The organism is Desulfosoma sp. (assembly GCA_037481875.1).
Classification (GTDB): Bacteria; Desulfobacterota; Syntrophobacteria; order Syntrophobacterales; family DSM-9756; genus Desulfosoma.
In genome coordinates this window covers 112,906-228,248 of the sequence record JBBFKY010000003.1, presented here as the reverse complement: position 1 = coordinate 228,248, position 115,343 = coordinate 112,906, and the positions used below count along the sequence as shown (strand labels likewise).

The 115,343-nt window shown below is 53.4% G+C and carries 95 protein-coding genes, 2 tRNA genes and 1 riboswitch (1 of these 98 running past the window's edge); of the genes, 42 read left to right on the top strand and 55 right to left on the bottom strand.

Annotation, left to right across the window (positions count from 1 at the left end; genetic code table 11):
- The 11 genes from WHS46_06000 to WHS46_05950 all read left to right on the top strand — a co-directional run.
- Positions 1-4: the 3' portion of a DUF296 domain-containing protein gene (locus WHS46_06000; GenBank protein ID MEJ5348222.1), read on the top strand. The gene continues 440 nt to the left of window position 1, outside the view; 4 of the gene's 444 nt are visible here — the last part of the coding sequence; the start codon falls outside the window, past its left edge; it ends in the stop codon at positions 2-4.
- 470 nt (positions 5-474) lie between these two features.
- On the top strand, positions 475-1,485 hold the full coding sequence (locus WHS46_05995; GenBank protein ID MEJ5348221.1) for a 3-dehydroquinate synthase II: 1,011 nt from the start codon (positions 475-477) through the stop codon (positions 1,483-1,485).
- On the top strand, positions 1,485-2,606 hold the full coding sequence (pheA, locus tag WHS46_05990) for a prephenate dehydratase (GenBank protein MEJ5348220.1): 1,122 nt from the start codon (positions 1,485-1,487) through the stop codon (positions 2,604-2,606). Before WHS46_05995 ends, pheA begins: the two co-directional genes overlap by 1 nt.
- Before the next feature lies 1 nt (position 2,607).
- Positions 2,608-3,447 carry a shikimate dehydrogenase gene (gene aroE, locus WHS46_05985; protein MEJ5348219.1) on the top strand — a complete coding sequence of 280 codons (840 nt, stop codon included), beginning with the start codon at positions 2,608-2,610 and terminating at the stop codon, positions 3,445-3,447.
- 13 nt (positions 3,448-3,460) lie between these two features.
- Positions 3,461-4,762, top strand: coding sequence for a 3-phosphoshikimate 1-carboxyvinyltransferase (gene aroA, locus WHS46_05980; protein MEJ5348218.1), 1,302 nt, complete (start codon positions 3,461-3,463; stop codon positions 4,760-4,762).
- A 6-nt stretch (positions 4,763-4,768) separates the two neighbouring features.
- A complete protein-coding gene (gene dacB / locus WHS46_05975; GenBank protein MEJ5348217.1) occupies positions 4,769-6,265 on the top strand; it encodes a D-alanyl-D-alanine carboxypeptidase/D-alanyl-D-alanine-endopeptidase in 1,497 nt (498 codons plus the stop codon).
- Complete coding sequence (locus tag WHS46_05970) at positions 6,262-7,272, top strand: radical SAM protein (protein ID MEJ5348216.1); 1,011 nt, start codon at positions 6,262-6,264, stop codon at positions 7,270-7,272. Before dacB ends, WHS46_05970 begins: the two co-directional genes overlap by 4 nt.
- A 336-nt stretch (positions 7,273-7,608) precedes the next feature.
- Complete coding sequence (gene ispG / locus WHS46_05965; GenBank protein ID MEJ5348215.1) at positions 7,609-8,688, top strand: flavodoxin-dependent (E)-4-hydroxy-3-methylbut-2-enyl-diphosphate synthase; 1,080 nt, start codon at positions 7,609-7,611, stop codon at positions 8,686-8,688.
- Between the two features lie 76 nt (positions 8,689-8,764).
- Complete coding sequence (locus tag WHS46_05960) at positions 8,765-10,912, top strand: bifunctional (p)ppGpp synthetase/guanosine-3',5'-bis(diphosphate) 3'-pyrophosphohydrolase (protein MEJ5348214.1); 2,148 nt, start codon at positions 8,765-8,767, stop codon at positions 10,910-10,912.
- A gap of 98 nt (positions 10,913-11,010) precedes the next feature.
- Positions 11,011-11,625, top strand: a complete 615-nt coding sequence (locus tag WHS46_05955; GenBank protein MEJ5348213.1) for a cyclodeaminase/cyclohydrolase family protein — start codon at positions 11,011-11,013, stop codon at positions 11,623-11,625.
- Positions 11,606-12,382, top strand: coding sequence for a dihydropteroate synthase (locus WHS46_05950; protein MEJ5348212.1), 777 nt, complete (start codon positions 11,606-11,608; stop codon positions 12,380-12,382). Before WHS46_05955 ends, WHS46_05950 begins: the two co-directional genes overlap by 20 nt.
- A gap of 75 nt (positions 12,383-12,457) precedes the next feature.
- Here WHS46_05950 and rpmB read toward each other — a convergent pair whose 3' ends face one another.
- Positions 12,458-12,652: a 50S ribosomal protein L28 gene (gene rpmB / locus WHS46_05945; GenBank protein ID MEJ5348211.1), complete on the bottom strand. Its 195-nt coding sequence runs from the start codon at positions 12,650-12,652 to the stop codon at positions 12,458-12,460.
- A 260-nt stretch (positions 12,653-12,912) separates the two neighbouring features.
- A riboswitch (Fluoride riboswitch) is annotated at positions 12,913-12,974 on the top strand.
- A gap of 450 nt (positions 12,975-13,424) precedes the next feature.
- Between rpmB and WHS46_05940 the strand changes: the two genes are divergently transcribed.
- Positions 13,425-14,639, top strand: a complete 1,215-nt coding sequence (locus WHS46_05940) for a response regulator (GenBank protein MEJ5348210.1) — start codon at positions 13,425-13,427, stop codon at positions 14,637-14,639.
- A 29-nt stretch (positions 14,640-14,668) separates the two neighbouring features.
- Here the strand turns inward: WHS46_05940 and WHS46_05935 are convergent, their stop codons facing one another.
- From WHS46_05935 to WHS46_05900, 8 genes are all read right to left on the bottom strand, one after another.
- A complete protein-coding gene (locus tag WHS46_05935) occupies positions 14,669-16,582 on the bottom strand; it encodes a DUF3488 and transglutaminase-like domain-containing protein (GenBank protein ID MEJ5348209.1) in 1,914 nt (637 codons plus the stop codon).
- Entirely contained in the window at positions 16,569-17,393 is an 825-nt protein-coding gene (locus WHS46_05930; GenBank protein ID MEJ5348208.1) for a DUF58 domain-containing protein, read from the bottom strand. Before WHS46_05930 ends, WHS46_05935 begins: the two co-directional genes overlap by 14 nt.
- A gap of 47 nt (positions 17,394-17,440) precedes the next feature.
- Positions 17,441-18,430 (bottom strand): MoxR family ATPase, encoded by a 990-nt coding sequence (locus WHS46_05925; protein ID MEJ5348207.1) that lies wholly within the window; start codon positions 18,428-18,430, stop codon positions 17,441-17,443.
- A gap of 36 nt (positions 18,431-18,466) precedes the next feature.
- Positions 18,467-19,510, bottom strand: coding sequence for a phosphoribosylformylglycinamidine cyclo-ligase (gene purM / locus WHS46_05920; GenBank protein MEJ5348206.1), 1,044 nt, complete (start codon positions 19,508-19,510; stop codon positions 18,467-18,469).
- A 102-nt stretch (positions 19,511-19,612) separates the two neighbouring features.
- The gene (locus tag WHS46_05915; GenBank protein ID MEJ5348205.1) at positions 19,613-23,062 is read right to left on the bottom strand and encodes a S16 family serine protease; all 3,450 of its coding nucleotides are present in this window, start codon (positions 23,060-23,062) and stop codon (positions 19,613-19,615) included.
- Between the two features lie 17 nt (positions 23,063-23,079).
- Positions 23,080-23,532 (bottom strand): universal stress protein, encoded by a 453-nt coding sequence (locus tag WHS46_05910; GenBank protein ID MEJ5348204.1) that lies wholly within the window; start codon positions 23,530-23,532, stop codon positions 23,080-23,082.
- On the bottom strand, positions 23,522-24,511 hold the full coding sequence (locus WHS46_05905; protein MEJ5348203.1) for a hypothetical protein: 990 nt from the start codon (positions 24,509-24,511) through the stop codon (positions 23,522-23,524). The genes WHS46_05910 and WHS46_05905 overlap by 11 nt, the downstream gene beginning before the upstream one ends.
- A gap of 3 nt (positions 24,512-24,514) precedes the next feature.
- Positions 24,515-25,879, bottom strand: coding sequence for an FAD-dependent oxidoreductase (locus tag WHS46_05900; protein ID MEJ5348202.1), 1,365 nt, complete (start codon positions 25,877-25,879; stop codon positions 24,515-24,517).
- An 858-nt stretch (positions 25,880-26,737) separates the two neighbouring features.
- Between WHS46_05900 and cbiD the strand changes: the two genes are divergently transcribed.
- Genes cbiD through cobJ form a run of 5 tightly spaced genes read left to right on the top strand, consistent with a single transcriptional unit; the run spans position 26,738 to position 32,211 of the window.
- A complete protein-coding gene (cbiD, locus tag WHS46_05895) occupies positions 26,738-28,063 on the top strand; it encodes a cobalt-precorrin-5B (C(1))-methyltransferase CbiD (protein MEJ5348201.1) in 1,326 nt (441 codons plus the stop codon).
- A 37-nt stretch (positions 28,064-28,100) separates the two neighbouring features.
- A complete protein-coding gene (cbiE, locus tag WHS46_05890; GenBank protein ID MEJ5348200.1) occupies positions 28,101-29,483 on the top strand; it encodes a precorrin-6y C5,15-methyltransferase (decarboxylating) subunit CbiE in 1,383 nt (460 codons plus the stop codon).
- Between the two features lie 13 nt (positions 29,484-29,496).
- Positions 29,497-30,321: a precorrin-4 C(11)-methyltransferase gene (gene cobM / locus WHS46_05885; protein ID MEJ5348199.1), complete on the top strand. Its 825-nt coding sequence runs from the start codon at positions 29,497-29,499 to the stop codon at positions 30,319-30,321.
- A complete protein-coding gene (locus tag WHS46_05880) occupies positions 30,296-31,447 on the top strand; it encodes a cobalt-precorrin 5A hydrolase (protein MEJ5348198.1) in 1,152 nt (383 codons plus the stop codon). The genes cobM and WHS46_05880 overlap by 26 nt, the downstream gene beginning before the upstream one ends.
- Positions 31,339-32,211, top strand: a complete 873-nt coding sequence (gene cobJ, locus WHS46_05875) for a precorrin-3B C(17)-methyltransferase (protein ID MEJ5348197.1) — start codon at positions 31,339-31,341, stop codon at positions 32,209-32,211. Before WHS46_05880 ends, cobJ begins: the two co-directional genes overlap by 109 nt.
- Here the strand turns inward: cobJ and WHS46_05870 are convergent.
- From WHS46_05870 to WHS46_05800, 15 genes are all read right to left on the bottom strand, one after another.
- Positions 32,208-33,059: an HDOD domain-containing protein gene (locus tag WHS46_05870; protein MEJ5348196.1), complete on the bottom strand. Its 852-nt coding sequence runs from the start codon at positions 33,057-33,059 to the stop codon at positions 32,208-32,210. The genes cobJ and WHS46_05870 overlap by 4 nt on opposite strands.
- Positions 33,060-33,322: 263 nt before the next feature.
- On the bottom strand, positions 33,323-33,838 hold the full coding sequence (locus tag WHS46_05865; protein ID MEJ5348195.1) for a dihydrofolate reductase family protein: 516 nt from the start codon (positions 33,836-33,838) through the stop codon (positions 33,323-33,325).
- Positions 33,839-33,856: 18 nt separating this feature from the next.
- The gene (gene msrB / locus WHS46_05860) at positions 33,857-34,876 is read right to left on the bottom strand and encodes a peptide-methionine (R)-S-oxide reductase MsrB (GenBank protein ID MEJ5348194.1); all 1,020 of its coding nucleotides are present in this window, start codon (positions 34,874-34,876) and stop codon (positions 33,857-33,859) included.
- Positions 34,877-35,480: 604 nt separating this feature from the next.
- Positions 35,481-35,645 (bottom strand): zinc ribbon domain-containing protein, encoded by a 165-nt coding sequence (locus WHS46_05855; GenBank protein MEJ5348193.1) that lies wholly within the window; start codon positions 35,643-35,645, stop codon positions 35,481-35,483.
- A gap of 257 nt (positions 35,646-35,902) precedes the next feature.
- Complete coding sequence (gene hgcB / locus WHS46_05850; GenBank protein ID MEJ5348192.1) at positions 35,903-36,196, bottom strand: mercury methylation ferredoxin HgcB; 294 nt, start codon at positions 36,194-36,196, stop codon at positions 35,903-35,905.
- A 48-nt stretch (positions 36,197-36,244) separates the two neighbouring features.
- Positions 36,245-37,378 carry a mercury methylation corrinoid protein HgcA gene (hgcA, locus tag WHS46_05845; GenBank protein ID MEJ5348191.1) on the bottom strand — a complete coding sequence of 378 codons (1,134 nt, stop codon included), beginning with the start codon at positions 37,376-37,378 and terminating at the stop codon, positions 36,245-36,247.
- 286 nt (positions 37,379-37,664) lie between these two features.
- A complete protein-coding gene (locus tag WHS46_05840) occupies positions 37,665-39,056 on the bottom strand; it encodes an MFS transporter (protein MEJ5348190.1) in 1,392 nt (463 codons plus the stop codon).
- Positions 39,057-39,465: 409 nt separating this feature from the next.
- A complete protein-coding gene (locus tag WHS46_05835) occupies positions 39,466-39,828 on the bottom strand; it encodes a NifB/NifX family molybdenum-iron cluster-binding protein (GenBank protein MEJ5348189.1) in 363 nt (120 codons plus the stop codon).
- A gap of 42 nt (positions 39,829-39,870) precedes the next feature.
- Entirely contained in the window at positions 39,871-41,130 is a 1,260-nt protein-coding gene (locus WHS46_05830) for an iron-sulfur cluster carrier protein MrpORP (GenBank protein ID MEJ5348188.1), read from the bottom strand.
- 577 nt (positions 41,131-41,707) lie between these two features.
- Positions 41,708-43,156, bottom strand: a complete 1,449-nt coding sequence (locus WHS46_05825; protein ID MEJ5348187.1) for a sigma 54-interacting transcriptional regulator — start codon at positions 43,154-43,156, stop codon at positions 41,708-41,710.
- 6 nt (positions 43,157-43,162) lie between these two features.
- Positions 43,163-44,059 (bottom strand): ATP-binding protein, encoded by an 897-nt coding sequence (locus WHS46_05820; protein ID MEJ5348186.1) that lies wholly within the window; start codon positions 44,057-44,059, stop codon positions 43,163-43,165.
- On the bottom strand, positions 44,056-44,964 hold the full coding sequence (locus tag WHS46_05815) for an ATP-binding protein (protein MEJ5348185.1): 909 nt from the start codon (positions 44,962-44,964) through the stop codon (positions 44,056-44,058). The genes WHS46_05820 and WHS46_05815 overlap by 4 nt, the downstream gene beginning before the upstream one ends.
- The gene (locus WHS46_05810) at positions 44,961-45,626 is read right to left on the bottom strand and encodes a hypothetical protein (protein MEJ5348184.1); all 666 of its coding nucleotides are present in this window, start codon (positions 45,624-45,626) and stop codon (positions 44,961-44,963) included. Before WHS46_05810 ends, WHS46_05815 begins: the two co-directional genes overlap by 4 nt.
- A gap of 198 nt (positions 45,627-45,824) precedes the next feature.
- Entirely contained in the window at positions 45,825-46,013 is a 189-nt protein-coding gene (locus WHS46_05805) for a hypothetical protein (protein MEJ5348183.1), read from the bottom strand.
- Between the two features lie 262 nt (positions 46,014-46,275).
- Positions 46,276-47,664: an HDOD domain-containing protein gene (locus WHS46_05800; GenBank protein ID MEJ5348182.1), complete on the bottom strand. Its 1,389-nt coding sequence runs from the start codon at positions 47,662-47,664 to the stop codon at positions 46,276-46,278.
- Positions 47,665-47,838: 174 nt separating this feature from the next.
- Here WHS46_05800 and leuB point away from each other — a divergent pair, with 174 nt between their 5' ends.
- Complete coding sequence (gene leuB / locus WHS46_05795) at positions 47,839-48,921, top strand: 3-isopropylmalate dehydrogenase (protein MEJ5348181.1); 1,083 nt, start codon at positions 47,839-47,841, stop codon at positions 48,919-48,921.
- Between the two features lie 4 nt (positions 48,922-48,925).
- Here the strand turns inward: leuB and WHS46_05790 are convergent, their stop codons facing one another.
- From WHS46_05790 to WHS46_05760, 7 genes are all read right to left on the bottom strand, one after another.
- Entirely contained in the window at positions 48,926-49,873 is a 948-nt protein-coding gene (locus WHS46_05790; GenBank protein MEJ5348180.1) for a DUF523 and DUF1722 domain-containing protein, read from the bottom strand.
- A 27-nt stretch (positions 49,874-49,900) separates the two neighbouring features.
- On the bottom strand, positions 49,901-52,114 hold the full coding sequence (lptD, locus tag WHS46_05785) for an LPS assembly protein LptD (GenBank protein MEJ5348179.1): 2,214 nt from the start codon (positions 52,112-52,114) through the stop codon (positions 49,901-49,903).
- 23 nt (positions 52,115-52,137) lie between these two features.
- Complete coding sequence (locus tag WHS46_05780) at positions 52,138-53,436, bottom strand: folylpolyglutamate synthase/dihydrofolate synthase family protein (GenBank protein ID MEJ5348178.1); 1,299 nt, start codon at positions 53,434-53,436, stop codon at positions 52,138-52,140.
- A gap of 467 nt (positions 53,437-53,903) precedes the next feature.
- A complete protein-coding gene (locus tag WHS46_05775) occupies positions 53,904-54,512 on the bottom strand; it encodes an XRE family transcriptional regulator (GenBank protein MEJ5348177.1) in 609 nt (202 codons plus the stop codon).
- Positions 54,513-55,085: 573 nt separating this feature from the next.
- Positions 55,086-55,403 carry a cupin domain-containing protein gene (locus tag WHS46_05770; protein ID MEJ5348176.1) on the bottom strand — a complete coding sequence of 106 codons (318 nt, stop codon included), beginning with the start codon at positions 55,401-55,403 and terminating at the stop codon, positions 55,086-55,088.
- A gap of 33 nt (positions 55,404-55,436) precedes the next feature.
- On the bottom strand, positions 55,437-56,216 hold the full coding sequence (locus WHS46_05765; GenBank protein MEJ5348175.1) for a 4Fe-4S binding protein: 780 nt from the start codon (positions 56,214-56,216) through the stop codon (positions 55,437-55,439).
- Positions 56,217-56,265: 49 nt separating this feature from the next.
- A complete protein-coding gene (locus WHS46_05760) occupies positions 56,266-56,967 on the bottom strand; it encodes a hypothetical protein (protein MEJ5348174.1) in 702 nt (233 codons plus the stop codon).
- Positions 56,968-57,187: 220 nt separating this feature from the next.
- On the opposite strand from WHS46_05760, the gene WHS46_05755 reads away from it, so the two are divergent.
- The 7 genes from WHS46_05755 to WHS46_05725 all read left to right on the top strand — a co-directional run bounded on the left by WHS46_05755 (position 57,188) and on the right by WHS46_05725 (position 62,913).
- The gene (locus tag WHS46_05755) at positions 57,188-58,018 is read left to right on the top strand and encodes a TIGR02757 family protein (GenBank protein ID MEJ5348173.1); all 831 of its coding nucleotides are present in this window, start codon (positions 57,188-57,190) and stop codon (positions 58,016-58,018) included.
- Entirely contained in the window at positions 58,003-58,812 is an 810-nt protein-coding gene (locus WHS46_05750) for a transporter substrate-binding domain-containing protein (protein MEJ5348172.1), read from the top strand. The genes WHS46_05755 and WHS46_05750 overlap by 16 nt, the downstream gene beginning before the upstream one ends.
- The gene (locus WHS46_05745) at positions 58,809-59,549 is read left to right on the top strand and encodes an amino acid ABC transporter permease (GenBank protein ID MEJ5348171.1); all 741 of its coding nucleotides are present in this window, start codon (positions 58,809-58,811) and stop codon (positions 59,547-59,549) included. Before WHS46_05750 ends, WHS46_05745 begins: the two co-directional genes overlap by 4 nt.
- A 130-nt stretch (positions 59,550-59,679) precedes the next feature.
- A complete protein-coding gene (locus WHS46_05740; protein ID MEJ5348170.1) occupies positions 59,680-59,934 on the top strand; it encodes a glutaredoxin family protein in 255 nt (84 codons plus the stop codon).
- Positions 59,931-60,266, top strand: coding sequence for a ferredoxin-thioredoxin reductase catalytic domain-containing protein (locus tag WHS46_05735; GenBank protein MEJ5348169.1), 336 nt, complete (start codon positions 59,931-59,933; stop codon positions 60,264-60,266). Before WHS46_05740 ends, WHS46_05735 begins: the two co-directional genes overlap by 4 nt.
- A gap of 147 nt (positions 60,267-60,413) precedes the next feature.
- Positions 60,414-61,358 (top strand): tRNA-dihydrouridine synthase family protein, encoded by a 945-nt coding sequence (locus WHS46_05730; GenBank protein ID MEJ5348168.1) that lies wholly within the window; start codon positions 60,414-60,416, stop codon positions 61,356-61,358.
- Between the two features lie 25 nt (positions 61,359-61,383).
- The gene (locus tag WHS46_05725) at positions 61,384-62,913 is read left to right on the top strand and encodes an HDOD domain-containing protein (protein ID MEJ5348167.1); all 1,530 of its coding nucleotides are present in this window, start codon (positions 61,384-61,386) and stop codon (positions 62,911-62,913) included.
- 126 nt (positions 62,914-63,039) lie between these two features.
- Here the strand turns inward: WHS46_05725 and WHS46_05720 are convergent, their stop codons facing one another.
- The gene (locus WHS46_05720; protein MEJ5348166.1) at positions 63,040-63,222 is read right to left on the bottom strand and encodes a hypothetical protein; all 183 of its coding nucleotides are present in this window, start codon (positions 63,220-63,222) and stop codon (positions 63,040-63,042) included.
- A 356-nt stretch (positions 63,223-63,578) separates the two neighbouring features.
- On the opposite strand from WHS46_05720, the gene WHS46_05715 reads away from it, so the two are divergent.
- From WHS46_05715 to WHS46_05675, 9 genes are all read left to right on the top strand, one after another.
- Positions 63,579-65,825 carry a sigma-54 dependent transcriptional regulator gene (locus tag WHS46_05715; protein MEJ5348165.1) on the top strand — a complete coding sequence of 749 codons (2,247 nt, stop codon included), beginning with the start codon at positions 63,579-63,581 and terminating at the stop codon, positions 65,823-65,825.
- Between the two features lie 778 nt (positions 65,826-66,603).
- Positions 66,604-68,091, top strand: coding sequence for a CoA transferase (locus WHS46_05710; protein ID MEJ5348164.1), 1,488 nt, complete (start codon positions 66,604-66,606; stop codon positions 68,089-68,091).
- A 1-nt stretch (position 68,092) separates the two neighbouring features.
- The gene (locus tag WHS46_05705) at positions 68,093-69,505 is read left to right on the top strand and encodes a CoA transferase (protein MEJ5348163.1); all 1,413 of its coding nucleotides are present in this window, start codon (positions 68,093-68,095) and stop codon (positions 69,503-69,505) included.
- Between the two features lie 16 nt (positions 69,506-69,521).
- Positions 69,522-69,989, top strand: coding sequence for a hypothetical protein (locus WHS46_05700; GenBank protein ID MEJ5348162.1), 468 nt, complete (start codon positions 69,522-69,524; stop codon positions 69,987-69,989).
- Positions 69,990-70,009: 20 nt separating this feature from the next.
- A complete protein-coding gene (locus tag WHS46_05695; GenBank protein ID MEJ5348161.1) occupies positions 70,010-70,234 on the top strand; it encodes a hypothetical protein in 225 nt (74 codons plus the stop codon).
- A gap of 10 nt (positions 70,235-70,244) precedes the next feature.
- Positions 70,245-70,529 carry a hypothetical protein gene (locus WHS46_05690; GenBank protein ID MEJ5348160.1) on the top strand — a complete coding sequence of 95 codons (285 nt, stop codon included), beginning with the start codon at positions 70,245-70,247 and terminating at the stop codon, positions 70,527-70,529.
- Between the two features lie 13 nt (positions 70,530-70,542).
- Positions 70,543-70,962 (top strand): hypothetical protein, encoded by a 420-nt coding sequence (locus WHS46_05685; GenBank protein MEJ5348159.1) that lies wholly within the window; start codon positions 70,543-70,545, stop codon positions 70,960-70,962.
- A gap of 215 nt (positions 70,963-71,177) precedes the next feature.
- Positions 71,178-72,404: an MBL fold metallo-hydrolase gene (locus tag WHS46_05680; protein ID MEJ5348158.1), complete on the top strand. Its 1,227-nt coding sequence runs from the start codon at positions 71,178-71,180 to the stop codon at positions 72,402-72,404.
- A 111-nt stretch (positions 72,405-72,515) separates the two neighbouring features.
- Positions 72,516-72,965 carry a response regulator gene (locus tag WHS46_05675; protein MEJ5348157.1) on the top strand — a complete coding sequence of 150 codons (450 nt, stop codon included), beginning with the start codon at positions 72,516-72,518 and terminating at the stop codon, positions 72,963-72,965.
- A gap of 231 nt (positions 72,966-73,196) precedes the next feature.
- On the opposite strand, the gene WHS46_05670 is transcribed toward WHS46_05675, so the two are convergent.
- From WHS46_05670 to WHS46_05610, 13 genes are all read right to left on the bottom strand, one after another.
- Positions 73,197-74,933, bottom strand: coding sequence for an aldehyde ferredoxin oxidoreductase C-terminal domain-containing protein (locus WHS46_05670; protein MEJ5348156.1), 1,737 nt, complete (start codon positions 74,931-74,933; stop codon positions 73,197-73,199).
- A gap of 89 nt (positions 74,934-75,022) precedes the next feature.
- Entirely contained in the window at positions 75,023-75,325 is a 303-nt protein-coding gene (locus tag WHS46_05665; protein ID MEJ5348155.1) for a glutaredoxin family protein, read from the bottom strand.
- Between the two features lie 275 nt (positions 75,326-75,600).
- A complete protein-coding gene (locus tag WHS46_05660; protein MEJ5348154.1) occupies positions 75,601-76,767 on the bottom strand; it encodes an iron-containing alcohol dehydrogenase in 1,167 nt (388 codons plus the stop codon).
- 353 nt (positions 76,768-77,120) lie between these two features.
- Positions 77,121-78,470: a sigma-54 dependent transcriptional regulator gene (locus tag WHS46_05655; protein ID MEJ5348153.1), complete on the bottom strand. Its 1,350-nt coding sequence runs from the start codon at positions 78,468-78,470 to the stop codon at positions 77,121-77,123.
- A complete protein-coding gene (locus WHS46_05650; protein ID MEJ5348152.1) occupies positions 78,467-79,660 on the bottom strand; it encodes an ATP-binding protein in 1,194 nt (397 codons plus the stop codon). The genes WHS46_05655 and WHS46_05650 overlap by 4 nt, the downstream gene beginning before the upstream one ends.
- Complete coding sequence (locus tag WHS46_05645; protein ID MEJ5348151.1) at positions 79,660-80,802, bottom strand: iron-containing alcohol dehydrogenase; 1,143 nt, start codon at positions 80,800-80,802, stop codon at positions 79,660-79,662. The genes WHS46_05650 and WHS46_05645 overlap by 1 nt, the downstream gene beginning before the upstream one ends.
- A 332-nt stretch (positions 80,803-81,134) precedes the next feature.
- A complete protein-coding gene (locus tag WHS46_05640; protein ID MEJ5348150.1) occupies positions 81,135-83,099 on the bottom strand; it encodes a peptide transporter in 1,965 nt (654 codons plus the stop codon).
- A gap of 29 nt (positions 83,100-83,128) precedes the next feature.
- On the bottom strand, positions 83,129-85,111 hold the full coding sequence (locus WHS46_05635) for a DUF6785 family protein (protein MEJ5348149.1): 1,983 nt from the start codon (positions 85,109-85,111) through the stop codon (positions 83,129-83,131).
- Positions 85,112-85,114: 3 nt separating this feature from the next.
- On the bottom strand, positions 85,115-89,917 hold the full coding sequence (locus tag WHS46_05630; GenBank protein ID MEJ5348148.1) for an FtsX-like permease family protein: 4,803 nt from the start codon (positions 89,915-89,917) through the stop codon (positions 85,115-85,117).
- 290 nt (positions 89,918-90,207) lie between these two features.
- Positions 90,208-90,942 (bottom strand): ABC transporter ATP-binding protein, encoded by a 735-nt coding sequence (locus tag WHS46_05625; protein ID MEJ5348147.1) that lies wholly within the window; start codon positions 90,940-90,942, stop codon positions 90,208-90,210.
- A gap of 5 nt (positions 90,943-90,947) precedes the next feature.
- On the bottom strand, positions 90,948-91,604 hold the full coding sequence (locus WHS46_05620; protein ID MEJ5348146.1) for an FtsX-like permease family protein: 657 nt from the start codon (positions 91,602-91,604) through the stop codon (positions 90,948-90,950).
- A 59-nt stretch (positions 91,605-91,663) separates the two neighbouring features.
- Positions 91,664-92,788, bottom strand: a complete 1,125-nt coding sequence (locus WHS46_05615) for a glycosyltransferase (GenBank protein ID MEJ5348145.1) — start codon at positions 92,786-92,788, stop codon at positions 91,664-91,666.
- Positions 92,789-92,826: 38 nt separating this feature from the next.
- Positions 92,827-93,441 (bottom strand): poly-gamma-glutamate hydrolase family protein, encoded by a 615-nt coding sequence (locus WHS46_05610; protein MEJ5348144.1) that lies wholly within the window; start codon positions 93,439-93,441, stop codon positions 92,827-92,829.
- Between the two features lie 230 nt (positions 93,442-93,671).
- On the opposite strand from WHS46_05610, the gene WHS46_05605 reads away from it, so the two are divergent.
- The 4 genes from WHS46_05605 to WHS46_05590 all read left to right on the top strand — a co-directional run bounded on the left by WHS46_05605 (position 93,672) and on the right by WHS46_05590 (position 96,383).
- Positions 93,672-94,517: a DUF169 domain-containing protein gene (locus WHS46_05605; GenBank protein MEJ5348143.1), complete on the top strand. Its 846-nt coding sequence runs from the start codon at positions 93,672-93,674 to the stop codon at positions 94,515-94,517.
- Positions 94,518-94,582: 65 nt separating this feature from the next.
- A complete protein-coding gene (locus WHS46_05600) occupies positions 94,583-94,909 on the top strand; it encodes a hypothetical protein (GenBank protein ID MEJ5348142.1) in 327 nt (108 codons plus the stop codon).
- 32 nt (positions 94,910-94,941) lie between these two features.
- Positions 94,942-95,076: a hypothetical protein gene (locus tag WHS46_05595; protein MEJ5348141.1), complete on the top strand. Its 135-nt coding sequence runs from the start codon at positions 94,942-94,944 to the stop codon at positions 95,074-95,076.
- Between the two features lie 146 nt (positions 95,077-95,222).
- Positions 95,223-96,383, top strand: a complete 1,161-nt coding sequence (locus WHS46_05590; GenBank protein MEJ5348140.1) for a hypothetical protein — start codon at positions 95,223-95,225, stop codon at positions 96,381-96,383.
- A gap of 19 nt (positions 96,384-96,402) precedes the next feature.
- On the opposite strand, the gene WHS46_05585 is transcribed toward WHS46_05590, so the two are convergent.
- Both WHS46_05585 and WHS46_05580 read right to left on the bottom strand, forming a co-directional pair.
- Positions 96,403-96,478: transfer RNA gene (locus WHS46_05585), tRNA-Glu, on the bottom strand.
- Positions 96,479-96,486: 8 nt separating this feature from the next.
- Positions 96,487-96,560, bottom strand: a tRNA-Gln gene (locus WHS46_05580).
- A 187-nt stretch (positions 96,561-96,747) separates the two neighbouring features.
- On the opposite strand from WHS46_05580, the gene WHS46_05575 reads away from it, so the two are divergent.
- The gene (locus tag WHS46_05575) at positions 96,748-98,934 is read left to right on the top strand and encodes an HD domain-containing protein (GenBank protein MEJ5348139.1); all 2,187 of its coding nucleotides are present in this window, start codon (positions 96,748-96,750) and stop codon (positions 98,932-98,934) included.
- 1 nt (position 98,935) lies between these two features.
- On the opposite strand, the gene WHS46_05570 is transcribed toward WHS46_05575, so the two are convergent.
- The gene (locus WHS46_05570) at positions 98,936-99,265 is read right to left on the bottom strand and encodes a hypothetical protein (protein MEJ5348138.1); all 330 of its coding nucleotides are present in this window, start codon (positions 99,263-99,265) and stop codon (positions 98,936-98,938) included.
- A gap of 136 nt (positions 99,266-99,401) precedes the next feature.
- Between WHS46_05570 and WHS46_05565 the strand changes: the two genes are divergently transcribed.
- The 3 genes from WHS46_05565 to WHS46_05555 all read left to right on the top strand — a co-directional run bounded on the left by WHS46_05565 (position 99,402) and on the right by WHS46_05555 (position 101,888).
- The gene (locus tag WHS46_05565) at positions 99,402-100,856 is read left to right on the top strand and encodes a DegQ family serine endoprotease (GenBank protein MEJ5348137.1); all 1,455 of its coding nucleotides are present in this window, start codon (positions 99,402-99,404) and stop codon (positions 100,854-100,856) included.
- 125 nt (positions 100,857-100,981) lie between these two features.
- The gene (locus tag WHS46_05560) at positions 100,982-101,563 is read left to right on the top strand and encodes a chalcone isomerase family protein (GenBank protein MEJ5348136.1); all 582 of its coding nucleotides are present in this window, start codon (positions 100,982-100,984) and stop codon (positions 101,561-101,563) included.
- Between the two features lies 1 nt (position 101,564).
- On the top strand, positions 101,565-101,888 hold the full coding sequence (locus WHS46_05555) for an HNH endonuclease (GenBank protein ID MEJ5348135.1): 324 nt from the start codon (positions 101,565-101,567) through the stop codon (positions 101,886-101,888).
- 186 nt (positions 101,889-102,074) lie between these two features.
- On the opposite strand, the gene WHS46_05550 is transcribed toward WHS46_05555, so the two are convergent.
- The 7 genes from WHS46_05550 to WHS46_05520 form a co-directional block, all read right to left on the bottom strand.
- On the bottom strand, positions 102,075-105,659 hold the full coding sequence (locus WHS46_05550; GenBank protein MEJ5348134.1) for an AAA family ATPase: 3,585 nt from the start codon (positions 105,657-105,659) through the stop codon (positions 102,075-102,077).
- Between the two features lie 139 nt (positions 105,660-105,798).
- Positions 105,799-106,773, bottom strand: coding sequence for a dipeptide ABC transporter ATP-binding protein (locus WHS46_05545; GenBank protein ID MEJ5348133.1), 975 nt, complete (start codon positions 106,771-106,773; stop codon positions 105,799-105,801).
- Entirely contained in the window at positions 106,770-107,747 is a 978-nt protein-coding gene (locus WHS46_05540) for an ABC transporter ATP-binding protein (GenBank protein ID MEJ5348132.1), read from the bottom strand. Before WHS46_05540 ends, WHS46_05545 begins: the two co-directional genes overlap by 4 nt.
- The gene (locus tag WHS46_05535; GenBank protein MEJ5348131.1) at positions 107,744-108,583 is read right to left on the bottom strand and encodes an ABC transporter permease; all 840 of its coding nucleotides are present in this window, start codon (positions 108,581-108,583) and stop codon (positions 107,744-107,746) included. The genes WHS46_05540 and WHS46_05535 overlap by 4 nt, the downstream gene beginning before the upstream one ends.
- Complete coding sequence (locus WHS46_05530; GenBank protein ID MEJ5348130.1) at positions 108,576-109,586, bottom strand: ABC transporter permease; 1,011 nt, start codon at positions 109,584-109,586, stop codon at positions 108,576-108,578. Before WHS46_05530 ends, WHS46_05535 begins: the two co-directional genes overlap by 8 nt.
- A 15-nt stretch (positions 109,587-109,601) precedes the next feature.
- The gene (locus tag WHS46_05525) at positions 109,602-111,170 is read right to left on the bottom strand and encodes an ABC transporter substrate-binding protein (GenBank protein ID MEJ5348129.1); all 1,569 of its coding nucleotides are present in this window, start codon (positions 111,168-111,170) and stop codon (positions 109,602-109,604) included.
- Positions 111,171-111,196: 26 nt separating this feature from the next.
- Positions 111,197-114,712: a M14 family zinc carboxypeptidase gene (locus WHS46_05520; GenBank protein ID MEJ5348128.1), complete on the bottom strand. Its 3,516-nt coding sequence runs from the start codon at positions 114,710-114,712 to the stop codon at positions 111,197-111,199.
- Positions 114,713-115,343 lie beyond the last annotated feature (631 nt).

Here is a 115,343-nt window from a genome sequence, read left to right as displayed (position 1 = left end):
TTGAAGCGCACGAGGGAATTCCTCCAGCCCGAAAGCATCGGATCGGTGAGATACCGCTTGACAGGAAAGGCTGGTGTTTTTACAAGGGTTCAAACCTATGTTGAAAAGGGTCAGCTCTATGAACATAAGAAGCGAACAGTTTTATGGCGCGTACTTTTTTGGGGGAAAAGTGTGGGCTGAACCCTGAAGAGGTTGCGAGTTCCAGAAGTGAAGCGAAACCAAGGCCGGGGGTTCAGCCCCCGGCCTTTTTTTGTTTCTGGTTGGAAGGCTGTCCGACAAATGAGGCACGAGGTTGATTCTCTTGGGGCCGCAGAGCCCTGGCCCGTTCCATGTGCGCACGGAACGCCTGCGCTCCCGGGGAATAGCCCGGTTTCAGGACTGTAGGGGCGAGACGGCGCCTGGCCCCTACCCGGAAACGCCCTTCGATGCGACGATCTTGGTCGATGTCGGACAAGCTTTCAGGGCTCTCATTAAATGGGAGAAGAGGCAGTGAAGGAAGTCTGGCTGCATTTGGACCATTGGGACAAGGACATGGTGAGGGCGGCGCTGGAGTCGGGCGTCCTCGGGGTGATCGCTCCCGAAGGACTGGCCGAAAAGATTCATGAACTGGGGCGCCTTGTGGTGATCAGTGCCGATGGGGATTGGGTGCCGGGTCGTGATGTGCACCTGGTCCATGTGCGTACTCCGGAAGACGAACACAGCGCGGCTCGGCTTTTGGCCCAGGGTTTTCCCGTTGTGGTGATGCATGCCGACTGGGAAATCATTCCATTGGAAAACCTCGTGGCGCGGGCAGGTCGTCTGCTGGTGGCGGTGGACTCGGAAAGCCGTTTGGAGATGGCTTTGGGTATTCTGGAAAAAGGGGTTTCCGGAGTTGTTTTGAAAGCTCCGAACACGGCTGCTTTAAAAAAATGGGCGGCGAGAGTGCATGCCGCCGTGCCTCCGGAAGTTTTGGTCGAAGCGGAAATTGTTTCCGTAAGGCCCGTGGGTTTGGGGGATCGCGTGTGTTTGGACACCAGCCTCATGATGCACGACGGTCAAGGCGCACTGGTGGGAAACAGCGCCGGCTTTCTGTTCCATGTACAGGCGGAAACCCGCCCAAATCCCTATGTGGCGCCTCGGCCCTTTCGTATCAATGCCGGAGCTGTTCACGCTTACGTCAAGGTACCCGAAGGTCGCACTCGTTATCTGTGTGAACTGGAAGCCGGGGATCAGGTGCTTGTGGTGAACCCGTCTGGAGCCGCCATGGAAGCCGTAGTGGGCCGATCTAAGATCGAAAGGCGCCCTTTGTTGTTGGTGGAAGCGGTCCACGGAGAACGTTCGGGAAGTCTTCTTTTACAAAATGCGGAAACCATCCGCCTAACCGTCCCAAACGGCGACGGCGTGTCCGTCACGCAGTTGCAGGTCGGTCAACGCATTCTCGTGGCCTTGGCTCCCGAAGCCCGTCACTTTGGACTGCCGGTTTCGGAAACGATTATGGAGCGGTGATGAAAGAGCATCCCTTATCCGCATACCGACAAGAAATCGATGAACTGGATGGGCGCATCCTGGAACTTCTCAACCGACGCATGCGCCTTGTGCAAGAAGTGGGAAAAATCAAGGCTCAACTGGGGCTGGACACCTTTGATCCAGGCCGTGAGGAAGCGGTGTGTAAACGTTTGGTTGAGAAGAACTCTGGGCCTTTGAGCGATGCATCGGTGCGGGCCATCTATCGCGAGATTCTGGCAGCTTCCAGAACCCTGCAGCAGCCGCTCAAAGTGGCTTTTCTCGGTCCCCACTGGACCTATTCTCACCTGGCGGCCATTTCGGTTTTCGGACACACGGCGCATTATGTCCCTCAAGCCACGCTTCTCGATGTGTTTGATGCCTTGTGTAAGCAGCTCGTCCATGTGGCTCTGGTTCCCATTGAAAATTCTCTGGAAGGCGGTATCGGCCAAACCATGGATCTTTTGTACGAGAGGCCCGTGCGGGTGGTGGGCGAATGTTACTTGGAAGTTGCCCATTGCCTGTGTTCTACAGCTCATGGTTTGGACTCGATCCGCAAAGTCTACGCACATCCGCACGCCGTAGGCCAATGTCGTCGATGGTTGTCGGATAATCTTCGAAGGGTGGAAATCTTTGAATGCGCATCCACGGCACGAGCCGCCCAGTCCGCAGCGGCAGACCCGCAATCGGCTGCCATTTGCAACACCAAGGCTGCGGAAAACCACGGACTTCATGTCTTGGCCGAACGCATCGAGGATCATCCGGGAAACACCACACGCTTTATCGTGCTAGGTCTTAAAGACAACGCGCCTACAGGCGATGACAAGACTTCTCTTCTTTTCGCCGTGGCCGATAGACCGGGGGCTCTTTACAAGGTGCTGGAATCCTTCACCCAATACGGCCTCAACATGACACGCATCGAATCCCGTCCTAACCGCATGCACCCGTGGCAGTATCTCTTTTTTGCCGACATCGCGGGGCATGAAGAAGAAGAAACCGTCCGGGCGGCGTTGAAGCAAGCTTCGGAACGGACAACCTTTCTTAAGGTCTTGGGTTCTTATCCCAAAGCCAATCCCATGAGTCCTATTCGGTTTGATGTGGAGCGGGCGAGGTTTGGAGGCTGACGTGGAGAGTGGAACAAGCCAGGGGGTGCGATCGGTCCAGCACGATCTTTTCGGGGTTATCGGCCGTCCGGCACGCCATAGCCTCAGCCCCGCCATGATGCAAGCCGCTTTTGAGTTGCTTGGGATCAAGGCCTATTACCTGGCGTTTGAAGCCGACACGCTTTCCCAAGCCTTGCCTGTTTTGGAAGGTTTGGGGTGTCGAGGGCTCAGTGTCACGGTGCCTTTCAAACAGGAAGCCTTGAGTTGGTGTGTTCGACTGGACCCGGCAGCGCAAGCTATCGGGGCTGTCAATACACTACGGCGCACCGAGTCGGGTTGGGAAGGACGAAACACGGATTGGGTAGGAGCCGTGCGGGCTTTGGAACGTCTGCTCCCTCTTCGAGGTGTATCGGCCCTGGTGCTTGGTGCGGGTGGGGCGGCTCGTGGTGTGGTGTACGGGCTGATCCAAAGCGGCGCTCATGTGATCATCGCGAACCGTACGGAAAGTCGAGCTCATGAGTTGGCAGCCGAGTTTCAATGTTCTTGGGTGCCTTTGAGCCACCTCGACCAAGTACAGCCCCAAGTGGTGGTTCAGACCACAAGCGCCGGTATGTCCGGCAATCCATACGGCTTTCAAATTCCTGAAGGATTTTTCACCCCGCACATGGTGGTCATGGATATTGTCTATGTCCCTTTGGAAACCCCGTTTTTGAGACAAGCCAAAGCGGCTGAAGCCCGTATTGTGGACGGCCTAGAGATGTTGCTCTATCAAGGCATGGAACAGTTGAGCTGGTGGTTGAACCGTCCGGCGCCGGAAGCGGTCATGAGGCAGGCGCTGCGAAGGGCGGTTCGACATCAGTAAGGAAGAATTGCTCATGAGTGAAGCGTCCGATATAAGAAAAATTCCATGTGTTTTTCGAGTTCAAGGAAATGTCGCCGTGCCCGGATCCAAGTCGGTCACCCATCGAGCCCTTATCTTGGCGGCATTGGCCGAAGGGGAAAGTATCATTGAAAACGCCTTGGAAGCGGAAGACACCCGTATCACGGCAGAAGCCTTGCGACGCTTTGGGGTCGGCATTCATTGGGAAGGAACCAGAATTCGCGTCTCTCCTGCTTCTTATCGCTGGATTTCCAACACCGAACCCATCCCCTTGGGCAACAGTGGCACAAGTCTTCGTCTTCTTATGGGCCTTGCAGCTGTCGGAAAAGGGACTTTTGTCTTTGATGGATCTCCTCGGCTTCGGCAACGTCCTGTAGGTCCTTTGGCGGAAGCTCTGCGACCTTTAGGTGCCGAGATCCATTTTCTGGGCCAAGGATCATGCCCACCTTTGCGCATCCATGGACGAGGGCTCTCAGGTGGCGAAACCTTAGTGGATGCCTCCGAAAGCAGTCAGTATCTCTCTTCCGTGCTCCTTGCGGCGACCCAGGCTCGAGGGCCTGTCCTTGTGCGTTGGAAAGATCCTGTGGCCTCCTTTCCCTATGTGACCATCACCTTGTCCATGATGGCGGAAGTGGGTCTGGAATTTCATCAGGAAGCACCGAGGGCTATTTGTGTCCCGGCACCGCAGCGCTTGAAGGGGTTTCGGATGGAAGTGGAAGGGGATTGTTCGTCGGCTTCCTATTTTTGGGCGTCTTCCGCCTTGACGCAAGGTGACGTGCTCACGTACCCTCTCAACCCGAACGCTGTTCAAGGGGATTGTCGCTTTTTGGATGTGCTGCGTACCATGGGCTGTACGATTCGGTGGGAAGATCGAGGTGTACGAGTTCAGGGGCCGCAGCGTCTTCGGGCTGTGCAGGTGGACATGAACGCCATGCCGGATATGGTCCCGACTTTGGCGGTTCTGTGCGCTTTCGCGGACGGACCGTGCACCATCAGGAATGTGGCTCACTTGCGCCTTAAGGAATCTGACCGACTGGACGCCGTGGCCACGGAACTCCAACGCCTAGGGGTTCGTGTGGAACAGAAGCCGGACGGTTTACGTATCGAGGGGCCTCCTCAGCGGGGTGATGCCATCGACACCTACAACGATCATCGTATTGCCATGGCCTTTGCGGTGCTGGGTCTCAGGGTTCCGGGAACGATAATTCGCGGAGCTTCGACGGTTTCCAAATCATTTCCTGGGTTCTGGAATGCCTTGGATCAACTTGTGCAACAATCGCAGGCAGAAGGTATGTAACGGAGCATGAGTCTTCGAAAAACACGAAAAAATTTCTGGGGATGGTTGGGGTTTTGGTTTTTTTGTGCCGTGACGGTCCTGCCCGTGAGTCCGGCCGATGGGGCTAAGCCGGAAAAGAAACCCGCACAGCGAACCAAGCCGTCCACATGGTCTGAACATCTGCGAAATATGCAAGCCTCATGTGGAGATCTCAGCGTTCAGGTGACAGCGTTACCCTCCGGATCCGTTCTCTGGGAATTCCAGGCCCATAAGCCCCTGGTTCCGGCTTCGCTCATGAAGCTTCTCACCAGTTACGCCGCTCTCAAAAAATTGGGTCCGGATTTTCAGTTCCGCACGGAAGTGTGGGCGGATCGAAAACCGGTTCAAGGTGTGCTTTCCGGAAACCTGTGGATCAAAGGATACGGGGATCCTTTTCTTGTTCCTGAAAGGGTTTGGGTTCTGGGCCAGAAAGTGCGATCCCAGGGTATCGAAAAGGTTATGGGCGGCATTTATGTGGATGATTCAGCCTTTAATCCTCCTTACGAACACCTGTGCCTGGACAACAAGTGCGATCGCCCTCATAACCCCGTGATTTCAGCAACGGCCGTCAACAACAATACGGTGAACGTGGAAATCCTTCCCGGAGGAGACGAGGTGACGGCCAAGGACATTCGAACCTTTCCTCCGACGGACTATGTGGCGTTTCGCCAGGAATGGCAGAATCAGGCCAAGAATCCCTGGGTCGGACTGACATCCCTGGGGATCGGGGATGATGGCCGTGAGGTCTTTCGAGTCCATGGCAAAAAACCCGGGGAAGCTTTCCTGCCCGCGGAATACCGCATGAATATTCAGGATCCTCAACGCTTTGCCGCACTCACCTTTCGTCGAGCCCTTAAAGATGCCGGTATTCAGATTCAAGGTACAGACGCGGGTCCCAGACCACTGCCGCCTCAAGCTTTCCTCCTCTATCGGCTGGAATCTCCTCCACTAAGCGACGTGCTTTACGGATTGAACCGCTACAGCAACAACTTTATGGCGGAAATGATTTTGCGCGTTCTGGGGGCTCATGTCTACGGACCTCCAGGTTCATTGACCAAAGGATGCCGTGCCGTGGAAGATGTCCTGCTCGAGCTGGGTGTTCCTGCTGTGGAGATGACTCTGGACTCGGGATCGGGTTTGACGCGCACCACGCGGGTCAGTGCGGCCGCGTTCAACACAGTACTTACAGCCGCGCATCGGGACTGGGATGTGGGGCCGGAATTCCTTGCCTCCTTTGCCCGTTCTGGTGAGGAAGGAACCTTGCGCAAGCGCATGAAGAGCTGCTCCTCGCAATACACGGTTCGGGGTAAGACAGGCACTTTACGGGATGTGGTGGGTTTTAGCGGTTATATTGGAGATCTTACCGGCAAAGCCTATGCCGTGACAGTCATCATGAACGGTGTGTCCGGTCCGTGGGATGCTCGGGAAGCCTTGGATGCCTTTGTCACCGATATTCCTCGTCTCGCCGCGGCCAAAGGGCCATGACTCGTCGAATCTATCCCGTTTTTCTTCCCCATGTGGGGTGCCCTCACCAATGCGTGTACTGTGACCAGCAGGCCATTACCACCGTGCCCGGTTCTGTGCCTTGGAATGCTGTGATCCATGAAATCCGGGAATATGTTCGAAGCGCTTTGGAAAAGAAAAAGCCGGGAGAAATCGCCTTTTATGGGGGCACTTTTACACGAATCGAAAGCAGCGTTGTTTCGGATCTTCTCGAACACGCGGCGCTGGGGGTTCAACAAGGCGCTTTTACTGGAATTCGTTTTTCCACCCGCCCCGATGCTTTGGGTGTTGATGTCTTAAGGCGACTTTTCCGTTTTCCCGTGAGCACGGTGGAAATCGGGGCGCAGAGCTTGGATGACCAGGTGCTGGTTTCTTCGGGTCGAGGCCATACCGTGCGTGATGTGGTCGAAGCGGTGCAGCGGGTGCGAGCCCAAGGCTGGGCCGTGGGACTCCAACTCATGGTGGGTCTTCCGGGCGAAGACCGCCGTTCGTTTAAACGAACCCTGAAACGCGCCCTTCGTCTCGCACCGGATTTTGTAAGGCTTTATCCTACCCTGGTGCTTCGAGGGACAGTCCTGGAACGCTGGTTTCAAAAAGGAACCTACACACCGCTCACGCTGGATGAAGCGGTTACACGATGTGCTCAAGCTTACGAGCTTTTGACCGATCATGGGATCGGGATCATACGCATCGGATTGCAGACAACCGAAACACTGCGTCTTCCGGGTCTTGTCTTAGCCGGTCCAAACCATCCCGCTTTAGGCTATCTGGTGCGGGTACAGGTGTGGAGGCGTCGCGTGGATGCAGCCTTTTCCCGACGGGCGATTCTTGGAAGGCGTATCACCATCCATAGTCCGCCACATCGAGTGAGTGAAATCGTAGGGCCTGGGCGTTGCAATCTTGACTATTGGAAGAAGCGTTGGGGGGTTGAATCCATAGAAGTCAAGGCCGTTGAGGGCAAGGAGGGGTTTTCGGTCCTTGAAAGTTGAAGCTTGATGAATCGGGGCCCTTGGCTTGGAAGTTGTCATCAAATCTCCACCCGCGGAAGAAAAGCCCGTAGGGGCGGACCGATGTACCCACCCCCATGAACCACCATCTGTTGAGGCGGACCGATGTGTCCACCCCAAAACTCCTGGTTGGAGAAGGTTTTTGGGGCGCACACACCGGTGCGCCCTACAGGAACCGGATGCCTAGGGCATGAACCCACACATTTCCTTCGTCCCTGGACTCGAGTTATGAGCGCTCAACGCCTTTGGCATGGCACCGGTTGCTGAAACCGGTCCAGATCGTTACAATCTTCGGCAAACGCGGGCAAGGAGGATTCAGTGAAAGGTTTGCAGCGCCGCCGAATCTCGCGGCAAATTCACGTGGGAAATGTTCCCATCGGTGGGGACGCTCCTATAGTCGTTCAGTCCATGACCAACACGGACACGCGAAACATTCCCGCCACCGTGGCCCAGATTCAAAGGCTTGTCCAAGCGGGTTGCGAGATTGTTCGAGTGGCGGTGCCCGATACGGATGCCGTGGAAGCTCTCGGCCGTATCAAAAAAGCCGTAACGGTTCCCATTATTGCCGACATCCATTTCGACTACCGATTGGCCCTAGGGGCTTTACGAGCCGGCGCAGACGGGCTTCGCATCAATCCTGGAAATATTGGAGATCGTGAGAAGGTGCGGCGGGTGGCTGAGGAGGCTCGAGATCGAGGGGTGTCGATTCGTATCGGAGTAAACAGCGGATCGGTGGAAAAGGATCTTCTGGCCAGGCACGGAGGACCGACGGCCGAGGCCATGGTGGAAAGCGCTTTGAGGCACATGGACTTTGTTACCCAATGCGGCCTCACGGCTTTCAAGGTTTCCTTGAAATCTTCCGATGTTCTTACCACCGTGGAAGCGTATCGCCGACTGGCCGAGTTATCCGATGTGCCGCTCCATGTAGGGGTCACCGAAGCGGGTCCTCCCGTGCTCGGGGCAGTGAAATCGGCCCTTGGCATCGGGTTGCTCCTGGCGGAAGGCATCGGGGACACGATCCGCGTCTCCATCACGGCAGATCCTGAAGAAGAGCTTCCCATCGCTTACGCGATCTTGCGTTCTCTGGGACTCAGAAACCGCGGCGTGGATGTGATCAGCTGTCCGACCTGCGGCCGTACGGAATGGAAACTCATGGACGTGGTGCCTGAGGTGGAACGACGACTTCGGCACATCGCCACCCCCTTGAAAGTGGCGGTGATGGGATGTGTCGTCAACGGACCGGGTGAAGCTCGTGAAGCGGATGTGGGTATTGCAGGGGGCCGAGGGCACGGCGTCTTGTTCAAAAAGGGCAAACTGGTGGAAAAGCTTCCCGAAGAAAAGGTGCTGGAACGACTGTTGCGTGAAGTCCAGGCCATGACGGGGGAATTAGGGGCGTGAAGTTGTATGGTCGTCAATCGCGAAGTCGTGAAATCGTGAAGGCACAGATAGTGAGGATGTGAAGGCGGTAGAGGCGGTGACGCAGTATTTTCAGATCGAAGATCAGGTGTTGCGTTATTTTCCAGAAGCGGACGTGGCCTTGATGCGACGGGCTTATACCCTGTGCGCCAAAATGCACCGAGGTAAACCCAGATTGCCTTCGGAACCTTACCTGGAACACTACCTGGAAACGGCATCCCTTATGGCTCGCCTTCAGATGGATGACCACACCGTCGCCGGATGTTTTCTGCATGACGCTCTAGATGACGGCATGTTATCCGCCGAAGATCTCAAGAATGATTTCGGCGATCATGTGGCGGCCATCGTTTCCGGTGTGCACCGAGTGTCCCAATTTCGCTTGGAGGAAGGCAAGGAAAAGCAGGCCGAAGATCTCCGTAAGATGATTTTGGCCATGACCAGGGATGTGCGGGTCATTTTCATCAAACTGGCCGATGTGCTCCATGATACTCGAGCGATCCATCGATTTTCCAACGGAGAAAAAGCCACTTTGGCCCGTGAGGCCATGGAAATCTATGCCCCTTTGGCCAGCCGTCTGGGTATCGAATGGATGAAGGTGGAACTGGAAGATCGGGCTTTTGCCGCCCTGTATCCGGAAGCCTATGTCGAACTGCAAACCCGCCTGCAAAAGACCGAGATCGAACGGCGTCGCTACATCGAAGAAGTGCGAAGCATTCTTACGGATAAACTGAAGGAAAACAACCTTAGAGGGCGGGTTCTTGGGCGTCCGAAACACCTTTACAGCATCTATAGAAAAATGGCCGCCCAACACCTGGACTTGGATCGCATCTACGATCTCATCGCCTTTCGCATCATCACGGATTCGGTTCCGGCCTGTTACGAAATTCTCGCCCTGGTGCACGCTTTGTGGGAACCTGTTCCGGGCCGCTACAAGGACTATATCGCTCGACCCAAACCCAATATGTACCAGTCCTTGCACACCACGGTCATTGGGCCGCACGGGGAACGCATGGAGGTTCAGATTCGAACCGAAGAAATGGATCGTGTGGCCAACGAAGGTATCGCCGCGCATTGGCTTTACAAGGAAGGGCGTCCCCTGGAAGGTGTCGGTCGTGAAGAAGCGGAACGGTTTTCGTGGTTGCGTCAGTTGCTGGAACCCGAAAAGGGATGGCGAAATCCCAAGAGTTTCTTTGAAAGCTTTCAGCTGGATCTTTATCCCGACGAAGTTTACGTGTTTTCCCCCGACGGGGATGTGAAGGTCCTGCCGCGTGGTGCCACTCCCATCGACTTCGCTTATGCCGTTCACACGGAAGTGGGGCATCGATGTGTTGGAGCGCGGGTCAACGGAAAGATTGTTCCGTTGCGATCCGAACTCAACAACGGGGATGTGGTGGAAATCATCACGGCCCCCAATCAAAAGCCCAGCAAGGATTGGCTCAATTTCGTCAAGAGCAGTAAGGCGCGGAGCCGAATTCGCCATTGGATCAAGACGGAAGAGCGGGATCGCTCCATCGCCATGGGCCGGGAAATCTGCGAACGAGAATTTCGCAAAAGAGGCCTCAATTTCAACCACTATATCAATTCCCCGGAACTGCTGGAGGCAGCACGGCAGTTTTCCTTGCGTACCGTGGACGATCTTTTGGCCAGCGTGGGATACAAGAAACTCTCTCCCGTGCAGCTTATCGGACGGTTGCCTTTGCCCGAGCCGGAACTGGTAGAGCCTCGGGAAGAAAAACCACCGGAACGGAAAAAACCTTCCAAGGTCGACGAAGGGATTCGAGTTCAAGGGGTGGAAGATGTGTTGTTTCGCATGGCCAAGTGCTGCAATCCTCTGCCGGGAGAACCCATCGTGGGCTATATCACACGAGGCCGTGGAGTTACCATTCACAGGCTTTCCTGTAAAAACGCCGGTACCGGAGACGAAGAACGTCGCATCGACGTGCAGTGGGATACCGGGGAAGCTCAAACTTACCCCGTGGATATCAAGGTGGTCTATGACGGGGATCGGGCCACGGTGGGAGCCTTGAGTACCCTGCTGGGGCAATTGGATGTGACCGTGAATGATTTTCGCATTGAACGCACCGGTACAGGCGTGGCCTACTGTCGATTCCGTGTGGAAGTTCGAGACAGCGAGCACTTGAACCGAGTCATGACCGCCCTTCGAAACGAAAAGAACGTCTATGAAGTGCTTCGGGTCAGCGAATGAACCAGCCATGGACCTTCGTTCAAAAACACTGTGTGCCCCGTAAATTTGCTTCTTTTTTGGGCTGAAAAGCCGTGTTTCGGCGTGGAGAATCCTCGCGCATGCCCTTGCTCTATGATGACGCCTTTCTTGAAGTGCTAAGACAACCCAGGCCGGATCCGGGAGGCGGATCCGCCGCCGCCCATGGCGCCTTGATGGCCCTGTGCCTCCTGGAAAAGGTGATCGCTCTTGAAAAAAAACGAGCCTCAGGAGCTACGGCTAGTGATTTATGGTGGGAAGAAAGACGGCGAGAGATAAACTCTATGGCCCACGAACTTTTCTGGTACCGAAAGCACGATGTGGAAGTCTATAAAAATCTTGCTGCCACGCGGAAAAGCCAACATTCGCTATCGGCTCGGGATTCGGCCGCCGAAGCGGCGTCTCAAGTTCCCTTGAACGTCATGAAAGCTGCCGCCGCGGCTTTGGAAACCTCCGAGGCCGTGGGGGCGCGATGTGCTCGCCATTTAACGGCCGATGTGGCCGTTGCCGTGGAATTTCTCGGATCAGCCGTCCAAGGAGCCTTCTGGATCGGGCTGGCCAATGCTCAGCTCGTCGAAAACGCGAAGCGTCGAGAGACTCTCATTCAGACTCTCTTGAAACATCGCGAAAAAGGCGAGGAGAGACTGCGCCATGTAAGGGAGATTCTGAAGGATCGCAATGAAACTGGCGGCCGATAACCTTCACGCCCTCAACCCACAAGTAGCTCAGGCCATTCGCGACATGGACCCTGGTCCCGTTCGAGAAATGGTCCAACGATGCACTTTACCCGGCGTGGACTGGATTGATATCAACCCAGGATATTTATCCAAGCGCCATGAAGATCGCATGGCTTTTCTCGTGGAAACGGTGGAAGCCGTCACCGATCGAGGGCTCATTCTCGACAGCCCGAACCCTCGAGTTCTGGCTCGAGGATTGTCCGTGTGCCGTAAGACACCCATTCTGAGTGCCTTATCACTGGAACCGCACAAGATCGACGGCATGCTTCCTCTAGCTGTGGAATATAGGACTCCTCTGGTGGTTCTGCTTATGGACGAACGATCTCGAGTTCCGGTTTCTGTGGAAGAAAGGCTCGCTTTGGCCATCCAGCTTCGAGAAGCGGCCGTTACTGCAGGTATTCCGTCGCATCGGCTGATCTTTGATCCGGTTCTGCCCAATCTCAGCTGGCCTGATGCGCAGCGACATCTGCGAGAAGTCATCAGAACCGTGCGGCTGCTTTCAGGCTGGTCCATCTTTTCCGAACCCGTGCGCACCATGGTGGGATTGTCCAACCTGCGAAGCGGACTAAGAAAAAAATACCCTGTGGAAGTGGAATGGCAATGTTTGGCGGTTCTGGCGGGAGCCGGCCTGGACACGGTCCTGGCGGACACGGTCCAGCCCGGTTTTCTCACTTTTTATGAAACGCTTAAAAACCTTGTCGCCGACGGGGAACCATAGGGCGCATGCAATGCACCACAACTGAAAGAGATCCCATTCGGTCCCTGAAAAAGGACCCTAAGGACTTCAAAGACTTTAGGCAGGTTTCACCACCATGCCGGAACGAATGCAACGGGTGCAGGCTCGCACACGTCGAACCGTTCCATCCGCATGCACGTGGCGCACACGCTGCAGGTTCGGATACCAAACCTTCTTGGTCTTGTTGTTGGCGTGACTGACATTATGCCCCACATGAGGCGTCTTTCCGCAAAATTGGCATGCACGACTCATGACGTCATCCTTTCCCTGTGTATCAGATTTATCAAGCCGATATTTCTACGTTTTTTTCTTTCTTTGAGCTTCACCGTAACGAACCGATTCTGTTAGCATAAGGTCCCTGTCGGAGCAAGGTTTTTTTCGGGCAAGTGCCCAAACCGAGTTTCTTACAAGTTCACTGCAGCAGGCTCAGATTGGTAAGCGTCCTGGCAACGGCAGCTTCACCAATCAGCCGGGATGCCCCATAATGGTTGTGGCGTTACAATCACGATCGAAAGAAGAAAGGTGATGAGGCTCACCTTTAATCGCTGTTTGAGCTGATAGCCTCTACGGAGAACTCGAAACTACGTCGAGGCTTTAGCATTTGGGCGCATAACCTGGCGAAACACGAGTCATCAACATGGCTGATGGCAACAATCTTTAAGATGAAAGAGACGACTGTCGGTTCGAAGAGACGCAACCGGATTTCTTTTCCGATTGGAATCTGGATCAAATTGTCGAAGCCACGACGGAGCCCCTGCAGGTTTTTTTTCATGGCTTCCACCTTTGATTTTTTTCTGTTTTGCAAGCCTCTTCATGTGCTTCTGAATTATCGCGCAAAAGGCCTTGCGGTTTCCAGAAAGCTTTTCTGAAAGGCCGAAAATGTTTGCCGTTTCGGACAAAGCCTTCCTCGTTATCGCGTCGTGTCCCTTGGTTTTTGGGAGACACTTCCCGAAGCTTTCCAGGAAACGGCTTCAGGATTCCGACCCTGCTCGGATAGGTTTTCGGTTTGGGAAGGAAATATGTTATGAGAGGGCTGAAGTACGTTTGGCGATCGAGCGGGTTCAAGGAAAAAATAGGATTGGATGAGGTTGTTGTGAGCAACGACGAGCTAGTGGTCAAGCCTTATCGCGTGCTGGTGGTTTTCGGGGATGCTCAATTGCGCCGAACCATCAAGGGGACCCTTCGGCAACTGGGGTACCAACGTGTGCATGCCGTGGAAAACGGCTTTGAAGCGCTCCAATGGCTGGAATCGGGTGAGAAAACCGATGTGGTCATCACCAGCTTGTTCATGACCCGGCTCGATGGTTTTGAACTTTTGGAAAGGATACGTTCCCAGCCGGCCACCAAAAATCTTCCTGTGATTCTGGTGGCGGGAAAAGCCACGGAACAGTTGGTGGCCCAAGCCATAGAAACAGATGCCGACGGCTATCTGCTCATGCCTTTTACACCGGCCGATCTGGACCGGCGCATTGACGAGCTGATGGAGCTACGCAGCAAGCCGAGCCTCTATCAGCAATTACTCCTCTCCGGCCAGGCGACTTTGGAAACGTCGCCTCAAGAATCGGTCATGTGGTTTCGAGAAGCCGTCCATGAGAATCCATCGAATCCCATCGGCCATTATTGGCTCGGGCAAGCCTTGGAAAAGGCGGGCTCTTTGATCGAGGCGGAAAAAGCTTATCGTCAAGCCGTGGAACTCAACCCACTGCACGTCAAGTCCATGGATCGGCTCAGGGAATACTACCGCAAAAGCGGTCGCACCGATGAACTTTACGAGATCTTGGGCCGTCTATTTCGGGCCCGGCCCGACCGTCGTGATGTGGCCTTGGAACTGGGGCCTTTGGCTTTGACCAGAGGGGATGTGGATCGAGGCACGGCCTGTTTTGAACTCCTTGTCGGAAGTGTTCGGCATCAACCCAAGGCCTTGGCGGCGGTGCTGGCTCGGTTTTATCGATTCAAAGCGCTGCAGGCCGATGTGGCACGTCTTGCCCTGGAAGTTTTTCATAACCCCGTGGAAAAAGATCCCCAGACCGCCTATCTGCTGGCCTATATTCTCGCAGCCTGCGGCCATGCCCCGCAGGCTCGCGACGGTTTGGTGAGACTTCTTCGACGTTCCAAGGAACTGGAAAAACCTTTGGTTGTCAAAATTCATCTGCTTTTGGCACAAATCTACGAAAAAGTCGGAATCACAAGGCTGGCCGCGGAACATCGTGAAGCGGCCGAATCCCTTGAAAAGTCCTGAAGCAAAAACATGGTCGAATTCGATGCAAGTCAAATGCTTCGCAGATGACTTCTGAGGGCGCGTAGGGTTTCCTTGTTCAGGTGCCGGTCTCTATAGACGGCGCGCTCAAATTCTTGAGCGAACCGCAAGGCACGCACTCGCAGTGCCGGATCTTCAATGGTTTTTGCCGCTTCTTCGACACCCTGCCATGGCCTCAAGGAATACCCGTGGTGCTGAAGACGGCGGGCGTATTCTTCGCGAAGACTATGGACCGGATTCCTTTTGGGTATTCGCCATAAGACGATAAGGAAGACGAGGACAATCGAGACGCCAAGAAAGGTCAAGGCCCGAGTATCGAAATGGATTTTGGGAAGGCTGATGGGCTTTTCGGAAAGGGATGCCGCCAAGGCTTGAACACGCCGTAGGACAAAGATTTGTTTTTCCAAGTCATAGTCCACGACAGTGCGAAACCAGTAGTAATTGAGTGTGTCCAGTAGAAGACGCCATCGAGCCAGCAGGGATCGGGTGTAAAGTTGAGCCGGTGTGATGGCTGCGGCCGGTGTGGGATCCAGCCGCAGCCAACCCATTCCTTTCAGGTACACCTCCACCCATACATGGGCATGTTTTTGCAAAACCAGGTAATACCCGCCGTTTTGATTGTAATACCCTCCTCGGTAACCTCCCACCAGTCGAGCGGGAACTCCCGCAAGACGTGCCAGAACAGCCAGGGCGGAAGCAAAGTATTCGCAGTTGCCTCGACGATCCTCAAAAAGGAAAGTCTCCAGGTCTGCGGGAAGATTTTCCAAAGCATACTCAAAGGAGGAAGATTGAAGAAAAGCGGTGATGGCCCGGACACGTTCCAAAGGGGATGGGATCGACGCCCAGGTTTGTGCCAGACTGGTGAAACGTGGCGAAAGGGACGATGGCACGTCAAGCAATTCAGGTCCTGGAGCTTTTTCTTCCTTGAAAAGGCTGGAGCGACGGGACCAGACCACGTAGCGTGTTTTCTTAAAGATGGGAGCATAGACACGAAAGGTGCCGTCTTTTGTGCTCTGCACCGGAATCCGTTCCACCACAACGGGGCGGTCCAATCCGAAAAGCACATTCATGCCGAAAGGTTCCATAAAGATAACCTGTTCCACGTCCTCGGAACCAACCTTTGAAAATGTTTCCCCCTTGGACGCCGAAGATGGACTCCAACGGACGCCGTCGAAACGGTCAAACACCATCCCTCGCCAGTACAGATCCTTGGGTTCCACAGGGTTCATCTTGGCTCGAAACACCACGGCGGCGTCTTCCTGGATGGAAGTGACATCCCCCAGGCTCACGGTTTCCGAAAACCCTGAACGTCCCATACCGGCTTTTCCAAAAGCCGACAAAAGGTTCAGGAGCGGAAAGTTGGTTCTTGGAAGAATGAGAAACAACAGCAAAGCCACCGGAACAGTCAGGGTCCCGATGGCGAAAGCCGTGCCGGAAAGTTGGGCAAAGGCTCTGATGGGAACTTGCCCTTGAGGATTTGAGTTTTCCATGGTGAGCAACAGCAAAGAAAGGGTCAGCAGAAGGGCCAGAGGGCTTAGAAAGAACAGGAAGGAAATACTCAAAGAGAGGAGTCCCAGACCCAACAGAAGGAAAAGACATAGAAGATAAATCTGCAGATAGTCGCGACCGAGTTGGGCTTCCAGCAGTTTGATACCCAAAAGCGCCAGGACGCCATCTACGAAAGGCTCCACAAGCAGATCCAGTCGCACTCGAGATAGGGAAAGCAGCATGACAGCCAAAGCGAGCCAGTTAAGAAGGTGCCGGGAGATGGAAAAAGGCTTGAAAAAATGACGCACGATGGCAAGGATTCCAAGAACCGCAAAGGTGGCGTGAGCCCCTGGATGCACAAAGGAAAAGACGGCACTGTAGCTCAAAAGGGCGGACAAATAGGTCACGCACAACAGAGCGGTTCTAGTCTTCACCATAGAGGGCTAACACCTTCAGCAGTTCTCTCTTGTACGGCAAAGAGGCTTTCGGCTCATACCTATGACTTCCAAGCACCAAGCCGACAGCCTTGCCACGACGGAGAGCCCGGTTGATGATAAAGGCCGCGCAGGATAGACGGGCTTCCAGGTTCTTGAAGGGCAAGTGAGCCAGATTCACCATGACCGAATCTTCGGCGGCGGTTGAAAATTCTTTGGTAAGCCAACGTCCGGTTCGAGCTGAAGATTTCCAGTGGATCTTTTTAAGAGGATCCCCCGGCTGGTATTCTCGAATACTTTGCAGATCGTGCTCTTCCCCCGTACGGTCTTCAAAAACCTTGTCGTTTCCGTGCACGGTTCGAGCCGACGGTTTTGAAGGAACCCCGCAGGGCAAAAGCTTCGGAAAAACGACAATCGGCGGGATAGGCTTCAATGGACGTGATCGTACAAAAAAACCGAACGGAAAAGTTGATGCCACCCAAATGCGAATGGAAGGCGTCATCCCTCGCCGGTCAAAACGCAAAAAGATTGTGCGAGAGGATTGACCACGGCCGTCCAAGTAAGGGAACAGGACCTGTTCCGGTTCCACAGAGACGGACACCAGAAAGACGGGCAAAAAACGACGCCGGTTTCGTACCTGAACAACCACAGGGGTCGGTGTTTCCGCATAAATTTCCTCGGGCAACGAAATCTTGACTTCCACGGATGTCAGGTTCGTTTTTCCCGCGATACCCGAGATGAGCATGAATCCAAGAAGTGTGGACGTGACGACGTAGATCAGGTTGTTGGCCGTATTGACGGCCGCAAAACCCACTGCGATGGTCAGAAGAATGTAGATCCATCCCGCCTTGGTGATGCGAATTACGCGGGGACCGGAACCTGTTCCAGTATCAATCGGATAATCTCCTTTTTGTCCACTGAAGAATACTCCTCTCGAAAAAACACCCGGTGAGGGATCACATAGGGGGCGACCGCCTTGACGTCTTCCGGAATCACATAATCTCGACCTTCCATAAAAGCGTGGGCTCGCGACGTGTGCAGGAGAGCCAGGGAGCCTCGAGTAGACAGCCCCGTGGTGAGGTATTCGGAGCGGCGTGTTTCTTCAATAATGCGCATGAGGTAATCTAAAAGATGGTCCGAGGTGATCATGCGCTTGCGAATAAAACCTTGAATCATGAGCACGGTTTCCTGGTCCACCACGGGATCTAGGCTGTAGAGCTTTCGTCGTTGACTGCCTCCCCGCAAAATCTCCAATTCCGCTTCCCGACTTGGATAACCGATGCGAATGCGCATCATGAATCGATCCATCTGGGATTCCGGCAAAGGAAAGGTGCCGAATTGTTCCGCAGGATTTTGAGTGGCGATGACGAAAAAGGGTTTAGGAAGATCCATGGTGCGTCCCTCCAGGGTCACCTGTTTTTCACCCATGGCTTCCAATAAAGCGCTTTGGGTTTTGGGAGTGGCTCGATTGATTTCGTCCACGAGAATGATGTTGTGAAAAATGGGACCCGGATGGAACTCAAACACCCCCGCCGTCTTGTTGAAAATGGAAAGGCCCGTGATGTCCGTAGGCAGAAGATCACTGGTGCACTGAATACGTCCGAAAGAAAGGCCGAGAACCTTGGCCAGACCGATGGCGAGCGTGGTTTTGCCCAAGCCGGGAAGATCTTCAATCAAAAGATGGCCGCGCGAAAAAAAACAGATGAAAGCCAACCGCAAGGCCTTTTCTTTGCCGTGCAGATAACGACCAAGGGTTTGCATCGCCTTCGCGATGGCTTCTTGAGCTCGGACCATGTCTTCATGGTGCGGAGAAACATCTTCATGGCTCGTGGGCAACCCGGTTTGGGGCATGGTAGGCACGCTTTGCGGTTTTCTCGATATGGCTTGTTAGATCAGGCGCACAGGCGGGTCTTCGGCTTGTCGCGCCACAATTTCTCCAATGCGGTAGGCCTTGTAGCCCATGCCTGCCAGACGTCCTAAGATGTCTTCCAGATCCGAAGGATCCACCACCATCACGTAGCCGATGCCACAGTTGAACACCCGGTACATTTCTTCTCGAGACACTTTTCCAGCCTCTTGCAAAAACCTGAAAATCGACGGCATTTCCCAAGAAGATCGATCGATGAGGGCCTGGCATTGTTTTGGAAGAATTCTGGAAATATTATCTGGAAAGCCGCCTCCCGTGATGTGCGCCATGCCTGCCACCTGAAACTGGCGCAGCAGACGCAGGACCGGATCCACGTAGATGCGTGTAGGTTCCAGAAGCTCTTCGGCCACGGTGCGCCCGCAGTCTTGCAAGTAACTGTCGGGTTTCAAACCCAATTGATCCATGACGATACGGCGCACCAGGCTGTACCCGTTGGAATGCAGTCCGCTGGAAGCCAAGCCGATGATGTGTTGGCCCACACGAATGGTGGATCCGTCGATAATTTCCGCATTGTCCACGAGGCCCACGGCAAATCCGGCCATGTCGTATTCATTTTCGGGATAGAAGCCGGGCATTTCAGCGGTTTCTCCTCCGATCAAAGAACAATTGGCTTGTTTGCACCCGGCGACAATCCCTCGAATGATGGCTTCCACACGATCCAAATCGATGGAACCCATGGCGAGGTAATCCAAGAAAAACAAAGGTCTTGCCCCTTGAACCACAATGTCGTTGACACACATGGCCACAAGGTCGATCCCTACGGTATCGTGTTTGTCCGCCCAGACGGCCACCTTCAGCTTGGTGCCCACACCGTCTGTGGAAGAAACCAGCACGGGGTTTTTCATCTGTGTGCAATCGACACTGTAGAGTCCTCCAAACCCGCCGATATCGGTGATAACGTTGGCATGAAACGTACTCTGCACGAGAGGGCGGATTCGGGCTACCAGCGTGTTGGCTTTTTCCAGGTCCACTCCAGCATCTCGATAACGTGACTCTTCCGACATGGTTTGAGGATCCCCGTTGAGCTATGGGTTTTTGGGAAAGAGCTTTCGAATCTGACAGATTGAAGCTCACAAAGCGATTTTAGAACCCGAAGAGGACTTGTGTCAATCCGCCGAGATGTCCGCTTCCGAGATGACGGCTTGAAGCCAGGTTCCCAGAGCGCGATGAAGAAGCTCTTCGGCTCTTCGAATATCCAGTCTGTATTTTTCCGGAATGAAGCACATATCAATCGTCCAGACACCCCGCACGCGGGCGAGGAACGGGCAACGTTCCAAAACGGTTTCCGGCCCATGGGCCAGGCTGCTCATGACAGCGTTTAAAATCCTTTTGGATCCTTTGATCTTGGCATTTTGCACACAGAAATTGTTGGCCATGAAACGCGTCTCAGACCAAGGGCGTTTTCCCTGAAAAGCCTCTTCCACAATGCCGTCTTGCGTGAGAAAGAAAAAGGGAGCCACCACAGCCGATACGGGACGATCCGTCGGAATTTCCGCCTTTTCCACAAAAGAGGAAAGCACGTTCTTGAGTTTCTCCTTTTGCGGATCCATGGAAAGGACGGGAACGGTCTTTAAGGATCGCTGCAGGCGCTCTTTGACGGCGTTTGTGCAAGGTGACGCACATACCACGGCAGGGCGCAAGCCTGTGTGGTGCCTTATAGCTTCAATCGCTTGAAGGGGCAGTTCCATGGCATCTTTGACCACAAACACAGTCAAGCCGGCTTGTGTGGGCTTTTGCGATGAAATCAAAGCGGCACGAACCTTTTCGGCGTAAGGCAAAAGACACTGTGCGATGCCTTCTAAATCTTCCTTTTCGATAAAAGCCACTTCGGCGGCTTGAACGATGTGGTCTACGGCCACCACCTGAAGCATGTGACGATGGTATTCAAAGGGCGGATGCACAGAAGCCCATTCTTCATAAGTGAGAATGTGCAGTTCTTTTTTGAGGGCTTGCGGAAGCCGTTCAATGCTGTCTTCACCGCGCAGATTTTGTTTGGGAACCAGGCACGTGGTGCACCCGGCATCGGCCGCGGCTTCCAACTTGATGGCGATCCCTCCGACCGCCGTGATTCTTCCATGGGTATCGATTTCCCCCGTCATGGCCACGTCCCTGCGAATAGGCTTTTGGGACAACGCCGAAGCCAAAGCCAAGCCGATGGCTCCTCCCGCCGACGGGCCGTCTTTTTGCGTGGATCCGCCCATGAAGTGAAGATGAATCGGGGAGCCTACCTGCTTGATATTGATTTGCAAGGCATCGGCGCACTGAAGAATACCGGTCATGGCCACTTTTCGGCTTTCATCCATGACTTTTTGAATGTTCCCCGTGGCATGCACCAGACTCATGTATCCCGCCGGGCTTTCCAGAGGAACTTCCGATCCGAAGCGAATAGGCGTCGCCTGAATAGGAATGACGGACCCAACGCCCAGTTCCACATTGACGCCGAGGGCCAGGATTTCTCCGATACGGTCTTCATCACTGATTTTCCAAGGACGTATGGGAGGTTCCAAGTACTCTTTGATTTTCTGTCGTGTAATCCATATGGGTCTAGGGGTGCCGTTCACCAGTTCTTTACGTTGAATGCGAAAGAAAAGGGTCCGCAAAAGGCGCTCCAAATCTCGAACCCCGGCCTCATAAGTGTATTCTCGAACCAGATGGCGCAGCAGTTCTTGTTCTTCGTCGGGAGGAAAGGCGATATCGCTTTCCAGAATATTGTAGCGGGATCTCAAACGCCCGATCAGGTGGTGTTGCGCAATGGCCACCTTTTCTTCGACGCTGTAACGGTCCAAGAAAACGATTTCACAACGGTTGGCCACGGGAGGCGGAACGGTTTCCAAAGTGTTGGCGGTAAGAACGAAATGGCAGTTGCTGAGGTCGATATCCACCGTGGTTTGAGTGTATTTGTCATGGAACAAATGGTTTTGTTCGGGATCCAGAATTTCCAGAAGAGTGGCGATGGCGAATTTTTCCGTCTTGTCCGCTTCATCCAAGATGAACATGCCGTTCATGCATCCCATCTTGATCAAACCCTGAACGATGGCTCCGGGCTTGGAACCTTCATAAGTGAACCCGTGCCCTCGCAGGTCCGATTCATCCCTCATGCCGCCCAAAGAAATCTTGTGGTAGGGAATGCCCAGGTTTTGGGCGATGGAAATGGCCAGGGAGGTTTTTCCCACACCAGGAGGGCCCACGAAAAGAAAGGCGCTGCCGGTACGTTCCCAACCTTCGGCTTTGACAAGATCGAATTGGCGATATCGACGAATCAGATTGGTGAAAAAGTCGCAGATGATTTCTTTCGGACGATCCAGTCCATAATGAGTTCGATGCAAGCCTTCCTCGAAGTCTTGGACACGCACCTTGATGGGTTTGATCTTTTTCCAGGGAATGGACAAAAGGGTTTCGATCAGTTCGCTGTACTTGGCGCCGCTGGCGCCGGAAGCAAGGCTTTTGTTTTTTTCGATGATTTCGATGACCTGAGGTGGGTAGGCCGGGTTCGCTTTAGCTTCCTCGATGCGATCTTTTAGACTCTTCACCCCTACGGTGGGCTTGGGGGGTTCCGCTGGTCTGGACGGTGGTGCGGCGTATCGAGCCCCTGATTTTTGAAGAAAATCTTTGCAATGCTTAACAAAAAGTCCGAACAGAGCATCTCCGTCCTTATGTTCCACCTCTTCCTGGGGCACTCCCAGTTCGTGAAACAGACCCCAGAGTCCCCAGCGGTCTCGAAAGGCCATGAGCACCTTGGGGGCTTCGGCAGGATCCGCTTCCAGGAGTGTGTTGAAACCACGAAAGAGTTTTTCCAAAAAAGCTGTGCGCTGCACAAGGGACAGCATGGTTTGGCGGCTGCGGTTCCAGCATTCGCCCAGAGCCTGCACGCGGCAATCTATGTCGAGCCCTGTGAGCGTTTCCGAGAAGAGCTTTTCCTCAAGATCCGCAAGCCATGTACTGGCTCTCAAGACCATGCGATAGACCAGGGAAGCGGTGGCAGTCGTCTGGGCTTCGGCGTCAAAGAGCTGCAGGTATTCTTCACCTCTGATCCCCACCATTTCATCCCTAAGAATATGGTTCAAAAGCCGATAAAAGGTGGGATCCTCCTGGGCTTTCTCCACAGCGAAAACCACATCACTTTCCACGACGGCTGTTTCGGCGGTTTTGGGATAAAGGAGGTGTTCCATTTGGTGTCGAAGCAGGAATTCGGCGAAAGCCAGAGCCCGGCGTTCCTCATCCGTGCCTTCGGTCACCAAACCCTTGGAATCCCCGGGAAGCACAAAGGCGAAGTAGTCAAACAGTCTTTCGTGGATGGCAATGACCCATTGGGTATCGCGTTTGAACAGGAGGCTCAGGGGAGCGATGACCCTCTGATCGTCTTCCAGCCTTTCCAGGCACACCCGATCCATGACCAGTGCGCTGTGCCGAGGGTCCGTGCCGCGACGTGTGCGAAAATAGGGCAGAACACGCCGTTCCAGGACGATTTTCAACACACCGAGAACGCGCGCAATGTCTTCTTCGTCAGGATAAGGCAATCCTTCCAGCACATGACGGTCAAAGGTCACCGGAAACATACGACCTCCTCATGGAATTACTGGACCACCCAAACCGTGCATTCACGGGCTTCGCGAATAATCTTGCTTGAAACACTGCCGAAAAGAAATTCTTCTCGCTTGCTCATGCCGCGTCGTCCTACCACCACCGTCTGGTAACCCCCGCTTCTCTGCTCTTCCAGAAGTGTGTTAGGAACATTTTCTTCAGGCGGACACACCTGAATTTTTAAAGAGATACGGTCCTTGGGTACGCCCAATTCCACGAGACGCTCTTGCATGGCTTCCAGCTGTCGAAGGGCGCGGCGGTGTCGCTTTTCCAATTCCAGTTCTCTTTGGTCCCTGTCCGGGTAGATGTCAGTCTGAGGGCCGATGAGCACATGAAAAAGGGTGATATGGATATCGTCGTGGGGACGAAGCATGTTTCCCACATAGTCCAACGCCCTTTGGGCGTTGGCGGAGCAATCGATCCCCACAAGAATCTTATGGCCCATGAGGCACCTCCCACAGAAAAGATCGAAAAGCGATTTCCAGATCTTCCATGAATTCGGCCGCCGATTCGTAAAACACTTCGGTTCCGGCGGCAAAGTGCATGAGCACTTTGTTGAGTGATTCCCGAAGGTAAGGGAAGATCTTTTTGAGGTTCATGAGGCGGTTCGGGAAAAAAAGGGAAAAGTCTTCTTCACGCAGATGGGATAAAGGCGGATGGTAAGGAGATCGAGAAGACTTAAGGTCGTGCAGTGTGTAAAAACCTTTTCCGGCTGCAAACAAAAGAATGTTGCCCAAGCCGAACAGGTCCACACCGTAAGGCTGCCCCGGCCATTCATAGGTGTAATCGAAATCGATCCAGCGATACCGACCCGTAGAATGTTCCAGGATCAGATGATCGTTACGAATGTCCCCATGGATCTCACCCATCTGATGCAGGTCCTTGATGGCGTAAAAGGCTTTCATCAGGTTCGTAAAAATCCCGGGAAACACTTCATAGTAATAAGTTTCATGATCCATGTCCAAGTCATGAATCATGTCGTAGAAGGTCTTGCCGCTGATGCGTTCGATGACTCGTACAGGATTTTCGGCCTCATCGTAGAGCGTACCACCCTGCATGAAGCGAGCGTCGCCCGCCGTGCGTTCCAGGATTCGAGATTCTTTGTGGGGACTGCGAAAGCATCGAATGCGTTCTTCACCCAGGTGCATCAGAAAGGATTCAAAAAAAGCCAATTTCAAGATTTTGACAGTGCCATCTTGAAGGTCGATGACCCGTTTCACCCAGAACTTGGGTTCTCCGTCCAAACCGAATCGGCCTTCGAATTCTTCTCCCTTGACGTAAAAGAGACGGCCTTCGACGGCGATGCAGTCTCCCGCCTTGATATCCATGAACTGGGTGGTGTCCGTATGAATACGAATTTTTTCCGGGACCGAAAAAACCTCATGAGAACGAATGAGCTCGCGCAGGTCTGATAGGGACATCATCTTTCAACCTTGACCGTCGTCGCGTGAAGTCTCACGTTGCAAAATGGCTCGAGCCGCCAGCATCCCGCTTACGGAAGCCTGCAATAACCCTCGAGTGATTCCCGCTCCATCTCCGGCGGCGAACAGGTTTCGTATCGGGGTTTCCAGGTCTTTGCTTAGTTGAATACGATGGGAATAGAATTTGACTTCCACGCCGTAGAGAAGGGTGTGGCGAGACGCTGTGCCGGGAGCGATCTTGTCCAGGGCTTGAAGCATTTCCACGATACCTAGCAGATGCCGATAGGGAAAGACGTAGCTCAGATCTCCGGGAACAGCTTCCAGCAAGGTCGGACGAGTCAGGCATCGAGCCAAGCGTTCGCGAGTGCTGCGTCGTCCGGCCATGAGGTCTCCAAGGCGCTGAACGATAACGCCTTTTCCCAGCAGGTTGGCCAGTCGGGCGATATAGCGGCCGTATGCAATGGGATCGTCAAAAGGTTCCGTAAAGGCGCTGCTGACCAGCAAAGCAAAGTTGGTGTTAGGGGTCTTTTTCCCGGCGTAACTGTGGCCGTTGACGGTAATCATGGACCCGTTTCGTTCTTGGACCACCTCACCGTAAGGGTTCATGCAAAAGGTGCGCACTTTGTCGTCAAAGGTTTTCGTGTAGTAGATAAGCTTGGATTCGTAGCTGATGTCGGTGATTCCCTTAAAGACAACGGCCGGCAATTCCACGCGCACGCCGATATCCACTGGGCTTGCCTCCGTGGGAAGTCCCAAAAGGCGAGCCTGTTCCTTCATCCATGGAGCCCCGGCTCTTCCTGGAGCGGCGATAACGTATCGACACCGGACGATTTGACCATCGGAAAGTTCTACACCGCGTACGGTACCTGCATCAGCCAGAATACGTACGGCTTGACATTGGGTGCGAATTCGTACCGATTTTTCTAGGGCTTGCTTGAGCCGTTCTAGAACAATCAGGCAGTTTTCCGTGCCGATATGACGCACGGTCATGGGTATAAGTTCCAAATCGGCCAGGCGCGCTCGATCGGCCAGATCTTCCACCTGCGGAGTCATGCCCCCGTAGAGGCGATCCGGCGCTCCGAAGCGGACATAGATGCTGTCGGCTTCCTGAAGCAGTTCTTTGAGGGCCGCTGTACCCACAAAATCCGAAAGAAAGCCGCCCACTTCGGGAGACAGAGTGAGTTTGCCGTCGCTGAAAGCACCCGCACCGCCCCACCCGCACAACATGTCGTTGGCTCCCCATCGTGTGCGATCCTTAAGGTCTTTCCCTTGTTCCACGAGAAGGACGGGCGCCAGACCGGCTTCCACCAGAGTGAGGGCGGCAAAGATTCCCGCTGGACCTGCCCCGATAATCACCACCACATAATCCATGCTCAGACGTCCTCTCGAAGCTTGTCCGAGAACCCTTAGTACCAAAGGTCTTTAATGGCATTTCAAGGTCGGGGCGAGACGCCGCCCCGCCTCGACGCCCCAAAGCCTTTGTTTTCCTGGAAGCTCGGGCCTCTGGGTCGCCCTTTCTGCAGACGGGACGCCCACGCTTCCAAGGAAAAGCCCGGTTAAGTGTTTGGAGAGGCGAAGCCCCGCCTCACCCCTACCATTAATGGCATGCGACGCAGGTGGCGTTGCGCGTTCTTGGACAAGCTCCTAGCTAAGGGTTCAATTAAGTTTTTCCTCTTGATTCCAGTTACACTATCAAACGAAAAAAGGCACGGCCAAGGACTTTCTGCACCTCACGCATTTCCTTTCAAAGCATGCCCTGCGGAATTTGTCTGCAACCGCGACACGGGTCATTCCAGACAACGAAATGGCGAAGTGTCAGGAAGGTAGGGGCACGGTGCGCCGTGTCCCTGCCTTCACAACGTGTGGTTTTTCCCCGAGCGCTGGCGTCTCGATCGCAAAATGACAGGACGAAGGGTGACGCTTCCAGAAAGGCCCTTACGAGCCTTCATTCAAGCACAGTCTTCCATGTGGCCCAACGTGCCCAGGCAATATAGAGGAACCCACGATTCCGCTCTCAGATTTTGGCTCTGAATAAAACAAGCCCTTCCTGGATTTGCCTGGGTGTTGGACCTTTCTAGCGGTTGGACGGAATCCCGTTTCTTGGATGCTCGTTCGAACGGTTCGTTGTTACAGAAGGTGGTTGCCCTGCTAAAAATCTCGAAAATCTCGTTGACAGAAAACCGCGTGTATTGGAAAGCATGGAGCCGTCTTAGAAAGGAGCCGGACAACGTGCAGGAAAAACATGAGGGCAAGACCGACGGCCGACCCTCATGCCGCCGGTTGCGAATAGGATTCAGCACAGGAACCGCCATGACCGCGGCGGCACGGGCGGCCTTGCGCGCCATCCTCACGGGGACAAAGCCGTCTTGCATCGCGGTGCGTCTTCCTGTGGGATACTATCTTGCGGTGCCCACCACTGTGACTTGTCTGAACATGACTGAGGCCCAAGCGGTTGTCATCAAGGACGCAGGCGACGACCCGGATGTCACGGACAAGACCCCCGTGGTGGTCCGCCTCGAGCTCCTAAAACCATACCGAACCAATGGCAAACTTCCGACGGCCGAAAAGCAAGACTTTAAACCCGGCCATGGTCTTGCGTACATTGTTCTGAGCACAGGCGGCGGCGTCGGTGTGGTGACCAAGCCGGGGCTTCCCGTAGCCGTGGGAGAACCCGCCATCAACCCCACACCCCGAGCCATGCTGGTGGAAAACCTATCGGAGGAACTCAACCGATCATCGGACCTGGAAAGATTTTCTACCCCAGAGGTTTTCCCTGCGGGTTCCGTGATTGATGCCGATAAATCCTCGGAAGGCACCGTTCGGCTACCCCTGCCTGTTGTTCCCCAACCGCTTTGCGCTTTGACCATCCATGTTCGGGTTTCCATGCCTCAAGGGGAACATTTGGCTCCGCGCACTTTGAATCCTCGATTGGGGATTCTGGGGGGACTTTCCATCTTGGGCACGACAGGATTGGTCAAGCCCTTGTCTCATGAGGCCTATGAAGAAACCATTCTTTCAGCGTTCCATGTGGCCAAAGCGGCCGGCTCCTCGACAGTGGTGTTGAGCACCGGTGGAAAAAGCGAAAAATTGGCCCGAGGATTACTCCAGCACGAACCTACGGAAGCTTTTGTGCAAATCGCCGACTTCTTTGCTTTTGCCGTCGATCGAGCGGCTCACATGGGGTTTTCCACGATTGTGCATAGCGTTTTTTTTGGCAAGGCCGTCAAAATGGCTTCCGGGAAGCCATCCACCCATGCCCACAAATCCGGAATGGACCTGAACACCCTGGTGCGCTGTGGAGAACGTGTGGGAGCTTCCCGAAGCCTTTTAGACCAGATGATCCATGCCAATACGGCGCGTCATGCCCTGGAAATGCTTAGAGATGCCCAAGCTCATGACGTGGTTCTGGAGGTGGCTCGAGAGGCTTTGCGGCATTCTCGCCGATTCGCCGGGACATCGGTTCCCCGATTGCGACTCCTGCTTTTTGACTACGACGGCTCGCTTCTCGCCGACGTCGAGGATCAAGAGGCAGCAACGCCGCCAAAGGGATCTTAAGGAATGCCGGCAACACGGCTGATGGATTCAAGAGAGAATGTCTAAAGACCCCGAAAAATGGACACCTCCCCTCATTGTCGTTGTGGGCATTGGTTCCGGTCCCAAGAGTTGTGTTCTGGAAGGTCTTGCTTGGATTGAGCGAGCGGATGTTTTGGTGGGAGGAACCCGGCATTTGGCCTTGTTTTCGAACCATTCCGGAGAAAAGATTCCTCTGCAAGGATCCATGAAAGCTCTTGGAGAAAGGCTGAAGGATTTAGCGCATCGAAAGCGCGTGGCCATTTTGGCTTCTGGAGATCCATTGTTTTTCGGCATCGGAAGATTCTTGACGGAAAGCTTTCCTCCCGAACATTTTCATTTTGTTCCCGGCCCCACGTCTCTGCAAAGCCTGTGTGCCGCCATAGGTCTACCCTGGGAGAATGTGCAGGTCTTCAGCCTTCATGGACGCAAAGAATCCTCGGAATGGATGTGGTTTCTGCGGCAGGGACACCCTGTCGCGTTTTTGACCGACAAAGAACACGGGCCGACATGGATTGCCGAACGATTGCTTCATGCGGGCTTTGATGATCTTTGCATGATCGTTGGGGAAGACTTGGGGCTTCCTTCACAAAAAATTAGCTCCCTGAATCCCCTGGATGCTTTGAACATGGATTTTTCCGCTCTCAACGTGGTGCTCCTTATAAAGCCCAAAACTGAAATCGACCCTAAAAAAGAGACCCATGAAATGGTGTCTGGCGACCTTACGGGTACGGCGTGGGAACCTAATGATCCAAAAGCTTGGAACAAAACAACCGTTCTGAATCCGACGGTGAAGCCCCGGGGCAAGGCACAGGCACCGAAACTAGGTATTCCTGATCAAGCCTTTGAGCACCGTGCGGGTTTGATTACCAAAAAGGAAGTGCGTGTTCTGGCCTTATCGTTGCTTCAGCTTGCTTCAGGGCATGTCTTCTGGGACCTAGGGGCCGGCAGTGGGTCGGTGTCTGTGGAAGCCGCTTTGCTTTGCCCATTAAAAAGTGTGTGGGCGGTGGAAAAGGTTGCGGAACGGGCCAAGGATATTTGGACCAATCTACGGCGATTTCGCTGTGGTGAGATTCACGTGATCGAGGGGGAAGCCCTTGATGTTCTTCCTCGGCTGCCTGATCCGGATCGTGTTTTCGTTGGCGGCTCTGGAGGCATCTTGACCCAGCTTCTTCATGCCGTCTGGGACCGTTTGGCGCCTTCAGGACGCCTTGTGGTAGCCGCCGTGACATGGCAGAGCCTGCAGGAGGTGGAGATGTTCAGCAGATCTCAAAAAGTGAACCTGGAAGCGCTTCAGGTTCAGGTCAATCGAGCGGTTCCCATTGGGTCCTCCTTGCGCTTTGAATCCCTGAATCCCGTATTTTTATGCGCCATGGAAAAGGCGGAATCGATCGACAATGTGTGAAACCGGAGGCTCTATGCAATCCTGCGAGAAATCTCGGGGTCTTGACTTAACGGCACGGAACGAAAACGCCGAACCGTGCTTCGTCTTTTTTGTGGGAGCCGGTCCGGGGAACCCGGACCTCATCACGGTCAAAGGTCAAAGGCTTCTTCGGGAAGCGGACCTGGTGATCTACGCCGGCTCTTTGGTGCCTTCGAGTCTTCTCGGTGTCTGCAAACCCGAGGCGGTGCTCATGGACAGTGCGTCCATGACTTTAGAAGAAACCCATCAGGCCATCATGGACGCCGTGCGTCGTGGGCAAAAAGTGGTGCGGCTACATACGGGGGATCCCAGCCTCTACGGAGCCATTCACGAACAAATGCAGCTCCTGGATGATGCCGGTGTCTTCTATGAAGTGGTTCCCGGCGTGTCCGCCGTTTTTGCCGCGGCGGCTGAGTTGCGATGCCAGTTGACCCTGCCCGAGGTTTCTCAAACGGTCATTGTGACTCGAGCGGCCGGAAAGACCGGGGTGCCGGAAAAAGAATCGCTGGAGCGCCTGGCGACCCATGGGGCCACTCTGGTCATTTACCTCAGTGTCCAACACATAGACCAAGTGGTTCGATCCCTTCGCGACTCTTATGCTCCGGAAACCCCCGTGGTGGTAGCCTACCGCGTGGGCTGGCCGGATCAATGTCTTCTTCGTGGAACTTTGGACACTATCGCCGAACAGGTTCGCCGTGCGGGCATTCGGCGACAAGCTTTGATCATGGTCGGAAAGGTTCTGGACCAAGTCCGGCCTCGTGTTCGCTCTCGACTCTATGACGGATCCTTTGCCCATGGGTTTCGAGATGCCCGTTCTTGATGTGCCTCGCCCTATCGCCGTGGTGTCCATCACGCGGCAAGGAACGGGCTTGGCTTTGCGACTCATGGAAGCCTTGCCTGAATGCACGGTTTATGTGCCGGCACGGCATGGGTTTGCCGTGGCCATGGGGGCTCAACCGTACGGAAGGCTTCGCGACCTTTTTCCACTGTTATGGAAGGATTTCCGGGCTTTGGTTTGTATTATGGCTACAGGGATCGTTGTGCGTTCGCTCGCTCCTCTGCTGCGCTCGAAGACACTGGACCCTGCAGTCGTGGTGGCGGATGAACGGGGCCATTTTGTGATCAGCTTGCTTTCCGGGCATGTGGGAGGTGCCAACAGGCTGGCGCGGATCGTGGCCTCCCTTCTGGGAGGGCAGGCTGTGATTACGACGGGATCCGATGTGTCCCAAAAGCCCGCTCTGGATACCATGGCTTTGGCATCGGGTTTGGTCATGGAAGACATGACCTGGGCGCCTCGGATCACGACGGCCATCCTGGACGAAGAACCTTTCTGGATTTACGACCCTGATGGGCACCTGGCTCCTTATCGTACTGCGATCCAGAGCGCTGTGTGGATGTCAAGGTCGATGCCTGTGTCTGAAATGGATGCCTTCCAGCCGGCCGAGTCTTGGGAGATTTCAGGGGCCTTTGGGGATATGCCCAAGGTGGATCCGACCCAGGTTCCTGGAGTATGGGTGTCAGAACGGCGAAAACCCCAACTATGGCGTGCCGTCGTGCTACGACCTCGGTGTTTGGTGGTCGGTGTCGGCTGTAACCGAAACACTTCGGCACAGGAAATCATCGAAGCCATTGGACATGTCTTTGAGCGGTTCCAGTTGGCTGTGTCATCGGTGCGTACTTTGGCCAGTGTCGATCTGAAAGAGGGAGAACCCGGGCTTCGAGAAGCGGCTCGAAAATTGGGCTGGCCCATCGTTTTTTTTTCCAAGGAAACATTGCAAACACAACAGGTGCCCAACCCTTCATTGATGGTGCACCGACACATAGGAGTTTTTAGCGTATGCGAAGCAGCGGCTCTCAAAGCGGCTCGAAACGGGCGCTTGATTGTGGAGAAACAGAAAACAGCCAATGTCACCGTCGCCGTGGCCAAGGACAGCTTTGGATCGTAAGCCTTGGGCCCGGATCTTCTGAACATCTGACCCCTCGGGCCCTTGAGGCTTTGCAGCAGGCGGAGGTGATCGTCGGCTACAAAACCTATGTGAGTCTCATAGAACCCTTGGTGCAAGGGAAAACCCTTCGTACCAGCGGAATGCGCAAAGAAATGGACCGATGCCGGGAAGCCATTCATCTGGCCTTGGAAGGTTATCGAGTGGCTCTGGTCTCTGGAGGGGATGCCGGTATTTACGGTATGGCCGGGTTGGTTTTTGATGTATGTCAAGCTCAGGGTGTAGCGGTCCGTGACGGTTCCACCTATACGAACACCCCTAGGGATGTTTTGCCCGTGGAAGTCATTCCGGGTGTGGCCGCTTTCAACGCCGCAGCTTCCCTTCTAGGGGCTCCCCTCATGCACGACTTTGCCTCCATCAGCCTCAGCGACCATCTCACACCTTGGAAAGTTATCGAAAAACGTTTGGAAGCCGCGGCTTCAGCCGATTTTGTCCTCGCCCTTTATAACCCTCGAAGTGCCACTCGGCCCGATGTGCTCGATCGAGCCCGAGCCGTCCTGCTTCGTCACCGAATGGGGGAAACACCGGTAGGGGTGGTGCACAAGGCCATGAGGGAAGGCCAGAGGTATTGGGTGACCACCCTGAGGGATCTCGTCTGTGAAGACGTGGACATGCAGACCGTCGTTCTCGTGGGAAACAGCCAAACCTATATCTGGAACGGTTGGATGATCACCCCTCGAGGCTATCTCGAAAAATACGGCACTTAAGAAAAACTCAAAGCCTCGGTGCTCACCACATGACGGATGGCAGCCTCAATCGAGGATAGTTTTTCCGGCGTCAATTTCAAGGCCCGAGCACTGGGAACAGCGGACAGGTCCAGATCAGGCTTTTTAACAGGGCCCAGTTCCAGTTTGTGACAGTAGGCATTGGCCAAGTGAACGATCACGGTCAGAGCCGGCAGAATCTTGGCCGATGCCGGATGATGATGGCATGCAATCGCCTCGACAATTTCTTCCGGAAAACGCCACTTGACGGCCAGCAGGCGTCCCACCTCCGCGTGATCGAAGCCGAAGGTCTCCTGTTCCAAGACACAAAAGGACAAATCAGGATTGTTGTACACTTCTTCAATGATTCGACGCATGGATTCGGATCGATGCGTGAGCAGAATCATTTGGCCCACGTCATGAAGGAGTCCGGCCAGAAAACACTCTTCCTGCTTGGAAAAGCGAAGAACAACCGCCAAGGTTCGAGCCGCGAGGCCGCATCCTACGGCGTGTTCCCAGAGGAGTTTTTCCGTCAGTCCAAAAGGGTCAAAAAGATCCCGAGTTACGGAGGCGAGAACCAAGGCACGTACGGTTTTGAGGCCGATGACCACCACCGCGTCACGAAGCGTGGCGATGGTTCGAGATCGAGCATAGAAAGAAGAATTGGCCAATTTGAGAATTCGAGCCGCCAGAGCCGGATCTTTTGCCAGAATTTTTTGTAAATCTTCCGCACGGGCATTGGGGTCGGCAATTTTTTGAAGGGCCTCGGAAGCCACGTGCGGCATAGCGGGAAGATCTCCGCTGAGCTGTACCAGGTTCTCCAGAGAAGTGCGTGAAGATGCGGGTTTCATCTACCGTCCTCGCAAACGCATGTCCTTAGAATTTGAGACGATCCTGCGGTCGCTTCCCATCCGAAAATCTTCGCCACAACATATCACCACAAAGTGTCTCTTTCTCTTTCGGCTGGATGATTCCGAGACTTCAACAAAATTTTACCCCCTCCAGGCTTGAACACAAAAAAGGCCATCCTTGGAGGATGTTTGTCGGGAATTTCAGGATCGTTTGCACCGCAAAAAACTAGGTTGGTGCTGTTTTAAGTCTTTGGGTCACTGTCTCAGATCTTTTCCGACCTGAGAACGCGATAGCTCAGAACAACCAAATCCTTTCCAAGGCGATCCAACGTTTCCAATTCCAGGTCCATGGAAATTTCGGGAACAAACAGGGAAAGACCGATGCCGAAGATTTTTGGAGACACCGTGACGATGAGACGGTCGATAAGGCCTTCGGCGGCAAAAAGGGAATTGACAACGGCACCCCCGGCCAAAATGACTTCTGTGTATCCCAAGGATTTCAGCCAGGTAAGGACGTTACGGGGTGATTCGGTGGTAAAGACCACGTTGTTCCCGGTGGAGGTCCGTAAAGGGTCCCGAGTCATGACCACATTGAGACGATCTGGAAGCGGCTTTTTCAGGGTTTGAAACGTACGAAAGCCCATGATGACCACTCCAGCCTTGCGAGTGCGCTTCGCGAAGAATTTCTTGTCTTCTGAAGGCGTCCAATCCGGGAAATGGTCCGGGCGTTTCGCGATCTTACCGTCGAGGGTCATGGCCATAAGGACGGTGACTTCCATGGCAAAGCTCATGCCTTGTTATTTATTCTGAAACAACGGTGCATACCGGCCGTAGCCTTCCTTTTCCAAATCTTCGGCTGGAATAAAACGAAGGGCTGCCGAATTGATACAGTAGCGGCGTCCGGTGGGCGGCGGTCCGTCATCGAACACATGACCCAGATGCGAATCGCCGTAACGGCTTCGTACTTCCGTGCGCACCATGAAAAGAGAACGATCTTGACGCTCCACGACGTGATCGGGGTCCAAAGGTCGTGTAAAACTAGGCCAGCCGGTGCCGGAATCGAACTTGTCCAGGGAACTGAACAAAGGTTCTCCTGAGACAACATCCACATAAATTCCCGGTTTCTTGTTATCCCAATACTCGTTCTGAAACGGGGGTTCCGTGCCGCTCTGCTGCGTGACCTTATATTGCATGGGAGTCAAGCGTTTGCGCAGTTCTTCATCGTCCGGCTTGCGCCATGGACAGTCTGACATACAAGGCGGCACGTTGGAGACCGGCTTCTGCTTCCATACCTTTTTCAGAAAGGCATCCCGCCCGGAGTTTGCTCGATAAAGATGGTACCTTTGAGGCGACTTGGCATGAAAATCTTGATGATACTCTTCTGCTGGATAGAACTTTTGCAACGGAAGAATTTCCGTCACAATAGGTTTAGAAAATCTGCCCGAAGCTTCCAGTTTTTGGCGCGATGCTTCCGCAAGGCGCTGTTGTTCCTCGTTGTGGTAAAAAATCGCTGTCCTGTATTGGGGACCACGGTCCACAAACTGTCCATCGGGATCCGTGGGATCAATATGGCGCCAGAAAACATCCAGGAGCTGTTCATAAGAAACCTTTGTGGGATCGTAGATAACTTGAACGGCTTCCACGTGTCCGGAACGCCCAGAGGACACCTGCTCATAGGTCGGGCTTTCCAGATAACCTCCCGTATATCCTGAAACCACTTCAAGGACCCCGTCCACCTTTTCAAAATCCGATTCCACACACCAGAAACAACCGCCGGCAAAGGTTGCCGTTTCCCTTCGTTCCTCGCTTTTTGTCATGGCTGAAACTCCTTGTTGTGACAACCAAAAAATGAACCCAAGAAAGACAATAATGTCTATCCACTCGAAAGCACATCGGCTTTTACCCTGAAAAGAATCTTCCACCGGCACACCCATTGGCTCCTCCATCGTCTGCGATGATTTTTCATCCACTCGACATCTTTGGGTATACCTATAATCATGAAACAAGCTGGCTGCATGACCTATCGGACTGTCTCCGCCACATTAGCAACCTCCGTAGTCGCCGTAACACGCACTTTTTCGGCTTGGCCTTTATACCGGCAGTTATCCACACCTGAGCCCTGCAAGCCTCCGGGAACCCTTCTCTCTCTGAGAGCACGTGAATGCTTCCGGCATCATGAAAGAGCCGGGGCCCGCGCTTTCAGGAAAAGACCGAGTTACAGGCTTGTAGGGGCGAGGCGTTGCCAAGCCCCTTCTTTCTAATGACAGGAGACGCCTTGGGGGTGGCGGGTTCTCGGATAAGCTCCTGGGCCTTAGAGATTTTGCAAGGGAAGTTTTTTGAAAGGTGAAAGGCGAAAACTGTGAGGATTGTTTGATGTTCAGGCCCCTTGGCAAAAGGGGCCTCGGATTCGAAAGCGGCGATTCAGCTTTTTTTGCTCGTTTGGGCCGTAAAAATAGACATGAGCTGCTTTACTTGGGTGCTTCGGCATTCAGGGCAGTGTACGGGATTTTTCCCGTGCTCCGAAATGCTCTGTATGATGGTAAATTCCTTTTGGCACGACTGGCATTGGTACTCGTACGTGGGCATGGCATCCTCCTTTGATCTTCAAGGGATCGTGTCACGCCTTTTTAGAAATTTGAAAGCTGTTACTCAAAAATACCATGGATGCTGGGAACCGCCAAGGGACGAACATCTTTTGGAAGGAAGAATTTTTTTCTGGAGCCTGTCCGGGAACTCGGAACACCAAGGTTTTTCTGGGGATCTCAAGGTAGGGCGAGGCGCCGCTTCGCTTCTACCGCATGCCCTTATGGTTCAAAAAGCTTTCGTTTTGATCGATGGGGAGTTCAGCAGCAACCCGCATCCAAGCTGCAGCAGCCTTCGCCCGATCGCCCGATCATACTGTTGATCACCGCCTGAGCACATCCGACACCCGTTTTAACAAAGATGGCATCGGCTGGGCAGTTTCGCGCACATGCGCCGCATTCCATACAAGCATCTCGAAAAGCAAGGTGCACCGTGCCGTTTTCCTTGACAAACACCCCATGAGGACAGACGAGGGTGCAAAAGCCGCATCCTACGCATTTTTCCGGATGCCATTGAAGAGTGACCACGTTCTTAAGGTAAACGAGGCGCTTCATACGCCGAATCCTCCTCTGATATGCTTTACTTTCACGTCCCTTCTCAATTTAGCATGCAAGGCACCGAGCCCAAAGCCATGTGCCAAGAAAACCTAAAAAAAGCAGTATTTCCAGCGGCACCGCCCAACGCATCTCGCGGCGGACTCCGGAAAGGGACGTGTAAGTGGAAGAGCCTGTGAAATTCATGGCCAGAAAGGCCGAAACCGAAAGAAGACCCGAAATCCATGAAATCAGCTCGAGCGGCTGCAGAAACTGAAAATGCCCAAGCACCCAAAGGAAAACAGTACAGAAACCACCAGCGAAAAGTCCTTTCGTGGTAAAGGCTCGGCCGGGAAGCCATGGCAGCAAAACAGGAGTCAGGACGGCACCCGAGACGATGCCTGCCAGTAAGGCGCTCACAGGGCCCATGGCCGTCTTCCAGGCCGATTCCCAAAACGGGCCCGTGCCAAGAATGCCTCCGAGGATAAAGAAACCAGCGGCAATCATCATGGCCCATTTGAGACTGTGCACCAATTCCACCGGTATGAGCACCAGGCGTTCTTTCAATGGAAATTTTTTGCGTCGCATGGATTCCGTCGCTTTGAAATCGGCGTCGAGGTAGGCGGGAAGGTCTCGAGCTTCCACGGGACCGAAAAGAGCGGCAAAACCGGTCTGGGCCTTGATCTCTCGAGCCGTCACACCAGGGGCTGAAAGCTGCGGCAGAATTACTGTCCTGTGGGTCACAATACCTTCCAGGCGGGAAGCCTTTAGGCGAAAAATCACTTCTTGAGTGCCGAAGGTTCCCTTTCCTGCGGCACACCAAACATTGATCCCTTTGGTGTCCACCACCAGAATCCAAGCATGACGTCCTTGCAAGGCCGCTCGCAGCGTATCAAAGCTCAACTTGTAATTCGCCGTGACCAGCACGGGGTCCTTAGGGCTCGGATTACCCAGGGCGTACAGGCCGGGATCTACGGTGGAACGCGTTCTTTTATAGCCCCAGCGCACCTGAAAAGCGCCCCGGCGATCCCGAGCCGTCAAAACCGAGGATACCCTAGGTACGGGTCCGACAGCCGTATCTACGCATCCGACCACAAAAGGCTGATCCATGCGAGGAGGGCTCACCTGAGTCGTCTTTTTGGGTGGTCAACATGAGGATCGCGGCTTGAGGTTCGGAGCACAACACGGCTCGGCCGACCTCACAAGAAGTTGGGGAGATTTTCTGTCCATAAAAATCCTCGTCGAGGTGCTGTCAGGAAAGAATCTTCGCGCTTTTTAGAGTAGTTGGGAGTCGTCTTTGAGTCAATCGGTTCAAAAACAGAACCGTAGGAGTTTGTGTGAGAATAGGAAAAGGCGATGGCTTTTCTGGGAGCGCGGGCCTCTGGTCCGCCCGCCGAGAAAACAAAGGGTCGGGGACCTGGGAGCAAGGCGCCGCCTCGCCCCAAAGTCATGGGCCGGAACGGCTTATTCTAAATTATCGGATCAGCTTTTAGGGCTGGATGGACTCCTTCCTTGTGCGGGAATCCGGATTTGGAGCCAGGCGCAGAAAGACCAAGGCAACCATCGTGGCCAGAAAGGATAGGCTCATGTGTCCCTGAAGCGTGTGGGTGTGTTCCCAGAGCCACGGACCCACCAAAGCTCCTATCACACGACCGGCCACCATGAGACTGTAGTTGGCGGAAAGCCAGCGTTTTCGTGCGTTGGGATCGATTTCGGACATGTAAGGAAAGGAGCTCACTACGGTAAATTCAAAGAAATAGGCGATGCCGCCGAAAACGACCACGGAAAGGGCAAGGGAGCTTTGCGCAATAAAAAGAGCCGCATAGCATGCGGAGGCTCCCAAAAGGCCGGCAGCCAAAGCCCGCTTTTTTCCCAACCGGTCCACCACTAAGGCCACGCTCAATTCCGCTGCCAATTCCATGATGCCGATACCTGTGGAAAGAAGCCCTAAAGAGCCGATTCCCACGGAGAAGCGAAATTCCACCCAGGCCCCGTAAACGATCATAAGGCTTTCGTTGGCAAGCAGCGCAAAAAAAGTCACACACAAGGCGGGCCAGAGCCTTGGATGCGAGACGACCGCCAACACTTTAGAGGCCGTGCTGTTCTGGGATGCTGGAACTTGATCCGACAACGGCGATTTTTCGAGATTCGCGGGTGTCTTGTCCGAAAGAGAGGTGAACCGAAGGTCCGCGCTTTCGGGAATAGATTCGTGACTTCGAACTGGGCAAGAAGCCTTCAAGGTGGCTGGAGTGATGTTTCTTGAAGGAGCGGATTTTTGGGCGGCACAAGAAGCTCGTGACGAATGAAAGATTTCTGGATGACTTTGCGGCGCAGCCGGCATGCGCGCTGTGAGCAGCAAGAGAAAAATCCCCATCACGCCCACGGCTACGTAGGGCACATGCCAGCCGTAGTGAGCGATCAAGAATCCCCCGAGGGGCATGCCCACAAACCACGACGCTGACCAAGATGATTCCAGAAACCCCAAGGCTCGAGCTCGAAGCGCATACGGCACGTGGGCGCTTACGTAAGATTGCACGGAGGGGTTATAGGCGGCATGGGCAAGACCCGTAAAAATGAAACCGATCAGAACCCACGCATAGCTTGCTCGAGATCCGATACACAAACCACCTATGGCAAGAAAAAAAAGGCCGAGAAGCAGGCCGAGCTTTTCCCCCTTCTTTTCGGTGAGAAGACCAAAGAGGATGCTCAGGAGGCCCACAAAGGATCGAACAGCCACCAAAAACCCGGCCTGTTCCATACTCAGGCCCAGACCCCGGGCAATGGTGGGAAGAAAAGGATAAGCCAGGCGCACTCCAGCATTAAGCCAGAGCCGACTGAAAAGCAAAATCCACCAGCGACCAGCCGGCATTCCCAGGAACAATGAAAAAGCCTCCCTACAGCTGTCATTTCATCGCTCCGCCTGGAATGTCACGGAGCATGCCCCTTTCCAAAAGCCGTCACGAATTGAAGGAGCCTGTCCGAGAACGCATTTTCCCTCGGAAGCTCGGGTGTCCCGCCAGGAAAAATGGAGGGTCAGAGGCCCAAGTTCCCAGGAAAAGGCACAGTTTCAGGCTTGTAGGGGCGAGGCGGCGCCTCACCCCTACAAGCTGGACTGTTCCCCAGAGGCGCAGACCTTTGGCCGACTTCTTATGCAGACGTCGTGCCCGCGCTACCATGCAAAGACTGTTCTCGGACAAACCCCCATGACGATGTGGTCTAAAGGGGCACGGCACCTTAACAGAAGACCGTTCCGTTGTCCCGAAAAAATGTAGAAGCCTTGAGAGAGCGAATCAGCTCCAGTGCCCTTCCACATTTGGTGCGCCGGCGCGCTTCCAACACCCCTCCTTGTAACTTGCCACCGCGTCTTTCACCGATCCTGAAACACCTGTAAAGACGGGTATGCCTGCAGCCTGCAGCACCTGAAATGCTTTAGGACCACAGTTTCCTGTAAGGACCGCGGACGGCTTATGTCGTGCCACCAGGGATGCCGCTTGAACGCCGGCACCCTGGGCTGCTTGAAGGTTTTGACTGTTCGATAGCACTTCAAAGGCCATGGTTTCGGTGTCCACCAATAGAAAATAGCCGGCCCGACCAAACCTTGGGTCTACTTGAGCCTCCAGATCTTTTCCCGTACTGCTTACAGCGACAATCATCTTTATGCTCCCTCTATGGGGTTGCCTCTGGACCAGCCCGACTCAATGGTCACAAACATTAGGCCCGCATACCAGCGTCCCTTTCAGGTAGTCCCGAACCAAGGCGTAAGGGTCCTTGGCGGGAGCTCCCGTCAACACTTCAATGCCTCGCTCCTGAAAAAGGCTGATCGCTCTTTGGCCCATGCCACCCGCAATCACGAGACGAACTCCTTGGTCCGCCAGCCACCGAGGTAAGAGCCCCGGTTCGTGAGGAGGTGGGGTGACTTCGACGCGGTTTTGAACCTCGGAACCCAAAACATCGATAAACACGAAACTTTCGCAATGCCCGAAATGTTGGCATAGGGTGCCATGGGCCATTGGAATGGCAATGCGGAAAAGATCGTTTTTCATGCCAGGCGTTTTCGAATTTGTTATTTTTTCTGCCTCCCTGCTCGGTGTTTCCTCTGGAACAGAACAGCGTTCGATAACGTTTTGCGCCAAATTGAGAAGAGCTTCGGCAAAGGGGCTTTGGCCCTGATTGAACAGATTAAGCATGGCTCCGGCGTCTGAGGAAGTCACCACATCCAGGTCAAAGGGAAGGCTTGCAAGAAAGGGCACCTGCATTCTTTCCGCGGTGCGTCGGCCTCCTCCGAAGCCGAAAACATGAACTTGCTGGCCGCAGTGAGGACAGTGAAGAGCGCTCATGTTTTCCACCAAACCTAATATGGGCACATGGGCTTTGCGGCAGAAATTGATGGATTTGCGAACGTCTTGGAGTGCGATTTCTTGCGGTGTCGTAACAATCACGGCATGCACATCGGGAATGGTCTGAGCAACGCTCAAAGGCTCATCACCTGTGCCCGGAGGACAGTCGATGATCAGGTAATCCAAGCGCCCCCAATGCACTTGGCCGATAAACTGTTTGATGACACCGTGCTTGACAGGTCCCCGCCAAATAACGGCGGCGTCGGGGTCATCCAAGAGAAACTGCATGGAAACTACGGAGAGGTTCTCGGACAAGGCGCGAGGCATCAGACGCTTTTGATCGTCCAGCTCAAAGGATCCTTGGAGACCCAATATTTTCGGAATACTGGGGCCGTGAAGATCCACATCCAGCAATCCCACACGGTAGCCTTTATGGCTCAAAGCAGCGGCCAGCCCGGCCGCCACACTGCTTTTGCCCACTCCTCCCTTTCCGCTCATGACCAAGAGTTTATGGGTGATATGACGGAACTGATGGCGTAGCCGCGCAACCTCCTCCTCCACGCAGTGTTTCTTCTTTCCGGAACAGGCGACCTCTTCGCGAGACACAGAGCCGCTCATGATCTTTCGAACCTCCTTCAAAAGTGTTTTGTGGGCTCCCCCATCTTTCTCATGGGGAGCGTTGGAACGTCGAACGCAGCCGAAGAAGCTGTCAAGGACCGTGCCAGAATCCTCGGTATCCACACGGACAGCCCAAAACCCAGGCCGGCCGTGAAGAATAAGAGTCATGAGCAAACTTGGAGGAGAAAGCCGGTTTTTAAAAAGGGAACAAAACGCACCAGAAGGCCTGAAACGAAGGTTCCAAAGACGTTCGAAAAGCTCCCTTTCTCTTTTCAGCGTGTGGGAAGGACTGTCATGAGGAGTTTGTCCGACAATTGAGAATAAGCCATTCCAGGCCAACATTTAGGGGCTGGGCACCCCGTGCCCCTACTCCGTCCCACGCCTTTTGTTTTCTTGGGAGTGCGGGCCTTCGGCTCGCAAAACAAGCGAGCCAAAGCTACATATGCCAAGAAAGAACACACTTTCAGGCTTGTAGAGGCGAGGCGCCGCCTCGCCTTTGCCTTGAACCAACAAGAGACCTTGCTGGAGTGAGTTTTCAGACAGGCTGTTAGGGTCAGAATGTGGAAATGCACGGGGATCAATGGGTCCGGCGGATGCGGTTCTTTCGGCCCTGTGAGGGGATTTGGGAATCTAGACCGTGTCGAAGGATTTTGCGGCGCAGTGTGTTTTTATCGATGCCCAATTCCCGAGCGGTAGCCATACGTTTCCAGTGATTGCGTTCCAAAGCTTCCCAAATGGCGCGTTTTTCGATGTCGTTTAGAGTCCAGCCGGAGGGTGGCTCAAAACCAGAAAACCCTCTCTGAAGATGCTCCGGTAGATGTTCCGGCCGAATCCAACCCTCGGGACACAAAATAAAGGCGTGTTCGATAGCGTTTTCCAGTTCTCTGATGTTTCCGGGCCAGTCATGATTCATAAAGATCTTCAAGGCCTCATGGCTTAAGCCCAAAATTTTCTTATTTTGAAGCCGATTAAAACGGTCCACAAAATGATTCACCAAAAGAGGGATGTCTTCTCGGCGTTGCGACAGAGGCGGGAGCCACAGTTTCACCACGTTGATGCGGTAAAAGAGATCTTTTCGAAAGAGGCCTTGTTCCACAAGGGCTTCGAGGTCCTTGTTGGAAGCAGCGATGATGCGCACATTGGCCGTGCAGCTTTTGGAAGATCCCAGAGGCTCATAAACCCGCTCTTCCAGAACCCTGAGAAGGCGTACCTGAAGCGCCGCAGAGATGTCCCCGATCTCGTCCAGAAACAAAGTACCTCCCTCCGCCAAGGCAAAACGCCCAAGACGGTTTCGTTTGGCGTCGGTAAAAGCACCGGCCACGTGCCCAAACAATTCAGACTCCAACAGGGTATCTGGAAGAGCCCCGCAATTGACGGCCACAAAAGGTCCCTTGGCCCTACGGCTCAAAGAATGAATGGCGCGTGCCAGGACTTCTTTGCCGGTCCCGCTTTCGCCCTGAATCAGCACTGTACTCTCACTTTGAGCGATTTGCGGCAAGATGCTAAACAGCCGCTGCATCATGGGAGATTTGGAAAGAATATCACCAAACCGATATTTCTTTTGAATTTCTCGGCGAAGAGTTTCAACGTCCGTGAGATCTCGAAAGGTTTCAACGCCTCCAAGGATGCGGCCCGCTTCATCTCTAAGAAGGGCTGTGCTGATGCTGATAGGGACTTCCCGGTTCTCGGCGTTCAAAATAGCCACCGATTGTTCCACCAAGGGTTTTCCTGTTTCCATGGTGTGGCGCAGAGCACACGCCGTTTCACAAATGTTGGTCCGAAAAACTTCGCAACATAGCTTTCCCAGAGCTTCCCGCGCCGAAACGCCTGTGATTCTTTCGGCGGCTTTGTTGAAAAAGGTGATACGAAACTCGGTATCGACGGTGAAAACCCCGTCGGCGATGCTGTCTAAAATAATGCGAGCCCCCTTCAGGGCGAGATCCGAGGCGTCGGCGCAGGATACCGCCCTGACTTCGTTCAAAGAGACGTCTTCATGGGCGCTCAACGGCTCTCCCCATTCTTTCATTGAAGGTTACTCGACGACAGCCTCGTCTTCGATCTGACGGTTTTCATGCATCAGGCGTTGCAAACGACGCCACACCCCTTCGATGGCTCGTATTACCGCCGACTCACCATATTCCATTAAACTTCGACCGGCAACCTGAGCGCGAGTCACCACGGGGTCGAAAGGAATGTGACCTAGAAAGAAGGCTCCTCTTGCCTGGGCTACGTGAGCGATCTGTTGTGCCTCCTCCGGATGCAGATCCCACTTGTTGACGCACACTGCCGCCGGCACACCGAAGTGTTTGGCCAGATCCAGAACCCGTTCCACATCGTGACGTCCGGAAACGGTGGGTTCCGCCACGGCCAGCACCGCGTGGGCGTTTCCTACGGAGGCGATCACGGGGCATCCCACTCCCGGTGGGCCGTCTGTAAGAATCATTTCGATTTGCCGATTTTCCGCGAGGCGTCGAGCTTCCCGGCGAACGAGGGCCACCAACTTTCCGGAATTCTCTTCCGCAATACCCAGTCGAGCATGCACCATGGGGCCAAAGGGTGTTTCCGAAATGTACCATTGCCCGCAGGTTTTTTCCACAAAGTGCACGGCCTGAGCCGGGCACAAATGAGCGCATACGCCGCAACCTTCACAAAGCAGAGGATTTACGCGAAAGGAGGGATCAATGGCTTCAAAACGGCACCAGGAAAGGCATGAGCCGCATTGGGTGCATCGTTGGGGGTCGATGATAGCTTCATGACCCGAGATGAAGGGATAAGTTTCCACAACACGAGGCTGGGTGACCAAATGAAGGTCTGCGGCGTCCACATCGGCGTCGCATAAGACCAAGTTTCCGGCCAGAGCCGCAAAGGCTGCCACCAGGCTGGTTTTCCCCGTTCCTCCCTTTCCACTGATGACCACCAACTCTTTCATCGTGACACCTCACGGACGCCTTGAGACATGACGGCCCCCTTCTCGGCGCGGCTCAGCCTGGCTTCGTGCCCCTGCCGAAGGCTTTCATAAAGTTGGAGCATCATGTCACGCCATGGGGGAAAAATTTCCACCAGAAGATGACCTCGAGCGTAATGTTCGGCCACATGCCGGTCAAAGGGAATTTCCAAATGAATGGTGAGGCTTTCTCGACGGGCGTATTCTCGAACACGATCGTCTCCCATGTCACACCGGTTGATCACAAGGCCGCAGGGAATCCTCATCTTTTTGACAGCGCCGACGGCCAGTTCCAGATCATTTAAGCCAAAAGGTGTGGGTTCGGTCACAAGCAAGACATAGTCGGCTCCCCATAGACTCGTCACCACGGGACACGACGTTCCCGGAGGAGCGTCCACGATGGTTACAGGGCCTGAGGGAAAAGAACCGGCCGTTTGGCGCACCCTGCGAATGAGAGGCGGCGCCATGGCTTCTCCGATACGAAGGAGGCCGTCCACGAATTGAATGGAACCGCGCCGTCCCCTGCGAAGCTCGCCTACCTGCCGCTGTGTCCAGGAAACAGCCTGTTCAGGGCATACCAAAGCACACCCGCCGCAACTGTGGCAGAGTTCGGGAAAGGTCAGCACTGTTTCCGGAAGAACTGCCAAGGCCTTAAACTGACACAGTTCCTCACAGGCCCCACAGCGCGTGCACTTGTCCACGTCGATTCTGGGCACATCCAGGGTTACCGGAACCGTAGCGTCCCACTGAGGCTTGAGAAAAAGATGGGCATTGGGTTCTTCCACATCGCAATCCGCAAAAACGACTGGGCATGGAAGGGCGGCGGCCAGATTGCATGCCAAGGTGGTTTTTCCGGTGCCGCCTTTCCCGCTGGCGATGGCAAGAATCATGACATCTCCCCCCGCACCATGGCCGCTCCGCATTTGGGACAGGTCATTTCCAGGCAGGGGATTCCTTGGCGATGAGGCACCTTTTCCCCGCACTTTGGGCAAACGCAGACAGCGGGGGCTCCTTGAGCTCCACGACCCGAACCGAAACCTTGACCCTGTCCTCCTTGCCCGCGACCTCCAGCTCCCGAACCTCGGCCACGACCTTGACCTCCCCCTCTCCCTTGTCCTCCTTTACCGCCTCCAGATCCTGCACATCCTCGACCTCTTCCTGGTGCCATGATTTCTCCTTTGCTTTTTCCTTCATTTCTGCACCACCGATACCGCCTGGGACCACGACATCCGGGCATCCAAAATTCAGGCTCATCCAGCCGCCCGGCAGCATAAGCCTCCACAACTCTGCGGACGTCTCCCGCGACCCCATGGAACACACGAAACCCCAATCCCTCCGCATAAAAAAGCAACTCTCGACTCACGGCGCCGCAGATCAAAGTGATCACGTCTTGAGCCTTCAGTCGTTCTAAGGTTTCGTAAGGGTTGGAAACGGTCCACGCTGAAACGGTGCCGACTTCACCCTGCAATTTCCGTGGGTCGACGAGAAGAATCTGCGTACACCAGTCCAAAACCGGAGCCACTCGGCCCCTGAAAACAGCCACCGCCACCATGGGTCACTCCTTGCGTCAGTTATCAGAATATGGGCAAGATTCATGCCCATGAAGGCCGGGCTTCCGAAAAGGGTGAATCGCTGTCTAAATAGGTGGGGGAAAACAGGGAAAGCTTACGATGAGAAGAGATCCAAGAAGGGGCATATTGTTCCCTTAAGAGGAAAGACATGGAACAATATGCCCCTAAGATCAAGTAAGCTATTTGCTGGATTTGTAGCTTTCCTGAAAAACTTGTGGGTTGACGTTTCCCGAACCGGGTCCGCCGCATTCCGGAATGTAGCAAGTGACGTCAAGGAATTCGCATTTTTCCTTGCACGAAGGGCAGGTTTCGGGCGGTGTGACCGCATCCAGGGTGTGACCGCATTTGTTACATTTCCACATGGTCATGGTGACTCCTCCTTTTTTGAACGGCAGCAAAGATCAAAAGCTTCCAAAGAGCCGGCTGTTCGTGAAGCCGAACTCGTATGACTTTTTTCGCATATCCCTTGTGAAAAAGAAAGGTAGGAAACACTGGGCGGTCAAGGGAACTCTTTGAGTCATAGGTTGAAAATCTTATTGAGGCGAGCTCTTAGGTTCGCCCCTTTGGTTTGCGGGGGCAGAAAGGGTAGGGCCTGACAAAGTTCGGTGACCCCTGGGTTCAAACGAGCCGTCAAGAGTCAAGAGAGGGATCGTCGGGATTGTCTTGAGAGGTTTCGCTATCATCCTGAAGACCCATCAGAAAGTGTCTCACGTGTTCCGGAAGGGCTCCCCCTTTCTTTTCCAGGCTGGGGCGAAGGTGATCCCGGGTGAGGGTTTCCACGTCTTTGACCCGCAGATTCAGGACCCGAAGCCACTCTTCATTGTAGGGTTTCCACAGTGCCTCTTGGGTGGCACCTCCGATGACGTCGGCGCATAGGTGAGAGATATACAACACGGCCACCAAAAGGCGCACCTCGTTGGGAATTTGTTCCGGAGGTGTGAATACTGGATAATCCTGCATTTCCACAGTGCGACAGACATTTTCCGGAATATTCCACTCCTGCAGCAAAAGGGCTCCCAGTTTGGCGGAATCCAGAAGGTCAATGAGGACGGAAAGCTTTGGATTTTGCTTCTTCATGAGCAGAAGAACGCTTTTGCCGATATCATGCAGAAGGGCCACGGTGCTCAGCATGGACGCCTGTTGCCGGGTGACCAGGTGAGCGATTTCATAAGCCACGTGAGAGATCACCACCGAATGATTGTGCAGGGCTCGAAAAGGGGGAGTGTTGGGCATGGTGCGTCGCAGTCCATCGGCGATTACCAATTGATACACCTGATTGAATCCAAGAAGAATAACGGCGTGTTGAAAGTCCGAAATTTTCTTCTGCCAATTGTAATAGGCGGAATTGACCCTTTTAAGGACGGCACTGACCAGAGACGGATCGTTCTTGGCCAAGGCCGCCACCTCCTTGGCCGACACGTTGGCATCGAGAAGCATTTGTGCCAGGCGGCTGGCGTACATGGGCAGCTGGGGCACCTTTTTTAGCATACCCACAATCATTTCCGATTGCGTGTAATCCTGAGTGCGTTCTACGATGTTGCGGCGCGCAAACCGTGTCATGAAATCACACTGAGCCGAAAGGTTTTCCACACGGGCCTGATGTTCATGAAGGCGTCTTTGATAGAAATCCGATAGCTTCTTGGTGAGAAAAGCGATTAGGGGAGGGTCCAAGGTTTCCAGAACGGCTTCCGGAAAGGAAAGAACGAGGGAGGCTTGAGCGGCGACGGCCGCCGTGAGTGTTCCGGAATTGCCGAAAAACAGGCTTCCACAGAAAACGTCTCCAGCCTGGCATTGGGCGATTTGGCGCGCCGTGGTTCCAGAACGTTTCAAAAGCCTGAGGCTTCCTTTGAGGACGAGATGGATCGTGCGGTCTCGTTCTCCTTCACGAAACAGCACATCCCCGGCGCCAAGATTCTTGACAGCGCCTGCGTTGTAGAGCCCGATCAGAACTTTTTCATGGATTCCCGGTAAACCCTTGAACCAATCATGATCTATTGTGACCTTGGTTGTTCCGTGCATGGGGTGCTCCACGTTTAGGGGTTTATGTGCCATCTCTTCGCTTAGATCATTCGGCTGATTGCGTTCAAAAGGTTAAGGAAAATTGACAAGACTTGTGGATAAGGCTACTGTCCGGCCGCTTGGTTCGTGGGGAGACAGAAAAGACATCGGCTGTGGAAGAAAGGCTATGAAGGCATGGAAAAGAAAATTGCGGTCTTGGCGGGGGACGGCATCGGTCCGGAAGTGATGGCGGAAGCCATCAAGGTGCTTGAAGTTGTTGAAAAAGTATTCGGGATAAGGCTGCACTTTGTGGAAGCCGACGTGGGAGGCTGCGCCATTGATAAACATGGTCACGCCTTGCCTGAAAAGACTTTGCAGGTGTGCCGGGAAAGCCATGCCATTCTCTTTGGGTCCGTGGGTGGTCCCAAGTGGGAAGGCTTACCGCCGGAACAGCAACCGGAAAGGGCAGCTTTGTTGCCTTTGCGCAAAACTTTTGATCTCTTTTGCAACCTGCGCCCGGCTCGAGTCTATCCCGCCTTGGCTTCGGCCAGTCCTTTGAGGGGGGATATCGTCAAAAATGGGTTTGACATTTTGTGTGTTCGTGAACTGGCCGGGGGCATTTATTTCGGTCAGCCCAAGGGAAGGGACGGCATCGGAGCGCAAGAACGGGCGTATGACACCATGGTGTATCATCGTTGGGAAATAGAGCGAATAGCCCGAAAAGCGTTTGAGATCGCTCGAACGCGTCGCAAAAAGGTCACTTCCATTGACAAGGCAAATGTATTGACCACGATGGTGTTGTGGCGGCAAGTGGTGACGGAGACGTCTCAAGACTATCCCGATGTGACCCTGAACCACATGTATGTGGACAACGCCGCCATGCAGCTCATGCGCGATCCCCATCAGTTTGACGTGCTCTTATGCGGCAACATGTTCGGCGACATTCTTTCGGACCAATGTGCCATGCTCACGGGATCCTTGGGTTTGCTTCCTTCGGCGAGTCTAGGGGCTTCCGATTTCGGGCTTTATGAACCCGCCGGAGGATCCGCTCCCGATATCGCCGGAAAAGGGATCGCCAATCCCATTGCTCAGATCCTTTCCGCGGCGCTTCTGTTGCGCTACAGCGTGCATCGTGAAGATGCCGCGTTATCTGTAGAACGGGCCGTCGCCGAAACCATTGAAGCAGGAATGCGCACGGCGGATATTGCCCGCGGTGGAGAAACATCGGTGAGCACGGCAGCCATGGGCGATGCCATTGCGGATCGTATACGTCGCTGAAGATTCAGGCATGGTTTCGAAGCTTAAGCTCCAGAGGATGAGGGTTCAGGTAGACCTGGCGTTTCAGGTAAGGCTGATCATATTTGCGCACATAGTGGTTGATTAACGTGATGGGAACGATCAGTGGGTAGATGCCACGATAATAGGCTTCGATGATTTCACGAAGCTCTTCCTTCTCCGATGGAGACAAATCCTTTTTGAAGAATCCCATTAAGTGAAAGAGTACATTGGTATTTTTTTTGACGGTGGCCTTGAGTTTCAGGGCTTCCGTCATAAGCTCTTCATAACGCTGGTAAAGAATGTCCAAGGGCAAGGACTTGCCTTCCGCCACCAATTTTCCCAGTTCCCGGTGATGCTTGGGGCTGTGGGCCATGTACAACAGCTTGTGGTCGGTATGGAACTGAACGAGCCGCCCCAGGTCCTTGCCTTCACGAACATGATCGTGCCAGCGCTTTCGATGAAAGATTCTCTCGACAAAATTTTCCCGAAGAACTTCATCACGAAGTCGGCCCTCTTCTTCTACAGGAAGGTAGGGAAACGCTTTCATGAAGAGCCCGGCAAAGACACCCACGCCCTTTTTTTGGGGCATGCCTTTGCCGTCAAAAATCTTGACCCGTTCCATGCCGCTGCTGGGGGAATTGCTTTTAAAGATAAAACCGCAGAGGTTTTCGTTCTTAAGCTCTTCCAGGCGTTGCGTCGCCCACCCTAGCATCTGGTCCGTGACGTCCCGACGGGTGCGGGTGGTGATTAGACGAGGGTTTTCCGGGTCTCCTTCCAGGTGCATGGACTCTCGAGGAATCCCCATGCCGCATTCCACTTCAGGACATACAGGCACGTATTCAACATAGGCTCCGAGAATGTCCGTCACGTAACGGTCGAGCTTATGCCCGCCGTCGTAACGGACAGGCTGCCCTAAAAGACACGCACTGACCCCAAGCCGTATCTTGTCCATGCCGGTCCTTTCTGAAAGTGTAAATGCCTAGAAGAGATTGTCGTCTCTGGCAAAAGTACCGCCGATTCGACCCAAACCGACCAAAATCAAGGCCAAAGAAACTTCCTTTTCCGAAGCCTCTTCACGATAACTCAGTCGAATTCCCCAGCATCCATGACGGTATTGAACTCCGTAGGTTTGTTTGAAAGACTCCTGCTTGTCGAAGGAATAATCGTAAAGGGCGTATAAACTCAGAGACGGGTGCACCTGGACGTGCATATTCCCGATAATTTCATCCACCGCCATGTCCTGCCGATAACGATACGTGACCTGAGCCGAATCGCCTCGAAGAGAAGTGAGCCACACAGACAAATTATGAAGATTGGCGCGGTTCTCATAAGGCGAATAAGTCACGTCATAAGAAAGGTTCAGGTAGCGTTCCGGAGTAAGGTCCAGAGAGAAGAGGATATCGGAAAAGCGTTTACCGGGTTGGGTTTCAATGGGAGGTTTTGGAATGGGTTCTTCCATCAGATAGGCTTGATGGATGCCGAGTCTTGCCCATTCCTTATAAGCGGCGTAGGGGTCTCCGTTGGGTAAGGTTTGGGTTCTCTTAGCGGTCAAAAAGCTAGAAAAACCGTAAAGGACTGTGTTTTGACGTCCGATGCGGTCCAGGTTGTCAAAATGTGGTAGGTCGTCCTGATCGATATCGGGAATGAAAACATAGGAAAAGTCGGGGCGAACTACGTGCTGCAGTGCCAAAGTGTCCGAAGGGCGATAGACGCGTTCCAGGCGCGTGGATGCGGCGAGACGGGCCTCGGGAACCCATCGGGATTCGAAAGCGGCACCCTTGTCGGCCTTGTCCGCTTGATAAAGGGTGGATCGCAGTCCAAGGGAGGGTTCCAGGGCCAAGTAGGGAAACCACTGGATGGGATGGGCCAAAGCAGGAAAGACATCGGTGCGCAGGCCTGTCTCCCCTTCGGGACGCCAGTAGTGAACGGCGGAGCCCCCCAAGGTGTAATAGGCCGATCCAAGCCCTAGAAGAGACGGTGTCATGTCGGCCCGGACATAGGGCAGGTGCTGCAGTGTTGTTTCATCAAGCTTTCGGTCGAGCTGGTTCCAGTAGCGCACATCGACGCTGGCCACGGCCGAGTCCCATCGTCTTAGAATGTAAAGATTGGATTCTCGCGTCGTCACCGTCTCGTCGTTGAGAATTTCCCTCTGACTGACTTGGCGAAAAGCCCGATTGGTTTCCATGCGGGACACGGATCCCGCTTTGAATTCTTTGAGGAAGTTCCGGTCACTGACCACATCCACATCAAGGAACATTTCGAGGTGATGCGGCAGATTCATCGTGTGGCGGGCCCGCAACCAGTAACGATCGGTTTCCTGAAAGGGATAACCTTTGTTCTGCAGATGACTTGAGTCCGCCTGATCTTCGAGGAAGTTCAAAAGCCATATTCCTTCACCCATCTTCTCATGATGAATACGATATTCGGTGCCCAGCATCACACCGCGCTTTTCCATGAGGTTTGCGTAAAAGGTCCAATCCATGTCTTGACGCCATGCCCAGTAAAAAGGGATTTCCACATAGGGGCCGTGAAGGCTGCTGGTGCCGAAAGTGGGCGTGAGGAACCCCGATTGGCGCTCCCGGTTGACGGGAAAAAGGGCAAAAGGCAAGTAAAACACGGGCACTTTTCCTAACCGGAACCTTCCATGCTTAGCCCAGCCCAAACCGTCCACGGTGATGTCCATCTCCGTAAAGGCGATAGACCAATCCGGAGCAGTCGGGTCACAGGTCGTGAGGGTTCCTCGCGACACATGATAACGGTCGGGACCACGTTTGGTGATGTTTCTTCCTGTGACATAAAAACCGTTTTCGGAAAAATAGACCGTGCCACCGTCGACCCAGCCCGTTTCGGTGTCCAGATGCCATAGGACCTTATCTCCTGTGAGCCAGTCCGATCCGTATCGAATACTGACCGATCCAGCCAGTTGGGCTTCCTGTTTTTCCAGGTCCACCTGGGCCCAATCGGCCCGAATGGATTTGTTTTCCGACGTGATGCGGACATCTCCTTCAGCTTGGTAGATACGGTTAATGGCGTCGTAGTAAAGCCTTTGGGCTTCGATGGTCCAAGGTGCATTCCCTTGAGAAAAGAAGTTTCGGTTTTTCGAGGTGGTGGATGCTGAAGTCTGTGCGCAAAGCGGCCATGGCCCGAGGCATATCAGGGCGAAGCTTATCGCGAAGAAATGAAGGCGAAGCATGAACCGATTTTTGCCCATGGTTTTCAAGCCAGCAACTGGTCATGGGTTTGGGAGGGTTCTCCGTAGAGTTCCTTGACTTCACCGGCGAAGTACAAGGACCCCGTGATACAGACCACATCGTCGACGGTAGCAAGAGCCTTGGCCTGCATGATGGCATCGGCTGGTCTGGGAATCACATAAATTTTCTTGGCAAAGGGTAACGCCAGGCGCCGCAGCACATCGGCCTGGGCGGCTCTTCCGTAGCGAGGTTGTGTGAAAATGGCGGTTTCCGCCAGAGGTAAAAGCCTTCGAAAGATGCCGCGAATGTCTTTGTCCGCCATGATGCCCATGACCAGGTGAAGACGCCGGTTCGGAAAATACGTTTTCAGCGCTGTTCGAAGACATTCAGCGCCGTGAGGATTATGGGCTCCGTCCAGGATCACCAAGGGTTGTTGTTCCAAAATTTCCAGCCGGCCTGGCCATCGGACTCGAAGAAGTCCTTCGGCAATCTTGTCCGGCTCCAATGCCAAAACCTTTTTGCTTTCCAAGACTTCCAAGGCCGCCAACGCCAAAGCTGCGTTGGTGTACTGGTGCTCTCCCAATAACCCCAAAGTCAGCTTGGACCACTGGCGTGCAAGACCTTGATAGTGAAATTCTTGCGGCCCGTTTTTTTGAACCCGAAAATGAAGACCATACCGATAAAGGGGCGCCGCCTTTTTCAGACACACCGTTTTCAAAGTGCTTTGAGCCGCAGGTTGCTTCACCGCGGTCACCACAGGAGTGCGCTCCTTGACGATCCCCGCCTTTTCACGAGCGATGGCCGAAATCGTGGATCCCAGGAATTCCTGATGATCCATGGCCACGTTGGTGATGATAGAAACTTCCGGATGGACCACATTGGTGGCGTCCAAACGTCCCCCCATGCCCGTTTCGATCACGGCCCAATCCACCCTTTCCTGAGCAAAATAGTGAAATGCCATGGCTGTGACCGCTTCAAAAAAGGTGGGCCACTCCTCCCCATGGACCACACGCACCACGTCCTGGAACACTTCGAAAATGCGCTCTGGAGAAGATTCTTCATCATTGATGCGAAATCGTTCTGTAAAGCGTACCAGGTGCGGTGATGTGTAGAGGCCCACTCGCAGGCCGTGACGCGTGAGAATGGAGGAGAGCAGGGCGGCCGTCGAGCCCTTGCCGTTGGTTCCCGCAATATGAATAGCTCGAAAACGCCGATGTGGATTTCCTAAGCGTTCCAAAAGATTTTCCGTCCGGTTGAGCCCGAACTTAATGCCCACTTTCTGAAGACGGCAAAGAAAATCCACCGCCGATGCAAAATCAACCACCGAGCCTGTCATTTCCCTAAGCCATGCATCGTGTTGTGTAAATATGGTCAAAAGTCTGTGAGATCACCCCTGTGTGGGATGGAGTCCCTCCTTTTCCGTACCGCCGTGAATCAATTCTTCCTAGCACAGTTTGAAAGGGGATAAAAGTCGTGAAAAAGAAAAGCGACAGGGCCGGCTTTTCTCAAGGAGCTCGTTCGAGGACCGAGAACCCAAGGTATGAGCACATTTTATGTCATAGGCAGGGGCGAGGCGGCGCCTCGCCCCTACATGCCAAATGCTTTCTTTTGCAGGCAAAGGGGTTCTTCAGCCAGGTCATGAGGCGGGCGGAGACGCCCGTACTCCCAAGGGAAAATGCCCTTTCGGACAGCCTCTCAGGCGCATCCCCAGAACCATCTATTGGCAAAAACCCTAGGGGCTCGAACCGTACCAAAAGGACAGCGCTTCAAGGCTATTGTTTCTAAGATTTGTCACGTGGAGCGAGGAGTGTAAAGGACCGCCACAGCTTTGGCCGGCTTGTCCCCCGCGCACCGAAAACTGTGGCTGATGTCCGAATCCAGGTAAATGCTGTCTCCCGGTCGTAAAATCTCTACGCGGTCAACAGTTCGAAATTCCACTTCCCCTTCCAAAATATAAAGGAATTCCTCCCCCTCATGGCTTTGAAAAACCATCTGATTTGCCGTTTGCAAAGGGAATTCCACGAGAAACGGTTCCATATGCTTGGACCTCTTTCGAAACTCCAAGGATTCGTAAATGTAGTTGGTTTCCCCTTTGCTCTGATGAGGCCGCCTTTCCAGTCGAGAACGCTCGCCGGGTCGCGTGATGGAAATCTTTTCTTCGGTTTCTTGTTCTTGGAAAAAGTGTGCCAGGGTGACATTGAGGGCTCGAGCCAATTTCATGAGCGTGGCGATCGGGGGAACCACGTGGTCGTTTTCAATTTGCGAGAGAAAAGGTTTGGAGAGCCCTGTCTTTTGAGCGAGATCCTGAAGGGTGTACTTGTTCTGTTGGCGAAGTTCCCGCACTTTGTGTCCGATCTTCAAAGCCTTCACAGCCAGGTGGATGTCGTCATGTCCTGCCATCGTGCCTCCTTTGTCGCGTGTTCCGTTGCGGTGCAGCGTCGGCCCGAGGAGCATGCATTTCGGGATGCCCGTTTGCGGAGGGGAAGACATGATGCGCGAGATGGGCCCATGTAAAATCGTGAGGCCAGTTTAGCGGAAACTTGATTTGATGGGAACAAAATTTTAGGTCGAAGATGATCCATGTTTGAAACAGCTTAATGGGACCTGGCGGTTTCTATTCCCTTCCCAGGAGGAACAACCCTGTAGGGGCCGCCCCATATGCCCGCCCGGCGATGAAACCCAACACAAAATCATGGCCCTGTAGGGGCGGACCGACGTGTGCGCCCCGAAACATTCGGGACGGTGGGGGGACGGACGCACACACCGGTGCGCCCCAACAAGGACAATTCCCTCATTCGGGGAACGACAGACGCTCCAGCCGTTCAGATGTGGACGTGTGTGCCACATTTCCTTCCTGCGGGGCACGACAGATCCAGGGGGCGCATGCACCGGCGCGAGCCAGGAGGATGGTGGGTACCTGCATCATATGGCTATCCGCATCAAACGGACACCTCCACCAAACGGATGCCCGCATCAAATGGGTGGAGCGATGGTCACCAGAACGCGCATAGGGGTGCGCGCTTGAACGCCATGAGGTTCCGCAATGTCGCAGATCAGCATATCTCCGGCCATGACGGGAAGATTTCGCCCCTCACCCGCCAGAAACTCTCCTTCGCCTTCCAGGATCAGAAGGCTGACTTGCCCTTCGATGTCATGGGCATGAAGCGGAAGCCCCTGACCCGGAAGAAAGTTGAAATTCAGAATCTTGAAATAAGGGGAATCATGAACCAGAAGCCGCTTCATGCCTTTTTCGGAAAAGTCATTGGCTTTGAAAAGGTTTATTTGTTTCATGACTGGTCTCCTTTCCGGCTCTCGATCGTGCCATCAGGCTTGCTTTTGGGTCGTTTCGATGCCGCTTTTCGGGAGATGGTTTCTTGTTTCCAGCACATTGCCTCGAATACCGAGAACAATCTCCGTCAACGGGACTTCTTTTTCCGCTTTTTCCAGACCCTTTCGGACCACACTCAGCAGAGCGGAACAACAGGGCACTTCCATGGACAGGACGGTGACGTGGCGGATGGTGTTCCGGGAAAAGATTTTGGCGAACCGATCCACATATTCCAGAATGTCGTCGAACTTAGGGCACCCGATCATCACAGCTCGACCGTTAAGAAATCTTTGGTGGAAATCGGGAACGGCCACGGCCGTGCAGTCGGCGGCTACCAGCAGATCGGCGTCTTGAAGAAAGGGCGCATTGGGAGGAATCAGGCGAATCTGCACGGGCCAGTGTTGCAGGGCGGAAGCCGTGGGCACCGAAATCTGCCCTCGACCCATTGGACTTTGCAAGGTGTGGATCTGTTGCGATGGGCATTGATGCACGCCTTGAGGCACGCGGGGTTCCTCGGTTTTCGCCGAGTGCTTGCTTTCCAGATAACGTTCCACGGCCTCGGGATCGAAGTCCTCGGCTTCCCTCTCCACAAGCCTGAGCGCCCTTTGAGGGCACTCGCCCAGGCAGGCACCCAAGCCGTCGCAATAGACGTCCGAGACCAAAGCGGCCTTACCGTCGATAATTTCAATAGCCCCTTCGGCGCAGGCGACGACACATTGCCCGCAACCGTCACAGCGCTCTTGATCGATTTCAATGACTTTTCTCATCACTTTCATGATGCCTACTCCTTCAGTCTTTGATTTCAAAGGCTCGTGAGGTCAGTGATCAAAGTCTTTCGCCGCCGATGAGTCTTTCGGCCATGGATTGGGCTGTTTCCGAAAAAAACGGGTCCTCAAGGCCTTTCAAAAGCGATGCGGCTTGTTCTGGATGTTTGGCCAGGGTTTCTTCCAGTTCTGCCAGGCGGTGAGCGTCTCGAACACACTGTTCATTGACGCTTCCTTTTCCGCCCTGTTGACTCATGGCGTCAATGATGGCGCAGACTTCATGGACTAAGTCCGGGCGCGCTCCCAGTCGTGAAAGTATTTCTTTCGCTGTCTCTGACGCCGAAACCGGCGCTCCTTCAGGCGCGGCCTCATGGAGTAAAGCGGTAATCAGGACCACCGCAGGATCGGCTTCCAAAGGCAAAGCCAACTTTTCCGCATACCGAGCGACGCGCCCTGCATGGGCGATACGTTTGAAGTCACGCCCGAAGTGCTTTTTCATTTCCACAGCCACTCGGTCCTTAAGCAGATGTTCCCTTTGGGCCAACAGTTCGGGCGGAAGCTCCCCCAGGCACTGGTCGGCAAACTTGCAATAGGCCGCGCACCCGAAGTCCATGTGAGGATTCACGAACTTATGGCCGCAGTTTCGACATTTTCGACTGGTTTCATCCTTAAAGAATTCCACCGTCTGACCACATTGAGGGCACTTGGCCTCAAAAATGGCCCCCGGTTTCCAAAATCGGCTATCTTGTCCGGGACATCTCATGGTCTGAATCCTCCTTTCGCGCATCGAGCCCCACGCGGTGATTGCAAAAGTAACTTAAGATCCTTTCTTTTCATGTGCCTTGATTTAAGTCAAAGAGGCTGATTTTTTAAAAGAAACCCCGACGGCCGCGGGACCTGCCCTTGCCATCAGCACAGAATGCGTTAAAGAAAAGAAAAATTTTTGTGACGATAACGGAGCTGGACGACGACAGGACGAATCGGTGAAGGACGGCGAGCGACTGAAGGCTTTTTTGGATTTTGTCTATCATCGGTATCATCGAAGGGAACTGGTTCCTCCGGACCCATTGCAGTGCTTGTACGGTTATGATGACGTAGCAGACCGGGAAGTTGTGGCCCTTCTTGCCGCTTCACTGGCCGTGGGAAGAGCTCAAAGCATTGTTCGGCAGGTGGAAGCCATTCTTCCTCGCATGGGAGCTCATCCCGCATACTTTCTGCGACACGCCGATGCCGTTAATCTGGAGGAGGTCAGTCGAGGGTTTCGGTACCGTTTCTTTAACGAAGAAGATCTTGCAACGTTTTTGAAGCGCTTATCTTCTGTGCTTGGAGAGTACGGATCCCTGGAATCGGCCATGGCTGTGTGCCTCAAGCGTTCCCGAGGCGAATTGCTGGAGGCTTTAAATCACTTTGCCGGCCTTATGGCGTATTCGGGACCTCATGAGAGACCGACGAGGAACCGCTTGGTGGCGATTCCCGCCTCAGGCAGCGCATGTAAGCGTTGGCATCTTTTCCTGAGATGGATGGTGCGCTGTGATACTGTGGATCCAGGCGGCTGGTCCTGTCTGCACCCCAAAAGCCTCATGGTTCCTGTGGATACTCATATGTTCACCGTTGCTCGAATCTGCGGCCTGACGCAACGCCGACACAACGATTGGAAAACCGCTTTGGAAATCACCGAGGGCTTTCGGCGACTCATGCCCGAGGACCCGTGCCGTTACGATTTTTCGCTGACTCGAATGGCCATGAGGGATAGAAACATTTTATTCAGTTGGTACAAACCAAGCGAAGGAGGGACAGAATGCGAAGATTTCTAAGCATGGCTCTGGTGATTGTGGGTGTCGTCTGTGCGGCCTTTTCCGTGCAAGCTGTGACGCCGCACGATATTTTTCAGGCCAGCACACTGAACAAGATCCTCCAGCGTGGCACCCTGATCGTCGGCATGGAAGTGGAATACTATCCCTTTGAATATGCCGACACCAAAGGCAATCCCATGGGTTTTGACGTGGATCTGGCCAAACTCATCGCTCAAGAACTGGGAGTCCAGGTGGAAATCAAGGACATTGAGTGGACCGGCTTGATTCCAGCGCTTCAAAGCGGAAAGGTGGATATGGTCATTTCGGGAATGACGCGCACTCTGGAAAGGGCCAAAGCGGTCAGCTTTACGGAGCCGTATTTCGTCACTGGTTTGTGTGCCTTGCTGAGTGTCAAAAGGGCCGCCGATGTGAACACCGTGGATCAACTCAATGCCCCAGGTCGCATCCTTGCCGTCAAGACAGGCACGACGGGAGATCTTGTGGCCACAAAGCGTTTTCCGAACGCTACCATCAATCGCTTTAAGGATGAGACGGCCTGCGTGCGGGAAGTGGTGGACGGGCGGGCCGATGCCTTTTTCTATGATCAAATCTCCATTGCCAAACACCACAGTCAAAACAAGGAGACCACGCGGGCCATTCTCAAGCCTTTCACCTATGAACCCTTTGCCATGGCCATTCGAAAGGGGGACTTCGACTTCCTGAATTGGCTGAACACTTTTTTGGACACCATCAAGGGTGATGGCCGCTATGACGAGCTGTATCGAAAGCATCTTGGAGCCGTGATCAACCCATGATGTATCGTGTTGTAGTCCGTTGTGTCCTCGGGGCCTTGGTCGTTGCGACCTTGGCCCTTTTGCTGGCCACACTGCAGTACCCTTGGAACTGGCGGGTGCCATGGCAGTATCGAAGCCTTTTCTTCCAAGGCTTTGTCTACACGCTCCTTATTTCGCTTGGGGCCATTGCCTTGGGCTTTGTGATAGGAGTTGCCGGAGGCTTGGCACGGGTTTCCAAAAGCGAAGTGTTTCAAGCGCTTGCGTCCTATTATGTGGAGCTGTTTCGAGGCACGCCTTTGCTGGTGCAGATCTATATCTTTTACTTCTGCTTGGCTACGGCCGTCCGCTATGACAACCCTCTCGTCATCGGCATGGTCACCCTGGCTTTTTTTTCAGGGGCTTACATCACCGAGATGGTGCGTGCCGGCATTGAGTCCATTGATCCCGGCCAAATCGAAGCGGCCAAATCCACGGGGCTCAACGAACGCCAGACCATGCGCTATGTGGTTTTGCCGCAAGCTTTTCGGCGTATCATTCCTCCGGTGACCGGACAATTTGTTTCTCTGATTAAGGATTCATCCTTACTTTCCGTTATTTCCGTTCGCGAACTCACCAAAGCCTCCGAAGTGATCAACGCCAGCACCTACAAGACCTTTGAAGCCTACTTGCCTTTGGCCCTGCTTTACTTGGCCCTCACCTACCCCTTGTCTTACCTGACGCGTAAGTTGGAACAGCACCTGATCAACGGCAAAAAATAACCTATGGCAAGAATCCCCGTCAGCGATGACAAAAACAGCCGGACTTGCATTGGAGAAGCTCGGCCTTTATGTTACAAGGGCAGCTACTGAGATGATTGCGACGATGCACTTGACGAAAAGGAGAAGCGCCATGTCGAATAAGTCGGTTAAGCTTTACGCCCTGAGCACCTGCATTCATTGCCGTCACACAAAGGATTTTCTCAATGAATGCGGTGTTACATATGATTGCGTGGAAGTGGATACCTTACAAGGGGAAGAACGCCAGGCAATGATCGAAGAAGTCAAACGTTTCAACCCCAACTGCACCTTTCCGACCATTCTTATCGGGGACAAGGTCATCGTTGGGTTTCGAAAGGACGAGATTGAGGAGGCTTTGAACTCATGACAGCCGCCGAGCTCTACGAAAAGCTGCGTCCCATTCAGGAGGCCAAGGGATATTATTTCAATCGAGATCTTGAAGGCATGACCTTTCCTCTTCTGGAGAGCCTCCTTATCAACAAGGAACGGTACGGGTACATGGTGTGCCCGTGCCGATTGGCGTCCGGCGATCGCGAAAAGGACCGGGATATCATCTGCCCGTGTGTGTATCGAGATCCTGATGTGGCCGAATACGGCAGTTGTTATTGCGGTCTCTATGTTTCAAAAGACTGGAACGAAGGAAGAATAGCGCACATCACAGTTCCTGAAAGGAGACCTGTGGAAAAGATTTTTGCTTGAGACATAAGAAAGTGTCAAAGGGCCGGGGGGACCTTGGGACGAAAAGGGACGGTTGGTTTCCCCCTGCCGATTTGAGAAAGCTTTGAGGATTCGGTTCCATTGCTTCTTGGAAACCTGAAAGTTCAAACGCCGTGGATTTTGGCCCCCATGGCGAATTTGACCCATGCCTGTTTTCGAGATCTGGTGGCTCAGTGGGGTGGGTGCGGCCTCTATTATACGGAAATGCTCAATGCCCGGATTGTGGCGTCTTCAAATCCGGAGAAAGATCCTTACTGTGACGCCGGCAGGCAGGACAGGCCTAGAGCGTGCCAAGTTGTGGGGGATGATCCCACGATCGTGACCAAAGCTTTTGGTAAGTTGCAGGAACTTGGCCGATTTGATGCCTTTGATTTCAATCTGGGATGTTCCCGAGGTCTGCCGGCTCGGCACGGATGGGGAGCGGCTCTTCTAAAGCGACCGCATCGGGTACGAGAAATTCTTAAGAAAGTCCGGCGCGAACTGCAAGGACCACTCCTGGTAAAAATGAGAATTCCCGAAGATGGGGATGGGCCGCCGGAACATTGGGCGGATCTGCTTGACGAGTGTGGAGTGGATGCTGTGGTGTTCCACGCGCGCTATGCTCGAGATCTTTTTAAAAGGCCTGCTCGATGGAAGGCCCTGAAGCGTTTCAGGAGCGCCTTTTCCAAGCCGCTTATCGGAAACGGGGACGTTTTTTCGCCGCACGGTGCCGTGCGTATGATGGAAGAGAGCGGATGCGACGGGGTCATGATCGGCCGTGCGGCCCTGATGCGGCCGTGGATCTTTTTCGATGTCAACCATTTTTCTAAAACAGGCACCGTGCCCGATCCTCCAAATGTCGCCGAAGTTATCGTTGCCTACGCTGAACTTCTGTCGTCGCGTTTGTTGGAACCCGAGGCGGTGCGGCGTTTTCGGCTTTTCGCTTTTTGGATATGCCAAAATTTTCGCTACGGAGCATACTACTACCATACATCGTGCCGCGCCTCGAATTTTCAGGCCATGGTGGAGACCCTGCACGGCTTTTTGTCCCGAGAACCGCTTCCCGACTACCCCGTGCGGCCCTTGATGATGTGAACTGAAAAAAAATGAGCCGGATCCTATGAAAGAGTCGGAAAAAGGGACACCCGGAAGCGGTTCTGAAATGTCCGGTTTTCGAGGGACTAATTATTGGGCTCGCCAAGTGGGGCGCGAAGAGTTGCCGGTGCTTCGCCCAACGGTTATGGCCATTGCGCGAGTTTTTACCCAGGCGGGCACTTCTTCCTCGGCCATGGCGGAAGCGGTTTCCAAAGACCCGTTCTTGAGTGCTCGAATCCTTCGCATGGCCAACAGTGCTTATTACAATCCTGGGCTTAAGAAAGTCACGGCCATTCCAAGAGCCGTGGTCGTCGTGGGTTTTGATGCTGTGCGTCAGGTCTGCCATTCGGCACGCTTTATAGAGGAAACCTATAGTGGAGCGCGGCTTCAGGCAATTTTGCGGCGTGTTGTCGGCGCTTATAAGCAGGCTCTTTTAGCGCAATGGTTAGGTGAGACCCTTCGAGACGGCTCTCCGGAGGAGCTGTTTACGGCCGGGCTCCTCTTAGACATCGGGCTCCTGGGTCTTTTATGCGTGGTTCCCACAGAAGCCGTAACGGCTTTCACGGAAAAAAGTTCGCGTTGTCCTGTTCTTGAGCAAGCTTTGGTGGAAAAAGAGGTGTTCGGTTTTGAGGCACGACGACTCAGTGTGCGCCTTGCCGATGAATGGAGCTTGGGCGATTTGGTGAAAAGGGCGGCTCAGGACCGTGAGGATGTGGAGATAAGAGTTCATTGTGTGCGACTTGGGGCGACACTTACGGCGGCTTTTGAGGAAGGTCGCGATGCGGCGGCCCTGAGCGCGGCGCTTGAAACGGCCGTGGATCGCCTGAAAATTCCCGAAGCTTCTGTGCTGCGCCTCTTGCATGCGGCTGAAAATAAGGCACGAGAATTTTCCTCTGAGCTTCCGCTTTTGGAGGGGAAGCTGCCGGAGCCGAAAGGTCCCGCGACACCGTTGGCCCATATGGCACCAGGACTTGCGCAGTCCAACGTAATCCAGGCACCGGAGTTCTTGGTTTTGGAAGAGTTGCCTCGGGCTCCGGCTGATGCCGAAAGACAATTGGAACTTTTGGACGATATGATCACCTACTTGGTGGATTCTAGCCGTGCCCACACTCAGGGTCTTCTGGATCGGGCCGCACAAGGGCTTTTGGAAGGAGTTGGTCTGGACCGCGTAATTTACTTTCGTGTAACCCCAGATGAAAGATTTTTGGAAGTGAAGTCTCTTTACGGCCCCTTTGACGGACGCTTGCAAGGGCTTCTCGTGCCCGTGGATTCTTATCCCAACATCTTTGCCCATGTGCTTCGAGGTCCTCCATGGTTGTGGGTGCATGAGAAAAGTCCAGCCAGTGTTAAGAGCCTTGTCACTCCAGAGGTGCTGCAATTCTTTTCCTCTCGAGAATTCCTTGTGGGGCGCGTAGGGATGCCGGCGCACCCGGCAGGAGTGCTTGCCGGCGAACGCCTTGCAAAGAATTGGCCTATAGATGAAAAGGCTTTTCTTGCCTTTCGGCGTTTTTGCGACCTGACAACCCTTGGTTTTGCCCTGTTAAGGCGAACTTAGACCTCCATCCCATATAGAAGCAGAATGGCTCATCCTCGGGCTTGAGCCCACCAGAAGGTTTAAAAAGGACCAAAAAAAGCCCGGCTGAAGGCCGGGCTTTTCGAATGCATCAGGAATGGTGAATTTCTAGTGAGTAGAAGAGCTTTCGGTCACTTCTTCTCCCGCATCTCGAGCCCATTCGGCATGGAGCCGATCCATCCAGACATCTCCACCGCCACCTAAAAAGTCAGCCACATTTTCCACGCCCCAATGGGTCATCCACAGCGGCCGACGTTCCTTTCGAAGTTCCTCAATGTTCAGTGTCACCATGGTTAACCTCCTTTATCTTTTCGAGAAATCTTTCTCGATTTTTTTCTTGCTCCTAACCTAAATCCTTTTTCCTGAAGATCAAGGGGGTGGGGCGATGTTTTGATGAAAGAAGCGTTTGAGGGGCGAAGCTGGTTGACAGAAGCCGTCGACCGGTGCCATCATAGACACAATCGAGCGGTTTTCCTTGTCCATGTTGGTGGCGACCAATCCCTGTCTCGCTCCTTACGGCATTTCGGTCTTGGAAGCGCAAAATCTCGTGTCGGTTTTCTGCATAGAGGGTTTTCTTGCGAACCGGGAATACCTCACGGAGATATGGCACCCAAAGGCCATGGGCCGGCACGGACCGGAGGGATAGGATGGCCGGAGAGACCTTTCAAGGTTTTTTCCTTGTCGATTCCAAGTTCAACATTGTCCACATGAACGAAGCGTGCAAACAAAGCCTTGGGATCGGCAACGGGTTTCCATCGCAGCGCTGGAGCTTGGAAAAACTCTTCAAGGCGCTGCAATGCTCCATAACACCACGGCAGCTGGTCGCCGATTTGCGCCGCGCCTCGGGAAAATCTCTATACTACCAAGGGCGCTCCCCTTCCGAAAATCAAGTCTTGCATCTGGTCTTGGAGCAGGTGCCGGTCAAGGGCAAGATGGTGTTGGTGGGGTTGATTCATCGGGGGAACCTTCCCTCACCCTACGAGTCCCCAAAAACAGAGGGGACTGGCTTGATGCAATGGATCGTGGACGGTCTACGGGATGGTTTTTTTGTCGTGGAAGCCCGATCCAAAATCATTGTGTATGCCAACGAAGCCTTTCATTTAAAACGTGGGCTTAGACCCCCATTGGCCGTGGGCAAGAGGTGCTACCAAGCTGTTCTAGGGCTTGTGGATTCTTGCAGTTCCATGGGGCGAAGGTGTCCGCTGGAATCCATGGACTCCGACGCGTTTCCCGCCTTTTGCCCTAATGGAGAAGGAAGCCCTAATGGGACCACCCTGGTACGCTTGACGCCTTTGCGTCACGACGGAGAGGGGTTCTATGTGGCCGGCATGGAATGGGCCTCTTCGGAGCGGGCGTTCATAAGTCAAGCCAATGGGGAAGCTTTCAAGGCCGGGGAGAGGACAAAGACCACAAGGGCTCCCACCTACATACGATTGCAAGAGGTGGTTTCAAAGGCCACACGAGCCCCGACCCTTAAAACCCTTCTGAGCGTGCTCTCTCAAGCCGTACACCAGGATGTGGGACCCATGGATTTGGTTTTTGTTCTTCCCGATGCCGCAGGAAAAGATTATTTGGTCCTTTCCGAATCCTCAAACATTTCATCCCAAGAGCTTCAAAATTTAAAAAACATGCTGTTTGAAGCGAAACGTTCGAGCCGTCATTTCGATAAACTACGTGATCCAGAGCGTGTCGAAGAGAAGGCTTCTGCCTTGGAAGCCATTCACGGTCTTCTGTGCAGATGGGCGGCTCCACGAAATATTGTGAGTTTTGGTCTTTTCGACGTTCCCCGAAAAGATTTCGCCATGTATGTGGCCATCTCCGGTGTGCTTCAGTCTCTTTCGGACGATCTGCGCGGCTATATGGACGCTCTTTTTTCCTTAAGCTTTGGAGCCGTAAACCGCCTCATTGTGGAAGAGACGGCCGTCGCCAGCCCTTCCTTTCACGAAGCTGCGTTGGTTGGACGAGACGGCATTATCGGTCGCAGCAAGGAAATGCTTGAAGTCTTCGAACTCATCGATCTTGTGGCCGCCTCCGACGCCACTGTGCTCATCACAGGGGAAAACGGCACGGGAAAAGAACTGGTGGCTCACGCCATTCATCAGAGAAGCCATCGCAAAAAAGGACCCTTCGTGGTCGCCCATTGTTCGGCCTATTCTCCTACCTTGCTGGAAAGCGAACTATTCGGCCACGAAAAGGGGGCCTTTACGGGAGCCATTCGCCGTAAAATGGGCCGAATCGAAAGGGCCCAGGGAGGGACCCTCTTCTTGGATGAAATCGGTGATATTGCCCCTGCAACCCAGGTTTTGCTGTTGCGGTTTCTTCAGGACCACCGCTTTGAACGCGTCGGCGGAGAATCGACCCTGCAGGCGGATGTTCGAGTTCTGGCAGCTACGAATCGAAACCTTCTGGAAGAGGTGGAAAGCGGCCGTTTTCGAGATGATCTCTACTACCGACTGAACGTCATCTCCATTCATCTGCCTCCCCTGCGGCAACGCAAAGAGGACATTCCTCTTTTGTGCCATTATTTTCTCAAGAAATACAGTGCCAAGGAAGGAAAGACCGTCACCAGCTTTTCTTCCGGAGCCCTTCAGGCTTTGATGGACTACGATTGGCCGGGAAACGTGCGGCAGCTGGAAAACGCCGTAAGCCATGCCGTCATTCTGGCCCAGGAAGACACCATTCGGCGCCAACACTTGCCCCGGTTTTTATTCCATGCCCACGACCCGACTCCTACCTCCGCGTCTCTAATGGAAAACGAAAAGCGCTTGATTCTTCAGGTGCTTCGACAAACCCAATGGAACAAACACGAAGCGGCGCGAAAGCTTCAGGTGAGTCGAAGCACCCTATACAGCAAGATTCAACGCTACGGACTTCGGCCCGAAAACAGTGTTTAAAGTGTGGAACACTGGGTCGGATCTAAAACATCTTCACTATATGCCATATTATTAAGAAGATGCATCATAGAAACAAAGTATGCTGTCGTATTTCAGTCTAAAGCCCAGCATCCTTTCGGTCTTAAGGACCGAGCGACAGGAAAAGCGAAGAGGTTTTGAACTTCCTAAGAATCTAAAAACACCTTGAAAGAGAATGCGTGAAATGAAGCACAACATAAACGAGGGTGTTTGGCTCGGAATTTGTAAGAGGAAAGGGCGGTGATACCATTCAAGGCGAAGTAGCATCGGAAGGTGGTTTCGAAGCCGGTTTTTCCAGGCGGACATCCTTTCTCATGCTTCCCTTTCTTTCGATGAGGCGGCGCACCCATTCCTCATTCCACATCGGACGGTTGTTCTTTTTCCATAGCAGCGAAGCATCCATACTTTGCATGACCTGAGAAAGGGCGGGCTCGTTCCGGTCGGTCTTGGGCAAAGGCTCGTGGCACAGGGAGTCCTCAAGCTTCCCCCTGGCGAAGGAGGCGGCTGAGGCGTGCCAAGAAACGCCCGTGTTGCCATGTGGCGTGTCGGGCTGGTTTCCGAGGATTCAAGATGATTGTGCGGTAGGGAGTGGCAAAGTCTGTCAGGAAAGGGGGTGGGAGAAGGCGAAAGGGCTGCATGAAGCAGCGGGACTTCGGAACGTAGAAAAGGCCTTGTCGAGGCGGTGGGAGCGTTCAGAAGCCCGAAGGATTCCACGGAGCTCATGGGGTGGTAAGGTTCCGGAACTCAAGGAGGTCAAAAGATGGCGAAAAAACTTCGGGAAGTGGAGATTAACAGTCGGGAGGATACCCTGACATTGATGGGGCCGGATGTTCGGCCATGGCCGGTCACGCCGCCTCCTTCTCCGGAGGAAGTGGCCGCCGTCTATGCCCGAAGAAAGGCGGAAGAATTCGGTAAATGGTGCGAAGACAATCTGCGCATTGAATACGCGAAGGGAAAACCGGAAGCCTTGCAGGGGGTTCGAGTTTTGTCCTGCGGTCTTTGGCGCATGGGCCACAAGTTCGCTGCGGGACTTCTTGGCGAGCTCGGCGCTGAAGTGATCAATGTGGAACCGCCTGAAGGAGATCCTTTGCGTAAGCTGACCCCTTTTGGCCGTGAAGAATACATGCTGGAGGACAAGAGCGGCCAAAAATGTGGACTGGATTTTATTCATGAGCTGCGCAACGCCTATTCTGTGACCATCAATTTGGAAACGGAAAAGGGTCGCGAGCTTTACACCAAACTGGCTCAACACGCCGATATTCTCATCGAAGAATACCCTCCTGGATACATGGATGAACGGGGCATCGGCTATCGCCAACTTTCCCAAATCAATCCCAGACTCATTTACTGTTGGATAGGTGAGCACGGCCAGTGGGGGCCTATGAAGGACCGGGTGTCCAAATACGGCCAGTGGATGTTGGATCCCTTTGGCCAGGCGGCCTGTTCGTTCATCCATAATACCGGTTTTCCCGAAGACTTGTTACCGCGCGGCAAGGGCGGTGATCCGACGCGTTCGGGTGTCTGGTTTGCCGATTATGTGGCCGGAGAACAGACGGCGGTCAATGCTTTAGCAGCGCTGTACTGGCGCGATGAGTTCAGCGGGGAAGGCCAATTCATTGAAACCACGGCGGCCGAAGCCCTCATGGACATATTGGACTTTGACATCACGTGGTATGGATTCAACAAGAGCATCAAAGCCCGCACTGGCGGTTGGGACCCCAACCTGAACCAGTATGCCTGGAACCCGTGTAAAGACGGTTACATGATGATCGGTGGCCAGACCGACCGTCTGTGGTACCGCATTGGTATGTGTATTGAGAGGGAGCTTCCCATCTTCGGTCGTCTCATTCATGAAGACCCTCTATTGAAAGAGATGGCCGCCCGCAACGCCTTACAAGCCCTTACCAAGACCTACACCATGACCACCATGTGGCTTCGGAACATCAACCGCGTGGAAGCCGAAGAAAAGCTCATGCAATACGAAATCGCCGCCGGTCCTCTGCTTTACATCGATGAAGTGGCCGAGTTCCCGCACTTCAAATATCGGCCGTGGGTCAATGTCCTCGAGGATGAAGAGTACGGGACCCTCTTGTACGCCGAATCGACCAACGCCTACCAGATGCGTACACCGGCCCGCGTCAAATGGCTCGGTCGGCCTCTGGGCAAGGACAACGCCGAAGTTTTCATGAAGTACATCGGCTTGGGGCAGAGCGAATTGAGGGAACTCAAGGAACAAGGAGTGGTCTAAAATGAAAGATCAGAGAGTGACTCGAATCGAAGATCTGCCAGGGCCCAAGAGTCAAGGGGAACTGGAAGAGATGAAGATGCCCTATGAGGAGTATTGCCGAAAGGTCTTCTCTCCTGGACAAGAAAAGACCAAGCCGGAATCCCTCAAAGGCATTCGATGGCTTAGCACCACCATGTATATCTTCACCCCCCATTCGGTGGCCAACCTGGCCGAACTAGGGGCGGAGTGCATCAAGGTGGAAATGCCAAGAATGGGTGACCCCATGCGGCACACGTCACCTTTTAACGAGTGTTATCTTTATCCCCTGCATGACTCGCGTCCCATGACAGGGACAGGGCTCGGTTTCACCAATGCTAACAGCAATGAATACTACATCACCATGGACTATCACGTGCCGGAAATGAAGGAGGCCTTCTACCGGCTCGTTAAGCTTTCCGACGGCCTTACCGAATGCTATCGTCCTGGAACTTTTGACCGATGGAAACAGAGCTACCGTTACCTGCAGGAGCTCAACCCTCGGTTCATCTATGTCTGGGGCGGTGGTTTCGGCTACGGTCCCAAGGTTTTCGGAGGCTCCTACGACATTCTCGGACAGGCTCATGCGGGCTTGGCCAGTGTCACCGGTTTCCATGAAGATTTCGGCGGCCACTGCACCAAGCACTCCAACTGGTGTATCGACTGGTATTCCGGAACCCAGATCACGGTGGCGATTCTGGCGGCCCTTTATTGGCGTCGAAAAACGGGACTGGGCACCATGATCGAGTTTTCCCAAGTCCAGGCGGCGACGCGCTGCCTTGGTTATACGGTCCCGCTTTACGGCCGTTTCGGGATTGTCCGTCAACGTTGGGGGAACTGGGATACGCAACTGTGTGTCCATGGCATCATTCTGTGCGGCAAGAGCGATTATCCCGATGAACCCAACCCGCAGCTCAAATACGAAGCCCGCTATGCGGTGGTGAGTGCTTTTAACGATCCCGATTTTAAAGAACTGTGCGCCATTATCGGCCGAAACGACCTGTGGGATCAGTATAAGACGTTGCAGGATCGTGTGCGGCCTCAGGCTCAGATCGCCATCTACAAAGCTCTGGAAGAATGGGCTGCAGACAAGACACGCTCCCAGGTGGTGAAGACCCTGACCGATGCCGGTCTTCTGGCCATGCCCGTCATGAATGATAAGGAAGTGTACGAATGCGAACACTTCCGTCAGAGGGGAACCATTCGGTGGTTGGATGATCCGGTCTTTGGCGACCTTTTGATCCAGAGCGGCTACAGCTGCGGTTTGATGAGCAAAACTCCTCGCCGTGTCAACTGGCTGTGGCGGCCGGTGGGGGCCGACAATGTGAAGATTTACCACGAAATGCTCGGGTACCCCATGAGCAAGATTGAAGAATGGTACGAGAAGAACCTCATCTAGAGGGGAGGAGCCGCCGATGTGTGACATCATTTGGTGCAAGGATTGTGATACGGTCAATTACCTGGACCCGTATTACTTCTGGAATTGGGAAGGAAAGATCAAGTGTGCCGGCTGTGAAAACGTCTACTATATCTACATGATTCAAGGTCATATGTACAAAGGGCCGGAAAAGAAGGCCGGTGAAAAACCGGATATTTTGCCCGTGTACGCCGACAAGCCCAACGACGGCTATGAGCAGATTCTACCGGGAACTCCGGGAAAGACGCGCCCTTACAACTGCTTGCCGCGCCACATCTACCTAGGCAAGGCCGATATGGTCAAATTCAGCGCCCGCGGCCGTCCAGTGCGAGGATGGCGTCCGCAGCCACCGTCCACCGGTGTGGCGGGATCCTGCGGTTTTACGTGGGACATTCAAAAACTTTCGCCTGAAGTCTGGCAGGAATACCAGGAAAAGATCAAAAAGGGCGAAGTGAGTGAATGGTAAAAGAAAGGAGTGGTGCGACCATGGCAGAGTTGACCCCGCGGCAATTTCTCGACACCGTCCTGGTGCCCGAGAAGCAGAGTGACCATATTTGCTGGCACTGCCTGCATCTCAAACCGGCTCTCAAGGGATCCAAGTTTCCTCCCGCCGATATCATCGGCTGGTGCAAGAAGATTCACTGGCCCCATTATTGGTGTGTGGCGGATTTCAATGTGGTGAAAAAGTGCTACGCCTTTGAGGCCAAATAGTAGGATGCCTATGCACGACGTGATGTTGGAACAGGCTCGAATTTATGCGGCCCAGGAACTGGAACGCCTGAAGTCCATGGTGCTTACCTGGAAGGCCAGCTATGTGGACATGGCGGACGGCGACGGCTCCGACGAATTCCTGGTGTGGGAATTCGTTCATGAGATCGAGGAATACATGGGGCCCTTTGTGCGCCGACTGCACATGACCCAGCAGGTGGATGACGATCAGGTGAACGCTTTTTGGGACTTTTGTTACAATCAGGTCAAGGACCTGCGGTCGCTTCTATCGACGTGAGAGGAGGGTAAGCATGCCCGAAAAATGCCGAGTGAGCGTGTGCGGATTTGACCCCATGCTGGTCCGGGGTTATGTGAAGACGGGCTATCGGGCCCTGTGGTGGTATTTGCCTGATGACGTGTACAATGACTTCAAGGTAAAACCCGGCGATAAGGTGATCGGCAGGCTCTTGGCCGTTTACAATCCCAAAGGGGAAAAGACGGCGGAGCCCAACGAAGACTTTCGCTGGGAAGCCAGCAAAGAAACCGGTTATGCGGTGGTGCTGCCTCCCGAGGTCATCACCAAGTACGAACTCACCGAGTTCCATTTCATTGAACTGGTGATCAATAAGATCAACGAGGTGGATGTGTATCCTGGTGAGGAAAAGAGGACCAAGTGGTGGCCCAAGGAAAAGATGAAACTGAGCTACTTCCTGCCCTATGCGGCGCCGTAGAACGCACTGGGAAGGGTCTTCCTTGCTCTTCGAAGCGCAAGGAAGGCCCTTCGAGTAATCAATAAAACTGGACGGTCGGCATGCCTTGACGAGTCGTGTGCCGACCGACGACAACTCTCCCTCCCGGTCGGCATCTCCTGCCCAATCCTGGTAAGTTGCGATGCCAGTGGTCACCGCGTGATCAGGAGCCATCAGTGCACGGAAAGGATGCTCACATGCAAGCGACCCCTCAGGAAAAGGAACACGACAACCTTCAATGCACTCCCTACGACTTAGAAAAGCCTACCCAAGCTTGGACACGGCTGGCTGACATGGTCGACACCGAAGAGCCTCTTTTTCAAAGCACCTGGTTTCTGGAAGGCTACAATTTTTCTTCCAACATTTACGTCATTGAAGATGACGGCCTTACGGTCATCGATCCCGGAAACGACTACACGGCCTACCTGCAGTTTTTCGACCTGGGCTTTGATCCGGCTCAGGTTAAGCGCGTCGTTATCACGCACGGCCATTTTGATCACGCCATGGGCGTTTTGGAGCTGTGTAACTACAAAGGCATACGTGAAAAAGGTTCCATGGAAATCGTCATGCATGAAGCCGGGCCCGAAGAGCTCAAGAAAAATCTTGAGCCACTGGCTTTTCCCGTACGGTTGGTTTCTGGCGGGGAAGTGGTCGACACCGGGCGTTTTTCCTTGGAAATCATCCACACTCCTGGTCATACCTTTGACGGCATAAGCCTTTACCACAGGGATAGTCGAAGCTTTTTCAGCGGTGATGCGGTGCTCCCTTACGGACTTTCGGCTCCGGACAAACACGGCGGCGGGCGTCTGGACCACATGCTGCAGACTTTTCGGCTTTTGTTACAGCAGGAGATTCTCCATGTGCTTCCGGGGCACGGTTGGCCTGTTTTTCTCCATGGACGAAGGCTTCTGGAAGCCAGCTATGAAGAAATGATCAAACATCTTTTGGGGACAAGTCGCGAGCTGTCCTGTGAGGAGGCGGCTCAGCACCTGATTGGCAAAGGTTGTTTGAACGAAGCGCTCTATTGCGCTGAAAAATCTCTACGATACAATCCTTCAGATGCCAAGGCTTTGCGTCTCAAGATTTTGTGTCTCAACGATATGGGTCGCTTTCAGGAGGCTCTGAATTCCTTGGAAGTTTTGAAAAACCTTTTGGGCGGCGGCAAGGACGAGGAAGGAGATTCCTTTCAGTCCATGGCCATGGGTTATGCCCTTATGGGTCTGGAGCGCTACGAGGAAGCAGTGGCGGCTTTTGATGAAGTTGTCGGGCGCTGCGGAACTATCAAGGAAGCTTTGGTGTACAAAGGCATGGCCCTGCACCTTGCGGGGCGGCATGATGAAGCCATGGACATAGAAGAGTTTCGAAACGAATTTGTGGGGCGTTTCAAGGAAGAACTTCTGCAAAAGGCGTCAGCCAGAACCTAGAGAGGGATTTGCACGGCTCGGATGTAAAGGCGCGACGCCTGGAATCATAGAATTTACTTTCGCGGTGCCCGGGCGTGTGCAAGCCCGCGAGCGCGGCGGTGAAAAGAAAAAATGGCCGTCAGAAAGGAACCCTCAAAAGTATTTTTGTGGGTTTCCCGCGAGGAGGTTCGTGCGCACGCGCTCGAAGCCTTGGCTGATGTGGGGGCCCCAACACAAAGCGTCGAAAGCGTTTCGGCCCTCATGGAAAGCCTTGCCGAAGTAGGCCGCGGGATCGTCATTTTGGACAGCGAAGTCGTCCGTCGGCATGGGGCGACCATCTATGGGCGCCTGCGAGCGGCGTGTAAGACGTGCCGTGTGATTCTTTTGTGCGCCCAAGAGTCGCGCGGACTTATTCGAGAAGCCATGGAAGCCGGGGTCTACGGATGTATCGTGGAACCCTATGCCCCATGGGAAATTCAAACCATGGTACGGCACATTCTAGCCGATTTTGACCATGAGGTGGTCAGCGGCGGCAAAACCCTTCCGAAAGCTAAAGCGGCGGACGAAATCCCTCACACTTGATCCTCGTCATTCGGACCCCTTCGTAAAGCTCGTAGAGACACCTTTTTCACAGCCAATGGAATGAAAGACTGATGAAGGGGCTGCACCTCTTTTCCTTTCCCAAGGATACCTATGGAAAGGTCGTTTCGAGCCTTCTCCGAAAGCCTTTGAGGTTTCATTCCCGGCGGAGCAAGAAAAGGATTTGCGAAAAAAAGGGGCGGTTTGACACCGCCCCATGTCCATGATGGATCCTTACCAGTTAAAGACTTTGTCCAGTTCCTCGTCGGGAACATCAAAAGTGACATTGTGCGGCGGTAGAGCTTCTTTCTTGAAATAATCCGGCAAGCGATCGTCCTTGGACGTGAAGCCTGCCCTCAGGTTGAAGTCCCGTTCCATTTGAAGCACTTTCTTACCTAAAGCGGTGACGTCATCCGCGGTCATGTTAAGTCCGTAGAACGCGTTGATCATGTCCACCAGAGCTTGAAAAGTATCGGGCTGGTCCAGAAGAGCAAAGGCGACAAACAAGCACATGCCCGTGGAGTCGAGAGCCGCTGTGGCGATCTGAAGATTGCGGGACAGTTCCACCTGGCCCTGTGGAGAAAGAGGATCCACATTGCCGCCCACCTTGAGAATATTGGTGGCCACGGCATAGCCTGCCGTATGATCCGCCCCCATGGTGCTGGTGGCGTAGGTCACGCCGATGCCCTTGACAGCTCGGGGGTCATAGGCGGGCATGGCCTGACCCTTGACAACCGGGACGCGCTCCACGCCGAAGACCTTTCCCGTAACGGCAGCCCCGCTTCCGAGAATACGGCCGAGAGGTGTGCCTTTGGCCACTTCTTTGACCAATTCGATGGCGGCTTGAGCGTCTCCGAACTTGGCCAGTCCCGCTTCCATAGCCACTGCGATGGTGGCACCCATTTCAATGGTGTCCAAACCCGTATCGTCGTCCAAGAAGTCCAATTGGGCAATGGCGTCCAAGTCGTCAATGCCGCAGTTGCCGCCGTGAGCCCACACGGTTTCGTATTCAGGTTGCTTGGTGATGTAGTTTCCGTCCTTATCCACGTAGATACCCGAACACCGAATGACACAGCCTCGATGACAACCATGAGTGGGATTGCCGCCTCGAGCCTTTTCCGTTTCCGCCTGGGTCTCTCCACTGATCTTGGCGGCTCCGGCAAAACGCCCTTCCTTAAAATTATATGTGGGGTAAGCTCCGGCCTCGTTGATCACGTTCGTCAGAACGTTGGTTCCATAGGCCGGAAGCCCTTGGCCCGTGACCGGATGACGCCGTAAACCTTCCACAAAGCGCTTGTTGGCATCTTTGAATTTCTCGGGATCCTTTGGGGAGCGCATCTTCATGCCTGTATCATCCAAGACGATGAGTTTTACGCCCTTGGCTCCCATGACGGCTCCTACACCACCACGGCCCGCATGGCGTGTCGGGCGAAGTTCCGGATCAGTGCAGGCCACAGAAGCGGCGGCCAACTTCATTTCACCGGCCTGGCCGATGGAAATACAGGCGATCTTGTCCCCGTACTCTTCCTTGGCCTTTTCCACAGTCTTGTAATTGCCGAGCCCCTTCAGTTCATTGGCGGGAAGAATCTTGACTCCATCCGGATTGATCACGATCTTGTAAAGGGTGTCGTCCTTGGGTTTGCCTTCCAAGACAATGGCTGCGTATCCCAAACGTGCCAGCACCTGAGCTGGTTGACCTCCGGCGTTAGCCTCCTTAATGGTTCCCGTAAGAGGACTCTTACATCCCACGGAGATCCGTCCCGTCATGGCACCTGTGGTGCCGCTCAAAAGCCCCGGAGCAATCACCAACTTGTTTTCAGCGCTCAAGGGATGGCACGTGGGCGGCACTTCCTTAGATACAATGGCCGATGTCAAGGCTCGACCACCCAAACCCGCATACTCTCCCAGTGGTTCCACACTAACTTTGGGCCCTTCGGGAGCTCCCATGTCAACACGAAGAATTTTATCCATGGCTGCGTCTCCTCATTTCTTTTTTGGATTCTTGGCCTCTTTCCGGGATTCAAACCTGCAAAACCCTCCACGAACCTTTCACATCAGCTTTACTTATCCTGAATCCATTTTAAATCGCGCAAAACCTGTTCAATATCCTTGAGCCGGTCCCCCACAACGACACGATCCTCAACATCCTTCACCACAAGAGTGGGGAAAGTGACGGCAGGATTTCTGGACTTAATCTCAGCCAAAACCTTGGACCGTTCTTCACCAATAAGAAGATCCACGAGATAAAGCTTAAAGGGAACCGCATGTTGCTCCAAAAATTCTTTTACGCGTCGGCAACGGGGACATGTAAGTAGACTATAAAGGATAAGGGACGGTCGATTTTGATTTGGATGCTGCGGCATGAAATGTCCTCCCAAAGAGGCTTTCTGTCAATGCCGAAACCATAGTTCTCTCGAACAGCGCAGATCCAAGATTCGCCCAATCCCTTTATTTCGCATACAAATCACATTTTCTGAACGAAGTCAAGGAGTGCGCTGAAGCTTCAAGTCAGTGAGCACCGCTGCATCTTCGAGAGATTGACCGGGTTTCGAAGATGCAGCGGAAAGATGCTCTAGTGGGGTGCAGAGGGCCAGTGACTCACTCTGAAAACAACTTCAGCTGACAGAGTTGCTTTTTATTACAGAGCGTTTTTGTAGATTTCAATCACATCGTTCAAGGTCGGGCATCGAGGGTTCGTCAGGCCGCAGGCATCCTTTTGGGCGTTTTGAGCCATGATGGGAATGTCTTCTTCCTTGACTCCCAATTCGGCCAGTCCTCGAGGAATGCCCACATCCCGAGACAGAGTAACGATCGCATCCAAAGCTTTTTCTGCGGCGCATCGTACGGACAATCCACTGATGTTTTCACCCATGGCCACGGCGATATCGGCAAAACGGTCCATTTTCGCAATCATGTTGAACCGTTCCACGTGAGGTAAAAGAATCGCGTTGCAGACCCCATGGGGCAAGTCGTAGAACCCGCCGAGCTGATGAGCCATGGCATGCACATGACCGAGGCTCGCATTGTTGAAAGCCATACCGGCAAGGTATTCAGCGTAAGCCATTTTGTCCCGTGCTTCCATATCGGCGCCGTTGGCGACGGCAGCTCGCAAATTCTGAGAAATCAATTCTATGGCCTTAAGAGCGCAGGCATCGGTCACAGGCGTGGCAATAGTGGACACATAGGCTTCCACGGCATGGGTCAGTGCGTCCATACCGGTGGCGGCCGTCAGCGCCGGAGGCATGCCCATCATGAGAAGAGGATCATTGATGGCCACATTGGGTGTAACCCTCCAGTCCACGATGGCCATTTTGACCTTGGTGTCGGTGTTAGTGATAATGCAAAAGCGAGTCATTTCACTAGCGGTTCCCGCCGTGGTGTTGATTGCAATAAAAGGCGGCATGGCTTTGCTGGATTTGTCGATGCCCTCGTAGTCGCGAATGTTACCCCCGTTGGTAGCCAGAATACCAATGCCTTTGGCGCAGTCATGGGCACTTCCCCCGCCAAGGGAGATAATAAGGTCACAGCCTTTATCCTTAAAGAGTTTCAGGCCGTCATGCACGTTCTTGTCTGTGGGATTCGGCACCGTTTCATCGAAAACAACCACATCCAGTCCGGTGTCTTTCTTGATCAACTCAATGATTTGATCCGCAATACCGGCCGAAACAATGCCCTTATCGGTGCATAGAAAAGGCTTCTTACCACCAAGTACTTGAATCTGTTTGCCGATTTCTTTGTGAGCACCAATGCCCATCAAGGTCACCGTGGGAATGTAAAAACCGTAAACTTGCTCTCTGACCGCCATGATACGCCTCCTTTGTTTAAGAAGTTTTCGTACGCAACTTCCCCTTGAAGCTGCATTCTCACACTCACTTCAAGACTAATGCCATCGACTAAAACAAAGATAAAACAACATGTTATAATAGGAGAGCCAGGATTCGGTCTCGAAGCCGTGCAAGATTGGCATCGTTCAAAAGGATCACGGGCGAGGCGATCTGAATCTTGAGCTTTCTTTTTTGACTTGAAAATTAATGAGTTGATTTTTCAGGACGGTTTCCGAGGGGCTTTTCACACACTCTGAGCGTCGTGTGCTGTTTTGTCCACGGCGTTCTTCCGAATGTGTCATGATGTCACAGGGAATGAGCCTATCGCCAGATATCAAGACACATCATCCAGGCCATAAGCTTTGATTTTTCTGTAGAGGGTTCGGCGGCTGATCCCTAGAGCTCGAGCGGTTTCGACTTTGTTGCCGCAAAACCGTGCCAAGGTGTTTTGGATATGAAGGCGTTCCACTTCGTGGAGGGGCAGACATGGGAAGTCGGTGGTTCCGGCTGATGGTACTCTTTGGACAAGCTCCCGTGGAAGGGTGTCAGGCAGAATGATTTTATCTTCGCTGAGAATCAGACATCTTTCCAGGACGTTTCGAAGTTCCCGTACATTGCCCGGCCAGGCGTAGGCCATGAGATAGGCCAAAGTTTCATCCGGCACCTTGTAGGTAGTGCCGGGCCGACTGAGAATCCCCAAAAAATGTTCTACCAGTAAGGGAATATCTTCGATCCTTTCCCTCAAAGGAGGTAAGTGAATACGAAAAATGTTCAGCCTGTGGTAGAGGGCCTCATGAAAACGACCAGCGTCAACTTCTTTTTTCAGATCCCGATGAGTGGCAAAAAGGAATCGGACATCCACATAGCGTTCCTGTTGATCTCCAACCCTTCGAAACCTTTTGGTTTCCAGGAGGCGTAGCAAGGCGCCTTGCAGTTCCATGGGCATTTCTCCGATTTCATCAAGAAACAGAGTGCCTCCATCGGCCAGGCTGACAAGGCCCTCCCGTGTCTCCAAGGCCCCCGTAAAGGCTCCTTTGACGTAACCAAAAAGTTCACTGCGCAGAAGATCCTTTTGCAGTTCAGCACAATTCTTAACCACGAAAGGGCGCTGCGCACGGGGGCTTAGAGCATGGATGTTTCGCGCTACCACCTCTTTGCCGGTCCCCGATTCTCCGGTAATAAGCACCGAAGTATCATGTTGGCTCACTTTTTGGATCAGCCTTGTGATGTGACGTACGGCCGATGAACGACCGACAAGGCGTGGAGCGTCCACACCCCTCAGTCCTTGAAGAAGTCGACGGTTTTCTCTTTTGAGGCAAACCCGCTCAAAGGCTTTGTCCAGGACTACTTCCAACCGTTCTAAGTCAAAAGGCTTGGTGACATAGTCATAAGCGCCCAGTTTCATGGCTTTGAGGGCGCCTTCCACAGTACCGTACCCCGTTATGAAAACCACCTCCACATCGGGCAAGACTTGCCGAAAAAAACCTAGGAGCTCCAACCCGTCACCGTCAGGGAGTCGAATATCCGCGACGATAACGTCAAAGGATTCCTCGGAGATCCGTTTCTTGGCTGCAGCCACACAATCCGCCGTAACGATCTTTCGATGAGGAGCCGCCAGTTCTTTTTCCACGAGTTTTCGAATGGACACTTCGTCGTCAATGACGAGGACACGCATGGGTTTCATGGCATTTTCTCGAACACGACTCGAAAGGTGGATCCCTTGTGGGGTTCGCTTTCCACTTCAATGGCAGCATTGTGAGCTTGCGCGATGGAGTAGCACATGGAAAGCCCCAAACCGGTGCCACGGCCTACTGGTTTGGTGGTGAAAAAAGGAGTGAAAATTTTTCCCAGGCTTTCCCTTTGAATACCGCGGCCGGTGTCTTGAACTTCAAGGCACGCTCCGTGCCCATCCCGCACAAAGGTGCGCACACGCACAGATCCTTTTCCGTCGGGCAGGGCGTCCAAAGCGTTGAGAAGAAGATTGAGTAAGAGTTGCTTGATCTGAGATGGAGCGCCCTGAATACGGAGTGGTTTCGTCTCCAACTCTAGCTCAAACTGAAGCTCGGGAAATTCTTGGAATCGATGACGCACAAGCTTGATGGTTTCCTGAACGCATTTGTTTAAGTCTACGACGGTCATTGTGCCCGAGTAGGGTCGACTGAAGCTCAAAAGACCCTGTACAATTTCCTGACAACGTGCACATTCATCCATGATGATTTCCGTATATTCTTCTAAAATAGCTCGAAATTCTTGAGGCAGCCGATCCCTCACTTCAGGAAGGCGTTTACGTATGGCTTGCACAAATCCCAGAATGGCCGTGAGGGGATTGTTGATTTCGTGGGCTACGCCGGCGGCGAGCAAACCCACGGCGCTCATTTTTTCGGCGTGGTTCAGTTTTGCCTGGTATTCGCGCTCTAACGTCACATCACGTTTCAGTAACAAAACATGGCATGGAAGCCCTTGGGGATTCCTCAAAGGGGAAGCCGTAATTTCAAAGTGACGCGTGGAATTGTTCACGGTCACGATGTGTTCCTGTCGGCACACGCGGTTGGTCTCGTAGGCGATGCTTGCCGGACATGGCTGGCACTTCTTATCGGAGCCTCGAAAAACACTATAGCATTTCTTTCCAACCGGAGAACTGCCACCAAAGACATCATAAAAAACGCGATTAACAGAGGTGATACGTCCTTCGGGCGTGATAACCGCCATGACGTCCGTAATTCCATCCAAAATGGCTTGAATCTGCTGACGCCGACGTTCCAGTTCCAGTGTGGAGGCGTGCAATTGAGCGATCTTTTCCTGGGCTTCACGGAAAAAACCTAGCTTGGAATATTCAATGCCGATCAAGTCTTCTAAAGATGGGGGAGCTTTCATCACCAAACCTCTTCGCAAATTTTCAGCAGATCCATCCACGTGGCCGGTTTCGGATTTGTCAGCAAACAGGCATCCTGGGCCGCCATGCGGCACAGTTGTGGCAGATGGGAAGGGTCCGAAACCAAGTCGCGAAGCCTATGTTTCATGCCCAAAGACGCAAAGAGATTTTCCAGACTTTCAATGCCCGCTTGAGCTGCTTTGCGGCTGTTGCGAAAGTGTTTTCCGGTCAAAATGTTTCCAATTTGAGCCATCTTAGGCAGAGCCGCCTCCAGATTGTAGCGCATGACAGCCGGTAAAAGGACGGAGTGCACCTCTCCGTGCAGCACATCTAACATGCCTCCAAGAGAATGCGCCAAGGCGTGGTCCGCTCCCAAGCTGGCATTACTGAACGCCATTGCTGCTGCGGTACTGGCGATACTTAAGGCTTCCAGAACTTCCAGTGAAGGTTCCTGCGCGGCTAAGGGCAAATGGGTGCTGATCATTTCGATAGCTTTTAAGGATTGGAGTTCCGTAAAAGGAGAAGCGATGATGGAGACGTACGATTCAATAGCGTGAGCCAGCGCATCCACGGCGGCCGCCAAAACGAGATGCCGTGGTTTGGTGGTCAGCACCATGGGATCGATGATGGAAATGTTGGGAACAAGGGTTCGACTGACAATGGTCATTTTGAGCCGACGGCGTGTGTCCGTGATGATGGCGAACTGGGAAATGTCCGAGCCGCTTCCCGCGGTTGAAGGAAGAAAAACCATGGGGGGCAAAGGACGATGGATGCGATTGGCCCCTTCATAATCGTGTATGCTTCCGCCGTTTCCCACCACCACGGCGATCCCTTTGGCCGCATCCATGGGGCTGCCTCCGCCCAGCGCTATGATCACATCCGCCTGATGTTGTGCATAAAAAAGGGCTCCATGGGCCACCTGAGTGTCCCGAGGGTTACTGACAACGTCTTCGAAGTAGCACCAGTCCATTCCTTCTGCGGCGAGCACATCCAACAATTGCGACACCCATCCCGCTTCTCGCAGACCCGGATCACTGACTACCATGGGCTTTTCCGCACCAAGGCGTTTGGCACACAAACCCGCGTATTTCAAGGCGCCACGCCCGAAGATGATTTCCGGTATGGAAAACTTCCTAATGTGCATGAGCAGCTCCTGGACTCTTTATCGGCCTTTCCGCCGAGCGGACCCTCATTGGTTATATTTTCCATAAAAAACGGCGTTGGAAAGTCCTCAAAGATAACCGGAGAAAGTCGGATGATTCGTCAGAGAGTCCCTGCAGTCCGAAGGTATGAGCCCAACATTGACATGCGTTTTCGGCCGACGCTTTTGAAAATCATAGGCGATGCCTAAGGTGAACCGAAGCAGTTTTTCGTAGAGGTCGCAGGCGGCTTGATGCCCCAAATGTTTTGCCAGGCACGTCTTGACCTGGCCGGGATTTGGGTCGCATGCAAAGATGACGAGAACCCTCAAGCTCATCAGTAGGCCAGGCTTCCCAGGGAGCGCATGATGAGGGTGAAGCCCATGGCGAGCATGCCCATGAGGCCCATGCCACAAGAAAAGCCTGCCAGCAACACCGGGGCATACTGACGCCAGGCCAGCCCATATTTCTTCGAAAAATAAAAACGCCCCAGCAGGGCCCCAATGATTTCCAGAAAGATACCATGAGGTGTCGATTGTCCAAGACCTCGAACCACACCATAAATAAGAAGGACCGGCCAGTGAAGAAGGTTGAGAGCCCAGTAGACAATCACACCGAGGCTCAGTCCCCACAAGACATATTGGCCCTTAAGGGCTTCAAAAAAAGGTGAATACCCCTCCAGGGTGGCACTTTGCAGCAACAAGGTATTGAGCGCCTGCAGATGCCAGAGTTCCTGAGCATATGGGTACTGACTGGAAGGAATGGGAGCCAAGCGCCAGATGTATTGGGAAAACAGCAAGCTGGCGATCATGACTACCGGAAACACGAGAATTTCCGCTTTAATGATGCTTCGAAAACTGGTTCCCGTAAGTTCGATTTCGCGCCATCGAACCGTAGCTTTGCCGTAATTGTGAAAAGGAATCGGCGCATACCAGATCCCGATACCATGATAGCCGAAAAACTTGGAGGCTGCGATAAAACTCGCTTCCCGCACCATGGGAAGACTCACGAACTGTCCGGTAATCCCTTCCATTCGCGCCGAAACATAACTGATAAAAGGTGTGTAAATGAAGCCGTAAGCCACCAAAAAGATCCATGGAAAGCCTGGAACCAGAAAGGAACACAAAATCACGTAAACTAAAGTGCTGCCCACATAGATGGCGATGGCAATCCAGATACTGAAATCCCCTCGGCCCTTGGGCGGTTCAAAAAGTCTTTTCATGCGTTCTCGAAAAGGTGCCATGCTTTCCGAGCGCAGCCCTCGAAAAACCTGCACAAAGCCCACCAAAGCAATGGCCAGCCCGATACCGATACCGAAACTCATGTAAAAATCGAAATTATTGGCAAAAACCGTATCCACCGTCCCCATTCCCTTGTGCCACCTTTGCAGGATACCGTGCTGATAAAGAATGGGATTGGCCACCAGAGTGATAAGAAATCCCACAGCACCTCCCACCACCGCCCAGAACGGCAACACCATGCCGATGAACAGAAGCCCCAGGTCCAACTGAATGCCGGTGGCCACGGCGGGAAGAATTTCTTCGGTCACAGGGGTCAGTTCAATCCAGGGAATGGGAAGAAGACGCACCGGTTCCGTGAGGATCACGCCGGAAGCGGCAGGCAAAAGCACATAAATGGCTCCGAAACACAAACCTATCATGGCCCCGATGGAAAACAGGCGCCATTTCCATCCTGTTTCTTTTTTTTCCGTGGATTCGGCCAGAGCCATGTTGCCCAAAGCTCCTACGGGAGCCATGGGAAAAGGAAGTTTTTCCACATCGGAGGTTAAACGATACAGGGCGTAACCCAATCCGAAATGGTCTACGGCCTGAATCAGTTCAAAGCCCACCATGAGAAGAATGGGAACCAGCCAATCTCTATGGAAAAAGGTTCTTTCGATGAGGGATTCGGAGCCGGGCTGAGGCGCCACCCAGGAAGGAATGTACTGGGTGAGACCCAACATGCGAGCGGCTTCCGACTGCACCAGGTATTGATTCCACAAAAGCCCGGAAAAGGGCGAGGCCATGGCGGCTCCGGCCATGTAATACAACACGAAAATTTCCTGCTGGTTCAGACGCGTGTAAGCCCTTTTGGCCACTTCCGCAAAAAGGATGACGGTCACCCAGCGAGCCGCAGGACCGATGCCTGTGCCGATCACCAGGCCCAGATACATGGAGCCGGGCATCATGAGAAATCCAATAAAGATAGCCCCGATCACCGATTTCCATCCGAACCCGTCTCGAAACTGTTCCGGTGGTGAGAGGAGATCCCGATATTCCTTGAGTTCTTTGTCCTCGATCATGCCACGTCTCCCTGTGTCGATCCGTGGGTCTAGAGGGGAAGCACGTGATAGCTGACAGGCGTAAAAAGCCCCACAATAAGCCAAGCGATGGCCATGACCGTGTCCCCCACCACAAGACCCACAAACAGGCGTCGCACTTCTTTAAAGGCTTTGACACCGCCGTAGCGCAGAATCAAGGTGTTACACAGCCAGCCGATAAGAAAACTGAACCATAAAATGCGCAGGGCCGAACTGTAGGTAGTCAGATACCCAATGGGATGCAGAGGCCACCATAAAAACCGCCGGTATCCTAAAACCAACAAGGCCATCACAGCGGCTCCCACGCCGGCAAACACCATGCTCCACCTTTTCGGTTCTTCAGGATAACGTAACAGCTGCGCCGCCCCTTCATGAACACGGCGACTAGTTTCCACCGCCCAATCGTCTGGAAGCATGGAAATGCCGTATTGAAAGCTCAAGATGAGCATAGCCACGCAGGAGACAACGGCTCCAAAAACGAGAGCGGCGAGCACGCCGATGAAAAACCGTCGCTGGGTGTGTCCACCTTCCGCCGTTTTGGTGGCGTGAAACAACGATGGCAACAAGGATTCCCGCACATCCACAAAGGTCAGCTTTTGCACCGCCAATCCTAGGGCCAGGGTCAAAGGAGCGATGGTTTTGGTGGCCACCATGGAAAGAAAACCGTCGGACGGAGCAGCCGTAAGCGTAAAGTAGGGAAGACCGCCTTGACAAATCAAACGAGCCGCCACCAGATGTAGCATAAAGCACACACCGAGAAACAGAATGGCCGGAAGAGGATTCATGTCAAAAGACACCATCCAGAGCACCGCTCCGAGAGATCCTACTAGGAAAAGGATCAGAGCCTTCCTTGGATGGATAAGACTCTTGGAAGGTTCCTCCACACTTGGAGGGTGCCTTCGAAAACCGGACAGAACCTCCTTGAGATGAAACCGAGCCAACCACAGGATAAAGAAGAAAAACACCGCAAAGGCTCCGATCATCTGCATTTCTTCCACTCGAGCCAGTACCGGACCAAAAGTTGTCCCCAAGGCGGCCGACGGAAGCCTCCAGCCCACAAGTTGCAGTAAGCCCGGCAGCAGTCCCCCAAGCAGGAAAAAAAACCACAAACTGAAAGACACCTGTTTGGATGTCAGGTACGCAAAACCGATGAAAGACGGATAAAGATAAATCTTGACCTTGGAAAATCCGGACAGAAGCCCTTCTGCGGGAATGTAGGGTTGCGCAAGAAACAACACGGGAATGTGGGGAACCTGAGGATAGTACGTGTGCAAACCGTTGAAGAGGTGCAGCAGTACGGGAATGAAAAAGCCTATGAGGAAGAATTTATGCAGCAGGTAAGGCCGTAGGGCCCCCTGTTCCGATTCTTCGCTGATTTCCATGGGAACACGCAGCAGGGGAAAGTTCATCTTTTCGTTTTCGATCCACTGATGGCTGAAAAGGCCAGAGAGCCCCAGGAAGGCGGCGTAAATGCATGCCACAAAGATTCCCCACAAGGTGAGTGGGGCCGTCCATTGGGACCAGGGAATCTGGGTCAGGACTTGCCACCAAGTAAGGTGACGTCCGCCTTCCAAACCTCGGTAAAGAAGCCCTAACAGCTCGGGATCTCGAGGGAAAAGGGTTTCCGGGAGAAGTTCGATGAGCATTTTGCCGGCGGGGTGTCCCGTGGAAACCATCCAACCGGGTGTGGTGATGTTGATGAGAAAGGTTCGAAAAAGGCCGGTGTAGGCGACACCGGTAGCCACAGTGACCATGGCCCATAGAAGGAGCAATTCATGAGCGCTCAAGACGATGTTTCGGTGAATTTTACGGGCCAAGGGATTGTAGAAGACGGCAAAAAACAAGAGAACGGCGAAAGAAGCCAAGGGAAAATGGCCGCCGGCAAGGGGCGTGTTTTGGAGACGCACATTGTTGTAAGGAGTGAAGGCGCACAGAAGAGCGGACAACAAAAGACCCAACGCAACCACACCCCAGCGCAGTCTTCTTCCTTTCATAGTCTATCCTTGGCTTGAAAAAGCGGCTTGCGGCTGGTCTTGAAGTCCTTCCGCATCGAGAGGTTTTATGGGAAGACCGTAGGAGGCCTTGGTTTCCGCATCGAGAAGCCGCCACAGAAGCATCTGTTTTCTCATGACCTTGATAAAATTGCGGTTGGCCCTCTGCCATGTGGTGCGTTCTCCGGAAAGCCGTATCATGTGCAGGGCGACCTCCATATACCCGGGATCATCCGAAGACGGACAACAGTGCAGACGCAATCGCTGTTTGACACCGAAGTCAAAGGGAGCCAGCCACACATTGGCGTACAACCACAGACAAACGGGTTCGGGAAGCTGTGCCCCATCGGTGCTGGAAGCCACCGGTGTGAGGCTCACATCGTCCACGATGAAGGGACCTTGAGCCACATCCTGATGGTCTCGAATGAATCGGGTCAAGAACGCCATGATTCCCGCTTCTTCTTCCGGCTTGAGCAGAAAGGGCAGGCGGAGTTCGAGAAGATCCCCCTGAGCCGGAGGGACCGTCCATGTGCGGGTTACATCGGGCATGGCCAAAGCGGCCGCCAGACGTGCCGGATACAGGGACGCCAGAAGAACCACGGAAAACACCAAAACCATGCAGGCCACGCTGGCCAAAGAGGAATAATTGAACGTGAGTTCGGCAAAAAGGCTTGTTTTGCCGAGAAAGAATGCTGTGAGCTGCGCCAGAATGTAGCCGATGACTGTGGAGAGCACGGCCAGAGAAAGGGCTTCGACGATAAAGAGAAAACCCACATGGTTGGGTGCTAGTCCCACGGAAGTGTAGACACCGATTTCCGATTTCCTTTCATGCACATGGCCTATCATGGTGTTCAGACAAATGAAAACAACAATAAGCATGGGCACGAGAAGGTTGGCGACTCCTTGATATCGCAAGGTTTTTGATGCGGAATGAAAGTAGGTGACATCAGCTCCCACGAACAAAGGAAAAGTGAGACGACGCGTAAGATCGTCAGCCAATTCCAAAGCCTTTGAAGGTCCAGGGGTGAGAAGGGTCACCGCCCGTAGTGTTCCTCCAAGCGACAGACACGTGCTGTGAGGAATCAAAACCGTCGCTTCGCTGGATGCCGAACGAAATTTTTCGATCATCGGCGTAACGGTTTCCCCCCCTTCCATCGCTTCAATTTCCGCTTCAGAAAGTTCCTGGTCAGGAGCGATATCCATGTAGGCGGGTTTTACCGGGGATCCATCCAAATCCATAAAGGCTTCCAGTCGGTTCGAATCAAAGAAGCCTACAACGACGAAAGGCACTTCCCAAAGGTGCACGGAAGTTCCTAGATCGCGGAATGGATCGAGACCTAACTTATGGGCAAGATGTGTGGAAAGTAACACGGCCCGCACGTCGTCTTTCTGAAACCATCTGCCTGAGCTCACGATGTCCTTGAAAGATTCCGGAGCGTTGGCTCCTACACCGAGCACGCCTTCCACCGGAACGCTTATCGAGGCGGCACGCACAGAAGCCACGGCTCGCAAAGATGGATGCGCCGGATCGATCCAAGAACGGGGCCACAGGACAGCACGATTTTCATAGCGGGCTATAAGGCTTTCCAGAGAGATCGACGTCAGGGGAAGCCAAAGAGGATGTCGCACGAGCACACCTGAGTAAGCAGGGGCCTCACCGACTCGAGTCATGGTGGTTTTGGTAAGGCTTTTCACGTTCGTGAAAGACATAATGGTAAAGGTGAGGATGATAAGGGTGACAGAGGTGAGAGCGGTGCGCAGACGTCTGCGGTTAAGGTTGGAGGCGCCGATGGCGAAACCCGCTCCAAAGGCCTGCCACTTGTTGACACTGTCTTTCGCCGAGGCGGTTCCGGGCAAGGCTGAAGAAGCGGCCATTTCCCGTTCAAAGCGAACGAAGAGAATCCAGGCGACGGTGACGCTTAAGGCCACGATGAAAAAGGCAAGAATCACCACCATGGGATTATAGGTCAGGCGAAAGGCCGGATGCAGGGCGCGAATGGTCAAAATGGTGGCGATAAGGAGCACAAAGAAGGCTGTAAGCTGCTTGTAGATATTCCGGAAGCAGAAAAGGTAACGTTCCAGGCAGTACGCAAAGGGGACAAAAAGGGCGATGAAGAACATAACGCCCCCAAGAACATCTCTTTGCGTGTTTTCGATTTCGTTGTAAACCGTGTTCAATTTGGCCCAGGCCGAGACCGTACCTTCCCAAGATCGGCTGTGCTGCAGGAAGGTTTCATCCTGAAGGGCTCGTTGGCGCTCCTGTACGGCTTCTTCGTACAGGTTTTCCAAGAAGCGGTTGCTGATTCCATGCCTGGTAAGATTTTCCAGGCGTTCCCCGACCAGATGGATAAGATCGTCGGCCACACGGCCGAAGGTTTTGGTAAGGAGTGCAGGTTCTCCGATGATGTACCCAGATCCTGTTGGGTTGGCTGCCGTGCCGTTCAGCAGTAAAAGTTCCTTGCGCAAAAGTGTGTCGGAAAGAATGAGTTTGAAACGGCTGCCCGGTTCTAAAAAAACGGAAACGGCAAAGGTGTCCCGACCATCCACACGGCTGTACCAATAACGAAGCGGCCGAGCTTCAGTGACTCCGTCCAAAAGGGTGATTTTTGTCAAGTAATCCATGCGTTGAGGGTTCATAACACCGACGATGTCACTTTGTCGGCATTGGAACATGACGAGGGTAGTGGTGGCGATGCGTCCTTTAATGTTGAGCCGGTAGTTGTCCTTGGATGTTTGCACCTTGTCGGCCGCCCATCGAATTTTGCCGGTCTGTGGGTCGACCCCGTAGGGCTCGAGAATGAGTTTTTGAAAAGCCACACGTTTGTTGGCCACCGCCGGAATGAAGAAAGACCCGTCTTGAAAGGTCATGACCCGCACAAGTGAATTCCCTTGCAGGACACAGACCAGGGTTCCTGGAGCCGGCTTATCCGGAAACAGTTCCCCTTGCCGAATAAACATGGCCCGCCCTTCCACAGATGCCAGCCCTTCAAAACCGGCTCGACACCTTTCCCTGAGCTTGGGATCGGCAAGGACTCGGGCCAGAAGCTTAGGAATAACTTTTCCCAGTCGTTCCACACCATGGATGTCCAGCCGTTCCGGGCTATCATTGGGGGTTTCCCAATAAGTGCGGTGATTGTTAGCGCTGATGAGGGCAAATGAAGGACATGCGGAAAGGGCTCCAATATCGCATGCCAAGCACATGGGTCTTAGGCTTTCCACGGCATGGGCACCCGCGGTACCCCCATGTCGGCTGGTTTCCGCAAAAACGGGTGAATCCTTGATTTCCTGAGCCAGTTCTTCCGCGGCGTGCCTAAAGATCTCGGCCAGGGCCACGTTGCGAACCATACGATAGACCTGCTCGCGTAAAGGGAAGGTGCCACCCCATTCACTGAGGGTCACAAGCGGTGATCGGGAAGACAGGGACAGTCCCAAATGAAGCACTCGATCGTATTCCTCCACCACGTTACGAAGCGCGATCCAGGACTTCACGGCCTTTAATCGTGCATCTATCTCAGCCAGCTCACTTTTGAGATTCTCGAGACCCCGTTCAATCAGTTTCATGGCCAGGAAGCGCTCTTCCTCTCTGAGCGGATCATTCGCCTCTTTCCAGCTTAAACGACGAAACTTGAGCGCCAGGGCCATGAGTTCCTGCTTCCCGCGAGCTTCTTGCGTCAAAAGATCCGCTTCATCCTTGGCCCATCCCACCACATAGGACCAGATCTGGTCTTGAGAAAGCGGCTGATCGGTTTCCGCCTTGAAAGGCTCGGGGCGTGTGAGAAGCGTGTGAAGGTGTTTGAGGCGTTCTCTTTTATTTTCGAGGAATTTTTGTTCAGTGCGAAGATTTCTACGAGGGCCTTCCAATGTCCAGACAAAATGGCGCGTGCCCAGAAGCCCTTGACCGTGGCCGGAGACGGCTGCAAGAAGGACGGTGCGTTCCGGTGGATGCGATGCCAAGAATTCGGCCAATTGCAGCAACATGGCCGCCGAAACCGCTTGATCCGCTCCAGGGGCCAAACCCACCACAGAGGATGCGGCATCGTAGGATGCTTCGATGATGACCAATTCTTTGGAAAGCTGAGGTGAAGATCCAGGAACCACGCCGTAAACATTGAAAACCATACGGTTTTCCCAATGGCTGCGAACCGACACTCGTGCCCGAGCACCTTGCGCGGCGGCTTGACGTAACGCCGCCCCCACTTTTGAAGGAGCGTAAAAACGTGGAAAATCCAAGGGTGTCGGAATGTTTTTTCTCACAAACTGGTCACGTGTATCCTCATCGTGCCCAAGAAAGATTACGGCCTTGGCTCCCAGCTGAGCCGCCAGCCACCAGTTGTCGCCGGAAGCAACATCCATCAAAACAAGAGCGTTTTCGATGTTAAGCCCGTTGAACCGAGTTAAAGCCCCGTCGTGGACGTCCACCAACGGTCCTTCCAGTCCCTCGGGAGGGGTTTGAGACATCATGGCCATATTGGGAGCCCAAGGATAAAGCGGAAAACGTGCCGAACCCACCGTGATGTGCCCCTCATCCAAGACGGGCACAGGGACAAAGAAACCCTGACGTCCCACGTTTTTCAGTCCCAACCGCTGAAAGGTCTGGGCAATATAGTCGGCGGCGGCGTCACAGCCAGGTGTGCCGGTGGATCGATCTTCGGCTTGGATCAGCGCTTGGAGATGTGGCCCCATGGCCTGGGAAGCCGATGCATGGGCTTGGCTCCGTAGGGCGCCGAAAAGACATAAGATCACAAGAAGACTTACCCAGAATGTTTCGCCGGGGAGCATTTTCGCAAACGATTGAATCCCTGCAGACATCGGCGTCTCGCCTGCATGAGAAGCGGATCGGACCCCTGTGGTCCCGGGAAAAGCCGCACCTTTCCACACTGTTGAACATCTTTCCGCGAGCTTGCCCAACAATGAGATAAAGGATTGGTTATCTACAAAGCGCGGCCCATTGGTCCGCCGTTTGTGCAAGCGGGCCCCCGGCTCTCTCGGGCAGATATGCCTTCTCCAACATGTTCCTGGAAAAAGATCCGTGACGCGAGCAGAGCCCTGATTGGAAACACGGCAGACCGGTGACGACACGTGGCCCATGAGACGATCCATCACAAAACCTGGCCTATGGAAATCTGAAGTCTTTCGCGATCTTCGATGCGATCGATGCGACCGTCTCGAATCCACACGACGCGATCAGACACATTGATCATCTTGAGGTCATGGGTTGCCGAAATAATGGTCACCCCTCGTTCTTGGGACAGTTCCTTGAGCAGTCCGATGATTTCTTCGCCGGTAGTGAGGTCCAGGTTTCCTGTGGGTTCATCGGCCAAAATGATGGCTGGATCATTGGCAAGAGCTCTGGCGATGGCCACCCTTTGTTGCTGACCTCCGGAAAGTTCGCTGGGCTTGTGCTGATACCTTTCGGCCAGACCTACCAGTTTCAGCAGTTCCATGCCTTTGTCCATGTATTCGTCTCGGCCCATGCCGGCAAAGATCATGGGTAAAGTCACATTCTCGATGGCCGTCATCACTTGAATGAGATTAAAGGTTTGAAAAATGTAGCCGATTTTGCGACATCGAAGCCATGCCAGCTCATAGGCATCCAGCTGCGCCACGTCCACCTCGTCGATAAAGACGCGCCCGGAGGTGGGTTTATCCAAAGCGCCGATCATGTTGAACAAAGTGGATTTGCCGGATCCCGACGGCCCCATGATGGACATGTATTCTCCCGCTTTGATTTCCAGGGAAATGCCCCGAAGGGCATGGACTTCTTCCTGACCCATGCGAAACACCTTCACCACGTCCACCAAACGAACCACATTGTGTGTGCCGTTCCCGTTCATAGAAACTAAGGCTCCGATCTCAAGGCGATAGCCGGTTCCATGCGCGCCGCCACCCACGCCGGGTACATGACACCGATCAGGCTGAGAGCCACCGCAAGCGCTGAAGATTTTAAAAGAAGGGTAGCCAGGGAAACCACCGGCAGATGGACAAAGACGACCGTGCCGAAGCGTACGGCGAGGGTGATCACAGCCGTGATCAGTCCCAAAAGACTTCCCAGGCAGCCTCCTAGAATTCCCTGATAAGCCGCTTCGAGAACGAAAAGTTTGATCACGAAACTGTCCAGGGCCCCCAGACACTTCAAGGTACCGATTTCACGAAAACGTTCGGTGACGGCCATAAGTTGAGCGTTGACGATTCCTACGGTGCAGACCAAAAGGGAAAGCACGACGAGCCATCTGTCTTTAGCATTGCTGCCGAAATGGCCATCGATGGGCAGAAAGCCGGCGGCAAGAATCTTGTCTTGAAGAGCCGCACTCGCTGCCGGCCAAAGCCCTTCCAGCAGGACATAAACGGCGAAGGTGTAAGTAAGAAAAGCCACGGCCAGAACCAAAGTGAACGTAGTGATCAGGGACCGAAACAGACGGGCTCGAAGAGCATTGAAGGAAATGCGAAGCACCTGAGACCAGGGAAGAACGATCTGTCTGTCGATACGTTTCGCCATGGGTTAGATCTCACGTCACGGAACCGGAAGTTATTACCGGAGAAGGCTTCCTTCCTTCTTTAAGCCTTCAAGATGAGCTTTTCAATGGCTCGAACGGATTCTTGCGCTCCGTCGGTTTTGAGAACCAAGGGGTTGGGGGGCGGAGCATCCAGCGCGGCCTGAATCTCCACGGCCAGATTCTTTGCATCCAAGGACCGAAGGACCCTGAGAGCTCCTCGAGACGCCAACCGTTCGGCTCGAAGGGCTTGTTCTCGATTTTGTGGAAAAGGATACACGAGAGCTTTGACCCCGGAAGAGAGAACATCCATGCAGGTGTTATAGCCGGCCATGCTGATGGAAAGCCCGGCCTGAAACAATTCCTTCAGAAAATGAGGTGTAAAAGGCTTCCAGGCAATGCGGAAATCCTTGCTGGTCAGAGCCTGAAGATGATGTTTGTCCTCGGGGGTCATAAATGGACCTTCATAGATCTCGAGGCGAAGGTCATCCCTGAAAATATAGGAAAAGGCATGACAGACCGCCTGAATAAGATCAATCCCGACCCTTCCGCCACCGGTGCTCAAAACAATTCGATGGTTTAAACGCGGCGGTGGAGGATTCGGGCCCGTGCGGGTTACGTAACCCGTATACACCATAGGTGGCTCAATGAGGTGAACACGGCTGAAGGTCTCATCCAATCGGACGCATGTGGGATCAGCGTGAACCAAGATCAGATGAAAATACCGGTTGACCCGGCGGACAACATTTTCTTCATAAGCGTCCGGATCAGCCTTTTCCACCAAAATGTCTCGCAGACTGCAGACCACGAAAGCCGAATGTGGTGCTGTGCGGTTGGCTTCAAGAAGCGGAATCAGTTCAAACTGGAACCGCTTGCGTCCAAAAGGAAAAAGTTCAATGAGCACCACGTCAGGCCGAACGGTTTGGTAGATTTCCAACAGCCTTTTTTTTCTCTCTTCTTGAGTGTGACGGACATCGCCTTCTTGGGTTTCCAAGTGTCGGAATTCGGGATCCATCATCAGAGCGGGAAGAGCCAGACGATGGACATGCGGGGGTGCTTCAAAACCTGGAAGTGGCTGGCCTCCCTCAACGAAAAACACTTCATGCTCGAAAAAGGCTGAGGCTATTTCCATGCTTCGCAAAAAATGCCCGATGCCCAAAACATGCTGGCAATAATGAAGGATTTTCACTTTTCAGCAACTCCACAAGGCATGGTGGCTTTTGGTGTTCAAAAGCCTCGAGGAACGGTCTCCATGGCGAGCACTTGGCGCAAAGCATGCACCAGGTCATGAAAGATCGGTGTTGGGTATCGACGTCCCCATCGGTTGAGGCTCACAAAAAGCCGACGGCGCAGATTCAATGACAACTCCAACTGCAGCCCGCAACCGGCTCGGCCTCGATTGCACATGTTTTCCGGCTGCAACCCTTGAAAAACAGGATGATTTCCTATGGAAAATCCTGCCTGGTACAGCACTTCTCGGCACCGGGATCGAAGTTCAATGTCCAGCCCGCCCACAAAAAGATCAGCCCCTCCATTGGTGCACCCGTGCACGGTGATCACTTTCCAGGATTGGGCGGCAAGGGACAAGGCCACAGGTTCGTCAAATCGTGAACTCGTAATGTGAAGCACGCCGTTGTTCTTTCTTTTGAGCCCGTCGAAATGATAGAAAGCATGGACACCCTTGGAGACGGCTCGAGCCACTTCGGAAGTTCCCGGTTCAATGCCGCCGCCGTGAAGGGCCATAAGTGTAAGGCCGGATCGCCCTGTGCGCCACTCAATCACATAGTCGCGTCCGGAAACTTCATGAACTTTGAGCTCTTGAAAAGACAGGTAACCGTCCAAAGATGTCCGCTTTCGGTTGCGTGCAATGAGGATCCATGCCCTCGGTCCGATCGATGGGGATTTCCAATTGTCAAGCTTTCACGGGTTAAATAGTGCCAAAGGATGGTGTTCCTGTAAAGTTTAGGAAAAATAGGCTGAGATGCGTCAGTGCTGAGTGAGCAAAGCCTGTTTTTTCAGGGATTTTTATGAAGGACCACTAAATGACATGAATCAGAGTGGAGGAGGGACCCATGAAAAGCAAGGTGGCGGAGGCTTTAGCCATGAGGCATGAACCTGTGTCTGTTCTTTGGACCGAAGAAAAACCGGAAGGGGCTTCCATGTTTCGTCCGGGCAAATGGGGTTGTGTCATGTGGATGCTCGCGGGAGCTTCCCGAGGAAAACCGGCCGTGTTCGATCGAGAATCCTACGGTTGCTGGGGCGGCGGTGTTGGTTTGGGTTTTGGCAACCAATATAAGGTCTTTCCGGGCGGCGAGGCATGTTTTCACTATTTCTTGTCCATCGGAAACAGGCATTGGGATCAGGGACGCGCCCTTTGTGAAAAAATGGAAGCTTCCGAAGGTGGATCCTTTGTCGAAGATTTTCGAGACGGCGAAGGTTACCTCAAGGACCCTCACCTGGTGGAACGTTTCATACAAGATCTTCCCATCATGGATATTCCGTCACGCTACGTGGTCTTTCAACCCCTTAAGGCCGTGGATGCCACACAAAACCCGCCTCAGGTGGTGGTGTTTTGGGTTGAACCGCATCAATTGGCAGCCCTGGTGGTCCTCACCAATTATGGTCGGGAAGGCAATGAGAATGTGATCGTTCCCTTTGCGGCGGGTTGCCAAAGCATCGGGATTTATGCTTACAGCGAAGGACAAAGGGAAAAGCCCCGGGGTGTCATTGGGCAGATGGATCTTTCCGCTCGCCTCCATGTATGCAAAACCATGGGGGACCATGTGTTCACTTTTGCCGCTCCATGGAAGCTCTTCCTGGAACTTGAAGAGAACGTTTCGGGAAGTTTTGCGGACCGATCGGTATGGAGCCAGCTGCGCGACCGATTAATGGTTGCCAAAAAAAATAACGCATGCTAGCGAGGAAGCCTCTTACACCGAGGAAGGTTGGGGCCGAATATGTCCGGTTTCGTGAGGGAGTGCTAATGGAAGTTTCTGTGATGAGCCGCGTCTATATCATTTTCAAGCGCACAAAATGCTGCATTCGGATCTATACGGACATGGATCGGGACTGCTTTCAAGCTAAACTTCAGGAAGCAATGCGACAGCGCAAAAGTCTTTTTCTTCATGTATATCAGCCCAATGGGAACGGTTTCTTGAGGAGTCACACCACGGTGACGCCTTATGAAATCCTGATGGACTGTGTGTTTCATGTGGAGGAAGTCAGCCGGAACGGCGATGATCCCTGCGAGCAAAAGGGCAAGGAGGCCCGTTTCCTTCAAAAGCTTTTTGAAGAGCACGGTTTGACCTGACAAAAGGTGTCTTTCCTTTTAAGGAACGGCTCATGAAAGACAAAGACATGGAGTCGCGGTATCAGGAAACCATTCGTATTTTGGAAGAAGAACTCGACTTTTTGCGCCGACGTGTTCAGGAGCTGGAAGAGGCTTTACAGGGGTGCCTGAGTCGCTCGAGGCATTGACTGGGATGCGGGTTTGCCGACTGGTGGCTGGATGCCACAAAAGTGCTCACCGAGAAAACCAGCGCTTTTCCCTTTAAGCCTGCTCCATGTCCGGCGGTGGGTTCAGAAAAAGAAGAGCCCACCAAACCGCCTTCCGAGGAGCCCTCATGACAGGGGCGACTTCGACGGTCATCTTTTGCATCAATGGAATCCCTGCTGACTCAGAGGCGCTTAAGTGTCCGCTTCCCACAGGTTTGACCTCTGATGCACCGTCCATGAATTACACACAGTACTTTGAGGCGCTTCGAGAGGCTTTACAGAAGAACGGCTGGAAACCTCTTTGTGAAAGCCTGGAAACCCTTACGGGAACGAGTTGGACTTCCAAGGGAATTTCCCGAGTCCGTATTGACAGCGTCAAGCATGGAGCCTTGTATCATGTGGCCAAAATCGAGGTGCAGGCGAATGATCAAATCTATGCGTTCGTGATGAATTCGGCCATGCATCCTCAAAGGCAGAAGGCTCTCGAACGAGAATGGAAAACCTTGCAATGGTTGGCGAACACACCCGTTGCGCCATATGTGCCTCGATGCCTCTATGTGGGGCAAGGGGTGTGGCACGATGACCAGGCGGCAATATGGCCTTTTGGGTTTTTTCTGGCCACGTGGTTTGAAGGGTTTTACGAGTGGCACATGGAAAAAGGAGACGATGGAACGGCTGCAACCATTCGAGTCTGGGACGAATCTTCTTCGGGAACAGTTCTTTCTTCAACCCAGACGGCTGAGCTCATGGAACAGGCCTCGTACCTTCTGACCCTGGCTCTTGACCGAAAAGATTTTTTTCAGATTTATCCCTGGCACCATGCAGCAGGTGATTTCGTGGTTGCCGTGGATGACCGGGGACTCTCCGTACGCCTTATTTCCGCTCGAAACCGAGCCGTGCTGATGCCGTCTGGTCCCCTGTTTCATGAGCGCTTTTCCGCGTTGGCCGCTTTCTTTTTCGTGTTGACCTTTCGCATGCGTGTGGATCGCCACCGAGGTACCGAAGATCTGGTGTGGGCTTCAGCCCAATGGCTTGAGCCCGTTGTTCGCGGCTTTCTTCGGGGATGGACCGACGGGGCTTCCACTTATGAACCCCTGACAGCTCGTGACATCCTGAGCCTGCTTCAAGCTTTTGATGCTTCGGATTGGGAAGCCGTCGGTTCCCTGCTTCAGGAAGATCTCGTGGTGGACGTCGACGAAGGTCCCTTGGTTTTAAAGCGTCTCCAGGTACATGCCAGAGATTTGGGCGACGTTTTACGTCGAGGGACTTTTCAGGATGTCTTGGTATAAGGATTCCGGGCAGGATTTGTGGTAGTCCCAACGGGATTCGAACCCGTGTCTCTGGCGTGAGAGGCCAGTATCCTAGGCCACTAGACGATGGGACCAAAAAAAATGGCTGGGGGACTAGGATTCGAACCTAGGCTAGCGGATCCAGAGTCCGCCGTCCTGCCGCTAGACGATCCCCCAACGCAGTGCCGAAAACCTAATGGAATGTTTCCTCCAAGTCAAGGCCCAAACAAGGCGGCAGGCACGAACGCCTTTGATGGGTTTCTTTTTCCGTTTCCAACTGTGCGTGTCGCAAAAGATCGAGTATATTTGAAACCACGGCAACCTTGATGAGGCAGCCGCTGAATGATCACAAAGGGGATGGACTTTGTTTCAGCAACTGCTCTCGGAAGAACCTGGACAATTTGATTTGAGCGTGTACCGGCTGCGCATGGAAGAACTTCTGCCGCCGCAGCAACCAGGCAATGCGTTGTTTTACCGTGCCTTGGACTACGCGCAGGATTTGCATGAAGGGCAGATACGAAAATCCGGGGCGCCTTACATCAGCCATCCCTGTGCGGTGGCTTACATTTTGGCCAAGGAGATGGGAATTCGAGACCCGGAAATGCTGGCCGCGGCCATTCTTCACGATGTGATTGAAGACGTTCCACGCATTGACTATGAAGTTATTGAAAGTGCCTTTGGAACCGTGGTGGCCGACCTGGTGGAAGGCTGCACCAAAATGACCAGGCTCCACCAGGACCGTGCGGTCCTCAAGGACTTGACCCACAGCAAGATTCTGCAGACCGCCAGCCAGCGCTTGGGGGTATTAGTCATCAAACTTGCGGATCGGTTGCATAACCTGCGCACTCTGCACTATCTTCCCAAGCCAAAACAACAACGCATCGCTCAGGAAACCGTGGAAATATACGCGCCCCTGGCCGCTAAACTCAACATTTTTCCACTCAAACGCGAACTCTACCATCTTTCCCTTTCTTATCTGTATCCGAAAAAAAGCAAAAAAATTCTTAACACCCTTCGTTCGCTCTATGCCCATGCCGGTGTGACGGAAATTACCGAACGCCTGCGGGAAGCCTTTGCGCGTCGAAACATGGACGTCGTCATTCGCAGTCGAGTCAAAGGCTTGGGTACCTATTATGATGCGGCGAAAGGAACCCTGAGATTGGCCAACGCGGAAAACCGTGTGGACTTTACGGTGGTGCTGACTGCCAACGATGTGGATGCCTGTTATTGTGCTTTGGGTGTGGTAAATTCCACTGTAACTCCCATACCGAGAAGCCTACGGGATTTTATTGCGAATCCAAAGAATAACGGCTATATGAGTCTGCATACGCGGATTCACCACAAAGGGGAAAATTACCTGGTCAAGGTGCGTACGGCCTCGATGGACGAATGGGCTACCCATGGGGTCTTGAGCCAATGGAACCATCCAGAAAGGATTACGGAAGCCTACCTCAAGGAAGTGAGCGAGTTCTTGCGAAGTGTGGGCGAATACGGAGGTCCGCCGCCTCAGCGCCGTACCTTGATTCAATTGTCGGAAGCCGAGGAAGTGACAGTTTACACACCGCACGGTGACGCTCATACGTTCCCTGTGGGAAGTATCGTTCTGGACTTTGCTTTCAAGATTCACTCGGATTTAGGCAATCACTGTATCGGAGCCGTCATTGGAGGGAGGCGGGTTCCACCGACCCATCGGCTCAAAGACGGAGACACAGTACGGGTGATCAAGTCGGAAACACCGGTACGCTTTGATCCCGATTTGGAACGCCTGTGTATGACTCCAAAGGCTCGCAATGCCATTGCAAAAGAAATGGCACGACGCCGTCGACTCTGTGCTCATGACGTCGGAAAAGATCTTTTGATGCAGGAACTGGCACAACATGGATTGCCGCAAGAGACCCTGGAACGTGAGGAAGTGCCCCTTATTTTGGAAGTGCTCAATGTCAAATCACTGGAAGATCTTTTTGTCATGATCGGCCAGGATCTTATTTCCCCCAAGGCCTTTCTTTATTACCTACAGGATGTTCCTAAAAAGAACATGGGAAAACTTAGGCTTCGTGCAGAAGAAGACCAGGGTCATGAACGGAAGGTGCTGAAAGTCAGTGGTTTAGATCCTGCGGTGCACAAGTTTGCAGGCTGTTGTCATCCGTATCCAGGAGAAAGTCATGTGCTGGCGACGCTTAGTGAACGAGGGATCACCTTTCATCGGGCCCGGTGCAGCGATGTGACGGAACGCCACGGGTTGCCCCCTCACAAGCTGCTGGATGTGCAGTGGGCTGAAAATCCTCCCTGGGAAAGCCCTGTGGCCATGTGGGTGAAGGTGACAGCCGGGGATCAACAGGCTTTATTGCCGCTTTTGGGAAAGATTCCGTCCTGGATCGAGGTGAGGCGTCTGGAAGGGCAGTTTCGGAAAGACCTTCCCCAATGGGCGTCGTTTCAGGTGCTCTTGGGCGGTTTTGAAGATGCTCGGCGGCTCTTCGGCTGTTTTCAGCCCGGAACCGTCATTGTGGATAAATACGGATCCCTGGACGCCGCCTTGGACCTGGGGGACTGATTCAATGGAGGGAGCGGTTGCTGTGGGTTTCCTTAAAGATTTTTCGAGCTACAGCATGGAGATCGGCTTTTTTGATGCCGGCCACTTCCACAAGAAGGAATTGAATCCAAGCCCCGCAACAGAAACTTAAAAGACTATGCGGGTTTTTGAAAACATCTTCTTCCAGTTTTCCATCTTCATAGGCCTGAGCGATAAGGTTCATTAAAGAGAGCAAAAGCTCGCCTTCCCCGTAGCGACGAACGGCGTCTCGATAAATGGCCGCCAGTTCGGGATTCCTTTGCAAAATCTGGGTGCTGTAGCGACATGCGTCAACCAACGTCATCGATTGCATCGGGGTTTTGTTACCTCCTTGCCGTGCCTCGTTCTTGATTTTTCTTGGGCTTGGTTTATGGTGTATACCAAATTTTGGGCACGGCTGAAAAGATGTGGGTGCAGGAAATTCTGCTCGAAAGAAAGGAGCTTGCAGCATGTTTCATAAAACAAGGCGTCTCATGGTTTTTTCGTGGATGATTGCAGTTCTGACTCCCGTTGTGATGCTCACATCGGCGGGATTCCTTCAGGGAGCCTTCGCCGCCACGAGCCTTTTCGGCTCGAACCTTCCACCTTCTTTTGCGGACTTGGCGGACAAAGTCAAGGACTCGGTGGTCAATATTTCCACCACTCAGGTGATCAAGGGGCATCCTTTGCAACCGTTTATGGAACCTAATTCTCCTTTTCGTGAATTTTTTGGTGATGAGTTCTTTAAGCGGTTTTTCGGAGACATGCCCAAAGGCTCCATGAAGACCAATTCCCTGGGATCCGGTGTGGTCATCGACGCTTCAGGGCTCATTTTGACCAACAACCACGTGGTGGAAAAGGCGACGGAAATCCGGATCAAGCTGCAAAACGGCAAAGAATATGCCGCCAAGGTCGTGGGCCGGGATCCGAAGACCGATCTGGCTCTTATTCAGACGGAACCCGACAAGAATTTTCCCAAGCCCGCCGTTTTGGGGGACTCTTCTGCCTTGCGTGTCGGGGACTGGGTCATGGCCGTGGGAAATCCCTTTGGATTGGGCCATACGGTCACGGTTGGCATTATCAGCGCCAAGGGCCGAATCATCGGCGCGGGGCCCTATGATGATTTTCTTCAAACGGATGCCGCCATCAATCCGGGGAATTCCGGAGGACCCCTTTTTAACATGCACGGAGAAGTGGTGGGTATCAACACGGCCATTGTGGCTCGAGGGCAGGGGATCGGTTTTGCCATTCCCATCAATGTGGCTAAGGACCTTTTACCCCAGCTGCGAACGGGTAAGGTGATACGTGGATGGTTGGGAATCATGATTCAGGATGTGACGCCGGAAATAGCGGAATCCTTCAATCTTAAAGAGGCCAAAGGGGTTCTGGTTTCCGATGTGGTCAAAGACAGTCCTGCCGAAAAGGGTGGACTTCAGGTGGGTGATATCATTCAGGAATTCAACGGCGAAGAAGTGCTGGACGCCCATGAACTTTCTCGACGCGTCGCGGCGACACCTCCCAATTCCAACGTGAAAATAGGCCTGCTTCGTGATGGATCCAAGAAGGTTTTGACCATCAGCCTGGGGACCATGCCCGATGAAGAAACGGCTGCGGCACAACCTGAAAGTGTGGAAAACGTGTGGGGTCTCACGGTCCAGAACATGACCAAGGAACTTGCCGAACGTTTCGGGTGGGACGCTTCGGAGCGGGGTGTCATCATTACGGAAGTGGAACCGGACAGTCCTGCGGCTGAAGCCAGACTTCGGCCGGGAGATCTCATCAAGGAAGTGAACCGCAAAAAGATCCAGAATCTCAGGGACTACAACCAGGCCATCAGAGGCGTCGAAAAAAAGAGCAGTTTGCTCCTTTTGATCAAACGGGGTGAACGAACCTTTTACGTGGTGCTGCAAATGCCGCAAAGCTGAAAGGTTCGCGATCCTGCAATGTGTTTTTTCCGAAACCCACGGGTGTCGAGGGGTTGTTGGCACGGACGAGGGGTCGCGAAAAAGCGGCCCCGAAGGATCAAGGAAAGAAAAAGGAGGGTGACAGAATGGGTCAGGTTCGGAGGGGGCGAAAAGTTCATGGTCTTGTGGGGTTCTTGTGCGTGCTGTTGGGGGCGGCCACGTTGAGTGCTGCGGATGTGCCGAGCTTTCCGAATCAAATCACCATCGGCCAAACGACCTGTTTTCTCAACGGGTTCGGTTTGCGTCAAAAACTGGTCGTGGACGTTTACTACGGAGCTTTGTACCTGAGACAGAAATCCTCGGATGCCAAAGCCGTCATTCAGGCGGACGAACCCAAGGGTATCATTATGCATTTCGTGTACAAGAATGTGGATGCCGCCAAACTGGGAGAAACCTGGAAGGAAGGCTTTGAAAAGACGGCTCCCAATCCCGATGCAGCACTCAAGAGCCGAATAGACACCTTTATGGGCTATTTCACCGAGCCGTTGCAGAAAGGTGAAGAGATTCGGCTGCTGTACGAACCCGGCGTGGGAACGCATGTCTTGATCAAGGGACAGGAAAAGGGCGTTGTGCCGGGTGCCGATTTCATGCGGGCTCTCTGGGGCATTTTCCTCGGTGAAAAGCCTGCCTCAGACGCTCTGAAGAAAGGCATGTTGGGGCAATCTTAGGATGGATCTTGACCGATTTCTCGAGCCTTTCACAGTGACGGTTTCGCCGGAACAGATTCGGCGCGAAAAGGAAAAGGCTCGAGCACTCAGAAAAACACAGTGGTGGCAACGCCAGCTCGCCAAAGGGCGTTGCCATTATTGCGGCAAGACGGTTTCGTCAAAGGAGTTGACCATGGACCATGTGGTGCCCTTGGTGCGCGGCGGTCGCAGCACCAAAGGCAACGTGGTTCCCTGTTGCAAGGACTGTAATTCCAAGAAGAAATATCTACTGCCGGTGGAATGGGCGGACTATCTCAAGCGATGTGCCGAGACCAAATCTTCGTGAAAACGCACAGGTGACACATGACATCGATTTCTCAAACCGCCTTACATGATCGCCGTGAAGATTGCAGCATGTGCCCCTTGGCCGTGTACTGTTTTTCGGATCCCAGCACATGGGTGTTTCGAACCATGACGGAACTCGAAGAGAAAATGAAGCAGATGGAAGAATGTTCCGTCCGCAAAACGAATCTCAAGGCACAACCATAATGCGGGACCTTCCTCCCGGTTCCTGTTCCACACGAATTTGCGTTTCAATCTCTTCGGCCAACCTTTTCACGTGGGAAATGACACCCACCATCTTGCCGTTGGCCTGAAGCCTGCGAAGCGCTGTGATAACTCTATAGAGGCTTTCTTCATCCAGAGCCCCGAACCCTTCGTCCAGAAACAAGGATTCGATCCTTCGATGATGGGCTGCAAGGTCTGACAAGCCCAGGGCCAAGCTCAAGCTCACCACAAAGGTTTCTCCGCCGGAAAGCGTGCGCAGAGAACGTTGGTTTCTCTGCTGCATAAGGTCTTCAACAGCCAAACCAAAACCGTTGTTTTGCAAAGGGCGAAGCCTATAACGGCCGCTAAGAAGTTCCAGATGAGTGTTGGCTTGTTCCATGAGCCGCTCCAGCATGATTCGCCGGATTTTTTCGCGAGCCTCCGCGTTCTTTTCATCTCGAAAAGCCTTTGCCTCAGCGCTCAGTTGCGCCACAAGCCGTTCTTGGTCCTCCACGGCCTGCAGCAGTTCTCGATGTTCCTGAACCGATTGACGAATGCGATCCAACCGGCTTTCCAGTTCCTGCAAATCTCGCTGTGCTTTTTCCCTGAATGTTTGTAATTGAGAAATTCGATCGGCGATTTCTTGGGCCGATAGATCGACATCTGCGTCGTCCTTCGAGACCTCAGAGATCGCCTGCGCAGCCGCATCCACAAGACCCCTGGCTCTTGCCAGATTTTGACTTGCTTCGAAGGCTCTTTGTCGCACGGCGGACTCTTCTTCCACAGCCTTGAGGGCGGATGCCGCGGCTTCCAGGGAATCCAACCCAATTTTTTTAAGCTCTGTTTCAAGGTCGGTTCGCAACGTATTGCACGTTTTGTCCTGGCTTTCCAGCTCGGACGCCAGAGCGGAGAGCTCTTGAGCCGTGGAGACTAGAGACTGTTGCAGGGTTTCGCTTTGCTGCTGAAGTTCCTCGACGTTGCGGCGCAACCGGTGAACGGATTCTTCCATGCTCTGGAGTTCCGCCGTCGCATCAGGGCCTGCATAAATGGCTTCCCGTTCCTCTTTCATGGCAGCGAGGATGGATTGCAAGGTATCGACATGGGAAGCCGCCTCCTCCGCCTCCTTTTCCAGCCGTGCCAAATCCAAAGCCAAGGATTCCAGTTGCGTTTGAAAGGAACGCTTGCGGTTCAAGAGATCTTTATGTTCGTGGACGGCACGTTCATAGGCTTCGCGACGTCTCTGACGACGCTGTAAAAGAAGGGTTTCCTCTCCTTTTTCAGGGAATCTTTCCCCATAACTGTTTAAAAGCGTTTGGAGATCGCTGCTCACGGCTTGAAGGTCGCCCCGTACTCGTTGGAGATCCTGCTGGTTTTTTGACGTGGCTGCTTGTTTTTCTCGAAACTTTTCTTCGAGTTGTCGGCGTTGCTGTTTCCGATCTGAGAATCCTTGCATTCTTCGGTGAAGTTTCCATTTCACCCATTGCAAACGCCATCGTTTCCATCGGCTGGAGCGAAGGGCTGCTTTGTCATGCCTGAGGTCTTCTTCGAGACCTTGAATGGTTTCCGCGACAACATTCGGTTCGACCATGGCAAGGCTCAATCCTGCCCGCCGGCACACTTCCTGCCATTCTCCAAGCAAATTTTGCGCTGCTTCGGCCTGCTTTTCCAATTGGGCACTTCGAAGGTTCAGATCCGTCAGTTCGGCTCGAAGGGATACGATACGGTCTTGAAGCGCATCGATTCGGCCGTAGATTTGGGAAAGGTCCGGAAGTCCTTCCGTGACAAAGGGATGGGTCAAAGACCCGCACAAAGGGCAAGGGCTGCCTTCCTGAAGTTTGGAGCGCTCCGAGCTGACGCGCTCAAAGCTTTCACGCCAAGCGATGTCGGCTTCATGCTTTCGCAGTTCCGCCAGAGCTTCATTCAAAGAGGCTTGAACGTCTTGTTGACGTGTCGTCACTTCTTCCCTCTTTGCGGGAATGTCAAAAGCCAGGCCTTGTTGGTGAAAGCGTTGGGAAATGGAAAGCAGTTTTCTGTAAGCGGCAAGAGTTTTTTTTCTTTCCTTTATGTTTTCTTTGAGGGAAGTCGGTGTGTTATCGCCTAGGATTTCTTTCAGTTCCTGTTCCAAGGCTTCTTTTTTAAGCACAGCTTGCCCTATTTTGGCCTCCATCCAGTGTTCCCGGGATTGGGCTTTTTCCAGAGCCGCGGCTGCTTTTTTGAGGCTTTCTTGAGTCTCCAACAGTCGTGCTGCTTGAAGAGCTTCTTCTTGTCGTAGAGTTTCCAGGTGCTTCAAAAGTTCCTGTAGCTTTGGCATGTGGTTTTCCAAAGCCGCATCGGATGCGTTTTCGGTGAGCTGCTTCTGAAGGGATTCGGCTTGAAGGCCGGCTTGTTCAAGGTTTGACTGGATTTGATCCCGGCGGGCCAGCATATCCTTTCGAGCCCGTTCCAGTTCCATGGATCGTGCCGACGCCTCTTGAAGCTTTTGCACATGGCGCTGAATATCTCTTTCCTTACGGCTTGCCTCTTCCAAAATCTGTCGGTTCTCCGCCAGCTTTTGCCGCTCTGCTTCCAGGGAGGCTTCGGCAGCCGCCAAGAGGCCCTGAATTTCTTGCAGCTGCTTTTTTTCTCCGTCTGATTTTCGCCGAAGAGTCTCCAGGCGGGATTGAAGCTCGTTCCGTGTTGTTTCCAGAGTCACATAGTGGCGAAGAGAGTCCAGAACGGCTTGGGCGGCCAAAAGGGTTTCCATGCGTTGAAGTTCTTCCTGAGCGGCATGGTCTTCAGCTTCAGCGTTGCTTAAGAGTTCCTGGGATTGACGAAGCTCTTCGTGCAGGCGCTCCAGGGTTTCCAGCCGTTCTTTTGCGGCTTCGAGTTCGCCGATCTGCCGACGCAAATCTTCCAGTTCGGCCCGTTTTTCTTCTCGCTGGATTTCCAGTTCGCGGCGAGCTTCGCGGTCTACAGGAGGGTAGTTGGCGGCAAGTTCCTTAAGCTGAAGAAGACGTTCCCGAGCAGCGCTCAGGCGGTGATCTAGATCCTGAGCCAGATCCTGAGTCACTTCGGGGCCCATGATCATTTCAAGGATTTCAGACCGTTCATGTTCCAGAGCGTTCAAAAAAGCGGCAAATTCCCCTTGGGCCAAAAGAACCGAACGGCAGAATCGCTTGAAGTCCAAGCCGGTGATTTCACTAAGTCGAGAGCGCACGCCAAGGATACGGTTTTCCAGGATTGCTTCCGTGCCGTTGACCGAAGAAAGGGACATTTCCGGTCCAAGAAGCCCATTGGAGCTTTTTCGAGCCCACCATCGACTGCGATAGATTTTGTCGCTCACCTGAAAAGTCACTTCGGCATAAGATTCATCTTCGAGCCAGCTCGTGATGTCTTGTTCCGGGTGTCGAAGCCGTACGGTTTGACCGTAAAGCCCCAGAGTAATGGCATCGAGAATAGACGATTTTCCCGATCCATTAGGACCGGTGATGGCAAAAAGGCCGGTGTCGGAAAAAGGAGGCGCATCGAAGCGAATGTCCCATTCCCCTCGAAGCGAGCTTATGTTCTTGAACCGTAGTCTGAGTATCTTCATGGTCGAGACTCCATGAATCGTTCAAGATCTTCGGTCATCGTGTGCCATGATCCTTTCATCTTCAGCTGGCTTGTCAAGGCTTTCCTTATCACAAAAAAATTCGTGCTGCTGTCGATCCCTTGAGGGGGGAGGCTTCTTTTCAACGTTGATGGCAGGCGACAAGGCGATCTGGGCGAATGTTTCTCAATGGCGGTACCTCTTGGGTGCAGAAGGCTGTTTGTTCCCGGCATCGAGGATGAAAAGGGCAACCGTGAGAAGGTTTCATGGGACTTGGGACATCGCCTTCCAGAAGGATGCGTTGTTTCCTGGCGGCTGCTCTTGGATCCGGGATAGGAGCGGCGGACAAGAGGGCTTGCGAATAAGGATGAAGAGGCTCTTCAAAAAAGGCTTCCTTAGGCCCGATTTCCACAAGACGCCCCAGATACATAACCCCGATGCGATGGGCTATGTGCTCGACCACGCTCAGGTCATGGGAAATAAAAAGGTAAGTGAGAGCCAATTCTTCCTGAAGTTCTTCCAAAAGATTGATCACTTGGGCCTGAATGGACACGTCGAGGGCCGAGACTGGTTCATCGGCCACCAAAAATACGGGATTCAGGGCTAAAGCTCGTGCGATCACAATACGCTGCCGTTGCCCTCCTGAAAATTCATGGGGATAGCGCTCGGCATGTTCCGGCCTGAGTCCCACTCGTTGCAAAAGGTTGGCGACCTTTTCGCGACGCTCCGCAGGCGATCCCAGCCGATGAATCACCAAGGGTTCCTCGATGAGTTGTCCGATTTTTTTCCTAGGATTCAAGGCTGAATAGGGATCCTGGTAAATGATCTGAGCCCGACGACGCCACTGAAAGATTTCACGACGGCTTAAGGACTCCAAGCTTTGGCCCTCGAAAAAAACCTGACCCCTTGTGGGCTCTTCTAGACGCAGCAGAAGACGTCCTAGAGTGGATTTGCCGCAGCCGCTTTCTCCCACAAGAGCAAAAACTTCTCGGTGAGCAATGACGAAACTCACATCGTTCACAGCTCGGACCACACAGCCTTTGGCTCCAAATCCGACAGCGCTCTGAATGGGATAATCCTTGACCAGATTCTTCGCTTCGCAGAGGACATGCTTCATGAGTCAATCACCGGGTGCCAGCATCGTACTCGATGCCCCTTGGATATCTCAATCCACCCTGGGACCTCCGTAAAACAGGGTCCTTCGGCTCGTGAACACCGATCTTGGAAGGCACAGCCGGGGGGAAGTCGATGCAGACTCGGGACCGTGCCTGGAATGGGCGTGAGTTTTCCGTGCTTACCACCAACCTTGGGTAACGACATAAAAAGGCCTTGCGTGTAAGGATGAGCTGGCATCGTGAACAGGTCCAGGACATGTGCTTCTTCGACCGCCTTGCCTGCGTACATCACCACCACGCGACGGCATGTTTCCGCCACAACCCCCAGATCATGTGTGATAAGCAGAACAGCCATGCCGATTTCGTCCTTAAGCCTTTGAATCAGATCCAGAATCTGGGCCTGAATGGTCACATCTAGGGCTGTTGTGGGTTCGTCGGCAATAAGAATCTGTGGACGACAAGCCAGGGCCATGGCAATCATGACGCGCTGGCGCATGCCTCCGGACAGCTGGTGCGGATAATGGTTCACTCGTGATTCAGGATCTGGGATGCCTACGAGAGACAGAGCGTGAACCGTTTCGCGACGAGTTTCCCTCTTGGTCAGTCCCCTGTGCTTGCGAAGCACCTCTTCAATTTGAAACCCTACGGTATAGACGGGATTCAGAGACGTCATGGGTTCCTGAAAGATCATAGAGATTTCGTTTCCACGAAGGCGACGTATGGCGCGTTCCGGAATGGAGAGAAGGTCCATGCCTTTATATAAAACGCGCCCTGCAGTGATGCTTCCCTGAGTTTTGGGGATGAGTCTGAGGATAGAGAGAGCCGTCACACTTTTGCCACACCCGCTCTCCCCGACGATTCCCAAAGTCTCTCCTTCGTTTAACTCAAGGTCCACTCCATCGACACCGCGCACGATCCCGCGCCGCGTAAAAAATTCCGTGCGAAGTCCCTGAATTTGCAAAAGAATCGCCGTCATCGGGTCCTCAAGGACGGATCGAGCACGTCGCGCAACCCGTCTCCGAAAAGGTTGAAACCGAGCACCAGCAGCAAAATGGCCAAACCGGGAAAAGCCGCTACATGAGGGGCCATTTGAATATATTGACGTCCTTCGCTGAGCATAGCTCCCCATTCGGGCTGCGGAGGTTGGGCTCCTAGACCCAGAAAGCCCAAAGCGGCCGCCTGAAGCACAGCTGTCCCCATTCCCAGTGTGGCATAAACGATAATAGGGGCGAAGGTGTTGGGGAGAATGTGCGAGAAGAGGACGCGGGCATGACTGCCGCCCAGATGCCGAATGGCTTGGACAAAAAGTTGTTGCTTGAGGGACAGGACATTGGAGCGTACGATTCTGGCGTAGTGTGGAATATAGACGATACCCACTGCAATCATGGTGTTGGGAAGGCTAGGCCCGAGAATCGCTGTAATGACAATAGCTAAAAGAACGGCGGGAAAGGCTAAGAGAACATCCATGATGCGCATGATGACACTATCCACTGGATCCCCGAAATAGCCTGCTGCCAGACCTAAAAGGGTTCCGGGAAGGAGGGAAAGAGTCACCGAAAGGAACCCGATCATCAGGGAAATACGGCTTCCGTGAATGACTCGGCTAAAAATGTCCCTTCCCAAACTGTCAGTGCCGAAAAAATGTTTGGGGCTAGGTGGTTGCAGTCGTTCCAATGGGGACGGCACCAAAGGATCATAAGGGACCAGGCAAGGGCCTAGCAGGGCCAAGATGACGATGCCCGAAATAAGGCACAGGCCGGCGGCAGCTGTTCGATGTCGTAGAAGATCTCTGAAGAGTTCCGATCTACTCATGGATGCGAATCCTGGGATCCAAAACCACATAGACAAGGTCGACCAAAAGATTGATCAAGGTCATGATCACTGCAAAAATGAGCACGCAACTTTGAACCGCGGCATAGTCCCGTCCCATGAGAGAATCCACAACGTAACGACCCAATCCAGGCCATGAAAAGATGGTTTCCGTTAACACGGCGCCGCTGAGAAGGAGTCCCAAATTCAGGCCGAGGACGGTGACAACGGGGAGCATGGCATTGCGAAGCGCATGGCGCAAAATGACAACCGTTTCATCCATCCCCTTGGCTCGTGCTGTGCGAATATAGTCCTTATTGAGGACTTCCAGCATGCTCGAACGCGTGATGCGGGCCACCACGGCCATGGGAATGGTGGCCAAGGTGAAGGCCGGCAGTATCAAATGATGCAATCCGTTCCAAAAAACATTCCAGCGCATGACAAGCAAGGCGTCTACGAGAACAAACCCCGTTAGAAAGGGAGCGTTCATGCCCATATCAAGCCTGCCCATCATGGGAAAGAGAGGGTATTTGACGGAAAACAGGTATATGAGCATCAGGCCTAACCAAAAGATGGGCATCGAGACTCCAACCAACGCCAGAAACATGGCGGCGTAATCCCACAAAGAGTACTGTCGTACAGCCGAGACGACGCCGGCGGCCATTCCAAAAAAGGTGGCAAGGAACATGGCGGCCAGGGACAGTTCCGCGGTGGCAAGCAGCCGAGGAAGGATTTCCTTGAGAACCGGTGTGCCTGTGCGTGCGGAGATGCCCAAATCACCTTGAAGGATGGACTTCAAATAGAGCCAGTATTGGACCGCCACAGAGCGATCCAGGCCCAGCTTGTGGCGAAGCCGTGCCAATTCTTCGGGTGACGCATATTCACCGATCAGGAGCTGCGCAGGATCGCCCGGAATGAGGCGCAGCATGAGAAAGACCAGAAGGGAAACTCCGAACAAGATCAAGACCAGTTGTCCGAAACGGCGTCCCACGTAGCTCCAAGGCATCTTTGGAGAATCCTTCTATTTTTCCTTCCAGACCATTTGAAAGGAATTCAAGCCGTTGGGTCGAAGCGGAACATCGTGTAGTTTCTTGCTATAGCAGCGCACGATGGTGGAATGGGCCAGAGGCACCCACGGGGCATCCCGATGAAAGATTTCTTGCGCTTTCATGTAGAGCTTGGCACGCTCGTCTTTGTTAAAGATTTTTTGAGCTTTCGTGACCAGCTCCGTGAATTCGCTGTTTTTCCAAAGGGCTACATTGGCGGCACCGGGAGTGACGGCTGTATCCGCCGAAAGGAGACCGTAAAGGAAGTTGTCAGGATCCGCGTTCCCTCCAAGCCAGCCAAGCATGCACATATCGTGCTCACCGTTACTGGTGTTTTTGAGGTAGGTGCCCCAGTCGTAGCGAACGATCTTGGCTTTCACTCCAACGGCTGCGAGATACGCTTGAATCAGCTCAGCCGTCTTGATCGGCTCCGGCATATAAGCCCGTGAAACGGGCATGGCCCACAGTTCCAGTTCCGTGTTGAAATCAAAACCGGCTTCTTTCAAAAGCTTTGTGGCCTTTTCAGGATTGTATTCATAAGGTTGAATGCTGTCGTTATAGCTCCAAATAGTGGGCGGAAAAGGGTTCTTGGCCGGAATCGCTAAGCCTTGAAAGATGGCCTTGATCAAGGTGTCCTTATCGATGGCATGGCTGATAGCTTGGCGCACACGAGGGTCTTTGAGGGCTGGCTTTTCGGTGTTGAACGCCAGATAGCCTACATTGATGCTCGGCCGCTCGATCACTTTCAGGTTCGAATCCTTTTTGACCAAAGAAATGGAATCGGGATCCAGATCGTCGGCGATATCCACGGTCCCCGACTGAAGGGCCATAAGGCGTGCCGAAGGTTCGGGAATCGACTTCAAGATAATACGATCCACCTTGGCCTTGTCACCCCAATAATTTTCGTTTCGCTCCAAAATGATTTGATCATCTTTGACCCAGCTGACAAATTTAAAGGGACCCGTTCCCACCGGATGCATACCGATTTGGTCCTTGTATTCAGCCAAAGCCTTGGGGGACACGATAGGGCAGAGCCAAAGGGCCAGGTTGTTAAGGAGCGGAGCGTAAGGTTTCTTGGTCACCAGTTGCACGGTGTATTCATCGACCACCTTGACCTGGTCCACCATGCCCAACGAAAGGTTCAGGTAAGCCCATTTGCCGTAGCCATAAAAGGGATGGTTTTTGTCGATCACCCGTGCAAAGGAATCATAGACAGCTTGCGCATTGAAGGGTGTGCCGTCGTGAAACGTGACTCCTTTACGCAGGTGAAATGTCCAAGTGAGACCGTCCTCGCTGACTTCCCAAGAGGTGGCCAGCTGAGGTTCGATATCCATGGAATTGTCCCCAAATTTCACCAGGTTTTCATAAATCTGGATGCCTGCCTTGATGGATTCTCCGTCGGTTGCCTGAGCCAAATCCAGGGAGACCGAATCCCCGCCTCGTCCCCAAATGAGAGTTCCCCCGACGACGGGTTGTTCCGCCGCCGTTCCAAGACCCGGCCAGAAACTTGCCAAAAGAAACAAAACCACCAAGCATTTTCGCATTGTGTCCTCCTTGATTTGATGCCGCCTTAAGACTCACATCCCCATGTAAAGCACACCCTACGACCAAAAATCGTGGCTGTTTTGATAGCCTTTTTAGCGTTAGTCTGCAACATTTCGATCATAGCCTCATACACTGCCAGGTGACCTCTTACGCAAAGGTTGAGCCAGGACCCTTCTGCGACCTCATCCACGACTTCCGTGATGACTTCAAAACGGGTGACTTGGGGTTGCTGCGCACAGTAGTTGAGCCGAGCGACTCGAGCCACCGGAGGCAGCAGGGCCACGGAACCAGGGGTTACGGAAGGGAAAATCTGAGGCTCCCACATCTGGGCATAACGATGGTAGCGCTCGCGTATCTCTTCATTCCTTTGCACAAGTTCTTGATCTTGTTGAACATGTTTTTGAATGATTCGAGCCAGCTCGATGGCCTGTGAGTACCGGGGATTTGTGGGTTCATCGAGGTAAGGCAGATAAGCATAAAGAAAAGCACGAGGAATCCAGTGCTCGGCAAAAAGGCCCGGAAGATAACCCGAGAAAGGCTGTTCCCATTCATGGCTTGGAACCCCGTGGCCGTCCAAGATCATTTCCGGAAGCCACCTGTCCCAAACGTGTCGCTTGGCCAAAGCTTCGGGAAAGCGGGGGTTATCTTTAAAATAGTCTTCATAAAACTCACAACCTAAAGCGTTGTAGCGGGCAGCGTGTAGTTTATGACCTGGATTGATGCGATAAAGCCGTTCAAAGGCAGCGACGCCGTCCGCGTTTTCCAGAGGGATCCAAACAAGGTTGACCTTTCGAAGGAGTTTTAGGCCTTTTTCCGTGGTTCCTGCTTTCCAGGCGGAAAACAGAGCCGCTTCGGTGCTGGAGACTTCGTTGGCGTGATGCCGGGCGTTAAAAAAAAGGGTTGGCTTGAACAAACGCAATCGAGCCTGGGAGACATTTGGGGAAGGATACGGCAGCGTGGCTTCCAGCGCCCAAATGGGTCTCCCTCGAAAGGTCTTTGACGGCTGCCACACCTCGAGCGCTGGCAAGCTCGCCAGTCTATGAACCCATTGAGCGAGGTCTCGAGAACTCAAAATTCTTTGCGTTGGCGGAGCTACCATCGTTTGAGGCTCAAGGATCTTTGCGGAAGGAGGCTTGTGCCGTGGTGCAGGACATCGAAGAACGATCTGGTCCGTGCTCGACGGAATAGCCCCTTGGCCTAAGACGGCAGAAACCTTCGCCGCTGCCGGTTCAATGGCGGCACCCATTGAGGGTGAAAGAGTGAACCCAATGTCCCAGTGTCTTTGATGAAGACGCAACCAGGCAATCGAGACGTTCTGCTCAGGGTAGGCGGAGCTTTGGGGTGAGTTTGAAGAATATACCTGTTGACTGCGGCTGATCTCAGGAAAAGGTTTAGCCACGAGGCGGGCCCGTGCTTTTCTATCGCGGCTTGTCCAGGCCATAACTGGCATGACCTGTCCCAACTGAAGGAAATCGGAAAGGTTATGACGTGCGGCAAAGTCTTTGAATGCGTTGAGAAGAGCAAAGTACACATCTTCGTGCAGGGCTTCCATGGGTGAAAGCCTCTCCTGATCCAGACCCAAAGGAAGCTCGGTTTCATCGATCGTTGCCGTTACGCGAATCTCTTCCCAAAAGGCGGGCAACTGAGCTCTACGGGCGTAGTCCAAGCGCTGTTCCATGGCCCTGAACAGGGCCGGCACCCACCTTGTGCTAAAGATTCTCCAGAAGACTTCCCGATCTGTGGGGATGGAACGGTCTATCAAGACGTGCGATGCTTGAACGATATGGACGCCTGCCGTGGTGGGATGCACCGTGGCGAGGCTTCCGAAATACGAAAGTGTCTTCCAGCGAGGAGACCATGTCTCTTCGAAAAGCAGACAGCCTTCCCGATCCCAAACCCGAACGCGGTAGACACTTTGGAGGTTTGGGTCCATTCGAAGATGCACTTTCGAAAGATCAAGACCCAGGTGCCGTGCCAATAGATCAGGTCCTGGGTAGAGTTCTTGAAGCCAACGGCTTCTTGTTTCCATGGCATATGGAAGCTTCTCAGTAATTGCGTTTTTCCCTTGCAGTACGTGCGCCTCGCCTTCAAGAGAGGCGCGCTGTGAACCTACGCTTCCGGGACAACCATTGGGTGTTTTCGTGGTCAAGCGAGATCCTTGGGTGCCTTCAAAGGGTGCAAAAGAGACTTCCACGGCACCGACACCGTTTTCCTTGTGGGCTGCAGCGGCCGCCGGAAGAACCTTTTCTAAAAGCCAACAGAGGCCGGGTTTGTAAGCATTGAAAACTTCTACGGAAGGTTTGTAGCCCTTGGCTTTGAGGATTTTCTCCAGTCGTTCCTTAAGGCGGCGGCGCACCGACGAAGGTTTACTGACAAAGATTGTCGCAGAAACAGCCCCATGCCCCGGAGGAACTCTCATGACCAGTTTTTCCGTCCGAAGATCTTCAGGTTTCCATCGGCACTCTCTGACGAGGCATGGAAAATTCGTCGCATGGGGATCAGCCATGCCACCGCCTACGGGCCTTGCCACCCGTCGGGCTTTTTCCCGAAGGGCCGTCATGGGCTCTGCTCCTGGACCCGGGCGTCGAATGACCCAAAGGAGCCAGTGCTGAAGCGCCCTTTGCAGAGCCGGTACTGATCCACGGACCATGAGGTGTGAAGCCTTTCCATCGACGGTGTGAATCAAGGCTTCGCAGCATGCACTCTCTTCCTTGAGTTCCAAGACGATTCCTTCATGGGGAACAGGGCCTGAAAAGACAAAAGGTATGTGGATTTGGGTTGCTTCGAGGGTCACCTGAGACAGGGTATGGCAAAGACTTAGGCCGATTCGAGAAGATACTTTGGGAGAAGGCAAAAGGACGGCAAGATGAAGGGATCGCTGTCTAGGGTCTTGGGCCGAGGTCTGGAAAACGCCATTGTGTCCGGAAAGATCCAAAAGATCTGGTGCGCTTTTGTCGTTTGAGGCCTTTGAGCCTGTTGCCCCAGGTGTTCCCAAATTCAAAAGGGTGGCCTTGGCGGAAGATATGCTATGCGAGAAGAATGGATCATGTCGTCGGTTGCCTTTCCAGACCCTAAGGAGGGGCTGATCACCATGAATCCATTCTAGAATAGACCAGTCCTTGGGTAGAGGAGGCAGTTCAAGCACATCGGATATGGCTAAGAGGCGGAAAAAGGAAGCGATGGCTTCCGGCGATTCGGCGGTGGCTTCTAGTCGATAAGGATTTTTGCGAGCAACATGGACCCTCGAGCCGAGCGATTCTGTTTTCCTTGTCTGACCTGTTGGCAGCCGTATCAACATGTGAGGGTGGTTGTCTGAAGGAGGGCGAAAACGAACCAAGGGAGCTTGCAGGCGCACCGTCTCAAAAGCCAGACGACATGCCAAATGCACCGCCTCCGCCCAGACCACGCTCCAGCTGAGACCACGAGGGACAACAAGGCTCACAAGGATTTGGTCGATCAGGCCATCCCCGTCTGTATCCTTATAAAGACTTTGTCCCGAAAAAAGCTGTGGCAGCATAGTCATCGGTTCATCCAAGCTCATGAGCATCTCCATGGGTACTAGTGACGGAGTTGAATGTTAGTTGTCTATACTTTGGTTATTTTTAACCTAAATTGTGCAATTTAATGCTGGAAATAACCTACCCTTTGGGCTATATTTTTGAATCTAGAAGAGATTTCCTGAATCCAATTCAGATTCAACGCAAACCCAAAGGGTAGGACTTGATCATGCCACAAAAGAAACAAGCTGATAAGTGCAAAATCGATCAGCTTAAACCACGTCGGATACCATGACCTCTCAGGCTGGTCTGAGCCTTTTCGTTCGTTACCTGGAAAACATAGGCGTTTTGGCCTATCTGGTGAGGCTTTTTGGCGGTGCGCGAAAGAGCCGACAGGGTCTTCCGGTTGAAGAGGTTTTCAAATAGCTGTTTTGCTTTTTCTTGGATGGCACAAGCCCCGGCTTGTCCTAGTTCGACGATTTGAAAGAGGACCATGGTTACGGCGCGGCCATCGAGAGTGGCAAGCAAAATCTGCTTTCCCGGACCTCGCTCTCACGTTAATAAGCAAGTTTTCGTGGATTTGCATCTGGCTGTTTCTCTGGCTGCTTCAAAGACTCTTTCTTTGGCGTCCGCGTTTGGCTCAGCGGAAAGCAATTGAGCTGGGCATTGACACCA

Excerpts from the sequence above, each read along its gene's own strand:
- WHS46_05995 (MEJ5348221.1), top strand. The coding sequence starts at position 475 with ATGGGAGAAGAGGCAGTGAAGGAAGTCTGGCTGCATTTGGACCATTGG.
- pheA (MEJ5348220.1), top strand. The coding sequence starts at position 1,485 with ATGAAAGAGCATCCCTTATCCGCATACCGACAAGAAATCGATGAACTG.
- aroA (MEJ5348218.1), top strand. The coding sequence starts at position 3,461 with ATGAGTGAAGCGTCCGATATAAGAAAAATTCCATGTGTTTTTCGAGTT.
- dacB (MEJ5348217.1), top strand. The coding sequence starts at position 4,769 with ATGAGTCTTCGAAAAACACGAAAAAATTTCTGGGGATGGTTGGGGTTT.
- WHS46_05970 (MEJ5348216.1), top strand. The coding sequence starts at position 6,262 with ATGACTCGTCGAATCTATCCCGTTTTTCTTCCCCATGTGGGGTGCCCT.
- WHS46_05955 (MEJ5348213.1), top strand. The coding sequence starts at position 11,011 with ATGCCCTTGCTCTATGATGACGCCTTTCTTGAAGTGCTAAGACAACCC.
- WHS46_05950 (MEJ5348212.1), top strand. The coding sequence starts at position 11,606 with ATGAAACTGGCGGCCGATAACCTTCACGCCCTCAACCCACAAGTAGCT.
- rpmB (MEJ5348211.1), bottom strand. The coding sequence starts at position 12,652 with ATGAGTCGTGCATGCCAATTTTGCGGAAAGACGCCTCATGTGGGGCAT.
- WHS46_05940 (MEJ5348210.1), top strand. The coding sequence starts at position 13,425 with ATGAGAGGGCTGAAGTACGTTTGGCGATCGAGCGGGTTCAAGGAAAAA.
- WHS46_05935 (MEJ5348209.1), bottom strand. The coding sequence starts at position 16,582 with ATGGTGAAGACTAGAACCGCTCTGTTGTGCGTGACCTATTTGTCCGCC.
- WHS46_05925 (MEJ5348207.1), bottom strand. The coding sequence starts at position 18,430 with ATGCCCCAAACCGGGTTGCCCACGAGCCATGAAGATGTTTCTCCGCAC.
- purM (MEJ5348206.1), bottom strand. The coding sequence starts at position 19,510 with ATGTCGGAAGAGTCACGTTATCGAGATGCTGGAGTGGACCTGGAAAAA.
- WHS46_05915 (MEJ5348205.1), bottom strand. The coding sequence starts at position 23,062 with ATGTTTCCGGTGACCTTTGACCGTCATGTGCTGGAAGGATTGCCTTAT.
- WHS46_05910 (MEJ5348204.1), bottom strand. The coding sequence starts at position 23,532 with ATGGGCCATAAGATTCTTGTGGGGATCGATTGCTCCGCCAACGCCCAA.
- WHS46_05905 (MEJ5348203.1), bottom strand. The coding sequence starts at position 24,511 with ATGATGTCCCTATCAGACCTGCGCGAGCTCATTCGTTCTCATGAGGTT.
- WHS46_05900 (MEJ5348202.1), bottom strand. The coding sequence starts at position 25,879 with ATGGATTATGTGGTGGTGATTATCGGGGCAGGTCCAGCGGGAATCTTT.
- cbiE (MEJ5348200.1), top strand. The coding sequence starts at position 28,101 with ATGTCTAAAGACCCCGAAAAATGGACACCTCCCCTCATTGTCGTTGTG.
- cobM (MEJ5348199.1), top strand. The coding sequence starts at position 29,497 with ATGCAATCCTGCGAGAAATCTCGGGGTCTTGACTTAACGGCACGGAAC.
- WHS46_05880 (MEJ5348198.1), top strand. The coding sequence starts at position 30,296 with ATGGGTTTCGAGATGCCCGTTCTTGATGTGCCTCGCCCTATCGCCGTG.
- cobJ (MEJ5348197.1), top strand. The coding sequence starts at position 31,339 with ATGCGAAGCAGCGGCTCTCAAAGCGGCTCGAAACGGGCGCTTGATTGT.
- WHS46_05870 (MEJ5348196.1), bottom strand. The coding sequence starts at position 33,059 with ATGAAACCCGCATCTTCACGCACTTCTCTGGAGAACCTGGTACAGCTC.
- WHS46_05865 (MEJ5348195.1), bottom strand. The coding sequence starts at position 33,838 with ATGGAAGTCACCGTCCTTATGGCCATGACCCTCGACGGTAAGATCGCG.
- msrB (MEJ5348194.1), bottom strand. The coding sequence starts at position 34,876 with ATGACAAAAAGCGAGGAACGAAGGGAAACGGCAACCTTTGCCGGCGGT.
- WHS46_05855 (MEJ5348193.1), bottom strand. The coding sequence starts at position 35,645 with ATGCCCACGTACGAGTACCAATGCCAGTCGTGCCAAAAGGAATTTACC.
- hgcB (MEJ5348192.1), bottom strand. The coding sequence starts at position 36,196 with ATGAAGCGCCTCGTTTACCTTAAGAACGTGGTCACTCTTCAATGGCAT.
- WHS46_05835 (MEJ5348189.1), bottom strand. The coding sequence starts at position 39,828 with ATGATTGTCGCTGTAAGCAGTACGGGAAAAGATCTGGAGGCTCAAGTA.
- WHS46_05830 (MEJ5348188.1), bottom strand. The coding sequence starts at position 41,130 with ATGAGCGGCTCTGTGTCTCGCGAAGAGGTCGCCTGTTCCGGAAAGAAG.
- WHS46_05825 (MEJ5348187.1), bottom strand. The coding sequence starts at position 43,156 with ATGAAAGAATGGGGAGAGCCGTTGAGCGCCCATGAAGACGTCTCTTTG.
- WHS46_05820 (MEJ5348186.1), bottom strand. The coding sequence starts at position 44,059 with ATGAAAGAGTTGGTGGTCATCAGTGGAAAGGGAGGAACGGGGAAAACC.
- WHS46_05815 (MEJ5348185.1), bottom strand. The coding sequence starts at position 44,964 with ATGATTCTTGCCATCGCCAGCGGGAAAGGCGGCACCGGAAAAACCACC.
- WHS46_05810 (MEJ5348184.1), bottom strand. The coding sequence starts at position 45,626 with ATGGTGGCGGTGGCTGTTTTCAGGGGCCGAGTGGCTCCGGTTTTGGAC.
- WHS46_05805 (MEJ5348183.1), bottom strand. The coding sequence starts at position 46,013 with ATGACCATGTGGAAATGTAACAAATGCGGTCACACCCTGGATGCGGTC.
- WHS46_05800 (MEJ5348182.1), bottom strand. The coding sequence starts at position 47,664 with ATGCACGGAACAACCAAGGTCACAATAGATCATGATTGGTTCAAGGGT.
- leuB (MEJ5348181.1), top strand. The coding sequence starts at position 47,839 with ATGGAAAAGAAAATTGCGGTCTTGGCGGGGGACGGCATCGGTCCGGAA.
- WHS46_05790 (MEJ5348180.1), bottom strand. The coding sequence starts at position 49,873 with ATGGACAAGATACGGCTTGGGGTCAGTGCGTGTCTTTTAGGGCAGCCT.
- lptD (MEJ5348179.1), bottom strand. The coding sequence starts at position 52,114 with ATGCTTCGCCTTCATTTCTTCGCGATAAGCTTCGCCCTGATATGCCTC.
- WHS46_05775 (MEJ5348177.1), bottom strand. The coding sequence starts at position 54,512 with ATGGCAGGACATGACGACATCCACCTGGCTGTGAAGGCTTTGAAGATC.
- WHS46_05770 (MEJ5348176.1), bottom strand. The coding sequence starts at position 55,403 with ATGAAACAAATAAACCTTTTCAAAGCCAATGACTTTTCCGAAAAAGGC.
- WHS46_05765 (MEJ5348175.1), bottom strand. The coding sequence starts at position 56,216 with ATGAAAGTGATGAGAAAAGTCATTGAAATCGATCAAGAGCGCTGTGAC.
- WHS46_05760 (MEJ5348174.1), bottom strand. The coding sequence starts at position 56,967 with ATGAGATGTCCCGGACAAGATAGCCGATTTTGGAAACCGGGGGCCATT.
- WHS46_05750 (MEJ5348172.1), top strand. The coding sequence starts at position 58,003 with ATGCGAAGATTTCTAAGCATGGCTCTGGTGATTGTGGGTGTCGTCTGT.
- WHS46_05745 (MEJ5348171.1), top strand. The coding sequence starts at position 58,809 with ATGATGTATCGTGTTGTAGTCCGTTGTGTCCTCGGGGCCTTGGTCGTT.
- WHS46_05740 (MEJ5348170.1), top strand. The coding sequence starts at position 59,680 with ATGTCGAATAAGTCGGTTAAGCTTTACGCCCTGAGCACCTGCATTCAT.
- WHS46_05735 (MEJ5348169.1), top strand. The coding sequence starts at position 59,931 with ATGACAGCCGCCGAGCTCTACGAAAAGCTGCGTCCCATTCAGGAGGCC.
- WHS46_05730 (MEJ5348168.1), top strand. The coding sequence starts at position 60,414 with ATGGCGAATTTGACCCATGCCTGTTTTCGAGATCTGGTGGCTCAGTGG.
- WHS46_05725 (MEJ5348167.1), top strand. The coding sequence starts at position 61,384 with ATGAAAGAGTCGGAAAAAGGGACACCCGGAAGCGGTTCTGAAATGTCC.
- WHS46_05720 (MEJ5348166.1), bottom strand. The coding sequence starts at position 63,222 with ATGGTGACACTGAACATTGAGGAACTTCGAAAGGAACGTCGGCCGCTG.
- WHS46_05715 (MEJ5348165.1), top strand. The coding sequence starts at position 63,579 with ATGGCCGGAGAGACCTTTCAAGGTTTTTTCCTTGTCGATTCCAAGTTC.
- WHS46_05710 (MEJ5348164.1), top strand. The coding sequence starts at position 66,604 with ATGGCGAAAAAACTTCGGGAAGTGGAGATTAACAGTCGGGAGGATACC.
- WHS46_05705 (MEJ5348163.1), top strand. The coding sequence starts at position 68,093 with ATGAAAGATCAGAGAGTGACTCGAATCGAAGATCTGCCAGGGCCCAAG.
- WHS46_05700 (MEJ5348162.1), top strand. The coding sequence starts at position 69,522 with ATGTGTGACATCATTTGGTGCAAGGATTGTGATACGGTCAATTACCTG.
- WHS46_05695 (MEJ5348161.1), top strand. The coding sequence starts at position 70,010 with ATGGCAGAGTTGACCCCGCGGCAATTTCTCGACACCGTCCTGGTGCCC.
- WHS46_05690 (MEJ5348160.1), top strand. The coding sequence starts at position 70,245 with ATGCACGACGTGATGTTGGAACAGGCTCGAATTTATGCGGCCCAGGAA.
- WHS46_05685 (MEJ5348159.1), top strand. The coding sequence starts at position 70,543 with ATGCCCGAAAAATGCCGAGTGAGCGTGTGCGGATTTGACCCCATGCTG.
- WHS46_05680 (MEJ5348158.1), top strand. The coding sequence starts at position 71,178 with ATGCAAGCGACCCCTCAGGAAAAGGAACACGACAACCTTCAATGCACT.
- WHS46_05675 (MEJ5348157.1), top strand. The coding sequence starts at position 72,516 with ATGGCCGTCAGAAAGGAACCCTCAAAAGTATTTTTGTGGGTTTCCCGC.
- WHS46_05670 (MEJ5348156.1), bottom strand. The coding sequence starts at position 74,933 with ATGGATAAAATTCTTCGTGTTGACATGGGAGCTCCCGAAGGGCCCAAA.
- WHS46_05665 (MEJ5348155.1), bottom strand. The coding sequence starts at position 75,325 with ATGCCGCAGCATCCAAATCAAAATCGACCGTCCCTTATCCTTTATAGT.
- WHS46_05660 (MEJ5348154.1), bottom strand. The coding sequence starts at position 76,767 with ATGGCGGTCAGAGAGCAAGTTTACGGTTTTTACATTCCCACGGTGACC.
- WHS46_05655 (MEJ5348153.1), bottom strand. The coding sequence starts at position 78,470 with ATGAAACCCATGCGTGTCCTCGTCATTGACGACGAAGTGTCCATTCGA.
- WHS46_05650 (MEJ5348152.1), bottom strand. The coding sequence starts at position 79,660 with ATGAAAGCTCCCCCATCTTTAGAAGACTTGATCGGCATTGAATATTCC.
- WHS46_05645 (MEJ5348151.1), bottom strand. The coding sequence starts at position 80,802 with ATGCACATTAGGAAGTTTTCCATACCGGAAATCATCTTCGGGCGTGGC.
- WHS46_05640 (MEJ5348150.1), bottom strand. The coding sequence starts at position 83,099 with ATGATCGAGGACAAAGAACTCAAGGAATATCGGGATCTCCTCTCACCA.
- WHS46_05635 (MEJ5348149.1), bottom strand. The coding sequence starts at position 85,111 with ATGAAAGGAAGAAGACTGCGCTGGGGTGTGGTTGCGTTGGGTCTTTTG.
- WHS46_05630 (MEJ5348148.1), bottom strand. The coding sequence starts at position 89,917 with ATGTCTGCAGGGATTCAATCGTTTGCGAAAATGCTCCCCGGCGAAACA.
- WHS46_05625 (MEJ5348147.1), bottom strand. The coding sequence starts at position 90,942 with ATGAACGGGAACGGCACACACAATGTGGTTCGTTTGGTGGACGTGGTG.
- WHS46_05620 (MEJ5348146.1), bottom strand. The coding sequence starts at position 91,604 with ATGGCGAAACGTATCGACAGACAGATCGTTCTTCCCTGGTCTCAGGTG.
- WHS46_05605 (MEJ5348143.1), top strand. The coding sequence starts at position 93,672 with ATGAAAAGCAAGGTGGCGGAGGCTTTAGCCATGAGGCATGAACCTGTG.
- WHS46_05600 (MEJ5348142.1), top strand. The coding sequence starts at position 94,583 with ATGGAAGTTTCTGTGATGAGCCGCGTCTATATCATTTTCAAGCGCACA.
- WHS46_05595 (MEJ5348141.1), top strand. The coding sequence starts at position 94,942 with ATGAAAGACAAAGACATGGAGTCGCGGTATCAGGAAACCATTCGTATT.
- WHS46_05590 (MEJ5348140.1), top strand. The coding sequence starts at position 95,223 with ATGACAGGGGCGACTTCGACGGTCATCTTTTGCATCAATGGAATCCCT.
- WHS46_05570 (MEJ5348138.1), bottom strand. The coding sequence starts at position 99,265 with ATGCAATCGATGACGTTGGTTGACGCATGTCGCTACAGCACCCAGATT.
- WHS46_05565 (MEJ5348137.1), top strand. The coding sequence starts at position 99,402 with ATGTTTCATAAAACAAGGCGTCTCATGGTTTTTTCGTGGATGATTGCA.
- WHS46_05560 (MEJ5348136.1), top strand. The coding sequence starts at position 100,982 with ATGGGTCAGGTTCGGAGGGGGCGAAAAGTTCATGGTCTTGTGGGGTTC.
- WHS46_05555 (MEJ5348135.1), top strand. The coding sequence starts at position 101,565 with ATGGATCTTGACCGATTTCTCGAGCCTTTCACAGTGACGGTTTCGCCG.
- WHS46_05550 (MEJ5348134.1), bottom strand. The coding sequence starts at position 105,659 with ATGAAGATACTCAGACTACGGTTCAAGAACATAAGCTCGCTTCGAGGG.
- WHS46_05545 (MEJ5348133.1), bottom strand. The coding sequence starts at position 106,773 with ATGAAGCATGTCCTCTGCGAAGCGAAGAATCTGGTCAAGGATTATCCC.
- WHS46_05540 (MEJ5348132.1), bottom strand. The coding sequence starts at position 107,747 with ATGACGGCGATTCTTTTGCAAATTCAGGGACTTCGCACGGAATTTTTT.
- WHS46_05535 (MEJ5348131.1), bottom strand. The coding sequence starts at position 108,583 with ATGAGTAGATCGGAACTCTTCAGAGATCTTCTACGACATCGAACAGCT.
- WHS46_05530 (MEJ5348130.1), bottom strand. The coding sequence starts at position 109,586 with ATGCCTTGGAGCTACGTGGGACGCCGTTTCGGACAACTGGTCTTGATC.
- WHS46_05525 (MEJ5348129.1), bottom strand. The coding sequence starts at position 111,170 with ATGCGAAAATGCTTGGTGGTTTTGTTTCTTTTGGCAAGTTTCTGGCCG.
- WHS46_05520 (MEJ5348128.1), bottom strand. The coding sequence starts at position 114,712 with ATGAGCTTGGATGAACCGATGACTATGCTGCCACAGCTTTTTTCGGGA.